The organism is Variovorax sucrosi, assembly GCF_051216635.1.
Classification (GTDB): Bacteria; Pseudomonadota; Gammaproteobacteria; order Burkholderiales; family Burkholderiaceae_C; genus Variovorax.
Window position 1 is genome coordinate 275,404 of the sequence record NZ_JBPJZU010000007.1, and the last position, 87,178, is coordinate 362,581.

The window sequence follows — 87,178 nt, forward strand, 5'->3', positions numbered from 1 at the left end:
TTTCGAGGCGATGCGCGCCGACATCGCGCCCGATTGCGACTTCTCCGCCACCGGCAAGCTGGTGGTCTACCAGAGTGCGGAGGGCGTCGAGGTGGCGCGCAAGCAGGTGGCGCTTCAACGCGCACTGGGCAGCGTGCAGGAAGTGCTGAGCGCCGACGCGTGCATCGCCATCGAGCCAGCCCTGGCCGGCTACCGCGAGCACATCGCGGGCGCCGTCCATACGCCCAGCGAATGCGCGGCCGACTGCCTCAAGGTCTGCCGGGAACTCGAACGGGCCCTGCGCGCACGGGGCGTGCGCTTCGTCCTGGGCACCGAGGTGCGCGGCTTCGACGAGCGCCAGGGCCGGGTGGTCGCGGTGCACACCGAGGGCGAGCCGATCGAGGCCGACGCCTTCGTCGTCGCGCTGGGCACCGCATCGCACCGGCTCGGACGCCAACTGGGCACCTCGGTGCCGGTGTATCCGCTGAAGGGCTACAGCATCACCGTCGACGTGGACGAGGCGCCCGGCGCCGCACCACGCGTCAGCGTGACCGACAGCGCGCGCAAGGTGGTGTTCGCACGCATCGGCACGCGGCTGCGGGTGGCCGGCATGGCCGAACTGGTGGGGGACGACGGGAGCATTCCGCCGGATCGCATCGACACGCTGATCGCGGCCACCCGCGCCGTCTTCCCGCAGATCGACCGCTTCGACGACCCGCAGCCCTGGACCGGCATGCGCCCGGCCACGCCGACCGGCCTGCCGATCATCGGCCGGCGGCCCGGCACCGCGGCGAACGTGGTGTTCAACACCGGCCACGGCGCGCTGGGCTTCACACTGGCTTTCGGCTCGGCGCTGAAGGTGGGGCAAGCGCTGCGGGCGCTCTCCCCGGCCGCCGCCTGAGCGCTGACGCTCAGCGCGCTGCCCGGGCCGGCAGGAAGTCCGGCGAGCGCGCGATCACGGCACGGACCTCCTGCATCAGCGCCCGCGCGCCGGGCGACGGCAACGCACCGAGGCGCTGCGTCAGCCCGATGCGGCGACGGGTGCGGTCGAGCGGAAAGTCCAGCACCACCAGCCTGCCGTCGCGGATCTCGTAGCGCAGCTGGTGGGGCGAGATGGCCGTCACCATGTCGCTTTCGAGCAGCAGGCCGCGCAGCACGGCGAGGTCGCCGGTCTCGACGGCGGGAATCGGTGGCGACTCGTGGGCTTCGGCGCAGAAGCGCTCGATTCCCTCTCGCAAGGGCGAGCCCTGCCGCGGCAGCGCCCAGGTCGCCTCACGCAGCCGGTTGAAGTCGATGTGCTGCACACCCGCCAGCGGATGGCCGGCGCGGGCGATGATGGAGATGCGGTCATCGAACAGCGGCTGCTGCTCGAGGTTCACCGCCTCGTCCTCGCTGCGCAGCGCGCCGAGGATGAAGTCGATGTCGCCGCTGCGCAGCGACGCCGCCAGCGCGTCGTACGGGTTCTCGACGGTCACGACGTGCACGCGCGGATGCCGCGCGATCAGCGCGGCGATCGCCATCGGCAGGATTCGCGTGCGTCCGATGGGCAATGCACCGACGTGCACGCTGCCCTGCAGCGTGCCTTCGCTGGCCGCGATGTCCGGGCCGATGTGCCGCAACTCGGCCAGCACCCGCTTGAAGTAGAAGGCCACGATGCCGCCGGCCGGGGTCGCGACGAGCCCGCCGGACCTGCGTTCGAACAGTGCGACGCCCAGGCCATGCTCCAGGTCCTTCAGCGCAGTTCCGATGGCCGGCTGCGTGATGCCGAACTCGCGCGCGACCGCCGGCACGCTGCGCCTCTCCGAGAGGCTTGCGATCACCGCCAGCCGCCGGCCGTTCAGGATGGCGGTGAACAGCGAGGCCAGGTCCACCGCGCTGTCGATGCCGCCGCGGGCGACCAGTTGCGTCCGCGCCTCGTCGAACTCGCGTTCGATGCGGCGCGCGCGCATCAGCACCAGCTTGCCGTAGGCGTTGAGCGCGACCCCGCGCGGACCGCGCTCGAACAACGAATGGCCCAGCGCCGCCTCGAGCTGAAGCACCGATCGCGTGACCGCCGAGGCGACGCGGCACAGCCCCTCGGCAGCGCCGGCGATGCTGCCGGCCGATGCCACGGCCGAGAACGCGCGCAGATGCCGCAAATTGATGCCCAGCGCCGCACCGTCCCAACGGTCGATCACTTTGTGCGTCGCAACGGGTTCATCCACGACGTCCACTCTCGTCCCGGGAGCATCTCGGTGGAGCCCCGGGAAACCCTAGTGCCACCAAAGAGACGGAGGACCGGGCAACGCGGCCGAACGCCGCGGCGTTCGGCCGCTCAGTGCTTGTGGCCGCTCTCGGCCGCAGCGCCCTCGGGCGCACCGACCGGCAGCGTGAGGTCGAGCGTCGTCTTCATTCCCTTGGCATCTTCGAAGTGCAGGGTGATCGGCACGCTGCTGCCCTTGGGCAAGGGCTGCTTCAGGTCGGTCAGCATCAGGTGGTAGCCGCTCGGCTTGAGCTCCACGGTCTGGCGCGGTGGCAATGCGAGGCCGCCCTGCACCGCGCGCATGCGCATGGTGTCGCCGTCGAGCTTCATCTCGTGCACGTCGGCCACGCCGGCCACCGGTGTCGAGGCGCCGACCAGCCGTGCGCCGGCGGGCGCGGTGAGCTTCATGAAGGCACCGGTGCCGCTCTGGCCCGGCACCGTCTGCCGCACCCAGGCATCGCGCACCTCGACCGCCGCCACGCCCGGCGCGAGCACGTCGAGCCGCGCCGCCGGGTACGCCAGCTTCTCGGCCCCGGTCGCCGGCAACTGGGCCCAGTCGGCGCTGCCTTTGTCGCAGGTCTGCAGCACCTTGAAGTACAGCGGGCCGGGCTTGTTCGTGAGCTTGCCGCGCACGATGAACTCGGCGCGTTCGGCGGCCGGCAGCGCATCGGTCGGCGACTGTGCCTTCCAGGCCACTTCCCGGCCGCTGGCGCTCAGCGCCCAGCCCTTGCGCGCCTGGGCTTCGCTGAAGTTGAAGCCGTCCGGCAGCTGCACCGTGATGCCGGTGGTCGATTGGGCGCCCTGGCAGGCGTGGCCGACGCGGAAGGCGGCCTCGTAGTCGCTGCCAGCGGTAGCACCACCGGGCGGCAAGGTGACATGCGCCATGGCGGCGGTGCCGGCCAGGAGCGCCGTGGCAAAAGCCAGGCGCGCCAGGCGCGCCAGGCGCGCCAGGCGCGAGAGGACGTGGGGGCGGTGGGGGTGGTAGAGGTGGGTCATGTTCTTTCCTTGGAAGTGGATCGGGTCACAGGTCGAAGCGCAGTTCGGCGGTGTAGGTGCGCTGCGGGTAGGGATGGAAGTTCCAGTACTGCGCGTTGTTGGCGTTGTCGATGCCGAAGGCGGCCGACCACTGCTTGTCGATCTGATAGCGCACGCGCAGGTCAACGGTGAAGTACCGGCTGGCGCCGAAGTAGGCGTCGGCGTTCACGTCGCTGTTGTCGAGGTTCGAGTACTGCCGGCCACTGTAGCGCGCCGCCACGGTGAAGGCCCATTGCGCATCGGGCTTGTACGTGGCGTAGACGGTGGAGCGCCAGCGCGGCACACGCGGTTGCCACTTGCCGACGCTGGCCGGGAAGGCCGCGTTGGCCACGGTCTTCGCGTCGGCGTAGGTCAGGCTGCCGCCCACGTCGAGGCCCCTCAACCCGATGCTCTGGCCGACGTTCTGTCCGGTGTAGGCCAGTTCGACACCGTGGGTGCGCACCTTGTCGACGTTCTGCACCCGCGAGACCGTCGAGTTGGGGATGAGCTGGCTGAACAGCGCATCCCGTGTCGTCTCGTGGAACAGCGTGGCGCGGGCCAGGCCAGTGCCCATGTCCTGTTCGAGGGAGATCTCGCCGGTCCACGACTTCTCCGGCTTCAGCGTCGGGTCGTTGATGAAGGACAGCGCGCCGCCCGAGGTGGCGCCGTACAGCTCGCCGACGGTCGGGTAGCGCACCGATCGGCCGACCGAGCCCTTCAGCACCGTGGCGCTGGCCAGCTGATACGCCAGCGCGGCCTTCGGCGAGACATCGGATTCGCTGCGGTCGGCGTAGCGCAGCGTGCTGGTCGCCGTCGACGTGTGGCCGTCGCTGGCGCGCCAGTCTTCGTAGCGCAGGCCGAGCACCGCCTTCCATTTCGGCGCGAACGACCAGGCGTCCTGCAGCCACAGGTTGGCGGTCTCGCTGCGGCCGCCGACACTGCTGACCCATGTCGATGGCGTGCCGTCGAGCCAGGTGCCGGCGACGTTGGTCTTGCGGATGGCGAGCTTGTACGAATCGCGGCCGATGCCGAAGTCGACGATGTGCGCGCCACCCACGCCCTGTGGCCGCCAGGTGCCCTTGGCCGCGAGCGTGTTCCAGCCGGTGCCGTCCTGGTCCTGCAGCGTGCCGGCGCCGCCAACGGCGGCCAGCGGCAGCGCGACGGTGGCGGCGCGCTGCTGGTCCTTGGCGTAGTCGTAGAGGCTCGCGGCCAGCGCCCAGTCCCACTCGCCCTGCGTGTGGCTCCTGACCGACAGGCCGTGCATGACGTGCGTCTGCGCATCGTTGGTCAGCGGAAAGGCGGTGGCGCCGAGCGTGTAGCTGCGGCCGTTGATGTTGACAGGGCCGCTGTAGACCGGCGCACCGGCTGCATTCGTCAGATAACTTTCCGACCGACCCTCCGAGGTGTTCTGCCACACGCCCAGTGTGTACGTGGCACGCACGGTCGGCGTCAGGTCGTAGGCCAGCTTGAGCTTCGCGTGGTCCTGCACCGTGTGGTACCGCGTGCCGGCGCCGAGGATGTACCACGGCGTGTTGGTGGTGTTCAGCGCGCGCACCGCGCCCGTCACCGGCACGCCGGCCGAGCCCGGCGTGCCCGGCGTGCCCGATGCCACCGTGGCCGTCGCGAAGGTCAGCGGCTGGCCGCGGCTGTCGGTGCGGTTCAGGTCGATCCACCATGACCAGTCGCCGCTTCGGCTGCCGAGCGACGCGCTGGTCTGCCAGCTGTTGAACGTGCGGTGGGTGTTGTAGAGGTCATTGGGCTGCGACGAATAGCCGGCCTTCACATGCGCTTCCAGCTGCGTCGGCATGCGCGTGACGAAGTCGACCACGGCGCCGGCCGAGTTGCCCGGGTAGGCCGCGGAGAACGGCCCGTACATCACGTCGACGCGCTCGATCTCTTCGGGCGTGACCATGCCCCAGCGCGGCGCGAAGTTGCTGCCATTGGCAATGCCGTTGCCCAGGTAGTTCGACAGCAGGATGCCGTCGGCATACACCGCCGAGCGCGCGCTGTTGCCGGTGCCCGAGGCGCGTGTCGACAGGATCGCGTGGTTGTAGTCGCCGATGTAGCGCTTGCGCACCAGCAGGCTCGGCAGGTACTTCAGCGCGTCCTCGCTGTCGGTGGCGTTGATGCGCGTCTCGATCTCCTCGCGCGTCACGCCTTCGATGGTGGTGGGGATCTGCGTCGGCAGCGAGGTCGGCTGGCCGCCGGTGACGGTGACGACGCCGAGCGATCGGCTGCGCTCGGGCGCACCGGCGGCGTCCGCACTGCGCGACGGCCGCTCCTCGGACACGGACGGCTGGGCCAGTGCCAGCCAGGGGAATGCGGCGCCCAGCGCCAGCGAAAGAACACGCTTCTTCAAGAGGAGTCTCCTCGGCACGCGCGGTGCCGCCTCGATGCGAAAGATGCGCAGCAACGCCCGCCGTGCGGGGTTGCGCTACACCGTCGAATGCAGGGTCAGAGGAAAGAAGGAGGCCCGCGCGCCGGTAACGGCGCGGCGGTGGCGGCGGCGATGTGCGCCGCGGGAATCGACTGCACCGCACGCGCCAGCGGCAGCGGTGCGGGCAGCGCCACCTGTGCGGTGGGTGGCGGTGCGCCGGCGAGCATGCAGAGCGGGCAGTCCATGTGGCTGGGGGCCAGTTCCTGCGCGCCGTCGTCGGTCTGCACGATCACCTTGATCGCGCCGGCCGCGGAGCACACGAGTTCCATCGCCTGTGGATGCACCACCGGCGCGGCCACGGCCACACCCAGCGACAACAGGAACCACGCCAGCACGCAGCGGTGCAGGACGGCGAGGTGGCGCAGGGTGGACATGGGCTCGATTATGACGGCCCGACCATAAGCGTCGCTTATGCCAATGGAACGCGCAGGTGCTGACGTGCGGCGATGCCGTTCCGGATACTCCATGGCCAACGCCCAGACGCCATGACGATTCCTCCCCAACCCGCCATCGACCCGCCGGTGACCGCCGTCGACAGCCATGCGCATGTGTTTCGCCGCGATCTGCCCTTGGCCCCAGCGCGCCGCCATTCGCCCGACCTCGACGCTTCGCTGGCCGATTACCTGGCCCTGCTCGACGCGCATGGCGTCTCGCATGCGGTACTGGTGCAGCCGAGCTTTCTCGGCACTGATAACAGCTTCCTGCTGGCCGCGCTCGATGCCTTCCCGCAGCGCCTGCGCGGCGTGGCGGTGGTCGCGCCCTCGATCGACGACGCCGCGCTCCAGCGGCTGGACGCGCACGGGGTCTGCGGCATCCGTCTCAACCTGCTCGGTGCCGCCGTGCCCGACCTGCGCAGCGGCACCTGGGCCGACCTGCTGGCACGGGTGCGCGCGCTGGGGTGGCATGTCGAGGTGCATGTTGAACTCGCCGCGCTCGCGTCCGTCGGCGCGGCAGTGCTGGACAGTGGGGGGCGGCTGGTGGTCGACCATTTCGGGCGGCCGGACGCGGCCGGCGCACCCGATGCCGGCCTGCCCTGGCTGCTGGAAGCCGCCGCCAGCGGCCGCGCCTGGGTCAAGCTCTCGGCCGCCTACCGCAACTGGCCGGCCGCGGCACACGCCCCGGCCCGGGCGGCCGCCGCGCGGCTCGTCGACGCCTTCGGGCCCGAACGGCTGGTGTGGGGCAGCGACTGGCCCCACACCCAGCACCGCGAGCTCGCCACTTTTTCGAGCAGCCTCTCGGCGCTGGCCGACTGGGTGCCCGATGCCGCCGCGCGGCGAACCATCCTCGTCGACACCCCGTGTCGCTTGTTCCGCTTTTCCTCAGGAGACAACGATGACTAGATCCGATACCTTGCGCCGGCTTCGCGGCTTCGGCGCCGCCGCCGCCTGGCTGTGCGCCACGGGTTGGGCAGCCGCCCAGGGCTGGCCAGCCAAGCCGATCAAGCTGGTGGTGAGCTATCCGCCGGGCGGCACCGTCGACGCGGTGGCCCGCGTGATCGCACCGCGCCTGTCCGAGCGGCTGCGCCAGCCGGTCGTGGTCGACAACCGCGCCGGCGCCGGCGGCGCCATCGGCGGCGATGCGGTCGCGAAGAGTCCGGCCGACGGCTACACGCTGCTACTCGACGCATCCAACCATGCGCAGAACCCGGCGCTGCGCAGCAAGATGCCCTTCGACACGCTGCGCGACCTGGCGCCGGTGTCGCTGCTGGTGAAGGTGCCCAACGTGCTGGTGGTGACGCCCTCGACGCCCTACCGCAGCGTCAAGGACCTGTTGGCCCAGGCCAAGGCCAAACCCGGCGAAATCAACTTCGCCTCGTCCGGCAACGGCTCGGCGCAGCATCTGGCCGGCGAACTGTTTCAGACCATGGGCGGGGTGCGCATGACCCATGTCGCCTACAAGGGCGGCGGCCCGGCACTGACCGACGTGATGGCCGGCCAGGTGCCGGTGTTCTTCGCCAGCCTGGCGTCGAGTCTGCCGTACATCCAGGCCGAGAAGCTGCGTGCGATCGCGGTGACGGGCAAGAGCCGCTCGCCGGTGCTGCCGCAGCTGCCCACCGTCGCCGAGTCAGGCCTGCAGGGCTACGAGGTCTACGAATGGAACGCGATCTTGGTGCCGCGCGGGACGCCGACACCGGTGGTCGAACGATTGGCAACCGAGTTGGCCGCCGTGCTCCAGGAGCCCGAAGTGAAGAACCGGCTGCAGGCCATGGGCGCCGAGGTGATCGGCTCCGGCCCGGCAGAGCTGGAGCGCTTCCGGCGCGCCGAGATCGAGAAGTGGACGAAGCTCGCGAAGGAGAACCGGATCAGCCTGGACTGATCCCTGCCCGGAGCACCGTGGCGAAAGCATCGGCGAACGCGGGCCGCGAACGCGCACGCCACATCGCCGCCAGTTCGTACGACGGCAGGCAGGCACCATCGCGCACGTCGGCATAGCGCACGCCCTCGTGCCGCAGCGCCCGCACCGAGCGCGGCAGCAGCGACCAACCCAGGCCCGCCGCTACCGCGGCGAGCACCGTGAGGGTGCGATTGGCCTCCTGCACCACCGCCACCTGATGGCCGGCGCTGCGGATGGCACTGAGCATCACGTTGCGCAGGCCGGCCACCTGCTGCTCGGGAAACCAGACGAGGCCATGCCGAGCCACGTCGGCGAGGGATACGCAGCCGTCTTCGGCCAGCGCATGGCCGGCAGGCAGCGCGGCGATCATTGCCTCGGCGCCGAGCTTGAGTTCGTGCACCGGCACGCCGACCGACACCGGCGGATGCAGCAACGCCACGTCGATGCGGCCCCGTTCCAGCGCCTCGACCAGTTCGGCATTGCTCATCTCGCGCAAGCGGAAGCGCACCGCCGAGTGAGCCGCGCGAAAGCGCCGCAGCGCCTGCGGCAGCACTTCGTACAGGGCATGCGAGACGAAGCCGATGGTCAGCTCGCCGCCTTCGCCCGCACCCATGGCGCGGGCCCGTGCCAATGCCATGTCGCCATAGGCCAGGCTGGCGCGCAGATCGTCGAGGATGGCGTGGCCGGCCTCCGTCAGCACGGCGCCGCGGCGCGAACGTGTGAAGAGCCGGGTACCGATTTCCGCTTCGAGCCGGTTAAGGGTCTGCGTGAGTGCCGGCTGCGCCAGACCGAGGCTTTCGGCCGCACGCGTGAGGCTCCCGCTGTCGGCGATCGCCACGATGCAACGCATTTGCCGGGTGTCCATCGATGGATTATCGAGTGGGACGCGCGCGGCCCGGCCGACGCTCAGGCCATCGCTTCGATGGCTTCGCGCATGGCCTGCGTGATCGCCCGCACCGCGACGGAATCGGGCCGCCCGGCCAGGCGCAAGGCCCGCACCGGCACCGGGATGTGCGGCTCCAGCGCCAGCACGTCGACCTTGGCCCGGTCGGCCGACCCGGCGGTGCAGCCGTCGACCAGCGCCACGCCCAGCCCGTGATGCGCCATCGCGAGCGCCGCGTGGTAGGTCTGCACCGTGACCACCGCCCGGTGGAAGCCGACGCCGGCCTGGCGGCAGGCCTGGCTCAGGCTGGTGCCCACCGGATCGCGGTTGTCCAGGCCGACCACCGGCACGTCGACCAGATCGTGCAAGGCGACCGAGCCGTTGCGCACCAGCGCGCGTGGCAGCAGGCCCTTGGGCGCGATGCACACCATGCGGCTGTCTGCCAGCGTCTCCTGCAGCAGCGACGGGTGCACCGCCGGGCTGAAGGCGAAGCCGACATCGGCCTGCTGCGACAGCAACGCCGACATGATCTGCGGCGAATGCAGCGACTCCACGATCACCGCCACGCCGGGGTGCTTCTCGCGGAAGGCCTTGAGCGCGCGCGGCAGCACCTCGTAACTGAGCGCCAGCACGCTGAGGATGCGCAGCTCACCGGCCGCACCGGCGGACCGCAGGTTGGTGGCGAGTCGCTGCACCTCGTCGAGCTGCGCGAACAGCCGCTCGATGTGCGGGTACAGCGTGAGCGCTTCGGTGGTCGGCGTGAGCCGGCCCTTGGTGCGTGCGAACAGCGAGAAGCCGAGTTGCAGCTCCGCATGCTGCAGCGTGCGGCTGACAGCCGGCTGGGTGATGTTGATGAGCCGCGCCGCCGCGCTCACGCTGCCGGTGAGCATGATCGCGTTGAAGACTTCGATGTGGCGCAGGCGCATGGCGGAAGGATCAGTGCGCCTTGTCCCAGTTCGGCCCGACACCCAATTCCGCAAGCAGCGGCACCTTGAGGTCAGCCACGCCGGCCATCAGCTTCGGGATCTCGCTGCGCACCCAGTCGACCTCGGCCTCGGGCACCTCGAACACCAGTTCGTCGTGCACCTGCATGATCATCTTGGTGGCGCGCTGCTCGGCATCGAGCACGTCCTGCACCTTGACCATGCTGAGCTTGATGATGTCCGCTGCGGTGCCCTGCATGGGCGCGTTGATGGCCTGTCTCTCGAGCGCAGCAAGTCGAGGGCCCTTCTCTCCTTGAATTCCAGGCAGTTGCAGGCGTCGACCAAAAACTGTTTCGACATAGCCGTTTTGCTTGGCCATTTCCTTCGTCTCGTCCATGTACACCTTCACGCCCGGGTAGCGCGTGAAGTAGCGGTCGATGTACGACGCGGCGGCCTTGGTCTCGATGCCCAGGTTCTTTGCCAGGCCGAAGCTGCTCATGCCGTAGATGAGTCCGAAGTTGATGACCTTGGCGTAGCGCCGCTGCTCGCTCGACACCTGGTCGACCTCGACGCCGAAGACTTCCGCCGCCGTCGCGCGGTGCACGTCGATGCCTTCGGTGAAGGCACGCAGCAGCGATTCGTCGCCGCTGATGTGCGCCATGATGCGCAGCTCGATCTGCGAGTAGTCGGCGCTGGCGATCACGCTGCCCGCCGGCGCCACGAAGGCCTCGCGCACGCGGCGGCCCTCGGCGGTGCGGATCGGGATGTTCTGCAGGTTCGGGTCGTTGCTGCTGAGCCGACCGGTCACCGCCACGGCCTGCGCGTAGTGCGTGTGCACGCGCCCGGTCCGCGGGTTGGCCAGCTGGCCCAGCTTGTCGGTGTAGGTGCCCTTGAGCTTCGACAGGCTGCGGTGTTCCAGCAGCTTGGCCGGCAGCGGAAAGTCGTCGGCCAGTTTCTCCAGCACCTCTTCGTCGGTGCTGGGCGCACCGCTCGGCGTTTTCTTGACGACCGGCAGGCCCAGCTTGGTGAAGAAGATCTCCCCGATCTGTTTCGGGCTGCCCAGGTTGAAGGGCTGGCCCGCGAGTTCGTAGGCCTCCTGCTCCAGCTGCATGATGCGGGTGCCGAGCTGGTGGCTCTGCGCGGCCAGCGTGGGCGCGTCGATCAGCACGCCATTGCGCTCGATGCGGTAGAGCGCCTCGCTGCTGTCCATTTCGAGCTGGTAGACGAAGCGCAGCTTCTCGTCGGCTTCCAGCTGGGGCCAGAGCACGCGGTGCACGTCGAGCGTCTGGTCGCTGTCCTCGCACGAATACTCCGCCGCCTTGTCGATCGCCACCTGGCTGAACGAGATCTGCTTGGCGCCCTTGCCGCACAGGTCTTCGTAGTCGATACCGCTGCGGCCCAGGTGGCGCTCGGCCAGGCTGGCCAGGCCGTGCGGCCGGTGCACTTCGAGCACGTAGCTCTGCAGCATGGTGTCGTGCGCGTAGCCCTGCACTTCGATGCCGTGGTTGGCGAGCACATGCCGGTCGTACTTGACGTGCTGGCCCAGCTTCTTCTTGGCGCCGTTCTCCAGCCAGGGCTTGAGGCGCGCGAGCACCTCGTCGCGCGGCAGCTGCTCGGGCGCATCGGGGTAGTTGTGGGCCAGCGGGATGTACGCCGCCTCTCCGGGCTTCACGCTGAAGCTCAGGCCGACGATCTCGGCGCGCATCTCGTCGAGCGAGGTGGTTTCGGTGTCGAGAGCGACCAGCTCGGCGGCCTCTATCCTCGCCAGCCAGGCGTCGAACATCTCCCAGGTCATGACCGTGTCGTAGGCCAGGTTGCTGGCCTTCTCGGCCGCCTCGTCGCCGAGGTTGTCGACCGCGGGTTCGTCGAAAAGGCCGGGGCCGGCGTCGCTCGCCGCGCCCTTCTTCTTGCGGTTGTTCTCCTCGATGAGTTCCGGCGGCACCGCGTGGGATTCGAGCGTCCTGACCAGGCTTTTGAAACCGTAGGCTTCATAGAAAGTCTTGAGCGCGTCGACCTGCTGCGGGCCGATCGCGATGCCGTCGAGCGCGGGCAGGCCGACGATGTGTTCGGCCAGGTCGCAGTCGGTGCGGATGGTGACCAGCCGGCGCCCCTGCGGCAGCCAGTCGAGCGCCTTGCGCAGGTTCTCGCCGGCCTGGCCCTTGATCTCGTGCGCATTCGCCACCAGCGCGTCGAGCGACCCGTACTGCAGCAGCCATTTGGCAGCGGTCTTGGGCCCCACCTTGTCGACGCCGGGCACGTTGTCGACGGTGTCGCCCACCAGCGTCTGGTAGTCGACCATCAGCGAAGGCGGCACGCCGAACTCCGCCGTGACGCCGGCCACATCGCGCTTCTTGCCGTTCATCGTGTCGATGATGGTGATGTGCTCGTCGACCAGCTGACTCATGTCCTTGTCGCCGCTGGAGACGATCACCTCGATGCCCTGCAGCGCGGCGGTCTTGGCCAGCGTGCCGATCACATCGTCGGCCTCGACCAACGGCACGTTCAGCACTTTCCAGCCCAGCAGTTGCACCACCTCGTGGATCGGCGGGATCTGGCTGCGCAGGTCGTCGGGCATGGGCGAGCGGTTGGCCTTGTACTCGGGATACCAGTCGTCGCGGAAGGTCTTGCCAGGCGCGTCGAACACGCAGGCGGCGTAGTCGGCGCGCACCTCGCGGCGCAGCGACTGCATCATGTTGATCATCCCGCGGATGGCGCCGGTCGCGGGGCTGCTCGGATCGCCGGGCACGGCCCGCAGGTCGGGCATGGCATGGAAGGCACGGTACAGATAGCTCGAACCATCCACGAGCAGCAGCGTTTTCTTGTCGGTCATCGGGCCATTTTGCCCGGCCGGACACGGGGCCACGGGCGGCGCGGCGTACGTGCCCGCAGTACGGCCTGTCACGCCCCGCGCCGACAGCGGGAAAGCAGGCCCGCACCTACAATTGCCCCATGGCCTCCACCCTCCACTCCTTCTTCCCCCGCGCACTGCTGGCGCTCGTCTGCGCCCTGCCGGTCGCCGCCGTCCAGGCACAGACCGCATCGCAGCCCGCCCCGACGCCGCCGGCCGCTGCGAAAGCCGAGGCCCGGGCCGAAGGACGACGCAACCAGAAGGTCGAGAACATCCACGTGGAGGACGGCGGCGCGGCGGTCGACGAGGTGCGCTACGGCGGTCAGACCCAGAGCATCACGGTGCAGCCGAAGGCCAACGTGCCGTCCTACCAGGTGCTGCCCAACGACGGCGGCCGCGAGCGGCAGGGCCCGAGCGAGACAGGCAGCGGCGGCAACGGCCCCCGGGTCTGGAACGTGATGAAGTTCTGAGCCCGGCGTGGCGGTCTACACCGACGTCGGTTTCGACGAAGCGGACGCGCTCGCACAGCGCCTGGGCCTGGGGGCCCTGCAGGCGCTGGACGGCATCCAGGGCGGCATCGAGAACACCAACTATTTCGCCACCACGGCGCAGGGCCGCTATGTGCTCACGCTGTTCGAGCGGCTGAGCCGCGAGCAGTTGCCCTACTACCTCTGCTTGATGAAGCATCTGGCGGCGCACGGCATCCCGGTGCCCGCGCCGATGGCCGACCCCAGCGTCCCGCCCTCGGCGGCGTCCGGCCTGTCGGCGCCCGACGCACCCTGCGAGCTGGTGCACCTCGTGGCCGGCAAGCCGGCAGCCCTGGTGCAGCGGCTGTCGGGGCACAGCGTGCTGGCACCGGGCGTCGCGCACTGCGCCGAGCTCGGCCGCTGGCTCGCGCGCATGCACCTGGCCGGCCGCGACTTCGACCGTGTGCAGCCCAATCTGCGCGGGCTCGACTGGTGGAACGACACCGCGCCGGTGGTGCTGCCGCATCTCGACGAAGCGCAGGCGGCGCTGTTGCGCGGCGAGCTGGCCTACCAGAACCATGTGGCGGCCTCGGCCCCCTACGCCGCGCTGCCGCGCGGGCCGGTGCACGCCGACCTGTTCCGCGACAACGCGATGTTCGACGAGGACAGCGACGCCGACCAGCCGCGACTGAGCGGCGTCTTCGACTTCTATTTCGCCGGCACCGACGCGTGGCTGTTCGACCTGGCGGTCTGCCTGAACGACTGGGCCGTCGACCTGCCGACGGGCGCGCCCGATGCGGCGCGCGCCGATGCCCTCCTGGCCGCCTACATGGCCGTGCGGCCACTCACCGCGGCCGAGCGGGCGTTGCTGCCCGCCATGCTCCGCGCGGCCGCCCTGCGCTTCTGGATCTCGCGACTGTGGGACTTCCACCTGCCGCGCGAGGCGAGCATGTTGCAGGCCCACGACCCAACGCATTTCGAGCGAGTGCTGCGCGAACGCGCGCGGCGCCCTCTGGCTGCGCCCGCCGCGTGCGTGCCAGCCACCCTGGCCGCCTGAACGGATTCCGATGAAACTGAATATTGTCCCGGCGCGCACCGGCGTGGTCTGGGTCCGCACCGGTCTTCAGACCTTTGCCAAGCGGCCGCTGGCCTTCGTCTCGCTGTTCTTCTTCTTCATGGCGCTCATCTCGATTGCCTCGCAGGTGCCGCTGGTGGGCACGGCGATCGCGCTGGTGTTGCTGCCGACGATGACGCTCGGCCTCATGGCCGCCAGCGCCGAAGCCGCCCGCGCAGGGGCCGGCGCGAAGCCGCCCGCAGCCACCGTGTTCCTGGCGGCCCTGCAGGCCGCGCGCAGCGGCTTGCGGCCGATGCTGGTGCTCGGCGTGCTCTACGCGGTGCTCTTCCTGGTGGTGATGGGCATCTCGGCACTGGCCGACGGCGGCCAGTTCGCCAAGGTTTACCTGATGGGCGGCACGGTGAGCCGCGAAATGGCCCAGGCGGGTGATTTCCAGGCCGCGCTGTGGATCGCCATGCTGCTGTACCTGCCGCTCTCACTCGCCTTCTGGCATGCGCCGGCGCTGGTGCACTGGCACGGCGTGCCGCCGGCCAAGAGCCTCTTCTTCAGCTTCGTCGCCTGCTTCCGCAACTTCGGTGCGCTGTTCGTGTTCGGCCTGACCTGGGTCGGCGTCTTCATCGGTTCGGGCATCGTGCTGAGCCTGATCGCTACCCTGTTCGCCGCCATCGTCGGCGAAGGCGCCACCGCCGCTGCCGGGGCACTGATGGTCGGCGGCGCCATGGTGATGGCGGCCATGTTCTTCACCAGCACCTGGTTCACCTTCCGGGACTCGTTCATCGACTGACGCCTGGCGCCGGTGTCAAACCGGCGTGAGTTTGGCGACCGACAGTGCCAGCCACTTCACGCCGTGGCGCGGGAAGTTGATCTGCGCACGGGCGTCGTCGCCGCTGCCTTCGAGTGCCACCACGGTTCCTTCGCCGAACTTGTTGTGGAAGACCTGCATGCCCGAGCGCAAGCCGTGCGAGGGCGCGGCCTTTTGTGGCGGCACGGGCGGGCTCGCGAACGACTCCTTGCCGAAGCCGCCACCGCCGTAGCTGCCGGCGCCACCTGCGCCGCGCGAGGTCGCATAGCCGCCGCCGTAGCCGAAGGCCGAGGGCGCGAAGCCCTGGTTCTTCGGCGTCAGCCACTTGAGCGCGCCCTCGGGCAGCTCGTCGTAGAAGCGGCTCTTGAGGTTGTAGCGGGTCTGGCCGTGCAGCATGCGCGTCTGTGAATGGCTCATGTACAGGCGCTGGCGGGCCCGCGTGATGGCGACATACATCAGGCGGCGCTCTTCTTCGAGCCCGTCGAAGTCGCTCATCGAGTTCTCGTGCGGGAACAGGCCCTCTTCCATGCCGGTGATGAACACGCAGTCGAATTCCAGGCCCTTGGCGGCGTGCACCGTCATGAGTTGCACGGCGTCTTGTCCGGCCTGCGCCTGGTTGTCGCCGGATTCGAGCGCGGCGTGCGTGAGGAAGGCGGCCAGCGGGCTCAGCGTCTCGCCGGTCTCGGCGTCGGGAGCGAGTGGCTCATCGACCACCGGTAGGTTCGGGTCCAGGCCCTGGCTCGCCGGCGACTGCCGCAGCTCGTCCACCGGCAGCGCCACCGCGTCGCGGCCGAAGCCTTCCTGCGTGACGAAGCTCTCGGCCGCGTTCACCAGTTCTTCCAGATTCTCGATGCGATCGGCGCCTTCGCGGTCGGCCTTGTAGTGCTCGACGAGGCCGCTGTGGTCGAGCACCAGCTCGATGATCTCGCGCAGCGAGATGCCGACCGTCTGCTCGCGCAGCACATCGATCTTCGCGACGAAGGCCGACAGGTTGGCGCCGGCCTTGCCGCCGACGGCGCTCACCGCGTCGTGCAGCGAATGCCCGGCCGCACGCGCCGCGTCCTGCAGCAGCTCGATGCTGCGCGCGCCGATGCCGCGCGGCGGGAAGTTGACGATGCGCAGGAAGCTGGTGTCGTCGTCCTTGTTTTCCAGCAAGCGCAGGTAGGCCAGCGCGTGCTTGATTTCGGCGCGCTCGAAGAAGCGCAGGCCGCCGTACACGCGGTACGGCACGGCGGCGTTGAACAGCGCGGTTTCGATCACCCGGCTCTGCGCATTGCTGCGGTAGAGAACCGCCATCTCCTTGCGGTCGATGCCGTCGCGCGCGAGCTGGCGCATCTCCTCGACCATCCATTGCGCCTCGGCGAAGTCGCTGGTGGCTTCGTACACGCGCACCGGCTCGCCGGGGCCCTGTTCGGTGCGCAGGCTCTTGCCCAGGCGCTTGGTGTTGTGGCCGATGAGCGCGTTGGCCGAGTCGAGGATGTTGCTGAAGCTGCGGTAGTTCTGCTCGAGCTTGATCTGCCGCTGCACGTCGAACTCGCGCACGAAGTCGGCCATGTTGCCCACCCTCGCACCGCGGAAGGCGTAGATGCTCTGGTCGTCGTCGCCGACCGCGATCACGCTGCTGTCGCCCGGCACAAAGCGGCCGTCGACCGTCTGGCCTGACAGCATCTTGATCCATGCGTATTGCAGGCGGTTGGTGTCCTGGAACTCGTCGATGAGGATGTGGCGAAAGCGCCGCTGGTAGTGTTCGCGCACCGGGTCGTTGTCGCGCAGCAGCTCGTAGCTGCGCAGCATCAGCTCGCCGAAGTCGACCACGCCTTCGCGCTGGCACTGCTCCTCGTACAGCTGATAGATCTCCACCTTCTTGCGGTCGTCCTCGCTGTGCACCTCGACGTCGCGCGGGCGCCGGCCGTCTTCCTTGGCGCCGGCGATGAACCATTGCGTCTGCTTGGCGGGGAAGCGCTCATCGTCGACGTTGAACTGCTTCATCAGCCGCTTGATGGCCGAGAGCTGGTCCTGCGTGTCGAGGATCTGGAAGGTCGACGGCAGGTTGGCCAGCTTCCAGTGCGCGCGCAGGAAGCGGTTGCACAGGCCGTGGAAGGTCCCGATCCACATGCCGCGCACATTGACCGGCAGCATCGAGGTCAGCCGGGTCATCATCTCCTTCGCCGCCTTGTTGGTGAAGGTCACGGCGAGGATGCCGCCGGGCGACACCTGGCCGGTCTGCATCAACCACGCGATGCGGGTGGTGAGCACCCGCGTCTTGCCGGAACCGGCGCCGGCGAGGATCAGCGCGTTGCCTGCGGGCAGCGTGACCGCCGCAAGCTGCTCGGGGTTGAGGTTGACGAGCAGGGGCGAGGCGGCCGCTGGGAAAGAGGGGGCGCCGGCGGAGGCGTCGTGCGAGCCGAAAAGGGACATCCCGGCATTGTAGGAAGCCGGGCTCCCGCGCGCGCCCGCCCCGCCTATTTCACCAGCTTCAGCGTGCCCTTCATGATCGCCGAGTGGCCGGGGAAGGAACAGAAGTAGGTGTAGCTCTCGGCCGCGCCGAGCTTGGCCACCGCAAAGGTCACGCTGTCGGTCTCACCACCGCCGACGATCTTGGTGTGGGCCACGACGCGCGCGTCGCCAGCCTTCACGTAGTTCTGCGGCAGGCCGGCGGCGATGCCGTCGGTCGCCGCGGCTTGCACGTCGGCCGTCTTCGCCAGCACCCAGTTGTGGCCCATGGCCTGCTTCGGCAGCTTGCCCGCGTGCTTGAGCTTGACGGTGAAGTCCTTGCAGGTCTTGCTCACCTCGATGACGGGCTTGTTGAACTGCATGGCGTCGTTGCCTTCGATCTCCACCGTGCAATCGGCGGCGAAGACGGAGGACGAGGCGAGCGCCAGAACGGCGACGGCGGCAAGGTGGTGACGAAGCATGGGAACGAATCTCCTGAGGGCAAGCGGCACCGGATGCGCCGCGCTGCCGGCATTGTGCGACCGGGCTGCGCACCGGCGACTGATCCGCATCAAGGCAACGCGTTGAACGCGGCCATTCGACGGCGTGTCGCAACTCTTGCCCTGGATCAAGGACGCGGATGGCGCGGCGGCCGAGACTGCCTGCCAGCCGCCGAACACTGTGCCTCGGCCACAACCTGGAGTCCCTCGACCATGAAGAAGAACCTTCCCCACACCCTCGTCGCGGCCCTGCTGGGCACCTTGTGTGCCCTGCCCGCCTTCGCCCAGGAAGCCGAGGGCAACTGGCTGGTGCGCGCCCGTGCGGTGCGTCTCGACACCGCCAACCATTCGGACGCCATCGGCGCACTGGCCGTGCCGGAGGACGCGATCACGGTCAACAGCAAGACGATCCCCGAGTTCGACATCACTTACTTCTTCACGCCGAACATCGCCGCTGAACTGGTGCTGACCGTGCCGCAGAAGCAACGCGTGACGATCGAGCAAAGCGCGCTCGGCGGCCCGGTGGACATCGGCACCTTCAAGCACCTGCCGCCGACGCTGACGCTGCAGTACCACTTCCTGCCTGAGGGCTCGTTCCGCCCGTACGTCGGTGCCGGCTTCAACTACACGCGCATCGGGTCGACGAAGCTCAACGTGCCGACCGTCGGCCGGCTGGACCTCGACCACAACAGCTTCGGGCTGGCCATCGGCGCGGGCTTCGACATCAAGGTCGCCAAGAATGTGTTCCTGAACTTCGACGTGAAGAAGGTGCAGATCCGCACCGACGTGAGCATGAACGGCACCAAGCTGTCGACGGTCAAGCTCGACCCGCTGCTGATCGGGGTGGGCATCGGCTACCGCTTCTGATCGAGCGGACCGGTCGCGAATAAGGTCTATACGAAAGCGCCCTCGCACCCGAGCCGGCACCTCCCTAGAATCAATCACCGGGCCCAAGTTTCTTGTCGCCCGGTTTTTTTGCGCCTGCAGGGGCGCCGAGACCGGGCCGGGACCAAGCGCCCACGCCGCCGGAAATCGTTCCGCGGTGCACCGCCACAGGAGCTTGGTTTCTCATGCAGATCTTCGACTACGACAACATCCTGCTGCTGCCGCGCAAATGCCGCGTGGAAAGCCGCTCGGAATGCGACGCCAGCGTGGCGCTCGGCGGACGCCGATTCCGCCTCCCGGTCGTGCCGGCCAACATGAAGACGGTGGTCGACGAGACCATCAGCCTCTGGCTGGCGCAGAACGGCTACTTCTACGTGATGCACCGCTTCGACCTCGACAACGTCGCGTTCGTGAAGCACATGCACGCCAAAGGCACGTTCGCCTCGATCTCGCTGGGCGTGAAGAAGGCCGACTACGACACGGTCGACCAACTGGCTGCAACCGGCCTCTCGCCGGAATACATCACGATCGACATCGCGCACGGCCATGCCGACACGGTGAAGAACATGATCGCCTACCTCAAGGACAAGCTGCCAAAGAGCTTCGTGATCGCGGGCAACGTCGGCACGCCCGAGGCCATCATCGACCTGGAGAACTGGGGCGCAGACGCGACCAAGGTCGGTATCGGGCCGGGCAAAGTCTGCATCACCAAGCTCAAGACCGGTTTCGGCACCGGCGGCTGGCAACTGAGCGCGCTCAAGTGGTGTGCGCGGGTGGCGACCAAGCCGATCATTGCAGATGGCGGCATCCGCGACCACGGCGACATCGCCAAGAGCATCCGCTTCGGCGCGTCGATGGTGATGATCGGCTCGCTGTTCGCAGGCCATGAAGAGTCGCCGGGTAAGACGGTCGAGGTCGACGGCGTGCTCTTCAAGGAGTACTACGGCTCGGCCAGCGACTTCAACAAGGGCGAGTACAAGCACGTCGAAGGCAAACGCATCCTCGAGCCGATCAAAGGCAAGCTGGCCGACACCTTGGTCGAGATGGAGCAGGACGTGCAGAGCTCCATCAGCTATGCCGGCGGCAAGGTGCTGATGGACATTCGCAAGGTCAACTACGTGACGCTCGGTGGCGCCAACGAGGGTGAACACCTGCTGATGTAACCCGGTGCGCCGCTGTGCGCGCGTCAGCTGGACAGCAGCGTCATGGCGCGGGCGTGCAGCGCATGCGTTTCGTCGGCCAGCGCGTCGAGCACGCTGAAGTGATGCAGCCCCGGGTACAGCTCGCACACCGGCACGGTGCGCGAGGTCCAGGCCTGGCGGATCAGCGCGTTCTGCCGATGGAATTCGTCGCTCTCGGCACCACCGGCCACGGCATAGAGCACGCCGCGCGCAGGGGTCGGCCACAGCGCCGGACTGGCCCGCACCGCGTCGTCGGGCGTCAGCCGCAGCGCGGCCTCGAGCGATGGCACATGCTGCAGCGGGCCGAGCTCGTACAGCCCCGAAATCGACAAGGCCGTGCGCACGAGATTCGCCGGCAGCGCGGCGTCGACCGCCTGCCAGTGGCAGGCCAGCAGCATCGCCGCCAGGTGGCCGCCGGCCGAATGCCCGGCGACGGTGATGCGCCGCGGATCGCCACCATGCCCGGCGATGTGGCGCCAGGTCCAGGCCAGCGCCTGCACCATCTGCAGCGCGATCGACGGGACCGTGACCGGCTTGCTTTCGGTGCCGGGGCACAGCGCATAGTTGGGAATCACCACGCACACGCCCTTGTTCGTGAAGCTGGGCGCGAGGAATGAGTGGTCACGCTTGTCGAGCGAACGCCAGTAGCCGCCGTGAATGAACACCAGCACCGGCGCATCGGCCTGCTCGGCCGGGAAGATGTCGAGCGCCTCGCTCGGCGCGCTGCCATAGGGCATGTCGAGCACGCAGCGAGAGGCCGCGCGCGCGGCCTCGGAGTCGCGTGCCCAGCGTTCGAAATAGCGCGCGTGGTCGGGCACCAGCGCCCGGTTGTTGTACATGCGCTCCAACCAGTCGCGGTCGATGGAAGAGGTCATCCGGAACTCCTTAAAAATAGTTCGATTCGGTAGCGCCATGTTGTCGCAGCGCAAGACCGCGGTCGGGCATTCTGGTTAGAATTCCGCCTGCGTTGGGGGGGTAGCTCAGCTGGGAGAGCGCCGCGTTCGCAATGCGGAGGTCGTGAGTTCGATCCTCATCCTCTCCACCAACTCGATCCAGAAGCCTCGGCGTCCGCGCCGAGGCTTTTTTCGTGGTGTGCCCGTCCTCAGGCGTCGAGGGCGAGATGCTGGCCGTGCAACGCTTGGGCGGCGGGAGATGCCAGGAAGGCCACCGTCTGCGCCGCGACGTCGGTTGACACCCAGTCCGCCGGATTGGCGTCGGGCATGGCTTGCCGATTGGCAGGTGTGTCGAGCACGCTGGGCGCAATGCTGTTGACCCGGACGCCATGCGGCGACAGCTCGGCCGCCATCGCCTCGACCAACCGCTGCAGCGCACTCTTCGACGCGATGTATGCGGACATCGAGGCCAACCCGCGGCCCGCGATCTTGGCCGTGACGGCGATCACGCTGCCCACCTTGCGCTCGACCATCGACGGCACGAAAGCCTGCGTTACAGCGACGAAGGACCAGGCGTTGAGGTTCATCATGCGATCCCAACTGGCGCGATCGAGCGTGTGCACGGATGCGCCCATCTCGAAACCACCGGCCACGTGCACGATGGTGTCGACGTGCTGGAAGGCTTGAAGGATCTGCCCGGCGGCGGCCTGCATGCCGGTGGCGGACGTCACATCCGCTGCGATCAGCAGATGGCGCGAGTTGTCGAGTCCCGGAAAGGCATCGGCCAGTTGGCTCTCGCTATGACCGATGAGCGCCAACCGAGCGCCGTCGCTCATGAAGCGCTGAACCACGGCACGCCCGAGCGCGCCGGCGGCGCCGGTGATCACAACGTGCGACGGTTCGGAGGCAGAAGGAAGAGAGGTGGCCATTGTTGGATTTTTGACGGGGGGAGCCACGCATCCTACGACAGCCCGATTTCTATGGCTATAATCGCAGACTTGCCTGATGACAGCGATGTCGATGTCAGTCAGGGGCTCTTAGCTCAGTTGGTAGAGCAGCGGACTCTTAATCCGTAGGTCGAGTGTTCGAGTCACTCAGGGCCCACCACCAACACCCGCGCAAGCGTTGAAAAGCCTGCTACCTCACCGTAGCAGGCTTTTTTCATTGCGGGCTCACACCTCGCACGCCCTCCCCCGGAAAGACAAAAGGCCCGCCTTCATGACGAAGGCAGGCCTTTTGTTTTTACCGATCGATCAAATCGGCAATCAAACCGGCACAAGGCCGGCGATCACTCAGCGGCTGGGCTTGAATGCACGCTTCGCCGCGTCGCGCGGCACGAACACCTTGCCGCCGCCGCCGGCCGCGCCACGCGGGCCGCCGAAGCCTTCGTTGCGCGGGGCGAAGCTCTCGCCACGCGGCGCAAAGCCTTCACCGCGGCCCGGGCCACCGGCACCGCGCGGTGCGCTGTCGCCCCAGCCCGGCTTGCGACCGAAACCGCCGCCGCCTTCGTCACGACCGCCGCCGAAACCGGCGTTGTGGCCATGGTGCGGGCGGGCACCGGGTGCCGCGCCGCGCGGGCCGCGGTCGTTGAAGCCGCTGGCGCCGGCATAGCCGCCGCCGTTGCCACCGAAGCCACCGCCACGCGGGCCGGCACCAGCGCCGCCGCCGAACTTGCGTTCGCCACCGCGCGAGTGGGCATCACGGCCACCGCCGCCGAAGTTGCCTTGCGGACGCGATTGCGGCATGCGCTGCTGGGGTTCCAGGCCAGGAATGGTCTCGGCCTTGAACTGCTGATGGCTGTAGTGCTCGATGTCCATGATCTTGCGGCGATCGCGGAACTCGGCAAAGGTCACGGCGATGCCGTCGCGACCGGCACGGCCGGTGCGGCCGATGCGGTGGGTGTAATCCTCCGCCTTCATCGGCAGGCCGAAGTTGAAGACGTGGGTGATGGTCGGCACGTCGATGCCGCGGGCGGCAACGTCGGTGGCCACGAGGATCTGCACCTGGCCCTGGCGCAGCGCCATCAGGCGGCGGTTGCGCAGGCCCTGGCTCAGGGCACCGTGCAGCGCGACAGCGCTGAAGCCGTCCTGCTGCAGGTCGTTCGCGAGGCCGTCGCACTCGACTTGCGTGCTGGCGAACACGATGGCCTGATTGATCGTGGTGTCGCGCAGCCAGTGATCGAGCATCTTGCGCTTGTGCTGGGTGTTGTCGGCCCAGAACAGCACTTGCTTGATGTTCGCGTGCTTTTCTTGCGGCGAGTCGATCTGGATCTTCTGCGGCTGGCGCATCACGCGGGTCGCGAGCTGCTGGATGCGCGGCGCGAAGGTCGCGCTGAACATCATCGTCTGCTTGCGTTCGATGGTGAGCTGGTTGACTTCGGCCAGGTCGTCGGCAAAGCCGAGGTCCAGCATGCGGTCGGCTTCGTCGACCACGAGGAAGCGCACCTGGTCGAGCTTGATCTGCATCGAGCGCTGCAGGTCGAGCAGGCGGCCCGGCGTGGCGACCACGAGGTTTGCGTTCTGCAGCTTGGCGATCTGCAGCTGGTAAGGCATGCCGCCCACCACGCTGGCGACGCGCAGGCCACGGCAATGCTTCACCAGATCGATGGCGTCGTGCGCCACTTGCTGGGCGAGCTCGCGCGTCGGGCACAGGATCAGGGCGCCGGGCGTGGCGGCCTTGAAGTTGCGGTTGCTGGTCGGGTCCTTGCGCTTGGCCTTCTTGGGCGGCGCTTCGCCGCGGGCGATGGCTTCGGCAGCCAGGCGGTCGGCCTCGGCCTTGAGCGCAGCAGCGGCTTCGGCTTCTTGGGCGAGCAGCGTGTGCAGCACGGGCAAAAGGAAGGCGGCGGTCTTGCCGCTGCCGGTCTGGCTCGACACCAGCAGGTCGATGAAGCGGGCGTTGCCTTCGTCGGAGCTGGTCATCGCGAGGGGGATGACTTTTTCCTGGACGGAGGTCGGTTGTTCGAAACCGAGGTCGGCCACAGCAGCGACCAGTTCGGGCGCCAGGCCCAGCGCGACAAAGCCGTTGGGCTTCTTCGGGGCTTCGGCTTCGGGCGCGGCGTCGTCGGCCAGGTCGAGCACGACGATGTCATCGGCGGTCGAATCGGCAGCGAATTCACCGGCCACGGCGAATTCGTCGGATTGCACAGGCGCGAAATCGCCCTGCGCTTGAAGGTAAGCGTCGGTCATGTAGATAGCTCATACGCGAGCGCTGCCGTAGGCGGCGCCCCGTCGGGTGGTTAAAAACATCAACCATCCAACGACATTCAGCAAGAGCTACGACCTGAGGTCTGCCTTGGCTGCGGCCCGTTCATCGGGCGCGGTGTGCAAGATAGGGAGATGCGAGAAACGCTGCACTGTGCAGCGAAGCCCGAGATTATGACACGGGCCCGGGTTTTTACCTAATCCTCAAGACGAAGGAAGGTTTGGCGGTAGTGCGCCAGCTCGTCGATGGATTCGTGCACGTCGGCCAGCGCCGTGTGGGCCTGCTGCTTCTTGAAGGCGTTGTAGGCGGCGGGCTTCCAGCGCTTGGCCAGTTCCTTCAGCGTGCTCACGTCGAGGTTGCGATAGTGGAAGTAGGCCTCGAGCTTGGGCATGTACTTCACCAGGAAGCGGCGGTCCTGGCCGATGGTGTTGCCGCACATGGGCGAGCCCTGCTTGGGGATGTAGCGCCCGATGAACTCGATCATCTGTTTCTCGGCCTCGGCCTCGTCCACGGTCGAGGCCTTGACCTTGTCGATCAGGCCGCTGCGGCCGTGCGTGCCCTTGTTCCAGCTGTCCATGGCGTCGAGCACCGCGTCGCTCTGGTGAATCACGAAGACCGGGCCTTCGATGCGCACCGACAGGTCGGAACTGGTCACCACGACGGCGATCTCCAGCAGGTGTTCTTTTTCCGGGTCCAGGCCGCTCATCTCGCAGTCGAGCCAGACCAGGTTCTGGTCGCTTTTCTTCAACACGGGGGCGGATGCGGCGGGGTTCGATGCGGGGGTTTCAGGCATCGGGCGATTGTCGTCGAAGGTGCCCCTGCACCGAGCGGGCCCGCCGGTGCGGGGGCTAAACTCGGCCCGCCATGTCCGATGCACTCATCTTCACCTATGCGTTCGCCGCCGCCCTGCTCGCCGGCCTGGCGGTGAAGTTCTGGCTCGCATCGCGCCAGGTCCGTCATGTGGCGCAGCACCGAGACGCGGTGCCCGCCCCCTTTGCGTCGACGCTGACACTGGCGGCGCACCAGAAGGCCGCCGACTACACCATCGCCAAGAGCCGCTTCGGCCTCCTTGAAATGGCCTGGGGCGCCGCGGTGCTGCTGGGCTGGACACTGCTCGGCGGACTCGACCTGCTCAACAAGGTGCTGCTGGCCTGGCTCGGCGGTGGCATGGTGCAGCAGCTCGCGCTGCTGGCGGGCTTCGCGCTGATCGGTGGCCTGCTCGACCTGCCCTTCACGCTCTGGCAGACCTTCCGACTCGAAGAGCGCTTCGGCTTCAACAAGATGACCCTTCGGCTGTGGCTGGCCGACGCGGTCAAGGGCACCGTGATCGGTACGCTGATCGGCCTGCCCATCGCCGCCCTCATTCTCTGGCTGATGGGTGCGATGGGCCCCTGGTGGTGGCTCTGGGCCTGGGCCGCATGGATGGGCTTCAATCTGCTGCTGATGCTGGTCTATCCGACCTTCATCGCGCCGCTCTTCAACAAGTTCCAGCCGCTCGAAGACGCCAGCCTGCGGGCGCGCGTGACGGCGCTGATGCAGCGCTGCGGCTTCGCCGCCAAAGGCCTGTTTGTGATGGACGGCAGCCGCCGCAGCGCCCATGCCAATGCCTACTTCACCGGCTTCGGCGCCAGCAAGCGCGTGGTGTTCTACGACACCCTGCTGCGCCAACTGAACGCCGGCGAGGTCGAGGCGGTGCTGGCCCACGAGCTGGGACACTTCAAACGGCGTCACATCGTCAAGCGCATGGGTGCGATGTTCGCGCTGAGCCTGGCCGGCTTCGCGCTGCTGGGGTGGGTGTCGAGCCAATCCTGGTTCTACGCCGGCCTCGGCGTGCAGCCCAACATGGGCGCGCCGAACAATGCGCTCGCGCTGCTGCTGTTCATGCTGGCGGTGCCGGTCTTCCTGTTCTTCGTCGCCCCGCTGCCGGCCTGGCTTTCGCGCAAGCACGAGTTCGAAGCCGACGCCTACGCGATCGCCCAGACCAGCGGCAGCGACCTGGCCGCGGCCCTGCTCAAGCTCTACCAGGACAACGCGTCGACGCTCACGCCCGACCCGCTGTTCGTTCGCTTCTACTACTCGCATCCGCCAGCTTCCGAGCGCCTCGCGCGGATGGCAGCAGCCTGACCTCCGGAGATTCGCACCCATGCCCAGCATGCTCAGCTTCAAGGACTGGAAGTCCACGCCGCGGCGCGCCCTGAGCGCCACCGAGATCGTGAGCGCCCTCGCCCGCCTCGACGGATGGAAGCTCACCGGTGACGATGCCGATGTCGCCATCGAGAAGACCTACACCTTCGCGAACTATTTCGAGACCATCGCGTTCGTGAATGCACTGGCACTGGTGGCGCACCGCTTCGACCACCACCCGGACCTGTCGGTGCACTACAACCGCTGCGTGGTGCGCTTCAACACGCACGACGTGTCTGGCATCTCGCAGACCGACCTCGACTGCGCGGCGCAGGCCGACGCGTTGTTGGCCGCCGCATGACCGGAGAACGCGCGCTTGGCTAAGCAACGCGGCGCCGCAGCGGACGCGGCCCTTCGCGATGGCCTGGTCGTCGCGAGCCATGGCCGCCATTGCCTGGTCGAGACGCCCGAGGGTGAACGACGCATCTGCCACCCGCGCGGCAAGAAGAGCCAGGCCGTCGTCGGCGATCACGTGCGCTGGCAGGCCAGCGAAGACGAAGGCACGATCGAGCAGGTGGTGGAACGCAAGAACCTGTTCTACCGGCAAGACGAGATCCGCACCAAGTCCTTCGCGGCCAACCTCGACCAGGTGCTGATCCTCATCGCGGCCGAGCCCGAATTCTCCGAGCATCAACTGGCGCGCGCGCTGATCGCGGCCGAAGCCGAGCGCATCACACCGATCATCGCGCTCAACAAGAGCGATCTGGTTCAACCCTTCGAACGCGCGTGGGCGCGGTTGGCGCCCTACCGTCGCATGCATGAGGGCGTGCTGCCGCTGTCGCTCACCGCGTCGGGCGAGGTCGACCGCGAGGTGCTGATAAGACTGCTGGCGGGCAAGACGACGCTGGTGCTCGGCCCCTCGGGTGCCGGCAAGAGCACGCTCACCAACCTGCTCGTGCCCGGCGCATCGGCCCTGACCAACGAGATTTCCTACGCGCTCAATTCCGGCAAGCACACGACCACCAGCACCACGTTGTACTGGGTCGACCGCGACCGGCACACGGCGCTCATCGATTCACCCGGCTTCCAGGAATTCGGCCTCAACCACATCGAGGCGATGCAACTCGCCCGGCTGATGCCGGATATCGCTGCCCATGCGAACGACTGCAAGTTCTATAACTGCACCCACCTGCACGAGCCCGGCTGCGGCGTCATCGCCGAAGTCGACTCCGCCACCCACGCCGGGGCGATCAACGCCACGCGCTACCGCATCTACGGCGAACTCTTCGCCGAACTGAGCCAACGCCGCTTCCCATGAAAGTCCTGCTGTATTCGCATGCCTTCCATCCCTCGCTGGGCGGCGTGGAGACCGTGTCGATGACCCTGGCACAGGGCTTCGTGGCCAACGGCATCGACTGCAAGGTCGTGACGCAATCCGAAGGCAGCACCCCCGACGACTTCGGCTTCGAGGTCGTTCGCAGGCCAGGGCGGGCGCAGGCCCGCGCCTTGGTGCGATGGGCGGATGTGGTGCTCTTCAACGGCGCCAGCCTGGCCTTGCAGCCCTGGGTGATGCTGGCGCGCAAGCCCTTCGTCTGGGTGCATGTCGGCTACCAGGCCGCTTGCATCGATGGCCTGGGCTGGGTCGACAACGCACCGGCGCCGATGACGCCCTGGGCCTCGGTGCGCTTTCATGCGCGGCGCACCGGCTGGCCACGCGCGCTGCGCGAGGGGCTGAAGCTGGCGCTGCGGCGCTCTGTGGCGCTGTGCGGTGTCGACCGCAACGTCGCCATCACGCGCTGGATGGACGCCGCCCTGCCGCTGCCGCGCCAGCAGCACATCTACAACCCCTTCCCGATCGCGCAGTTCGCGGGTGCGGACCGCACGGCGCCGGAATTCGACTTCTTCTACATGGGCCGCATCGTCCAGGAAAAGGGCGTCGACGTACTGGTGCATGCCTTTGCCGACGTGCTGCGGCGGCACGGCGCCGGCCCGCGCCTGCTGCTGATCGGCGATGGCGGTGCACGCCCGGACATCGAGCGCCTGGTGGCGGAGCTCGGCCTGTCGCAGGCGGTCGTCTTCGCGGGCAAGCAGTCGGGCGCGGCGCTGGTCGACTGGGTCGGGCGCGGCGCTGTCGGCGTGCTGCCCTCGGTCTGGTACGAGCCCATGGGGGGCGTGGCGATCGAGCTCATGGCGGCGGGCAAATGCCTGATCGTCTCGGCGCAGGGCGGTCTGGCCGAGTGCGTTGGCGATGCCGGGCTCGACTTTCCCAACGGCGATGCCCAGGCCTTGGCCAACCGCATGCTGCAGGTGCTGCAGGACCCAGCACAGCGCGATGCACTGGCGGCCGCGGCGCGCCAGCGTTCGAAGGCATTCCTGCCCGAGCGCTTCATCGCGCAGTACATCGCCCTGCTGCAGGACGTGATCGCGCGGCACTGAGACCGCTTGGCCTCAGCCGAGCACCTCAGCCGAGGATCGCCGCCAGCGCATCGGTCAACGCGCTGCACTGCGCGCGGGTCCCGATGCTGATGCGCAGGTAGGCATCGATGCGCGGCTGTCGGAAATGCCGTACCAGCACCGCGCGTGCACGCAGCGCCGCCGCCAGCGCAGCAGCGTCGTGCGACGCATGCCGTGCGAAGACGAAATTCGCCCACGAGGGCAGCAGCTCGAAGCCCAGGTCCTCCAGCTGCAGCACCAGGCCTTCGCGCGCGTCCATGATGGCCCGGCGCGTCTTCGCGAGCCAGGCCTCGTCTTCCAGCGCCGCCACCGCGCCGGCCTGGGCCAGCCGGTCGAGCGGATAGGAATTAAAGCTGTTCTTCACCCGCGTCAGCGCCTCGATCAGCGGCGCCTGCCCGCAGGCGAAACCGACCCGAAGCCCCGCCAGCGAATGCGACTTGGACAGGGTCTGCACCACCAGCAGATTGGGATGGCGCGCAATCAGCGGGACGGCACTTTCGGCGCCGAAGTCGATGTAGGCCTCGTCGACCAGCACCACGCGCGACGGGCAGGCGACCAGGAGCCGCTCGATGCCCGACAGCGGCAAGGCGCGGCCGGTGGGTGCATTCGGATTCGCCAGCACGATGCCGCCGCAGCCCTGGGCGGCACGCGCCGCCAGCGCATCCACATCGATGCGCAGCGCCTCGTCGACCGGCTGCAGCGCGCAGTCGATGCCATAGAGCTGCGCATAGACCCGGTAGAAGCTGTAGGTGACGTCCGGGAAAAGCAGCGGCTCGTCGCGTTGGAAGAAGGCTAGGAAGGCATGGGCCAGCACTTCGTCGGAACCGTTGCCGGCAAAGACCTGGTCGCTTTGCAAGCCGTTGCGCGCGGCGACCGCCTCGCGCAGGGCGAGCGACTCCGGATCGGGATAGCGCTCCAGGCCCTCGGACGCCGCCGCCTGGATCGCGTCGAGCACGCGGGGCGACGGCGGGTAGGGGTTCTCGTTGGTGTTGAGCTTGACGAGGCCGGCGATGCGCGGCTGCTCGCCCGGCACGTAGGGCTCGAGCGCGGCGACGCGCGGGCTCCAGAACGGCGAGGCGGCGCTCATCGCGGGCGGGCCGGGGCCGTCATCCGAGCAGGCGCGCCAGCGTGAGCAAGGCGAGCAGCACCATCCACATCACGACCGAACGCCAGACCAGGCCGACCACGCTGCGCAGATGGCCGAGATCGGGTTCGCGGCCGCCGGTGCTGCCGGTGTCGACGACCGGATCGGCCCAGCCGGTGTCGGCAACCTGCGCGCCGGCCAGCGGATCGCTCGGCGCCAAGGGCCGCAGGCCGCCACCGCCGAGCCGCACGTTCACCGCGCCGGAGGTGGCGGCGAGGATCACGCCGTCGTTCGGCTCGGCAAAGCGGCGCGCGTCGTTGCGCCAGCTGTCGATCGCATCCTCGAAGCTGCCGACGACGGCAAAACCGAGCGCCGTGATGCGCGCCGGCAGCCAGTCGGCCGCGACCCAGGCGCGCCGTGCCGCCTGCTGCACCGACGGGCTGGACGGCTGCACCACGGCAGCATCCTTGTGGGCCCAGTAACGGGCGACGAATTCGCTCATTCGGTAGAACACCGCGCCGGCCGGTCCGAGCCCGAAGGCGGCCAGGACCGAGAACCACGCCAGCACGCCGAACACATGCCGGTGCGCGGCAATGACCGAATGCTCGATCACATGACGCACCACCTCGCTGCGCGGCAGGTTCGCCGCATCCACATGCTGCCAATGCGCGAGCAGCGAGCGCGCCAGGGGCTGGTCGCCCTCCTCCAGCGCGTCGCGGATGCCGGTGAAGTGGTGGCTGAACTGGCGAAAGCCCAAGGTGACGTAGAGCATCGCGATGCTCCAGAGCACGGCAAAGGGCAGGCCGAGCGTGAGCACCAGCAGCCAGTGCACGCCCAGCGTCAGCAGCGTGGGCACGAAGACGGCGAGGCCCCAGGCGACCCAGCCATGGTGCGATTGGCCAGCGTCGAAGTTGCGGCTGGTCCAGCGTGTCCATGCCAGCACGCCCGCATAGACCGGGTTGCGGGGCGCGAGCGGGCGCACCTGCTCGATCAGCAACGCGCACAGGATGGCAAAGAAGCTCATCGGTCGATGATAGCGACTGGTCCGAGACGCACCCCGCCGCGGCCCGGGGGCGCCGCTGCCCGGCTCAGGCCGCCAGGAAGCGATAGAGGTTGCGCAGCATGCCGGCGGTTGCGCCCCAGACGAAGCGCTCCTGCGGGCCGTCCTGGTAGGGCATCGAGAACCACTGCCGGGCGTTCAGGCCCTCGCCCACCATGGCATGGCGCCGGTGGTTGGCCGGGTTCATGAGGTGCGCCAGCGGCACCTCGAAGGCGTCGGCCACTTCCGACGGGCTGAGCGTGAGATGAAAGCCTGGCTGCACCAGCGCGATGACCGGCGTGACGATGAACGAGGTCACGGTGGTGTAGGTCGGCAGGCTGCCCAGCACCTCGATGTAGTCGGCCGACAGGCCCACTTCTTCCCAGGCTTCGCGCAGCGCAGCGGCGGCGATGTTCGCGTCCTCCGGGTCGACGCGCCCGCCGGGGAAGGCGACCTGGCCCGAGTGCGTCGACATCTGCGTCGCACGCTCGGTCAGCAGCACGGTCGGCACCTCGCGCTGCACGATCGGCACCAGCACGGCGGCCTGCGCCGGTGCGCGGTCACCGATGCGAGGCTCGCGGCGCAACTCCGGCGTCCAGACGGGCGGCGTCGCAAAACGGGCGCGCAGGGCACGCGCCGTCAGCTGTGACGCCGGCACCGCGGGAAGGTCGCTGTCGATGCGCACCACCGGCACCTCGCGCGGATCGAAGGCCGCCAGAGAGATGGCGTTGATGGGTTCGATCGGGGCGAGGGCTTCCATGGTGGCGGGAATGGGATTCAAGGGAACGAGCGATGGCTTCGACAGTACAACGCGGGAGGTGACAGAAAGATACACGGCACGCCTCGCATGCGCATCACCGTCGCATGCAAGCGACGCGCCGAAAATGCAAAAAGCCGCCCGAATCGGCGGCTTTTTGCGAGGCACGAAGGAGCAGCTTACTTTGCGGCTGCAGCCGTCGGGCGCTTGCCCGGCAGCTTTTCCTTGATGCGTGCCGAACGACCGCTGCGCTCGCGCAGGTAGTACAGCTTGGCGCGGCGGACATCGCCACGGCGCTTGACTTCGATGGCGGCGATCAGCGGGCTGTAGGTCTGGAACGTGCGTTCCACGCCTTCGCCGCTGGAGATCTTGCGCACCGTGAAGCCGCTGTTGAGGCCGCGATTGCGCTTGGCGATCACGACGCCTTCGTAGGCCTGCACGCGCTTGCGGCTGCCTTCGACAACGTTCACGCTGACGATGACCGTGTCACCGGGCATGAAATCAGGGATGGTCTTGCCGAGCCGGGCGATTTCTTCCTGCTCGAGGGTCTGGATGAGGTTCATGATTTCCTGGATTCGATCGTGACCGCGCTGCACTAAAGGCGTCTTTCCATATTGTTCACGGATGACGCGGCCGGCCAGAGGATCGGGGAGCCCGCGATTATAGCTTTTTTTTCAGCGCCAACTCGTCGGCTTGGCTCAGCCGACCGGCAGCCCGTGCCGCCTCGACCAGTTCCGGACGGCGCGCCGCAGAAATGGCCAGCCGCTGGTCGCGCCGCCAGCGTTCGATCTGCGCGTGGTGGCCGGACATCAGGGGCGCCGGCACCCCCTGCCCGTTCCAGACCTCGGGACGCGTGTAGTGCGGGCAGTCGAGCAGCCCGTCGAGCGCCGGATTGAAGCTGTCCTGAATGTGGCTGGCCTCGTCGCCCAGCACCCCGGGTTGCAGGCGCGCCACCGCATCGAGCAGGGCCATGGCCGCGATCTCGCCGCCCGACAGCACGAAGTCGCCCAGGCTGATCTGGTGGGTGACGCGCGCGTCGATGAAGCGCTGGTCGATGCCTTCGTAGCGCCCGCAGACCAGCACCGCGCCCTCGCCGGCCGCCCATGTTTCGACCGCCGCATGGCGCAGGACCTCCCCCACCGGCGAAAAAAGGACAACCGGCGCGGGCGCGCCGCGGGCGGCCAGCGCCGCATCGAGGCAGGCCGACAGAGGCTCGGCCATCATCACCATGCCAGGCCCGCCACCGAACGGGCGGTCGTCGACTCGGCGGTAGTTGCCTTCGGCAAAGTCGCGCGGGTTCCAGAAGACGACCTCGACCTGCTTCGACTCGAAGGCGCGACGGGTCACGCCGCTGGTCAGCAGCGGTGCGAACAGTTCGGGGAAAAGCGTGAGAACGTCGAAGCGCATGGCGACGCCGGCGCTCAGTAGTCGGGCTGCCAGTCGACGGTGATGAGGCGGCCCGCCAGGTCGACCTTGTCGACAAAGGCCGAGACGAAGGGCAGCATGCGCTCGATCGGCTTGCCGTCTTCTTCCGCGCTGAGCACCAGGGTGGTCTGCGGGCCGGTGGCCAGCAGTTCGCGCACGGTGCCCAAAACGATGCCTTCGCGATTGACCACCGACAGGCCGATCAGGTCGACCCAGTAAAACTCGTCGTCGCCCGCTGTGGGAAAGCTCGAACGCGGCACGAACACGCGCGCGCCGCGCAAGGCCTCGGCGGCCGTGCGGTCAGGCACGTCGTCCGACGTCGCGACGACGCAATTGGAATGTTCCTTGGCTTCGCGGATTGCGAGCCGGAAGGCGCCGGTCCGCACCGTCGCGGTGGCCGGGCCGGAAGGCTGGATAAACCAGCGCTTCGAGGAGAAGAGCGCCTCGGGTTGGGCGCTGTGGGGCAGGACCTTGAACCAGCCCTTGATGCCCCAGGCGTCGGCGATGCGGCCTACCTCGATGGCGTCCGCCGGCAATTCGGCGGCTTCGAGCGTGGACAGCATCCCCGGGCCGTGCGAGCCGAGCTTAGGCGGCAGCCTTGGGGGCGGCAGCGGCGGCTTGCTTGATCAGGCGCATGACCGTCGGCGACGCTTGCGCACCGACGCTCTTCCAGTAGGTCAGGCGGTCCTGCGCGATGCGAATGCTTTCTTCGTTTTCCTTCGCGGTCGGGTTGTAGAAACCCAGGCGCTCGATGAAACGGCCATCGCGACGAACGCGCTTGTCCGACACGACGATATTGAAGAACGGACGGCCTTTGGAGCCGCCGCGGGAGAGTCGAATGACGACCATGATTTATCCTTCGGGTGGTGCAGCAAACCCGCAAGGTTCGCCCACAAGAGTTCTTCCAGCGTCGAGACACGCGACATGGCCACCCGGCCAGCGACACGCTGAAAAGCCCACGATTATAGCCCGGGCCGGTTTTTTGCCTGCCAGAATTGCGCCAGGCTGCCAATTCGCCGCCTGCACTGTCTTTTTCCTGCAGCCGCACGGACCCTTCTTTCTCCCCTCTCGATGACGCCCATCACCATCCGCCCCAGCCATGACGACGACGTCGCGGCCATCGCCGCCATCTACGCCCACCATGTGCAGAACGGCACCGGCACCTTCGAAACCGACCCGCCCACCGAAGCCGACATGGCCGCACGCCGGGCCGATGTGCTGTCCAAGCAATTGCCCTATCTGGTGGCCGAACGCGACGGCCAAGTGCTCGGCTTCGCGTACTGCAACTGGTTCAAGCCGCGCCCGGCCTACCGCTTCTCGGCCGAAGATTCGATCTACCTCGCCGATGCGGCGCGCGGCCACGGCGTCGGCCGGCAACTGCTCGCCGCACTTTCGCAGGCGGCGGAGGCCGCGGGCGTGCGCAAGTTGATCGCTGTGATCGGCGATTCCGGCAATGCGGGCTCCATCGGCGTGCACCGCGGTCAGGGCTTCACGCACGTCGGTGTTCTTAAGGACTGCGGCTGGAAATTCGGCAAGTGGCTCGACGTGGTTTTGATGGAAAAGTCACTGGGCGCCGGCAGCACGACGTCGCCCGGATGACCCCGCGGATGAAGAACAAGACGCTGGCCGCCTGGCTCGCCTTCATCGGCGGCCCGCTGGGCCTGCACCGCTTCTACCTGCACGGCCTGGGCGACATGGTCGGCTGGCTGCTGCCGATGCCGACGGCACTGGGCCTCTACGGCATCGAGCGCGCGCGCATGTACGGGCTGGACGACGGCCTGAGCTGGGCCCTCATTCCGTTGCTGGGCTTCACCGTCGCCGGTTGCGCATTGACGGCCATCGTGTACGGCCTGACGACACCGGAAAAATGGAATGCCCGCTTCAATGCCACCGCCCTCCCCGACGCCGCGCCGGGCCGCACCGGCTGGCTGACCATCGGGGCGGTGGTGGTCGCGCTGCTGATCGGCAGCACGGTGCTGATGGCGAGCATCGCCTTCAGCTTCCAGCGCTACTTCGAACACCAGGTGGAAGAAGGCCGCAAGATCTCGCAGTAGCAGCGCGACGGCTGCGGCGCGTGCCTCAGGGCACTGGCGGCTCCTCGTACCAGCGGTCCTTGGCCAGCATCACCCGGTGATGGCCGTGGCCCGAGGGCATCATCGGAAAGCAGTTCTCCTCTGCGGCGACCTGCACGTCGAGGAAGAACGGCCCGTCGGACGCCAGGCATTCGGCCAGCGCCGCGTCGAGCTCGGCCGGGTCGCACACGCGCCGCGCACCCCAGCCGAAGGCCTTGGCCAGCGCCACGAAGTCGGGCAGCGCCTCGTTCCAGCTGTGGCTCAGGCGGTTGCCGTGGTTCAGCTCCTGCCACTGGCGCACCATGCCCATGTAGCCGTTGTTCGACAGCACCAGCTTGACCGGCGTGCGGTGCTGCATGGCGGTCGACAGCTCCTGAATGTTCATCAGCACCGACGCATCGCCACTGACGCAAACGACCAGCGCGTCGGGGTGCGCGATTTGCGCGCCGATGGCGGCGGGCAGCCCGTAGCCCATGGTGCCGGCGCCGCCCGAGGTGAGCCAGCGTCCCGGCCGCTCGAAGCGCAGGTACTGGGCGGCCCACATCTGGTGCTGCCCCACGTCGGTCGAGACGATGGCGTCGCGCCCATCGAGGGCCTGCTGCAGGGTCGCCATCAATCGCTGCGGCAGGATCACGTCGGCGCGCGGCGCGACGTCGAAGCATCGTTCGGCCTGCCAGCGGGCGATGCGGGCCCACCACGGCGCGAGGCGCTGCGGCGCCAGGGCCTGCAGCTGCGGCATGGCAAGCAGCGCGTCGAGCACCACGCCGCAGTCACCCACCATCGGCACATCGACCTTCACCACCTTGTTGATGCTGGCGGGGTCGATGTCGATGTGGATCTTGCGGGCATGCGGGCAGAACTCGTCGAGCTTGCCGGTGACCCGGTCGTCGAAGCGTGCGCCGATGCACAGCACCAGGTCGGCCTCGTGCATGGCGAGGTTCGCCTCGAGCGCCCCATGCATGCCGAGCATGCCGACGAAATGCGGGTCCGAGGCCGGGAAGGCGCCCAAGCCCATCAGCGTCAGGGTGCAGGGCGCGTCGAGCCGTCGCACCAGCCGGCCGAAGGCCTCGCAGGCTGCGGGGCCGGCGTTCACCAGGCCGCCACCGCCATAGACGATCGGGCGGCGCGCCGTCGACAGGAGGTCTGCCGCCCGCTGGAGCATGCCGTGGGGCGGCACGCCCGGCACCCGCGTCCGGCGGAAGGCGAGCGCCGGCGGTGCGGCCGCACCCCCCACCGGCATCAGCTGCACGTCCTTCGGCACGTCGATCAACACCGGCCCCGGCCGCCCGGACGCGGCGATCTCGAGTGCACGGCGCACCACCGCCGGAATGGTGTCGGCGATGCGCGGCTGGTGGTTCCACTTGGTCACCGGACGCGACATGCCGAGCGCGTCGCTCTCCTGGAAGGCATTGGTGCCGATCACCGTGCTGGCGACCTGCCCGCTGATGCACAGCAGCGGGATCGAGTCGCTCATCGCGTCCAGCAGGCCGGTGATGGTGTTGCCCACCCCGGGCCCGGAGGTCACCAACACCACGCCGACGCGCCCGGTGCTGCGCGCATAGCCCTCGGCGGCGTGCACCGCCGCCTGCTCGTGCCGCACCAGGACATGGCGCAGCCGCGGCTCGCCGTGCAGCGCGTCGTACAGCGGCAGCGCGGCGCCGCCGGGGTAACCGAAGATCGTGTCGACGCCGCAGGCAACCAGCGTGTCGAGCAGCGCGACGGCCCCGTTTCGGATGCGAAGCGGCTCGGCCGGTGAAAGACGTTCGGAAGAAAGCAGTTCCATGGCTTTATTTTTCCGCGGATCGCTCAGAATAGGCATCTTCTTTCCGCCTGAATCCGGTCATCTGATGAAAACCAGTCGCCCAAACCCGCCTTCCACCGAAGAATCGTCGGACCCGATCAACCTCGCCATCCTGCGGGTGCTGCGCGAGGATTCACGCAAGACGCTGCAGGAGGTCGGGGCGATCGTCGGACTGTCGGCCACCAGCTGCTGGACCCGCATCAAGAAGCTCGAGACGCAGGGCGTGATCAAGCGCTACACCGTCGATCTCGATCCGGCGAAGCTGGGCTACAACGACTTCGTCATCGTGCAGCTCACGCTCGAGAGCCACACCGACGAGACGCTCTACGAATTCGGCCGCGTGCTCGCGACCATTCCGGAGGTGCAGGAGGCCTACCTGGTGTCCGGCGACTACGACTACTACATCCGCATTGCCGTGCGCGACACCCGCGACTACGAGCGCCTGCTGCGCGAAAAGCTCTACAAGATCCCGGGCATCCGGCACAGCAAGTCGAGCTTCGTGCTGCGGGTGCTGAAGGAAGCCAGCGTGCCGCTGATGCGCTGACGGGGCCGCGCCGCCGCCCCGGGCGGACTGAGTCCTGCCCCTTGATCGCCGTCAAGGCTGCACGACCTGCCGGCGCCTAGCATCGAGCCATCCTCAAGGAAAGCTCATGAAACTCCTGTACGCCAGCGACTTCCAGATCAAGCTGGAGAACTTCGACCTCACCCGCAGCGAGAACATCCTGCGCATCATTTGCGGCGCCTTCATGTTCCCGCATGCGCTGAGCAAGTTCGCCGCGCTCGGCACGCTCTCGGCCGGCACGGTAGGCTTCTTCGCCAAGGCCGGGTTCCAGCCGCCCGAATTCTGGGTCTGGCTGGCCGCGTTCATGGAAGTGGCCACCGGTGTCGGGCTGGTGCTGGGCATCTGCACCCGCTATGCTGCCCTCGGCGCCGCCGGCGCGCTCGCGGTGGCCGTCTACGCGCTGCAGATGGTCAAGGGCTTCGGTTGGACCTGGAACACCGGCGGCTACGAATACCCGGTATTCTGGGGCATCACCTGCCTCGCCGTGGCGATCTGGGAATTTCGCCGCGTCCACGGCGACAGCATCACGAAGTCGGCGCGCACCGCGATCGGCCGCACGCCGCTCAGAACACCTGCAGCCTGATCCAGGGCGCAAAGGCCCCCACGCACGCGGTCATGAAGAGCCCGGCCCACCTCTCTCGAAGCTGCCGCTACGTCACGCCCCTGACGAGAGCGACCAGCCCCAGCCCGACGAGCGTGGCCACAGAGAGGACGACATGGGGACGCAAGGATCGCCCCCCTGACCAACCCATGCGGCTCTCGGGCACGGCATGCAAGCGCAGGGCCCGCGCATTGAGGGCCCGAACCTGGGCCTGGATGACCGCCGTCTCTGCAACAAGCTGCTGCATCTCTGACTGGATGAAGTCGCGAGGGGTCGGGTCGCTCATGCGAGGCATCCTAATTGCCGACCTTTTCGGCCGCAACGCTGCCAACGGGATATGGCAAAGGGGCTGGTTGCCCTGCGGCGCGTCCAAAAATGGCGCCTCCGACTCGATCAGAACACCTGCAGGCTGATCCAGTAGGCGAAGGCCGCGACGAAGGCGGACGCCGGAATCGTGAAGATCCAGGCCCACACGATGTTCCCCGCCACGCCCCAGCGCACCGCGCTGGCGCGCTGCGCCGAGCCCACCCCGACGATGGCGCCGGTGATTGTGTGGGTGGTCGACACCGGAATGCCCAGCGCGGTCGCCAGGAACAGCGTCAGCGCGCCGCCGGTCTCGGCGCAGAAGCCGCCCACCGGCTTGAGCTTGGTGATCTTCTGACCCATGGTCTTCACGATGCGCCAGCCGCCGAACATGGTGCCGAGCGCGATCGCGGCGTAGCAGACGACGATGGTCCAGGTCGGCGGCGCGTCGGTGGCCGAATGGCCGGTGGCGATCAGCAGCATCCAGATGATGCCGATGGTTTTCTGCGCATCGTTGCCACCGTGGCCGAGGCTGTATGCCCCTGCGGACACCAGTTGCAGTCGGCGGAACCAGCGGTCGACACGCGACGGCGTGGCGCGGCGGCAGACCCAGGCGACCAGCACCATCATGGCCGAGCCGAGCGCAAAGCCCAGCAGCGGCGACACGAAGATGAAAGCGACCGTCTTCCAGATGCCGGCAGCCACCAGCGCGCTCGAACCGGCCTTGGCGATCACCGCGCCGACGATGCCACCGATGAGCGCATGCGAGGAACTGCTGGGGATGCCGTAATACCAGGTGACGAGATTCCACGTGATCGCGCCGATCAGCGCGCCGAAGACCACGTGCACATCGACGATGCCCGGATGCACGATGCCCTTGCCCACCGTCGCCGCCACGCTCAGGTGGAAGACGAAGATCGCAATGAGGTTGAAGAAGGCGGCGAAAGCCACCGCCTGGGCCGGCTTGAGCACGCCGGTGGACACGACGGTGGCGATCGAATTCGCCGCGTCGTGAAAGCCGTTCATGAAGTCGAAGGCGATGGCCAGCACGACCAGCAGCACGACGACCCACAGGCCTACCTGAACCGTTGCCATGGCACCCCGCGCGTCAGGAGTTCTCGAGGACGATGCCCTCGATCACGTTGGCGACGTCCTCGCACTTGTCGGTGATGGTCTCGAGCAACTCGTAGATGGCCTTGAGCTTGATGACCTCGCGCACGTCCGGCTCCTCGCGGAACAGCTTGCTCATGGCGCTACGCATCACGCGGTCGGCGTCAGATTCGAGGCGGTCGATCTCCTCGCAGGTCTTGAGCGTGGCCTCGGCCACGGCCGGATCGGCGATCTTGGCGAGGTACTTGACGGCATCCTTCAGTCGGTCGCAGCACTTCACGCTCAGCGCGGTGAGGCGGACGATTTCTTCGGTCATGTGGCGCACGTCGTACAGCGCCATGGTCTCGGCCGAGTCCTGGATCAGGTCGGCCACGTCGTCCATCGTGTTGATGAGCTTGTGGATCTGCTCGCGGTCGATCGGCGTGATGAAGGTCTTGTGGATCAGCCGGTTGACGTCGTGCGTCACCCGGTCGGCCGCGCGCTCGGCATTGTCGACGTCGCGGTTGTACTGTTCGCGCAGGTGCAGGTCGTTGTAGTTGGCGACCAGGTTCTCGAAAGCACGCGCCGCCTCGACGATGCGTTCGGCGTGCTGGTTGAACATCTCAAAAAAATTGCCCTCTCGGGGCAGCAGCTTGCCGAACATGACGTTGGCTCCTTATTCGATGCGTGTGTCGTCGTGATGACGATTTCGTGACAGCCGGGAGTGTAAGGGCCCGGGCCGCACCGCCGGCTCAGCCGGGGAGCTGCAGGGTCGGCAGGTTCCAGCGGCCGTAGATTCCGCCCAGGCGCAGGCCGGCGATGACCGCGAAGCCGATGTAGAAGGCCGGGCGGCGCGCCATGCCGAAGCGCTGCAGCAGCAGGTAGAGCGCGATGCCGCCGATGGCGGCCGAGCCGTAGATGTCACCCGACAGCAGCAGCGGCACGCGGTTGGTCAGCACATCGCGCAGCACGCCGCCGGCCGCGCCGGTCATGGTGCCGGTCAGCACCACGATGAGCGGTGACAGGCGGGCCGCTTCGGCGATCTGTGCGCCGGTGATGGCGAACAAGGCGAGCCCCAGCGCATCGGCCAGCAGCAGCGCAATGCCCGGCGGCGGAAAGTAGTGGACGTAGACCACTGTGGCCACCGCACTCGCGAGGATGACCTGCAGGTAGCGCGTGTCGCGGATCCAGAAGATCGGATGTCGCCCCAGCAGCAGGTCGCGCAACGTGCCGCCACCGATGGCGGTGACGGCCGCAATGACGACCACGCCCAGCAGATCGAGGCCCGCACGGCCGGCGGCGAGCACGCCGCTGACCGCGAACACGGCGACGCCGATCAGGTCGAGGAGATAGAGCAGCGGCGGCACCGGTGGCGCCTCACAGCCGCTCGATGGGCTGGTGGGCCACGGCCGCGAGTTGCTGCGCCGACACCAGCTCGGGCGCGATCTCGGCCAGCGGCACCAGCACGAAGGCACGCTCGTACATGCGCGGATGCGGCAGGGTGAGCCGGGGCGTTGCGAGCACCGCATCGCCGTGTCGCAGCAAGTCCAGGTCGAGCGTGCGCGGCGCATGGTGGTAGGGACGCTCACGCCCGGCGTGCTGCTCGAGGCGCTGCAGCGCGTCGAGCAGGGCCTCGGGCGCCAATCCCGTGTCGATGGCCACCACCGCGTTGATGAAGTCGGGCCCGCTCGCCTCGAAAGGCGCGGTGCGGTAGAGCGAAGAACGCGCCGTGACCCGCGTGCGCGGAATCATCTCGATCTGCTTCATCGCGATGCGCACGGTCGCCGGCGCATCGCCCAGGTTGGCGCCGAGCGCCACGAACGCCAACGTCATGGCCGCAAGGTCAGACGGCGCCGCCTTCACCCGCACCACCCGCGCCGCCGCCGGTGCGCGGCTTGCGGCGCCGCCGGCGCTTGCGCGGCGCGGCGGCTTCGCCGTCGGGCGGCACCGCATCGGACACTTCGTCCTCCTCATCGCCACTCGACTCGGCGCTGTCATCGTCGACCGTCCGCGGTGCGGCCTCGGTGCGCGGCGCCGACTTGGCGCGCACGCGGGTGCGGGTCGGCGCCTTCTGCTCTTCGCGCACCTGGTCGAGCAGGTCCTGCCGGCGCAGGTCATCGGCGGTGCTGAATTCCTGCCACCACTCGGCGATGGCTTCGCTCACCTCGCCCACATCGGCACGCAGCCGCATGAAGTCGAAGGCAGCGCGGAAGCGCGCCTGTTCGACCAGGCTGTAGGGCGTGGCGCCGACGCGCTTGTCGAAGCGCGGCTGCATCATCCAGATCTCGCGCATGTCGCCGCCGAGCTTGCCGCGGCCCGATACGTCGCCGATGCGGGTGTTGAAGACGTCGTCGATCGCGTCCTGCAGCGCCGGGAATGCGGGCTGGCCGCGCTGGCCGTGGCGGCCTTCCAGACGCTGCGCCCAGCCGTCGCGCACGTCGGCCCACAGCACGCAGGCCAGCAGGAAGCTCGGCGCCACCGGCTTGCCTTCGCCGACGCGGCGGTCGGTGTCCATCAGGGCGGCCTTCACGAAGGGCTGCTCAGCGCGCTCCACCACCACGTCGAGCAGCGGGTAGATGCCGGTGGCCAGGCCCAGCTTGCGCAGCTGGGCGATGGTGGCCACGGCGTGCCCGGTCTGCAGCAGCTTGAGCATTTCATCGAACAGGCGGCTCTGCGGAACGTCGGCCAGCAGCTTGCTCGAGGCGATGAGCGGCGCGGCGGTCTTGGGCTCGATCTCGAAGCCCAGCGCGGCCAGTTTGGCCGAGAAGCGAATGGCGCGAATGATGCGCACCGGGTCTTCGCGGTAGCGGGTGATCGGGTCGCCGATCATGCGCAGCACCAGCTTCTTGGCGTCCTTGATGCCGTTGTGATAGTCCACCACGATGCCGCTGGCCGGGTCGTAGTACATGGCGTTCACGGTGAAGTCGCGGCGCGCCGCGTCTTCCTCCTGCGGGCCCCAGACGTTGTCGCGCAGCACCCGGCCGCTCGAATCGACGGCATGCGTCATGCCGGCGAGCTCGCCCTTGCTGGTGCGCTCGTTGCCCTTGACCTGCTCGGCCGCGGCGTTGTCCATGTAGGCGCGGAAGGTCGACACCTCGATGACTTCATGCTCGCGGCCGCGGCCGTACACCACGTGCACGATGCGGAAGCGCCGCCCGATGATGAAGGCGCGGCGGAACAGGCTCTTGACCTGCTCCGGCGTCGCATTGGTCGCCACGTCGAAATCCTTCGGGCGCAGGCCCAGCAGCAGGTCGCGCACCGCGCCGCCCACCACGTAGGCCTCGTAGCCGGCGCCCTGCAGCGTGGTCACCACGTTCCTGGCGCGCTCGTCGACCAGCGCCGGGTCGATGCCGTGCACGCTGGCCGGTACTTCCTGGCGCTTGCCGAAACGCGACTTCGCGCTGGCGCTGGCGCCGCCGGACTTGCCGAGCAGTTTGTCGATGAATGTCTTGATCATTGGAGAAAAGGTCGGACGCGGTGCGCCCCGGTTGGCGTTATTGGTTTTCGAGCATCGATCGGATCAGCGGGATCGTCACCGCGCGCTGGGTCTGCAGCGCATAGCCGTCGAGCTGGTCGAGTAGCTCCATCAGGCTGCCGAGGTCGCGGCTGAAGCGGTGCAGCATGTAGTCGAGCACGTCGTCGCCCAACAGCACGCCGCGCGCGTCGGCGGCCTTGCGCAGCACCGCGCGGCGCTCGGCCTCGCTCAGCAGCTGCAAGTGGAACACATGGCCCCAGCCCAGGCGGGTGCGCAGATCTTCCCGCAGCGCCAGGTCGGCCGGCGGCAGCGCACCGGCGGCCACCACGCCGCGCTGCAGCGTCTGGGCGTTGACGAACCAGTTGAAGGCGGTGTGCTGCTGCACGGCGGTGTACAGGTGCACATCGTCGAGCACCACGGCGCCCCAGCGCTCGTCGAACTCGGGCGGCTCCAGCAGGCCGGCGTGCAGCCAGCCGACCAGAGCACCCTGCTCGCGCAAGGCGCTGCGCACCCCTTCGAGCAGGTGCGTCTTGCCGCTGCCGCTTTCGCCCCACAGGTAGGTGGGCACCGGCGAATGCAGCGTCGGCGCGTGCGCATCGCCCACCCACACGCGCAGGTGGCGCAGGGCCGCCTCGTTCGGCCCGGCGAAGAAACCGGCCAGCGTGGGGCCGGTCGAAAGGCCGATGTCGAGCGCAAGCTGCTTCATGCCGGGAGCGAAGCGGGCGGCTGCCGTGGCACGGTGGACGCGAAAGTGGGGTTCATGGGACCGGGCGCGAGGGGCCCTTAAAATCGTCCCGAATTCTATCGGCCCGGCCATGCCGGCAGCCGACGCCTTCCGTACCCGGTCCCTGTCCTCCCCGTCTGTCAAGCCCGTCCGCCCATGAACTCCAACACGCCCACCCCGCTCAGCTACAAGGATGCCGGCGTCGACATCGACGCGGGTGACGCGCTGGTCGACCGCATCAAGCCCCTCGCCAAGAAGACCCTGCGCGAGGGCGTGCTGGCCGGCATCGGCGGCTTCGGCGCCCTCTTCGAGGTGCCCAAGCGCTACAAGGAGCCGGTGCTGGTGAGCGGCACCGACGGCGTCGGCACCAAGCTCAAGCTGGCCTTCGAATGGAACATGCACGACACGGTCGGCATCGACCTGGTCGCCATGAGCGTCAACGACGTGCTGGTGCAGGGCGCCGAGCCCCTGTTCTTCCTCGACTACTTCGCCTGCGGCAAGCTCGACGTGGACACCGCTGCCGCCGTCATCGGCGGCATCGCCCGCGGCTGCGAAATCTCCGGCTGCGCGCTCATCGGCGGCGAAACCGCCGAGATGCCCGGCATGTACCCGGCCGGCGAATACGACCTGGCGGGCTTCGCGGTCGGCGCGGTCGAAAAATCGAAGATCCTCACCGGCCAGAACGTGAAGCCCGGCGACGTGGTGCTGGGCCTGGCTTCGGCCGGCGTCCATTCCAACGGTTTCAGCCTGGTGCGCAAGGTGATCGAGCGTGCCGGTGCAGACCTGCCCGCCACCCTCGACGGCAAGCCCTTCCGCGAAGCGGTGATGGAACCCACGCACCTCTACGTCAAGCCGGTGCTCGAGGCGCTCGCGAAGCACCCGATCAAGGCGCTGGCCCACATCACCGGTGGCGGCCTGCTGGAAAACATTCCGCGCGTGCTGCCCGAAGGCACCGCCGCCCACCTGAAGAAGGGCAGCTGGCCGCAGACCGAACTGTTCGCCTGGCTGCAGAAGGTGGCCGGCATCGACGACATCGAGATGAACCGCACCTTCAACAACGGCATCGGCATGGTGGTGGTCATCGACGCGGCCGATGCCGCTGCCTGCGCTGCCACCCTGCGCGCCGCTGGCGAGTCGGTGCACGAGATCGGTGTCATCGCCGCGCGCGGCACCGGCGCCGCGGTGGTCGTGGCCTGAGCACGCCTGCCAGCGTGAGTGCGCCCGTCGCCGCCCCGTCGCGCCCCCTGGTGATCGGCAGCTACCTGCTGATCGCCGGCGCGCTGCTGCTGGTGATGTGGCACGGGCTGCTGCCCGGCCTGCTGTGCGTGTGCATCGGCTTCCTGGCCACACGACGGCTGGCACGCGGGCTCGACGCCGTGATCCGGCGCCGCCGTGCTGCGCTCCAGCCGCCCTTCACCTCGGCGCTGGCACGGGCCGCCGCGGCCACGCTGGTGATGCTGGCGCCGCTGGTGGTGATGGCGCTGGCCTTCTCCCAGGCGCGCGAGTTCGTGCTCAACGCGCCCGACCAGTACAAGGAACTGCTCGACTACATCGCCCGCACGGTGCTCGAGCTGCGCCTGAAGCTGCCGCCCGACATGGCGGTTTATCTGCCCGAAGGCGCGGCCGACGTGCAGCGCCTTGTGGCCGGCTATCTGCGCGCACAGGCCGGCATGCTGGCGCTCACCGGCCGGGCCTGGCTGGGCGGACTGCTCTTCGCCTATGTCGGTCTGCTGGTCGGTGCACTGGCCGGCGCCGGCATGGCATCGCTCGGCAGTGGCCCGCTGACGGTGCTGCTGCGGCAGCGCATCACCCTGTTCGGCGAAGCCTTCGGGCAGATCGTCGCGGCGCAGTTCTGGATTGCTGCTTTCAACGCGCTGCTGACGACCGTCTTCCTGCTGTTCGTCCTGCCGCTGTGGGACCTGCGCCTGCCCTACACACCGGCGCTGATCACGCTGACCTTCGTGGCCGGCCTGGTGCCGATCGTCGGCAACCTGCTGTGCAATGCGGTCATCACGATGGTCGGGCTGTCGGTGTCGCCCATCGCCGCGCTCGCCTGCCTGCTCTTCCTGATCCTGATCCACAAGGCGGAGTACGTGATCAACGCCAAGGTGGTGGGCAGCCGCACGCAGATGGCCGTGTGGGAGCTGCTGGCCGTGATGTTCATGGCCGAGGCCGTGTTCGGCCCCGCCGGCCTGGTGGCGGCGCCGCTGTTCTACGCCTACCTGAAGAAAGAGCTGCAGGCTGCCCAGCTGGTCTGAGCGGCCCCGCGGTGCCGCGCCGCCGCGCGCGCAACCTTCGCTTTTCCTCTCTTCCTTGGGCATCCGCCGATCCTGCATCGGCCCCATGGACATCCCTGTGGACACGGTGCGGTCACTTTGCTATCGTATTGTGGACGGCGTACACAAGGTACACGAATCGGCCGTCACGGCGCGTGCCTTCTGTCCCACCCCCTGCTCCAAGGAGACCCCATGTCCTCTTTCAACGCGTACCTTTTCTTCGACGGCACGGCGGCGCAGGCCATGCTCTTCTACCAACGCGTGCTCGGCGGCAAGCTCGACGTGATGACCTTCGCGCAGATGCCGGGCGCCGAGCAGCAGACGATGTCGGCCGCCACGGCCGCGCGCGTGATGCATGCGATGCTGAGCTTCGACGGCGGCCAGCTGATGGCCTCGGACACCATGGAAGGCCAGCCCTACGAGGGCATGAAGGGCTTTTCGCTCACGATCAACAAGGACACGGCGGCCGAAGCCGAACAGGTGTTCGCGGCCTTGGCCGAAGGCGGCCAGGTCACGATGCCGATCGCCCCGACCTTCTGGGCCGAACGCTTCGGCATGTGCAACGACCGCTTCGGCACGCCGTGGATGGTCAACGGCGGCATGCAGCAGCATGGCTGAAGCCGCAGCACCGATGGCGGGGCAGGCGCGGGCGCCGGCCGACGAGCGCCACCGCTGGCTGGCGCTGATGGTGCTGTGCCTGGGCGTGCTGATGATCGTGCTGGACACGACCATCGTGAACGTCGCCCTGCCCTCGATCCGCGAAGACCTCGGCTTCAGCGAAACCACGCTGGTGTGGGTGGTGAACGCCTACATGCTGAGCTTCGGCGGCTTCCTGCTGCTGGGCGGGCGGCTGGGCGACCTGTTCGGCCATCGGCGGATGTTCCTGGCCGGCATCGTGCTGTTCACCATCGCCTCGCTGGCCTGTGGCCTCGCGAACACGCAGGCGCTGCTGATCGCGGCGCGCGCGGTGCAGGGCCTGGGCGGCGCGGTGGTGTCGGCCGTGTCGCTCTCGCTGATCATGAATCTCTTCACCGAGCCGGCTGACCGTGCCAAGGCCATGGGCGTCTACGGCTTCGTCTGCGCGGGCGGCGGCAGCATCGGCGTGCTGCTGGGCGGGCTGCTGACCGGCGCGCTCAGCTGGCACTGGATCTTCCTGGTGAACCTGCCGATCGGCGTCGCCGTGTATGCGCTGTGTGTCGCGTTGTTGCCGGTGCATCGCGGCCGCCGCGCCGCGGTGCGGCTCGACGTGGCCGGCGCGGTGAGCGTGACCGCGGCGCTGATGCTCGCGGTCTATGGCGTCATCGACGGCAACGAGGCCGGCTGGGGTTCGACGCAGACGCTCGTGCTGATGGGCGCGGCGGTGGTGCTGTTCGTCGTCTTCCTGGTGGTCGAGTCGCGGGTGCACGACCCACTGGTGCCGCTGGGGCTGTTCCGGCTGCGCAACGTGGCGACCGCCAACGTGGCCGGCGTGCTGTGGGCCGCGGCGATGTTCGCCTGGTTCTTCATCTCGGCGCTCTACCTGCAGCTGGTGCTCGGCTACAGCCCGATGCAGGTCGGCCTGGCCTTCCTGCCGGCCAACCTGATCATGGCCGTCTTCTCGGTCGGGCTGTCGGCCAAGCTGGTGATGCGCTTCGGCATCCGCTGGCCGCTCGCGCTCGGGCTGCTCATCGCGGCGGTGGGCCTGGCGTGCTTCGCGCGCGCGCCGGTGGGCGGCGACTTCGTCGTGCATGTGCTGCCCGGCATGCTGCTGCTCGGCCTGGGTGCCGGCATCGCCTTCAACCCGATGCTTCTGGCCGCCATGAGCGACGTGCGCCCCGAGGACGCCGGCCTGGCGTCCGGCGTGGTCAACACCGCCTTCATGATGGGCGGCTCGCTCGGCCTGGCGGTGCTGGCCAGCCTGGCGGCGGCGCGCACCGGCACACAGCTGGCATCCGGCGCGCCGCAGGCCGTGGCACTGAACGCGGGCTACCAGCTGGCTTTTGTCGTCGGCGCCGTGTTCGCCGCCGCGGCGGCCCTGCTCGGCGCAGTGTTCCTGCGCCCCGCTGCGGGAGCACCGGCCAGCGGCGCAGGAAGCGCCCACGCATGAGCCCGCCCATCCACCTGCTGCTGATGCTTCGTTCGGCCCTGCTTTTCCACACCCACAGGAGATCGCCCATGCCCCGCTACGTCGATGGATTCGTGCTGCCGGTTCCCAAGGACAACATCGAGGCCTACCGCAAGGTCGCGCGCAAGGCCGGCAAGATCTGGCGCGAGCACGGCGCGCTGGAATACGTCGAGTGCATCGCCGACGACGTGAAGCCCGGCAAGCGCACCTCCTTCCCGCAGAGCGTGAAGCTCAAGCCCGACGAGGTGGTGGTGTTCTCGTGGATCGTCTACCCCTCGCGCAAGCAGCGCGACGCCATCAACGCCAAGGTGATGGCCGACCCGCGGCTGAAGTCGATGATGGACCCGAAGTCGATGCCTTTCGACATGCAGCGCATGTTCTTCGGCGGCTTCAAGACGCTGGTCGAGCTCTGAAAGGACTGCACGCCGATGTCCTGAATTGATCGATAGAGGTCCGGCACGGCACGGACGGCGAGCAGACTGCACCGGAGAATTGGGCGCATCATCCATCCCAACGACGCACCTGCTGCTATGAAAACCTGTCTGATAGTGATCGATGTCCAGGAATCGTTCCGCCACCGCCCCTACGCCACCGAACGCGACATGGGCGCCTACCTGACAGCGCAGAACGCGCTGATCGAGGGTTGCCGCGAGGCCGGCGTGCCCATCGTGCGGGTGTTCCACGTCGACGGGCCCACCACGGCCGACAACCCCTTCGCCGTCGAATCGGGCCACGTGCGTCCCCTCGAAGGCCTGGCGCCGTTCGACGCGGCCGAGACCTTCACCAAGCACCGCCACAGCGCGCTGGTCAACACCGGGCTCGATGTGTGGCTGACGCAGAACGGCATCGGCCGACTGATCGTGAGCGGCATCCGCACCGAGCAATGCTGCGAGACGACGACGCGCCACGCGTCCGACCTCGGCTGGCAGGTCGACTATGTGACCGACGCCACACTCACCTTCGACATGACGCAGCCCGACGGCCGGCCGCTCTCGGCCGCCGAGATCAAGGACCGCACGGCCACCGTGCTGCAGGGCCGCTTCGCCACGCTGTGCAGCGTGCCGCAGGCCCTGGAACGGGCCGGCGCATTGCAGGCGGCTTGAAGGCGCATCGCGTTGAACGCCGAGCCGCCGATCCGCGTCGTCTTCGCCCTGCTGCCGAACAGCCTGGTACTCGACTGGGCCGGGCCGGCGGAAGCGCTGCGCATCGCCAACCAGCTGCTGCGTGCCAGCGGGCAGCCCGAGCGCTTCGCCATCGACTTCGTGTCGCCCACGCCGAGCAGCATCGGCTCGGTCGGCATCACGCTCAGCGGCCTGGCGCCACTGCCGACGGCCTGGGACGGACCCGCCTGGATCGTGCTGGTCGGCCTGCCCGGCCGCATCATCGAGGTCGACGGCGACGAGGCGCGGGCGCTGCTGCACTGGCTCGGCGGGCAGCGGCTCCAGGCCGGTCGGCTGGAACTAGTCACCGTGTGCGCCGGCACCTTGCTCGCGGCGCATGCCGGCCTGCTGGCCGGCCGCCGGGCGACCACGCACCACCACCACCTCGACGAGCTGCGCGCGGTGGCGCCCGACTGCGAGGTGGTCGCCAACCGCGTCTTCGTGCTCGACCCGCCGGTCAGCAGCAGCGCCGGCGTGACCACCGGCATCGACCTGCTGCTGCACCGCATCGGCGAGGTCTGCGGCGAGGCACTGGCCGCCCAGGTGGCGCAGACGATGGTGGTGGCGCTGCGGCGCGGCCCGCACGACCCGGAGCTGTCGCCCTTCCTGGCACACCGCCATCACCTGCACGCGGCGCTGCACCGCGTCCAGGACGCGGTGAGCGCGCAGCCGCAAGCCGACTGGACGGTGCCGCGCATGGCCGAGGTGGCGCACACCTCGCCCCGGCACCTCACCCGCCTGTTCATGGACCATGCCGGCGTGGCGCCGCTGGCTTACCTGCGCCGGCTTCGCCTGGCGACCGCGCAACTGGCGCTGCAGGCCGGCGCCAATGTCACGCGGGCGGCAGAGCAGTCCGGCTTCGGTTCCGACACCCAGCTGCGCCGCGCCTGGCGCCAGTTCGGCCTGCCGGGCTCGCCCTCGTCGGCAACGGCCGGCCGCTGACGCGCGGCCCAGCTGCCCTTCAGGTCTTCAGGGCGTGCCGCTTCCGCGCTGCGGTGCCAGCGCCGCGGCAACCGGCGTCTCGGAAGCACCGCCGCGCAGCCATTCCTCGGCATGGGTGCCCAGCGCATCGATCTGCAACGCGATCAGGCCCAGCTGGGTGCGCACCAGGCTCACTGCCTCCTGCGCATCGGTGTCGGCCGGCCCCACCCGCGCCAGCGCCTCGCGCAGCGGGCTCGCCGCCGCGGGGCCCGCCGCGTCGGGCGTCCCACGGACGAAGGCCTGCGCCTGCGCTTCCAACGCCGCGGCGGCCCCTTCGATGCTGTCGAACAAGGCCGATGCGGAACGCGCCTCGGCCAGCGAGGTGCGATGCGCGCCGAGCGCCGAGACGTAGCTCAGCAGCGTGTGCGAGCGGATCAGAAAGCGCAGCGCCACACCGGCATGCGGCCGTACCACGCCGGGCTCGCGAAACATGTCGCTCACCGCGCTCGACAGCGCCGCATCGGCGTTGTGCGCATTGCGCCGGGCCAGCCGGTAGGCCAGATCATCGCGGGCGCCCGAGCGGTACTGCGCCGCGATCTGTCGCAGGTAGGCCGCATGCGTCTGCAAGGCGGCCGCCGCCAGCTCGTTGATGCGGCGCGCCGCCCAGTGCGGCAGCACCAGCACCATCGCCAGGCCCGCCAGCGCGCTGCCGATGGCGGTGTCGATCAGGCGGGGCCACAGCAGCAGGCCGCCGTCGCCGACCTGGTTGAAGAACATCAGCACCAGCAGCGTCACGGCCGCGGTCGCCAGCAGGTAGCGGCGGGCCCGCGCGCCGAAGAAGAACACGCCCGCTGCCACCGCCACTAGCGCCTGCAGCCACGGCTGCGGAAAGAGCGTGAGCACCGCCCAGCCCACCACCACGCCGAGCGCGGTGCCGGCCACGCGCTCGGCCATCCGCGCCATCGTGTCGCCGTAGGTCGGCTGGATGACGAAGAGCGTGGTCAGCAGGATCCAGTAGCCCTGCACCGGGTGGATCAGCAACATCACGCCGTAGCCGGCGACCAGCGCGGCGGCCAGCCGCACCGCGTGGCGGAACAGCGGCGAGCGCGGCGTGAGCTGGCGCCGTACGCGCTCGACGGCGTCGCGCCCGCTGCGCGGCGAGCGGTCGTACAGATCCATGTCGGTCCGCCCGGCCTGTGCCGCCGGCTGGCTGGCGCCGGCGAGCTGGCCGTCGAGCTGCGCCAGGTTGCGCGCCAGCGCCTCGACCGAGGCCAGCAGCGCCAGGCGCTGCGGCGTGTCGGCGCGGGTGCGCTCGTGCGCGATGGCGCTTCGCAGGTCCGCCAGCGCCTGCACCGTGGCCCCGCCGCTCACGAAAGGCTCGCGCCGCGCGATCGAGCCGGCCAGGCGCCGGCAGGCATCGGCCTGCAGCGCCAGCACGCGCTGGCAGCGGTAGAGCACGTCGCTGTGGAAGAAGGCGTCGGCCAGCGCGTTGTAGTCGTCGTGCGAGGAGCTGGCACGCTCGTGCACGTCCTGCGCGATGAGGTAAAGGCCGCGGTAGCGCGTGAGGCGGCCGGTCGGCGTGCGCGGGCCGATGCGTCGGAAGATGCTTTCCTTCGCGGCATTGAGTGCGGCCACGAGGTCGGTGTTGAGTTGGGCCAGCGACAAGCGCTTGCGCTCGATGTCGACACCGCGCACCGGCTCGAACAACGAGGCCTTGAAGCCGACATAGTCCGCCAGCGAATGGAAGAGCTTGACCAGCAGCGCCTGCACCGGCTCGGCCGGAAAGAGCGCCGCCCAGCCCACCGACCAGGCGCCGTACCAGGCGGCACCCGAGAGCAGCAGCGCGACCTCGTGCCAGCGCGGCTCGGTGCCTGCGGCGTGGTCGAGGCTCAGCGTCGCATACATCGCGAGGATCAGCGTGGCATGGCCGATGGCCTTGAAGCGCGCCTCGATCGCGCCCAGCATGGTGAGCACGAAGGCCGCGACCGCCAGGCCGGCGATGAACAGCACCGGTCGGCCGAACAGCGCCTCGACGGCGAAGGCCATCAGCGAGAAGCACAGCAATGTGACGGCCTGGGCGCGCCAGCGGCCCTGCCAGCTGTCGTCGGTTTCGGCCAGGGCGCTGGCGATGATGCCGAGCGCCAGCGGAATGAGGGCATGCGGATGGTCTGAGCCGACGCACAGGATCATCACGCTGCCCAGCGCCAGCAGCACCCGCAGCGGCTGGCCGCCGGCGGCGAACAGCCAGCGGCGTGGCGACAGGGCAAGCGCAGGATCGGTCATGACCGGATGCTGCAGGATGCGTGCCACCGCGCAGGGCGGCGCGCGCCGGCATCAGGTGTCGAGGTAGCCGGAAAAGCGCAGCACGTGCCCGTCGGGCTCGCGCACCGCGAATTCGCGCAGGCCCCAGGGCTGCGAGGTCGGCGGCTCGATGATCTCGACGCCGCGCTTCACATACGTGGCATGCAGGCCGTCGAGGTCGTAGCCGACGTGGATCACGATCTCGCCGCGCCAGGGCCTGGCCTCGCGAACATTGACCTGCCAGAGGCGCAGGTAGACCGGGTCGCCATAGCTGCGGTCGCCCGGTGCGGCGCCGGTGGGCACATGCTTCACGCGGGCGTAGCTCGGCGGCTCGCCGGCGATGAAGTCGAGTTCGAAGCCGAGCACATCGCAGAAATAGCGGGCGGCACGCGCCGCGTCGGCCACCGGGAGCACCGGCTGCACGCCATGGAACTGATGGCGCGTGCCGAGATCGACACCCATCAGTTCAGCGCCCGGCGAAGGGCAGCCACGCGTTCGGCGATCGCATCGATGTCGAGCGCGTCTTCGGCATGGCGCAGGTAGGTTTCGAGGTCGCGCACTGCGGACGCCGTGTTGCCCTGCGCCGCGTGCGCCAGGCCGCGGTCGCGGTGCTCGCCCCAGGCTTCGGGCAGCAGCGCGACCAGTCGGTCCTGCACGGCGATGGCGCGCTGCCAGTCTTCCTGGGCGCGGTGCACTTCCTTCAGGTTGCGCAGCATGCGGCCGATGATCTCGCGCGGCGTGGCGGGCTGCAGGTAAAGGCCGAGCGGCACGTCGAAGTCGCCGACCAGTCCGTTGCTGCGTTTGTAGGGCTCGAGCCGCTCGCTCAGGTCCTCGCGCGAGAGCGACTTGCCGGTGAACGGGTCGATCACCACCTGGCCCCGCGGCAGCGCGACCTTCATCATGAAGTGGCCGGGGAACGCGATGCCGCGCGCCTGCAGGTCCAGGCCCTGGGCCAGTTCCATCCAGAGCACCGCGAGCGAGATCGGAATACCCCGACGGGTGCGCAACACGGCGTTCAGGTAGCTGTTGTCGGGGTCGTAGTAGTCGTTGACATTGCCGCCGAAGCTCAGGTCGTGGAAGAAGAACTGGTTGAGCGCGCGCAGCCGCGCCAGTGGCGCCGCGTCGGCCGGCAGGCGGCGCTTGAGCCGCGCCAGCAGCTGGTCGACGTCGCCGAGCACCTGCTGCACATCGAGGTCGGGGTACTCGTCCTGCGCCAGCGACGCGGCGGTTTCGAGCAGGGGAAAGTGCTCGTCGCTCTTGACCAGCGAGTCGAAATATTCAAGGGCGGTCGGCGCCGAGAAGCTGAACGTCATGGGGCCTTTGTAGAGGAGCGCGCCGGGAGCGTCAAGGCGGCGATGCCACGTTGCGCCTATCGTTTGATGAAACTTCGAAGCCGAAGACCGAGCCCGGCCAACGCCCCGAAGTACAGCAGGCCGGCGCCGCCGATGAAGAGCGCCAGCAGACCGATGCGCTGCAACCGCGCCGCGCGCAACGCCACCCAGTCGAAATGCTGCGCACCCCAGTACAACAGAAGGCCTAGCAGCGCCGCGGCCGCCAGCACCTGCAACACGAACTTGCCCCAGCCGGGCTCGGGCGTGTAGCTGCCACGGCGCACCAGCCCGGCCAGCAGCCACAGCGCGTTGACCACGGCGCCGATCGCGATCGTCAGCGTCAGCGCCGCATGCTGCAGCAGCGGCACGAAAATCAGGTTGAGCAACTGGGTGAAGACCAGCACGCCGACGGCGATCTGCATGGGCGAGCGCATGTCGTGCCGCGCGTAGTAGCCCGGCGCCAGCACCTTGATCGCCACGATGCCCACCAGGCCGGCCCCGTAGCCCATCAGCGCAACGGTGGTGCGCTGGACGTCCGTCTCGCTGAAGGCGCCGTTGTGGAACAGCACCGCGACCAGAGGGCGCGAGAACACCAGCAGCGCCACCGCGCAAGGCACCGACAGCAGTACCACGAGGCGCAGGCCCCAGTCGAGCAGGGAGGAATAGCGCCGGTCGTCCTTTGCGGCCCGGGCGCCGGCCAGTTGCGGCATCAGCACCACGCCCAGGGCCACGCCGAGCATCGCGGTCGGAAATTCCATCAGGCGGTCGGCATAGCTCACCCAGGTCACGCTGCCGGGCGCCAGGTGCGAGGCGATCTGGGTGTTGATGAGCAGGGAGATCTGCGCCACGCTGACGCCGATCAGCGCCGGCAGCATCAGCTTGAGGATCTTGCGTGTCGGCGGATCGCTCCAGGCGGTGCGCAGCGCGCGCCAACCCAGCCCGATGCGCGGCAGCATGCCGATGCGGCGCAGCGCGGGCAGCTGGATGCCCAGCTGCAGGGCCCCACCCACCATCACGCCGACGCATTGGGCGTAGATCGGCTCGATGCCCCAGCGCCGGAACAGCGGCGCGCCGACCAAGATCGAGGCAATCAGCGCCAGATTGAGCAGCACCGGCGAGGCCGCGGGCACCGCGAACTTGCGCCAGGTGTTGAGCACGCCGCCGGCCAGCGCCACCAGCGACATGAAGAAGATGTAGGGGAACATCCAGCGCGTCATGAACACCGCCGCGTCGTAGCCGTGCGGCGTCTGCTTCAGGCCACTGGCCATCGCCCACAGCAGGAGCGGCGCGCCCACCACGCCGGCAAGGCACAGCAGCACCAGCGCCCAGGTCAGCAGCGTCGCAACATGATCGACCAGCGCCCGCGCGCCGGCGTCGCCTTGCTCGGTGCGGGTGGCCGACAGCACCGGCACGAAGGCCTGGGTGAAGGCGCCCTCCCCCAGCACCCGGCGAAACAGGTTGGGAATGCGAAAAGCCACATTGAAGGCGTCGGTCAGCGCGCTGACGCCGAACACCGACGCCATCAACAGGTCGCGAACGAGCCCGGTGACCCGGGAAGCGAGCGTCAGGAGCGAAACGGTGGAGGCGGATTTGAGCAGGGACACGGCGCCGGAGTGTAGGCCCCGGCACGTCGGAGACCCCGCGAAATCGGGCACCTTGGAGGCGCGTCAGGGCTCGGGCTATAATGTTCGGCTTTGCTGCATCATCCCCAGACACCAGGAACCTAAAACATGGCATCCGCAAAACCCAAGAAAAAGAACCCGCGCCTCGCGTCGGGCCGCAAGCGCGTCCGCCAGGACGTCAAGCTCAACGCCGCGAACACCTCGCTGCGTTCCAAGTACCGGACCGCGGTCAAGAACGTCGAGAAGGCCGTGCTGGCCGGCGACAAGACCAAGGCCACCGAACTCTTCGCGAAGGCCCAGAGCATCGTCGACACCGTCGCCGACAAGGGCATCTTCCACAAGAACAAGGCTGCGCGCGACAAGAGTCGCCTCTCGGCCAAGGTCAAGGCACTCGCCCTGGCCGCACCGGCGCAAGCCGCCGCCTGACCTTCCGTCAGGCCAAGCCCGGACCGGTTCGCCGGTCCGCCGTTTGACAGGGGTGCGCTGCAGCAAAAGTGAAAAACCGCCTTCGGGCGGTTTTTTCATGGGCGTCGATTTGTCCATCGGATGAAAAACCAACAAGCGCGCGGACGCATCGTGCAGATCTGCGCAGTTTTTCTTGCGAACCACCCTATCGGAAATGTCGCCAATTGCCGATAGCAATACCGGGGGCCTGCACCCAGCGATACCGCCTCTACCAATACCACCCGGGGACACCGTGAACACCACAGTTCTGAACGAAATCGACGAGCGCACCAATCTCACCAGCAGCAACAGGTTGGAACTGCTGTTGTTTCGCCTCGGTGAAGCGCCGCAATCGGACCGACGGGAACTGTTCGGCATCAATGTGTTCAAGGTGCGCGAGATCATGGTGACGCCGCCGATCACGGCGGTCGCGGGCTCATCGCCCCATGTGCTCGGCGTGACCAATATCCGGGGTCAATTGATGCCGGTGATCGACCTGCCAAGTGCTGTGGGATGCGTGCCGAAAAACGGACGAAACATCCTGCTCGTGACCGAATATGCACGGACAACCCAGGCGTTCGCCGTCGAAGAGGTGGACGAAATCGTGCGACTCGAATGGAGCCAGGTGCTGTCTGCCGAGGGAAGCACATCGGCCAGCGGCTTGATCACCAGCATCGCCCTGCTGGATGGCGACATCCACGGCACACGGTTGGCGCAGGTTCTGGACGTCGAGCAGATCCTGCGCACCGTGTTGCCGCCGGCCGCCGAGGACACGAAGGCCGACGCGGTCGATGTGAAGGTCCAGTTGCGCCCCGGCTCCGTGATCCTGGCGGCGGACGATTCGATGCTGGCCCGTTCCCTGATCCAGCATGGACTGGACGCGATGGGCGCGGCACACGTGATGACGAAGTCCGGAAAAGAGGCCTGGGATCGGCTCGAGGCGATGGCCGATGCCGCACAAGCCGAGGGCAAGACTGCCGCCGACAAAATCGCGCTGGTCTTGACCGACCTGGAGATGCCCGAGATGGACGGCTTCACCCTGACGCGGAAGATCAAGGCCGACCCACGCTTTGCCTCGATCCCTGTGGTGATCCATTCATCGCTCACGGGCACGACGAACGAGGTCCACGCCAAGGGCGTCGGAGCGGATGCCTTCGTCGGCAAGTTCGTCGCGCAGGAACTGGCCGAGACCATCGAGCGAATGCTGGTGGCCGCGCGACGCTAGAAGCGAATCGCCCCGGAAGGCGCCGGGCCGCGCTTCAGGGCTTGGCCGGGGGTGGCGTGTCGGGGACGACGCAGGCTTCGGCGATCTGCAGGCCGTTGTCGCGCGCGAAATTCATGACGAAGTCCCAGGCCATGACGTCGTGCTCGCGCAGGTCGGTGTGGACGATCACGCACTTCACGCCGCCGATGCTGGTCGGCACGCACCAGGGGGAGTAGCTCAGGTGGCTGCCCGGCGTGGCGCCACCGGGGCGGAACGGACTCATGACGCCAGCGAGCCGTTCGGCCCAGTCGCTCGGGCGAAAGGTGCGCCCGTCGGACGTGATGCCCTGGATGAAAACTTCTTTGGCGCGGGGAGAAATCATCGGTGGGAAAGGAGCGCCGCGCGCGGTGTGCTGCGACGCACAAGATTCTATCCGCCGCCCCGCGCAACGGCAGGCCGGCCGACATTGCTGCAATGCGGAATCGGCAACAAAGCCGCGAGGACCGCCGCCTAGAATCGCCTTCCCTTCCCCGGAGAACCGCATGAGCGCCCTTGCTGTCGAACCCACCTCGCCCCACGTCATGAACACCTACGGTCGCCTGCCGATCGCGCTGTCGCACGGCCAGGGCTGCCGAGTCTGGGACACGAACGGGCGCGCCTACCTCGATGGGCTGGGCGGCATCGCGGTCAACACGCTGGGCCACAACCATCCCGAGCTGGTGCCCGCGCTGCAGGATCAGCTTGCGAAGATCATCCACAGCTGCAACTACTACCATGTGCCGGGCCAGGAAAAACTGGCCACCAAGCTGACCGAACTGGCCGGCATGACCAACGCCTTCTTCTGCTGCACCGGCCTGGAAGCCAATGAAGCCGCGCTGAAGCTGGCGCGCAAGTTCGGCCACGACAAGGGCATCGAGCGCCCCGAGATCGTGGTGTACGAGGCGGCCTTCCACGGCCGCTCGATCGCCACGCTGTCGGCCACCGGCAATCCGAAGATCCAGAAGGGCTTCGGCCCGCTGGTCGAGGGCTTCATCCGCGTGCCGCTGAACGACATCGAGGCACTGAAGAAGGCGACCGAAGGCAACCCGAACGTGGTGGCCGTGTTCTTCGAGGCCATCCAGGGCGAAGGCGGCATCCACCCGATGGCGCTGGAATACATGCGGCAGGTGCGTGCCCTGTGCGACGAGCGCGACTGGCTCATGATGATCGACGAGGTGCAATGCGGCATGGGCCGCACCGGCAAGTGGTTCGCGCACCAGTGGGCCGGCATCGTGCCCGACGTGATGCCGCTGGCCAAGGGCCTGGGCTCGGGCGTGCCGATCGGCGCCGTGGTGGCCGGCCCGCGCGCCGCGAACATCTTCGGCCCCGGCAACCATGGCACGACCTTCGGCGGCAACCCGTTGGCCATGCGTGCCGGCATCGAGACCATCCGCATCATGGAAGAGCAGAAGCTGCTCGACAACGCCGCCACCGTCGGCGCTCACCTGAAAAGCGCGCTGGAGCGCGAATTCGAAGGCCTGTCCGGCGTGAAGGACGTGCGCGGCCAGGGCCTGATGCTGGGCATCGAGCTCGACCGGCCCTGCGGCGTGATCCTCAACCGCGCCTGCGACGCGGGCCTGCTGCTGTCGGTGACGGCGGACAGCGTGATCCGCCTGGTGCCGCCGCTCATCCTGAGCGTGGCCGAGGCCGACGAGATCGTCGCCATCCTCGCGCCGCTGGTCAAAGCCTTCCTCGCGGAGCCCAAGCCATGACGACCGAGCAGACGATCAGGCACTACCTGCAGTTCTCCGACCTGACGGCGGACGACTACGCCTACCTGTTCGAGCGCGCGGCGATCATCAAGAAGAAGTTCAAGGCCTACGAGCGCCACCAGCCGCTGGTCGACCGCACCCTGGCGATGATTTTCGAGAAGGCCAGCACCCGCACCCGCGTGAGCTTCGAGGCCGGCATGTACCAGCTGGGCGGCTCGGTCGTGAACCTCACGACCGGCGACAGCCAGCTGGGGCGCGCCGAGCCGATCGAGGACAGCGCCAAGGTCATCAGCCGGATGGTGGACATCGTGATGATCCGCACCTTCGGCCAGGACAAGATCGACGCCTTCGCGGCCAACTCGCGCGTGCCCGTCGTCAACGGCCTCACCAACGAGTTCCACCCCTGCCAGATCCTGGCGGACATCTTCACCTACATCGAGCACCGCGGCTCGATCCAGGGCAAGACGGTGGCCTGGGTCGGCGACGGCAACAACATGGCCAACACCTGGCTGCAGGCCGCCGACATCCTGGGCTTCACGGTGCACGTGAGCACGCCCAGCGGTTACGAGGTCGACCAGTCGATCGCCGGCATCCGCTCGGCCGAGAGCTACCAGGTCTTCAAGGACCCGATGGAAGCCTGCCGCGGCGCCGATCTGGTGACGACCGACGTCTGGACCAGCATGGGCTACGAGGCGGAGAACGAAGCCCGCAAGGCCGCCTTCGCGGACTGGTGCGTCGACACCGACATGATGCGCATCGCGCAACCCGATGCGCTCTTCATGCACTGCCTGCCGGCGCACCGCGGCGAGGAGGTCGAGGCCGACGTCATCGACGGACCGCAGTCGGTCGTCTGGGACGAGGCCGAGAACCGCATGCACGTGCAGAAGGCGCTGATGGAGTTCCTGCTGCTGGGGCGCCTGACGGCCTGAAGGTCTGAGCGCCGAGTCGGCTCTGCCCGCTGCGCGCGGCGCCTCAATGCGTCGCGCTCTTCGAGAACAGGTTGATCACCAGCACGCCCGCGACGATCAACGCCATGCCGCCGATCGCCGCGGCGTCGAGGCGCTGCTTGAAGATGAACCAGCCGACGACCGCGGTGAGCACGATGCCCACGCCGGACCAGATCGCGTAGACGACGCCGATGGGCAGCACCTTCAGCGTCAGCGACAGGCAATAGAAGGAACCGGCATACCCCACTGCCGTGACCAGGCTGGGCCACAGCCGCGTGAAGCCTTCGGAGGCCTTGAGGAAGGATGTGGCGATGATTTCCAGGACGATCGCGGCGCCGAGGATGAGGTACGTGCTCATGCAGTTTGCGGCTCGGTGGATGACATGGCGAGCAGGGATTTTCCGAGCGATGCGCGCTGCGACGCCGTGAGCTTGTAGACGCCCAGCAGATCGGACAGCCAGAGCCCGTCCGCCGCCAGACGCATGATGAGTTCGGCGTTGTTCGTGGCCGCATCGTCGGCCCGGTTCTCGGCCACCCAGCCGCTCCAGCGTTCGGCAACGGCCCGGTCGATCACCGCCGCGACGAGGATCGCGCGCCAATGCGCCTGTTCACTCGCCTCGCCGGCGCCGTGCAAGGTGGCGCGCACATAGGCCCGTGCCGCGCTGCCGGGGCCGGTGTCGCCTTCCTGCGCGACCGCCAGCTCCTTCTGGAACTGCTGCATGTAGCTGTCGCACATGTCCGACAGCAACTGCTCGCGCGTGCCGAAGTGATGCTGCACTGCGCCCTTGGTCACACCGGCGAGTTCGGCCACGGTGGCCATGGAAAGCGGCTCGCCGTGCGCGAGCAACTCGGCGGCGGCGGCGATGAGGTTGGCACGGACCGCATCGGGGTCCTTGCGTCGGCGATGAGCTTCAGACATCGCGTCAGTCTAACATTACGAAAGGAATGTTTTTAGGGACCCCTTTTTTCCGGCTTGCTATTTACCTGTCGACTTGATATGTGTACTCTGTCCACAAATCGAAGGAGCAGCCCATGAACTACCCGGAGATCGTTGCGCGCCAGCACTGGCAAGCCGCCCGCGACGTGTTGCTGAAGGAAGAGAAGGAACTCAGCCGTGCCCACGACGCGCTGAACGCACGGCGGCGCCAGCTGCCGATGACGGAGATCACGCGCGACTACGTCTTCCGTTCGACGACCCGCCGCGACTTGCGGCTGATCGATCTGTTCGAAGGGCGGGACCAACTCGTCGTCTATCACAACATGCTCACGGCGGACCACATCTGCCCGGGCTGCTCGCTCTTCAGCGACAACCTGATGAACGACTTCTCGCACCTGCATGCACGGCGCACCACCTTCGTGATGGTGGCGCGCGCCAGCGTGCCGCGCATCGAGGCGGTCAAGCAGCGCATGGGGTGGACCTTTCCGTGGGTGTCCTGCGAGGGCACCGACTTTCATGAGGATCTGGTGACGGCGCAGAACGACGCGTACTTCGGCCTGTCGGTCTTCATTCAGAAAAACGGACGCGTGTTCCAGACCTGGTTCACCTCCGGCCGCGGCGTCGAGGAGGCCAGCAACACCTTCAAGCTGCTCGACCTCACGCCCTGGGGCCGGCAGGAAAGCTGGGAGCGCTCGCCGCCCGGCTGGCCGCAGGAGCCGACCTTCAGCTGGACGCGGCTGCACGACGAATACACCGCCCACCCCTGAACGCTGCCCAGGCGGCGGCTGACTGAGCCCGTGCCGGCACGGGCGCCTCGGTTCCCCGCTTTTCACATGGCCGTTGGAAATAACCGACACCACGACCCACCGTGCGGCGCTAACTTTGCGCCATGTCAGTCCATCTTCCTCGGCTCTGGGACATTTCCCCCCCCGTGTACGAGGGCGCGCCGGTCTTCCCCGGCGACACGCCCTACCAGCAGCGCTGGGCCGCAAGCATCGGCCCCGGTTGCCCGGTGAACGTCAGCGAGATCACGTTGTCGCCCCACGTCGGCGCGCATGCCGACGCGCCGCTGCACTACGACCCGGCGGGCGCCACCATCGGCGACGTCGACCTCACGCCCTTCCTCGGCCGCTGCCGCGTGATCCACGCCATCGCGCGTGGCCCGCTCATCGAATGGGCGCACATCGAACACGCCGTGGCCGACCTGCCGCCGCGCGTGCTGGTGCGCACCTACCAGCGCGCGCCGGTCGAACGCTGGGACGGCGCCCTCGCCGCCTACGCGCCCGCCACCATCGAGCGGCTTGCCGCGCTCGGCGTGACGCTGGTGGGCATCGACACGGCCAGCATCGACCCGGCCGACAGCAAGACGCTCGACAGCCACCAGGTGATTCGCCGCCTGAACCTGCGCGTGCTCGAGAACCTGGTGCTCGACGACGTGCCGGAAGGCGACTACGAACTGATCGCGCTGCCGCTCAAGCTGGTGAGCGCCGACGCTTCTCCCGTGCGCGCCGTGCTGCGCGAACTCCCCCGATGACCTCCATGACCACGACCCTCGACGACTGCCGCGCCCTCGACCGCGCCGACCCTTTGCGCGACCTGCGCGCCCTGTTCACGCTGCCCGAGGGCGTGATCTACCTCGACGGCAACTCGCTGGGCGTGATGCCGGCCGCCGCGCCGGCGCGCATCGCCGAGGTGGTGGCGCAGGAATGGGGCAACGGCTTGATCCGCTCGTGGAACACGGCGCGCTGGATCGACCTGCCGCAGCGCCTGGGCAACAAGCTCGCGCGTCTGATCGGCGCCGCGCCCGACGAGGTGATGTGCACCGACAGCACCTCGATCAACCTCTACAAGGTGCTGTTCGCCGCCATGAGCCAGGCGATCGATGGCGGCGACGCCAAGCGCCGCACCGTGGTGAGCGAGCGCAGCAACTTCCCGACCGACCTGTACATCGCCGAGTCGCTCTGCCGCGAACGCGGCTTCACGCTGAAGCTGATCGACAGCGTCGATGCCCTGCCCGCCGCGCTCACGCCCGAGGTCGCGGTGGTGATGCTCACGCACGTGAACTACCGCACCGGCGCCATGCACGACATGACGGCCGTCACCGCGGCGGCGCATGCGGTGGGCGCCCTCACCGTGTGGGACCTGGCGCACAGTGCCGGCGCGGTGCCGGTGACTCTCAACGAGAGCAACGCCGACTTCGCGATCGGCTGCGGCTACAAGTACCTCAACGGCGGGCCGGGTGCGCCGGCCTTCGTGTGGGTGAACACGCGCCATGCGAGCCGCTTCGAGCAGCCGCTGTCGGGCTGGTTCGGCCATGCGGCGCCCTTCGAGTTCACGCCGCACTACCGCCCCGCCCCGGGCGTGGCGCGCTACTTGTGCGGCACGCAGCCGATCATCAGCCTGTCGGCGCTCGAATGCGGGCTCGACACGCTGCTGGCCGCCGAGCCCTTCAACGCCGACTTCGGCCCGATGGCGGCCCTGCGCACCAAGTCGCTCGCGCTGACCGACGCCTTCATCGCGCTGGTCGAAGCGCGCTGCCCCGGCCGCTTCACGCTCGTCACGCCGCGCGACCACGCCCGGCGCGGCTCGCAGGTGTGCCTGGCGATGGCCGATGCGGCCGAAGCGCAGGGCCATGCGGCGTATGCCATCGTGCAGGCGCTCATCGCGCGCGGTGTGATCGGCGACTTCCGCGCCGGCGACGCGCAGACGCCGCACATCCTGCGCTTCGGCTTCACGCCGCTGTACCTGAGCTTCGAGGACGTGTGGGATTCGGTCGAGCATCTGGTGCAGGTGCTCGAGAAGGAAGAATGGAAGCGCCCCGAGTTCAATCAGAAGAATGCGGTGACCTGACATGAGCGAGACCGAGAAAATCGTCCAGGAAGAGAAGGCACAGCTCGACTTCAGCCAGTCGATGAGCTATGGCGACTACCTGCATCTCGACGAGATCCTGAATGCGCAGCATCCGCTCTCGCCGGCGCATGACGAGATGCTCTTCATCGTCCAGCACCAGACCAGCGAGCTGTGGATGAAGCTGATGCTGCACGAGCTGACGGCCGCCACCCGCTGCATCGCGACCGAGCAATTGCCCGACGCCTTCAAGATGCTGGCGCGCGTGAGCCGCATCATGGAACAGCTGGTCAGCGCGTGGACGGTGCTGTCGACCATGACGCCGCCCGAGTACACCGCGATGCGCCCGTACCTTGCGAGCTCCAGCGGCTTCCAGAGCGCGCAGTACCGCTGCATCGAGTTCGCACTGGGCAACAAGAACGCCGCGATGCTCAAGCCGCACGCGCACCGGGCGGACCTGCTGGCACAAGTGGATGTGGCCTACCGCGCGCCCTCGCTCTACGACGAAGCGTTGCGCCTGCTGGCGCGGCGCGGCCTGCCGGTGCCGGCCTCGCACACCGAGCGCGACTGGACCCAGCCCTACGCACCGAGCGACGAGGTCGAAGCGGCCTGGCTCGCGGTCTACCGCGACCCGCGCCAGCACTGGGACCTGTACCAGTTGGGCGAGAAGCTCACCGACATCGAGGACGCCTTCCGGCTCTGGCGCTTCCGCCACGTGACGACCGTGGAGCGCGTGATCGGCTTCAAGCGCGGCACCGGCGGCACCGGCGGCGTGAGCTACCTGCGCAAGATGCTCGACGTGGTGCTGTTCCCCGAAATCTGGGCGCTGCGCACCGACCTGTAAGCCGACCGCACAGCGCAGCACTCAGCCGCCGTAGAGCCAGGGCTGGTCGAGCAGTCGCGGGCCCAGCGCCCGCATGGCGGCATCGCGGGCCACGCGCAACGGCCCCGCCGCATGGAAGATGCGGCCGTTGCGCCGCGCTCGCGCCTGCACCTGCGCATTGCGCTGCCAGCGTGCTCGTGCGTAGTGCCGCAACGCAGCGGGCACCTCGTCGCTCGACGCGCCCTGCAGGCTGGCGGCCAGCGCCACCGCATCCTCGATCGCCATGCCGGCGCCCTGCGCGAGGTAAGGCAGCATCGGATGCGCCGCATCACCGAGCAACGCGATCCGCTCGTGTGCCATCTGGGCCGGGCCGGTGAGTGGCGCGCGGTCGTGCAGCGTCCAGGCGCGCCAGGTCGGCACGGCGAGCAGGTAGCTCTGCAGCGTCATGCAGCAGCGGCCGGTGGCGCGCTGCAGGGCATCGAGACTCGTGGCCTGGTCCCAGTCGCGCGCATCGCCGGACGGCGCCGCTTCGGCCAGCACCACCACGTTGAGCAGTTCACCCCCCCGCACCGGATAGACCAGCGCGTGCAGGCGGTCGCCCAGCCACACGCGCACTTGCGTGCTGCGCTGCGCCAGCGGCAGGGCGGCCTGCGAGAGCAGGCCGCGCCAGGCGGTGTGGCCGGTAGGCCGCGGCGCGGGGCCGGGCGTTTCGAGCTCTGCGCGCACGACGCTCCACAGGCCATCCGCGCCGACCAGCGCGTCGCCTTCCCAAGCGCGTGCATCGTCGGTGGCGACGGTCACCACGTCGTCGGAACGCTCGATCTTCGTCAGGCGCGCCGGGTGGTTGAGCGCGACGTCGGCGTGCTCGCGCACGGCAGCCAGCAGCACGCCATGCAGGTCGGCACGGTGCACGCAACAGTACGGCGCGCCGTAGCGCTGCAAGGCCGTGTCGCCCAGCGGCAGGCGAGCCAGTTCATGGTCGTCGTGGGCCGCGCACACCACCAGCGTGTCGGGGCGCGCTGCGATAGCGTCGAGCGCGTCGGCCAGGCCCAGGGCATGCAGGCGGCGCACCGCGTTCGGCCCGAGCTGGATGCCGGCGCCGACTTCGGCGAAGACGGCCGACTGCTCGAGCACGTCGACCCTGTGGCCACCGCGTGCCAAGGCCAGCGCGCTCGCCAGACCGCCAATGCCGCCACCGGCGACCAGCAGTTGCAGCGCCATCCCTCAGCGGGCGGCGCTGGGCGGCGCGTCGGTGGCGGCCTGGCCGGTCTTCGCCGAGCCGCAGCTTCCACAGCTGTCGCACGCGCCGCATCCCGAGGTCTTGGCGAGCGAGGCGGCCAGCGCAGCGGCGCGGTGTGCGTCGACCAGCCCGGCGCGGTGCGAACCGGCGGCAAGCTTGGTCGCTGCGGAGCGCCGCCAGCCCGCGGGCATCCAGCGCCATATCGCATAGAACGCGGCGCAGGCGACGATCAATCCGACGATGATTTGCTGGGTCATGTCATCCGGCTCCCAAAGCGACCGCGATGCGGTAGGTGATGAAACAGGCGATGTAGGCCAGCGCGAACAGGTAGCCCGCCATGATCCACACGTACTTCCATGAATTCGTCTCGCGCTTGACTGCGGCCAGCGTCGAGATGCACTGCGGCGCGAACACGAACCAGACCAACAGCGACAGCGCGGTGGCCAGCGACCAGCTGCCCGCGAGCAGCGGCTCCAGCGCGGTGGCGACATCGTCCCCAGTGGCCGACAGCGCGTAAACCGTGCCGAGTGCGCCCACTGCCACCTCGCGCGCCGCCATGCCCGGCACCAGCGCGATCGAGATCTGCCAGTTGAAGCCGATGGGCGCGAAGATGTGCTGCAACGCGCCACCGATCCTGCCGGCCAGGCTGTACTGGATGGCCGGCCCGGTCGCGCCTTCGGGCGGCGACGGGAAGGTCGACAGGAACCACAGCAGGATCGTCAGTGTGAGGATGATCGTGCCCACGCGCTGCAGAAAGATCCAGGCGCGCTCGTACAGGCCAAGCAGCAGGTTGCGGGCATTGGGCCAGCGGTACGCGGGAAGCTCCATCATCAGCGGCGAGTGCTGCTGGTTGTCGCGGAAGCGCTTCATGACCCAGGCCACCGCCATGGCCGAGACGATGCCGAAGACGTAGAGCGCGAAGAGCACGACGCCCTGCAGGTTGAAGATGCCGCCCACGGTGCGCGCCGGGATGAAGGCCGCGATCAGCAGCGCATACACCGGCAGCCGCGCCGAACAGGTCATGAGCGGCGCGATCATGATGGTGGTCAAGCGGTCGCGCCAGTTGCTGATGGTGCGCGTCGCCATCACGCCCGGAATGGCGCAGGCAAAGCTCGACAGCAGCGGGATGAACGAGCGGCCCGACAGGCCGACGGTGCCCATGATGCGGTCCAGCAGGAAGGCCGCGCGCGGCAGGTAGCCGGAATCTTCCAGCGCGAGGATGAACAGGAAGAGGATCAGGATCTGCGGCAGGAAGACGATCACGCCGCCGACGCCGGCCACCACACCATCGACCAGCAGGCTCTGCAGCATGCCTTCGGGCACGACCGCCTTCACCGCCTCGCCCAGCCATTCGGTGCCGGCCTTGATGGCGTCCATCGGCACGTTGGCCCAGCTGAACACCGCCTGGAACATCAGGAACAGCGTGACCGCCAGCACCAGCATGCCTAACACCGGGTGCAGCACCACGCGGTCGATGCGGTCGCTGGTGGCGAGGCTGCCGACCGGCTCGGTCACGGCCAGGCCGAGGATGCGACGCACCTCGCGCTGGGTGGCGAGCACGTCATCGAGCCCGGGGGCGAGCCAGGGCACGGGGGCCGCCGCCACCACCGGTGTGTCGAGCGCGGCGAGCAGATCGCGCGCGCCCCCGGCGTGCACGCCCACCGTCTCGATCACGGGGATGCCGAGTTCGCGCGACAGCACCGCGGCGTCGACCACAATGCCCTGCTTCTTCGCCATGTCGGTCATGTTCAGCGCCATGACCATCGGCAGGCCGAGCTTCTTCGCTTCGAGCACCAGCCGCAGGTTGAGACGCAGGTTGGTGGCGTCGGTGACGCAGACCAGCAGCTCGGGGAGCGGCTCCTTGCTCTGGCCGGTGACGACATCGCGCGTGACGGCCTCGTCGGCCGACAGCGCGTTGAGGCTGTAGGCACCGGGCAGGTCGAGCACGAACACGCGCCGGCCGGCAGCGGTCTGCAACACGCCCTCCTTGCGCTCGACCGTCACGCCGGCGTAGTTGGCCACCTTCTGGCGGCTGCCGGTCAGCAGGTTGAACAGCGCGGTCTTGCCGCAGTTGGGGTTGCCGAGCAGCGCGATGCGTGCGGGTGGCACGTGCGGCGCCGCGGCGCCCGGGCGGAACGAAAGAGCGGCTTCAACCATGCTGCGCGGCTCCGGGCGTCACGCGGATGAACGACGCCTCGTGACGGCGCAGCGCGAAGGTGGTGTGCCCGAGGCGCACGGCCAGCGGCTCGCGGCCAGGGACTCCGCTCGCGACGATACGCACCGCCTCGCCCGGCACGAAACCGATCTCGGTCAGACGCAGTGCCAACTCTTGTTCCTCAACAACGGCCGACCGCACGACGTCCAACACCGTCGCCCATTGATGGCTGGGCAATTCGTCCAGGCGGATAGAGGCTGCGACACCAGCCGCGGAAAGAGGAATGGTCATGCAGAGTGTGGTTCGTTCTTCTCAGAATGAGAATTATTACTGAAACGGATTCACCCTGGTTTCGACGGGCCGCCATCGCCCGCTCGGCATCGACGAACGCGCCGTTGACAAGGCCAACACGGACGATCCGCGAGGATGAGGAACCAGTGCTGCCGCTGACACGTCGGCGATGCCAGCCCTGCGCGTAGGGATTGGCTTCCGCAAAAGCTGCCACTTTGTGCACTTTTGCGCGGCTCCGTACTGGCACATCGGCCGTACTTCGAATTTAATCGTCGGAAATATAAGAGTTCAGGGAGTTGGTTGTGAATACACAGAATGTTGTGTGGGGCGCCTGTGCGCGCGCCACAAGCCGGCCTTCGGCGGCTGCGGCCTGGTTGATTGTGGCCGTCACTCTCACCGCGTGTGGTGCACCTGCACCAAAAGACTATGGTGGCTCCTGGGCGCCGGTGAACCGGTTCCAGAGCACCTTCACTGAGATCCCACTCTCGCCAGCCTATACGTTCTACGCGTCTCCCATGGATGGGACGCTCAGAACCATGCTCAACCGCTGGGCCTCAGACAATGGGCTGCAGTTGTCCTATCAGATAGGGTCCGACTTCACGCTCCATCAACCCGTGGCGAAGGTTCGCACCAACGACATCCAATCCGCCGTGGGTGAACTGAGCGCCATCTACGCGCCACATGGCATAGCCATCGCGGCTGACAGCAAGCAGATCGTTGTTCGGGCTGCAGGCGCTGCTGCACCGGCCGCAGCAGGGCCGCACTGATGTTCAAGAAGAACCCGTCGACCTCGAAGATCGACGAAGCCGTCGCCCAATCGGTCAACTTTGAACTCACCGTGGCCGACATGGCGCGCCGCAGCGAGAAGCGCGCTTGGTGGGTTGCAGGCAGTGCCGTGGTCATGTCGCTGGTGCTTCTGGGTGGCTACTTCTATGTGCTGCCACTCAAGGAAAAGGTGCCGTATCTGGTCATTGCCGATGCGTACACGGGTACCAGCACCGCCGCGCGCCTGACAGACGATGCCGCCTTGCAACGCATCACCACGAGCGAAGCGATCAACCGCAGCAACGTGGCCCACTTCATCCTGGCACGCGAGTCATACGACCTCGCGATCACCAATTTGCGCGACTGGACCAGGGTGCTGACCATGTCGTCAGGGAACGTCTCCGGCGGCTACACCAACCTGTATTCGTCGGGCAATCCCGCCAACCCGTACACCCTTTACGGCAAGGACAAAGCCATCAGGGTCCGCATCCTGAGCATCACCCTGATCGGTGGCGGGGGCGGCGATGTTCCCAAGGGCGCCACCGTGCGCTTCCAGCGCAGCGTCTACAACAAGCAGAACGGCTCCTCAGCGCCGCTGGACAGCAAGATCGTGACGATGGCGTTCACCTACAAGTCGAACCTCACGATGGACGAGCAGCAGCGGATCGAAAATCCGCTCGGCTTCCAGGTTACCGACTATCGCGTGGATACCGACTACGCCTCGTCACCGCCCGAAGAAGTCCTCAGCAATCCCAAGCCCGCCGAAAGCATGCCCGCGATGCCCGGCGCGGCGCTCCCGGCGGGTACCGCGGTCCTTCCTGGTGCGGTAGGTAGTGCCCAAGCGGTGGCTCCACCTGCGCAAGCCGTCATGCCAACCACCCCTCCTCCACCCAGTTTCGGGGTACCAGGCGCGCCCGCGCCCACCGCCCCAGCCGCCCTGCCGACAGGTGCCAATCAGGGAACGCGCCGCCGATGAAATCACCACAGTCCAACAACCGCCGACGGGCGCTGATGGCCGCAGCGTGCGCAGTCATCGTCTGCGCCATGCCCTGCGCCTTTGCGCAAACCGTCCAGATGTACGAGTACCAGCCCGACCGCATCTACCCGATACGTTCCGGCCTGGGCATCAGCACGCAGATCGAACTGAGTCCCGACGAAAAAATCCTCGACTACAGCACCGGCTTCAGCAGCGGCTGGGACCTGAGTCGTCGCGACAACGTCTTCTACCTGAAGCCGAAGAACGTCGATGTGGACACCAACATGATGATCCGCACCGCGACCAATTCGTACATCTTCGAACTCAAGGTCGTGGCCACCGACTGGCGAACCCTGGAGCAGGCGCGCAATGCGGGCGTCCAATACCGGATCAAGTTCACCTATCCCGCCGACATGAGCTTCGGCAAGGAAGCCAAACACGTCGCCGAGGCACCCGCGCTCAACACGGGTTTGCTCAAGGACCGGAGCTACAACTTCGAGTACGACTTTGCCAGCAGCAGCGCCGGCGCAGCCTGGCTGGTTCCGGTCAATGTCTACGACGACAGCCGCTTCACTTACATCAAGCTGAGCGACCTCAAGCAGTTCCCGACGGGCAACTTCCCGACCGTCTACATGCGCCAGAAGGAGCGCGACGAAGACTCCGTGGTGAACACCACCGTCGAAGGCAGCACCCTCATCGTCCACGGGACCTATCCCTACCTGGTCATCCGCCACGGCGACAACGTCGTGGGTCTTCGCAGGAACACCGTCCAGTGAACCAACATCCTCCTTCCAGCCCAGGAGACGCCCCGCCTGACCATGGCCGGCAAGATCCCAATCCTTATTCGAGGCAGTTCGAGGGCATCGGAGCGCCCGCTGCACCCAACCTCGACGCGCATGCGCCGGAGCTCAAATCCAGCGAAATGCAACGCATGAATCGCCGCGCCCTCGGGTTCCTGGCGGTCTTGGTGCTTCTGCTCGGACTGGCCGCCACCTGGATGGTCAGCAACGCGATGCGCCCCGACAAGCCGCAAGTGGCCAAGGAAGAAGTGGTGACGGTCCCCGCGGCGCCCCACCTGCCGCCCCCGCCCCGGGCCGCCACGCCGCCAACCCCGGCCATTCCCTTGGCCCAGCCGTTGCTGCCACCTCTTCCGCCGATTCCGCCCGCACCGCAAGGCCCACAAGGTCCGACGCTCATGGAGCGGCGCATGGCATCGAGCGCGGGCACGATTGCAGTGGGTCCCGCAGATGCTGGCCAACCCGAACAAGCGCAATATCCTGGTATGGCGCCAGGTATGGGCGGTATGCCCGGCATGGGCGGTATGCCCGGCGCGGGCGGCGACCAGGGCATCGCGCCGAACAGCGCCTATCGCATGAAGCCGCTGTCGGCCGTGTCGAGCGCACAAGCCCTTGTCCATCCGAACGTGCTCATGCTGCGCGGCACCTACATCCGCTGCGTGCTGGAGACGCACATCGTCAGCGACATTCCAGGCTTCACGTCCTGCGTCGTGACCGAGCCGGTCTACTCCGTCACCGGCAAGCGCATGTTGCTGCCAAAGGGCTCCAAGGTACTTGGAAAGTACGACACCGAACCCAATGGCAACCGCATCGCCGTCATCTGGGACCGCATCGTCACCCCGAACGGGATCGATGTGAACATGGCCAGTCCCGGCGTCGACAACCTGGGTGGCTCAGGTCATCCGGGCCACCTCGATCAGCACTGGGCCCAGCGCATCACCTCGGCGCTGCTGATCAGCATGTTCGCCGACGCCTTCAAGTACGCGGCGGCACAGTACGGCCCCGGTTCGACGACTGTCTCGAACGGTGGGCTCGCCGTCCAGTCGCCTTACGAGAGCACCACCGCGCAGACGTTGCAGAACCTGGCCAATCAGGCCGTGCGCCGCAACGCCAACCGGCCCGACACGGTCACCATCAACCAGGGCACCGTCGTCAACGTCTACGTCGCCAAGGACGTCGACTTCAGCGCCGTGGTGGCGAGCTTCTGACACGGCATTGCTTCATATGACCGAAGAACGCGTTGCCACCGTCTCAAACGAATTTCTGGATTACCAGTACCAGGTGCTGGGTATCCGGGACTTCATGCAGTCGCCCGACGTCACCGAAATCTGCATCAACCGGCCTGGCGAGATCTACCTCGAAAACCGTTCCGGCTGGCAACGCGTCGAGGTGCCAGGCCTCACCGCCGCGCGGGCGCTGCAGTTCTGCACCACCGTGGTCAACGAGAGCAACACGGGCCAGCGCATCACCGACGTCAACCCGGTCGTCTCGCTGACCTTTCCCACCGGCCAGCGCGCCCAGTTCGTCATTCCCCCGGCCGTCGAAGCGAGCCAGGTGTCCATCACCATCCGGCTCCCGTCCAGGCAGACCCGCACCCTGGGCCAGTACCACGAGGACGGGTTTTTCGACCAGCTGCTCGAAGAAAAACCAGGGCTCAGCGCCCACGACAGTGAACTGCTCGAACTGCGCGCCGCAGGGCGCTACGCGGACTTTTTCAAGCAAGCCGTCCTTCACAAGAAAAACATCGTGGTCTCGGGGGCCACCGGCAGCGGCAAGACCACTTTCATGAAGTCGCTCGTCCACCACATCCCGTCCGATGAGCGCCTCGTCACCATCGAAGACGCGCGCGAACTCTTCATCGAGCAGCCCAACGTGGTGCACCTGCTCTACTCCAAGGGAGGCCAGAGCACCGCCAACATCAGCGCCAAGAATTGCATGGAAGCCTGCCTGCGCATGAAGCCCGACCGGATCATCCTGGCCGAATTGCGCGGCGACGAAGCGTTCTACTTCATCCGCAACTGCGCCTCAGGCCACCCGGGCTCCATCACGAGCTGCCACTCGGGCAGCACCGAGCAAACCTGGGACCAGCTGGCGCTCATGGTCAAGGCATCGAGCGAAGGCGCCGGGCTCGAATTCGCCACCATCAAGCGCCTGCTCATGATGACCATCGACATCATCGTGCACATCAAGGCCCATGCGGGGCGGCGCTACATCACGGGCATCGACTTCGACCCCGGTCGCCTCGCGCCGTCGGGCGCCTCCTGAGGCTGAGGGAGCAAACACCGTGTTGCCGGGAATGGAAGCCATCGCCTGCCCCAACCTCGCCATTCCGGCGCAGGTGATGCGGCACGTCGTGCACGTCGAGTCCGGCGCCAATCCGTTCGCGATCGGCGTCGTGGGGGGCCGGCTCGTGCGCCAACCCAAAACGCTTGAAGAAGCGGTGGCCACGGCGCAAATGCTCAAGTCCAAGGGCTACAACTATTCGCTGGGTGCAGCGCAAGTCAATCAGGTCAACTTTCGCAAGTACGGGTTCGACACCCATGAGAAAGCCTTCGATTTTTGCGCCAATCTGGCCGCCGGTGCCCGCATTCTGGCCGACTGCCATGCTCGCGCCCGCGGCGACTGGGGCAAGGCCTTCAGCTGCTACTACTCCGGCAACTTTGTGACCGGCTTTCGCAGCGGCTACGTGCAGAAGGTCTTCGATTCGATCAACCGCGGCGTCACCCTGGCACAAGCACCGGCCGCACCACCCGCCGCGATCCCCCTGCATCCGGCCAGCGCGCCGCCAACCGCCGCCGCCGTGCCAGCATCCATGCCTGCCCCGGCAGACGGCCGGTCCGTCGCAGCGGTGCCATCCACTACCGCGGCATCGCGCATCTCGATGCGCGTGGTTCCGCTGGGTGCTTCCACGCCACCCGTTGCTGCGCCTGCAGTTGCGGCCACCCGGGCGCCCGCCTCGCCACTTGGCGCACCTGCACCTGCGGGCGCCCCCGATGTCTTCGTGCCCCAGGTTCGCCATCCAGGCGCGGCCAACGTGCCGGCCGCAGCAGCACAAGCCGCGCCGCCCGACCGCCCTGCCGGCGACGGCGCCTTCGTTTTCTGACCCCCGGCCATCACTTTTATCAACCAGAGAGGAACTCACCATGCACCGCCCACACAACAACACCGCTTCGTCGTTCGCCAGCAGCGCGGGCGCGCGCACGCTTCGCGATCTCGCCATTGCCGCGCTGATCGTCCTGCCTTGCCTTGCTGCGCAGGCTGCAGGGCAGGCAGACGGCGGGCTCGGGGACACCGCCTGCGGTTTTGTCAAAACCATCGTCGGCGTGCTCAACGCCGTGTCGATCGTGGTGGTCACCGTCGCCATCATTTTCTCGGGCTACCAGATTGCCTTCGCCCACAAGCGCATCAGCGACGTTGCGCCGGTCTTCATCGGTGCCCTGCTGATCGGCGCGGCCACCCAGATCGCCAAACTCTTCCTTGGCAGCAGCTCCACCGTCGGCGGCGGCACCAGCTGCTCGGCCAGCATCACGGTCGATCCCCTGACCCAACTCGCCGGCATCGTGCAGTCGCTGGCCCACTATGCATAAAAACGCGATGTTCCGCGGCTGCACCCGCCCGCCCATGTTCATGGGCGTGCCCTACGTGCCCTTTTTCGTGGGCGCGGGCGGATGCATGTTGTTGGCCATGTACTTCAACCTGTTCTATCTGCTGCTGATCCCTCCGGTCATCTTCGTCATGCGAATGATGGCCAAGCGCGACGAAATGATCTTCCGGCTGCTCGGGCTGCGCCTGCAGTTCCGTGTCCGCACGCGCAACATCGCACAGCATGAGGGTATGTGGGTGTTCACGCCCAACGTGTACCGCGGGCAATCCAAAGACAACGTCTAGAAGAAGCCGGGGGCCGAACCATGTCCACGCCGCCCTTCAGCCCTGACACCACCCGGAAAGCCGCCATCAAGCAGTTCACTACCAACCCACTTTCAACGGTCGTTGCTCGCATCGCGCTCTCCATGGCGGCCGTTGGCTTCACGGTTGGCGCTGCTGCGCAGGGCGTGCTGGTGAACGACAAGGTGTCCATCGCCAAGCAGGTAGCGGAATATGGCGAGCAAGCCACGCGCTGGACGAAGACGCTTGCGCAGTACAAGCAGATGATTGCCACGGTCATGAATCTCGATTTCAAGAGCCTGTTGCCCACCGCTCAACTCCAGAAGATCACCGACACCGCCAAGCTCATACAGCAGGCCTGTCCAGGCTCGGGCAGTCTGGTTACCGACCTCATCAGCAGCATCGGACCCATGGATTTCAACAGCGCCTCTATCAAGCAGAACCAGGACCGGATCTGTCAGAACATCGTCCAGCTGCGAATCACGAGCTACAACGAAACCGTTGACATGCTCGGTCGCTTGCAACAGTACAACGGCCTGTTCCAGCAGATCGACCAGTTGCGCAACATGGCTTCAGGTTCCGAGAGCTCCGTGGGCGACATGCAAGCCAACACCAATGAGGCCGTACGCAATACCAACAAGCTGCAAAACGAAATGAGCAATTGGCAAGCGCGCATGACCATCTACGAAACGGCCATCAAGACTCTGGAGAGTCAGCAATCCGTTCTTGCCAGCGTGGCTTTGAAGGGCAAAGCTTCGTTGACAGGCAAAGCGATCCAGGCAGCAACCTTTGCCGGCGCGTTCTCCTCGCATTGAGCCCGGACCACCAGAAACGCGACGCCATGAAACCCGAACTGCAAGCCAAAGTCCGATGGGTATCGGCCAATTTTCAGAGTGAACTCGTGGCCCTCGTCTGGGTCGCGCTGATCTATATCTGGTTCAACACCGACCGGGCCATCTACATTCTCAAATCTCCTTGGGGATCGGCCTTCCTGCTTTTCAGCGTCATTGTGTCGATGCTCGTCATGATCTGGTCGCTGAAACAGGCGTGGCGCAAACTCGCTGGCGAAGTGACGTGGTGGGGCCAAGCGATCAAACACGTCAAACAGACGGCGGCGCATGCCCTCCAGGAGGCACACGAGCATGCCGCAAGCAACGACTCGAAATAACGTCCGGACGCAATTCATCCGGACTGGCCCTCTACTTCAAAAAATCGCGCCCCCCGTCGCCCAAAGATCATCATGGAAGTCAACACAGATTTTCTTTTCTTCACTCTGATCTACAACTGGATCAGCGAGGAAATCACCTTATTCGGCCGTGGTCTGATGGCCCGCTCCATGATTTGGGTCAGCACTGTCGCCTTGATCCTCATGACCTTGTGGATCCTCATCCAGGGTTACCGCATGATCAGCGGCCAGTCGCGCGAGTCCCTGATGGGCGTGTTCGTCAACATGAGCCGCAACGCCGTCATCGTGGTTGCAGCCACCACCATGGCGGTGGGCTCGGTGGATCTGCACCGGTTCTTCACGCAGGATCTGGCTCGCGGCATCAATCACCTGGTCACGGGCAAGGACGAGTCGCCGGTCAAGGCGATCGACGAGAACCTGGCCTGGACTCAGGTGGCGATGGGGGCCATCGAGAGCGTGAAGACTCCTGCCAACGACATCGCCAACACCGCCGCACAAGGCAAAGCATCGCTCATGGCCATGCTGGGCGTGGCCGGCCCGCCGATGACAGCCGGCGCGATGCTGTTGATGTACCAGATGGCCATGATGTTGTTCATTGGCCTGGGGCCCATTTTCATCCTGTGCCTGTTGTTCGACACGACCAAGCCGCTGTTTCACAACTGGGTGAAGTACGGCATTGCGACCTTGTTCGCGATGGCAGTGCTGGACTTCACGACCTCCATCGTGATGAAGCTCATGCTGCGCGTGGCTGCGGCCATGTGGTCGAGCAACATCATTGGCGTGCTGACGGGGGAGACGGCCGAGGGCTTGTCGAATACGGCGATGCAGCAGGGGGGTATTGGACTGATCTTGACGCTGTTGATCGTCTCCGCGCCTCCCATGGCTGCGCAGTTCTTTGGGGGGACGTTGGGGCAGTTCTATAACCAGTCGGCAGTGAATGGGGGAGCTTCGGGTCAACAGCAAAGCCAAGGGCCAGGAGGGCAGCCGCCGGGGGGTTATGCAGCGCCGGCTCCCCAAACGACGCAAACGGCTCCCGCAAATCAACCGCCTGGCGGTCTCAACAACCGCGCTGGCGTCCCACCATCTCCTCCTCAAACCGACACCGTCAAGGTGCAGTAATCGACTTCAGCAGAATTGATCATGTTCACAAGTTTCTTGCGCGGTTTACTGGTAACGGGCCTGTGTTTTTTGTGGGCTGGCATCGTGCATGCGCAGGCCGCATGTCCACCCGGCCAGATTCCCTACGGGTCAGGCAATGGACTCAATGTGTGTGGGCCGAGCAACCGCCAGCAGTCAGCCCCGCAGCCGCCCGCCCCGCAGTGGGAGAGTCGATGGGGGGCGATTGCTACGGATGCACCCAAAGGTGTTATCGGTGCAACCGTTGACAAGCCAAGCAAGCGAGAAGCCTCGCAAGCGGCGGTAAGCGATTGCCAGCAGCAAGGCGGCGTGAATTGCAGGATTGACGTCGCGTATGACAACCAGTGTGCCGTGCTTGTGGTGGGCGTTAACGGCTACAACACTCCCAATGCCGCCACTGTAGAAAAAGCCACCGAACTTGGCATGAAGACATGTCGTGAGGCAGGAAGCACAGACTGCCGCGTTCTCTACTCCGCCTGCAGCCTGCCGGTGCGAATTCGGTGAATGGCGATGAACCGCCTTGTTGCCACCGCCCTCTTCATTCTCTTGACCCTCACTCTCCCCGCTTGCGGACAGCCCATGAAAAAACCCGAGATCAAACTTAACCCGCAACCCAAGATGCGTTATGAACTGACGTTGACTGTTCAGGATGCACCCGGGCCATTTGAATCGGTCACGGGGTTCATGCAGTACGAGGTACAGAACGAACAGGAGTGCGTGCCAGCGGATGCCATCAGCGGGCATCATCAGCGCCTATCCATCGACCCGGACGTCGAGTTCAAGCGCGTGAGCGACAGTCAGACCTACAAGGGCACGGTCTATCTGGATTTGGTGCAGGACAGCGATTACTACGGCCTCGGAGTGTGTCGCTGGAAGATGGTTGGCTTCTCGGGCGTAATGAAGGCCGGTGAAGTGACGTTCAATCCATTTATTTCTGGCGAGCAGATTGCGAAGCTGCAGTCGAAGACTGAATACTTTGCCAAGAAGGCCTATGGCAAAACAAATATTTCAGATCGACATATCGGCGGCTCTCTGCTGGATGACTCTGTCGCCCGCTATCGCGATGAATTTTTCTCCACCACCCTGACCGCCAAGGAGGACTTCCAATGAGCATCGATGCCAACGAATACGCGCGCCTGTCCGACGATTCGTACAACGACCGCTCCCGGGAGAAGGATTCCAACAAGACGGTCACCATCGGCGGCATCGATTACAAGATTCTCGACGTCCACAACAACCCCAAGACGGACTACCAGGGCACGGCCTATCAGCGCGTGGACACGGGCGAAGTGATCATTGCCCACCGCGGCACCGAGTCGGTCAAGGACGGCATAGCCGATGCAGGCCTGGTCTTCAACGGACGTAACAGCCAGCTCGATGATGCAATGAAGTTCACCGAGCAAGCCATAGCGAAAGCCAAAGAGTCCGCCGAAGAAAAACACAAGCCCTTCAGCGTGTCCATCACCGGCCACTCCTTGGGCGGCACGCTGGCCGAGATTACCGCCGCCAAGACCGGTTTGCATGCCGAGACCTTCAACGCCTATGGTCCCAAGGACTTGACCGGCTTGGCACGCTATGGCGTCGATGTGCACGCCCCGCATCCGAACATCGTCAACCACGTGCGGGCCACCGACGTAGTGGGCGCCGGGGGGCCGCACTTGGGACAGGTGAAGATCTATGCCGCGGCGCAGGACATCGAGAGCCTGCGCCATGGCCGCTATATCGGGGGCTCGCCGCTGCCGGGCAATCCGCTGCTGGCGGCGAACATTTCTGCCCATACGATCAAGAATTTTCTGCCCGGCAACCCAGCATTGGGCGGTGAGTCGGTCATGAACGCGGCCAACGAGGCACGCGCGCGTGCCTATGCCGGCCCCATCGCTCAGTACCGTCATGACGTAATGAAGGGGCGGATCGACTTGCACACGGTGGCCGCCCATCATCTGCCGCCGTCGATCGCGATCCCGACCATGAGCGGTTTGCGACTGGGCGTGCAGGCGGCGGATGCGGCCAGCACGGTGGTGGCCGAGAAGGCCACGCAAGCCGTGGTGTCGGGTGCGCACACGGTCGTGCATGGCGCAAAGGCTGCCAGCCATGCCGCAGAGCAGGCCTACGATGCAGCGCGCAACAAGGTGGAGACAGGCGCTCGGCAGGCCGGCGAGGCGCTGGAGCGAACCGGCGAAGCGGTGCGCGAGGGTGCTTCCCGTGCGATGGACAAGCTCACCGACAAGTTTGGGTCGTGGCTCAGCAGCCAGGCAGGGCCGGTTCCGTTGCTGAACGATCCCATGCATCCTGGCAACGGGTTTTACAAGCAGGCCTTGGCCGGGCTGGAGAAGATCAACGTCGAGCGCGGTATTCCTTCCGATCAATACACCTGCAATGCCGCTGGCACCTTGGCTTCAGCGGCTTGTGAATCCAGGTTCAAGCAGATCGATCTTGTCGCCGTGAACGACAACGGAAGCAAGCTCATTGCGGTGCAGGGTACGCCGGGAACCGTGCATTCGAAGGTGATCGGTGTGGACACGGTGGTCGCGCTGAACACGCCGCTTGCGCAGAGTTCGCAAGCTTTCTCGGTGGCCTTCGCCGATGCGCACACCCAGCAGCAGAGCCAGCAGCAGGTGAATCGGCCTGTGCAGACGCAAACCGGACCGGTTCTGGCTTGAGTTGAGCCCACGCGCCAGCCCTTTCGTTCATCGCCCCATCGTCTTTCATCGACCATGAATACCTCGCCACAAACCATCCATCTAATGGCGGCCGAACTGTTTGGCGGATGGATTGCTTGGACGAAGACGCGCATGCGCGGTCTCGTCGCCGTCATCGTGGTGGCAGCCACCACCATGGCCGTGGGCTCGGTGAATCTGCAAAATTTCTTCACGCGCGACTTGGCCCAAGGCATCAACTACCTGGTCACGGGCAAGGACGAGTCCCCGGTCAAGGCGATCGACGAGAACCTGGCCTGGACTCAGGTGGCGATGGGGGCCATCGAGAGCGTGAAGACGCCTGCCAACGACATCGCCAACACCGCCGCACAAGGCAAAGCGTCGCTGATGGCCATGCTGGGCGTGGCCGGCCCGCCGATGACAGCCGGCGCGATGCTGTTGATGTACCAGATGGCCATGATGTTGTTCATTGGCCTGGGACCCATTTTCATCCTGCGCCTGTTGTTCGACACGACCAAGCCGCTGTTTCACAACTGGGTGAAGTACGGCATTGCGACCTTGTTCGCGATGGCAGTGCTGGACTTCACGACCTCCATCGTGATGAAGCTGATGCTGCGCGTGGCTGCGGCCCTGTGGTCGAGCAACATCATTGGCGTGCTGACGGGGGAGACGGCCGAGGGCTTGTCGAATACGGCGATGCAGCAGGGAGGCATTGGCTTGATCTTGACGCTGCTGATCATCTCTGCGCCGCCCATGGCTGCGCAGTTCTTTGGGGGGACGTTGGGGCAGTTCCAGCCGTTCTCGCAGTTGGGCGGGGCGGCGCAGCCGGCGGCGCAGGGGCCTGCGGGGCAGGCGCCGGGGGGTTATGCAGCGCCAGCTCCCCAAACGACGCAAACGGCTCCCTCAAATCAACCGCCTGGCGGTCTCAACAACCGCGCCGGCGTCCCACCATCTTCTCCTCAAACCGACACCGTCAAGGTGCAGTAATCGACTTCAGCAGACTTGATCATGTTCACAAGTTTCTTGCGTAGTTTTCTATTGATCGCCTTGTGGCTTCTTGGAACTGCGGGCGCGCATGCCGAGGGGAGTTGTCCTCCGGGCATGTATCCCAACAACCCCGGTAGCACGAGCGGAGTAAATGGCTGCAACCCCATCCCTGGCTACGGGGGTCAGCGGGCGCCGCAGCAACCGGCACCGCGATGGGAGAGTCGATGGGGGGCGATTGCGACGGACGCGCCCAAAGGTGTTATCGGCGCAACGGTCGACAAGCCAAGCAAGCGAGAAGCCTCGCAAGCGGCAGTAAGCGATTGCCAGCAGCAAGGCGGCATGATTTGCAAGATTGACGTCGCGTATGACAACCAGTGTGCCGTGCTTGTGGTGGGCGCTAACGGCTACAACACTCCCAATGCCGCCACTGTAGAAAAAGCCACCGAACTTGGCATGAAGACATGTCGTGAGGCAGGAAGCACAGACTGCCGCGTTCTCTACTCCGCCTGCAGCCTGCCGGTGCGAATTCGGTGAATGGCGATGAACCGCCTTGTTGCCACCGCCCTCTTCATTCTCTTGACCCTCACTCTCCCCGCTTGCGGACAGCCCATGAAAAAACCCGACATCAAGCTCAATCCGCATCCGAAGATGCGCTATGAAATCACTCTGACCATCGAGGGTGCGCCGGGGCCGTTCGATGCCGTGAAGGGATCCGTTGGCTATGAAGTGGCGAACCGCAATTGCGTACCGCTCACCCCTTTCAGCGGCGCCACGCTAGTTCCAAGAAAGCGTGTACCGATGGCACTGGCCCGCGTGAGCGACAAGGTCTACAAGGGTGAACTTTATGTCGATCTGTTGACGGACGAGGACTACTTCGGGCAGGGCCTTTGCCGCTGGTCCATGCCCTTTGCGGACTTCGACTTGCAGATCGGCAACCAGATGTTCGCCCACTCCATTGCGCTTGACGACATTTTGGCGAGGAAGGCTGCCACGCGCTACTTCAACAAGAAGTCCTATTTCAGCCAGGAGGCCAAATCAAAGCGGGGTGACCATCCGTTCATCGACGATGGCAATGCACTCCGCGCCGACTTCAAGGAACCGAACAACACATTCTCGATGACGCTCACCGCCGAGGAGAAATTCCAATGACGATCAAGTCCACGGACTACGCACTGCTTGCGCAGGATTCGTACAACAAACCTGATCCGGCCAAGAACATCGTGTTAGATGGGGTGACCTATCGAGTCTTCGACCATGCCGACAATCCGAAATCTGGTCTCCAGGCCACGGCCTACCGGCGCGTCGACACGGGCGAGGTGGTCATTGCCTTTCGCGGCACCGAATTCGGCCGCGAACCGGTGCAAGACGGCCTCGTCGATGCAGGCATGGCCTTGGCCGGCATCAATGCCCAGGCGCCTGATGCACATGCCTTCACGCAGAGGGTCATGGCTCAATCAAAAGCTTATGCGGAGAGCAATGACCGCCCTCTCAACGTCACCGTCACCGGCCACTCGCTGGGCGGCACGCTGGCCCAGCTGGAGGCGCACAAATTAGGCCTCAAGGGCGAAACCTTCAACGCCTTTGGCGCGGCCGGACTGATACATGGCGTCCCCAAAGGCGGCCACCAAGTCATCAACCATGTTCGTGCAGGCGATGCGGTCAGTGCGGCCAGTGCGCACTTTGGCGAGGTGCGGGTCTATGCAGTCCAGCAGGATATCGACACGCTGAGCAAGGAGGGGTACCGCGACAACGGCGGCACTCTGAGTGTGCGCAATCCCGCCAGGGCAACCGATTTCAGCGCGCATGCGATCGACAACTTCGTGCCCAACGGCAAGACGCTGGGTTACTCGATCATCTCGCGGGAAAACCAGGCGCAGTACCACGCCCATCACGGCATGATTGATCGCTACCGCAACGACATATACAACGCCCGTGCCATCACATCTGTTCCGCTGAAAACTGGGGTGCAGGCCGGGCAGGCGGTCGGTCACGGCATTGAGGCAGCCGGCCATGCCGCCAAACAAACCTACGACACCGCAAGCACCGCGGTCGTCCACGCGGCCGAAACGACTGGCAAGGCTGTGGTTTCGGGCGCAAAGGCCGCCGGCCATGCCGCAGAGCAGGCCTACGATGCAGCGCGCAACAAGGTGGAGACAAGATCCCGGCAGGCAGGCGAGGCGCTGGAGCGAACCGGGGAAGCGGTGCGCGAGGGTGCTTCCCGCATTCTCGACAAGGTCGGCCATCCAGGGTCGTGGTTCAGCAGCCAGACAGGACCGGTGCCGCTGTTGAACGATGGCCAACACTCTGGCAACGGGTTCTACAAGCAGGCCTTGGCCGGGCTGGAGAAGATCAATGCCGAGCGCGGTATTCCTTCCGATCAATACACCTGCAATGCCGCCGGCACCTTGGCTTCAGCGGCTTGTGAATCCAGGTTCAAGCAGATCGATCTTGTCGCCGTGAACGACAACGGCAGCAAGCTCATTGCCGTGCAGGGAGAGCCGGGAACCGCGCATTCCAAGGTGATCGGTGTGGACACGGTGGTGGCGCTGAACACGCCCCTTGCGCAAAGTTCGCAAGCTTTCGCGGTTGCTTTCGCCGATGCGCACCAGCAGCAGCAGGACCAGCGCTCGCAGCAGGTGAACCAGCCTGTGCAGGCGCAGGCTGCGTCGATCCTGTCGGTCTGAGCAACCGTATCCGCTGCAAGCCACACAACATCATCATTTCAATCAGTACCAGGGAGGTATTCATCATGAAACTACGCACCTTTTCCGCCACTCTCGCGCTGACCACGGCCTTGGGTCTCGGCCTGAGCACTCCCACTCGCGCGCAGGCCCCGGAGCCCTGCGCGGTCTTTCTGTGCATGGCCAGCATGTCCGGATACGGCAGCCCGAGCCCCGGCTGCACAGCGCCGATCACGGTCTTCCACAGCATCCAAATATGGAGCCCGAAGTTCAACTCGTCGGCTACTGCATCGGCACGCAGGTCGTATCTGATGAGCTGTCAGGGTGCCACCGGCCCGAATCAAGCCGTTCTGGAATCCATCATCGCGCAGTGGGGCTACGCACCCTGAGACCCCGCCACCCCATCGCTCGAGTCGACAAGCACCGCTGGAGGATTGCGGTGCGTCGGCGACAACGATTCGAGTGCACGGCCTGTGCGTGGCGAATGCGGAGGTTCTCTTTGCGTGCGCCCTTCAGCGCAACAAGAAGCTGATGAACCCTGTGATCCGACCGGGTCACGGTCCGCCGTCCCGGACAAACACTTGCTTCTGAGGCTTCCTCGAACACCGCCCCTCTCTACAAAGACCTACGCCATGTCCACGCCGCCCTTCAGTCCTGACACCCCCATCAGCGAATTCATCCCGCTGTCTACGCACGTGTCTCCTACCGTGCTCAAGACCACGGGTGGCGACTACTTCCTGACCTGGCGACTGGAAGGGCTGCCCTTCGTCGGCCGCGAAGAATGGGAACTCGAGCACCGGCACAACACCTTCAACCGCATGCTGCAAACGCTGCGCGCGCCGGACTTCACCAATGTGGCCTTCTGGGTGCACGACCTGCGCCGCCGCCGGCACGTCAAGGACAGCAGCCAGTTCAAGGAGGCCTTCAACCAATCGCTGTCCGACGCGTACTTCAAAGGGCTCTCGGCGCAAAAGCTCATGCAGAACGAGCTCTACGTGACGATGCTCTACCGCCCCGTGGTCTCGGGCAAACGCTTCGTCGAGAAATCCACCGACACGTCGCGCCTGGCGTGCGAACAGCAACAAGCCATCGACAAAGTACTGGAACTGGCCGGCAACATGGAGGCCGTGCTCAAGGACTACGCGCCCACGCGCCTGCGCATGTACGAGGCCACCAACGGCATCGTCTTTTCGGAAACCCTCGAATTCTTCGGCTACCTGCTCAATCGCGTCGGCGAGCCCGTGCCGGTGCTGAAGGCGCCTGTCTATCGCTACCTGGCCGTCAGCCGCCAGCGCTTCTCGGCCAAGACCGGTGACTTCGTGCTGACCACACCCAACGGCGTCAATCACTTCGGCGCCATCCTCAATGTGAAGGAATACCCCGACGGTACCCACCCCGGCATCCTCAACGGGCTCAAGTACCTCGACTTCGAATACGTCATCACCCATTCATTCAGCCCCATGGGGCGGCACGACGCGCTCAAGGCGCTCGAGCGCACCAAGGGCATGATGATTTCGTCCGGCGACAAGGCCGTCAGCCAGATCGTCGAGCTCGATCAGGCCATGGACCAGATTTCGTCCGGCAACTTCGTGCTGGGCCAGTATCACTTCACCATCGCCGTCTACGCGCCCGACCAGGCGACGCTTTCCCAGCACATCGCCACCACCCGCGCCGAGCTCTCCAACGCGGGCTTTGTCTCGATCAAGGAAGACCTGGCCGTCACCGCTGCGTTCTACGCGCAATTTCCCGGCAACTGGAAATACCGCACCCGGCTGGCCAGCGTCAGTTCGCTCAACTTTCTGGGCATGTCGCCACTGCACAACTTCGCCAGCGGCAAGCGCGACAACAACCCCTGGGGCCCGTGCGTCACCACACTGCAGACGGTCAACGGCCAGCCCTACTACTTCAACTTCCACGCCACGCTGCCCGGCGAAAACTCGCTGGGCGAAAAGGCCATTGCCAACACCATGGTGATCGGCAAGTCTGGCACTGGCAAAACGGCGCTCATCAACTTCCTGCTCAGCCAGATTCAGAAGCTCGACCCGTCGCCTACCATATTCTTCTTCGACAAGGATCGCGGCGCCGAGATCTTCGTGCGCGCCTGCGGCGGCAACTACCTCTCGCTGGAAAACGGGCAGCCCACCGGCTTCAACCCGTTCCACTGCGAACGCACCGAGGCCAACGTCCAGTTCCTGAGTGACCTCGTCAAGGTGCTGGCCGCCAAGCCGGTCTACACCTCCCGCGAGGAAGACGACATCTTCCGCGCCGTCGAGGCCATGCTCGACACCCCCGAGCATCTGCGCAACATGACCAACTTCCAGAAGAGCCTGCCCAACATGGGCGACGATGGCCTCTTCATCCGCATGCGCAAGTGGACCGCGGGCAACTCGTTGGGCTGGGTGTTCGACAACCCCAAAGACACCATCGACCTGACAAAGGCCAACATCATTGGCTTTGACTACACCGATGTCATCGACAACCCCGAGGTACGCGTCCCGGTCATCAACTACCTGCTGCACCGGCTCGATGCGCTGATCGACGGCCGCCGCCTCATCTACGTAATGGACGAGTTCTGGAAAATTCTCGACGGCGGCGGCGCCCTCAAGGACTTTGCCAAGAACAAACAGAAGACCATCCGTAAACAGAACGGCATGGGCATCTTCGCCACCCAGAGCCCCGAAGACGCGCTGGGCAGCGACATCTCGGCCGCGCTCATCGAGCAGACGGCCACCATGATCCTGCTGCCCAACCCCAACGCCAGCCGCAAGGACTACATCGAGGGCCTGAAGCTCACCGAGTCCGAATACCAGGTGGTGATCAGCCTGGACGAACGCTCACGACGCTTCCTCGTCAAGCAAGGCCACATGTCCTCGGTGTGCCAGCTCGACCTGCGCGGCATGGACGACGCGCTGGCCGTCATTTCAGCCTCCACCGACAACATCGAAATCCTGCACGGCGTGCTGGACGGGAGTGCCAGGGCCGAGGGCACCTCCATCAACGAACTGCGGCCCGAGCAATGGTTGCAGGACTTCTATGACAACCGCAAGGGCAGCGGCAAGCGCGTGACTGCGCCCGCCGACCAGCCCGTTGAGCGCGCGGCGCGTCCACGACTGATCGCCTGATCGCCCGAGAACCACCATGAATCGCATCAAACACCACCGTCGACTTCTAAGCTCCATCGCAGCCCGTGCGGCCCTCTCGCTTGCCGTGGTGTTCGCGGGATCAGCCCATGCCGATTGGGCCGTCAACGACAAGGACGCCAACGAAAAGCTCGAGGAAATTCAAGACCGCATCGGCAAAGGCGATCTGAACAAGACTGCCTCCGACCTCCTCAACCAAATCAAGACCAAAGTCCCCAAGCTGGACTTCACGCCTACGCTGACACCCAACAACCAACTCCAGAAAATCTCGGACACCTCTGGCTACGTGCAACAAGCCTGTCCCAGCCAAAGCGGCGGCGCGTTAGGCGCGGTGGGCAGCGCATTGGGCGCTGCCGCAGGGGCTGGCGGCGCCAGTCCGAACATCACCAGCATCGCCACCATCAGCGCAACCAACTCTTCTTCGATCAAGCAGCAGATCTGCCAGCAGCTCATTCAGTTGCGCGTTCAGGCCTTCAACGACAGCATCGAGATGGCGAACCGCTTCCAGCAATACAGCGATCTACTCACGAAGATCGACGACAACCGCAGGTCTATCTCGAACCAGGGCGACCTGTGGGCCAACACCAACGAGTCTTTGCGCACCATCGGCAAGCTGCAAGCCGAAATGGGCTTCTGGCGTACCCGTCTGGGGGCCTACGAGTCCGCCATCAAATTCCACGAAGGCCAGCAAAGCGCCCTCTCCCAGACCGCCATCAAAGGCAGCGGCGGCGGTCTTCCCAGTGTGGGCCAACTCATCCAGACAGGCGCCCTGGCAACCGCACTGGCCATCAAGTAAAGGCGCCTGATCATGGAAATGGCCTATTTCGCGCTGATCTACGCCTGGGTCGACGACCGGATCAACACCTTCCGCGACAACTTCATGCAGAACACCATGACGGCAGTCGCGGCCATCGCCCTTGTGCTCTTCACAGCCTGGATCATGGTGCAGGGCTTTCGCATCCTCACCGGCCAGTCGCGCGAGCCGATGATGGGCTTGGTGGTCAATG

Annotated in this window: 92 protein-coding genes and 2 tRNA genes (1 of these 94 cut by a window edge); 55 read left to right on the forward strand and 39 right to left on the reverse strand. The window is 66.9% G+C overall.

The annotated features are described in order from the left end of the window. Positions 1 to 880: the 3' portion of a D-amino acid dehydrogenase gene (locus ACSFBE_RS15785; RefSeq protein ID WP_435491341.1), read on the forward strand. It extends 350 nt beyond the left edge of the window; 880 of the gene's 1,230 nt are visible here — the last part of the coding sequence; its start codon lies off the left edge, out of view; it ends in the stop codon at positions 878 to 880. Between the two features lie 10 nt (positions 881 to 890). Here ACSFBE_RS15785 and ACSFBE_RS15790 read toward each other — a convergent pair whose 3' ends face one another. From ACSFBE_RS15790 to ACSFBE_RS15805, 4 genes are all read right to left on the reverse strand, one after another. Then, positions 891 to 2,183, reverse strand: a complete 1,293-nt coding sequence (locus tag ACSFBE_RS15790) for a LysR family transcriptional regulator (protein WP_435491342.1) — start codon at positions 2,181 to 2,183, stop codon at positions 891 to 893. A 110-nt stretch (positions 2,184 to 2,293) separates the two neighbouring features. Then, positions 2,294 to 3,217, reverse strand: a complete 924-nt coding sequence (locus ACSFBE_RS15795; protein ID WP_435491343.1) for a copper chaperone PCu(A)C domain-containing protein — start codon at positions 3,215 to 3,217, stop codon at positions 2,294 to 2,296. A gap of 25 nt (positions 3,218 to 3,242) precedes the next feature. Continuing rightward, positions 3,243 to 5,594, reverse strand: a complete 2,352-nt coding sequence (locus tag ACSFBE_RS15800; RefSeq protein ID WP_435491344.1) for a TonB-dependent receptor — start codon at positions 5,592 to 5,594, stop codon at positions 3,243 to 3,245. 95 nt (positions 5,595 to 5,689) lie between these two features. Then, a complete protein-coding gene (locus ACSFBE_RS15805; RefSeq protein WP_435491345.1) occupies positions 5,690 to 6,046 on the reverse strand; it encodes a DUF2946 family protein in 357 nt (118 codons plus the stop codon). A 111-nt stretch (positions 6,047 to 6,157) separates the two neighbouring features. On the opposite strand from ACSFBE_RS15805, the gene ACSFBE_RS15810 reads away from it, so the two are divergent. Next, on the forward strand, positions 6,158 to 7,012 hold the full coding sequence (locus ACSFBE_RS15810; RefSeq protein ID WP_435491346.1) for an amidohydrolase family protein: 855 nt from the start codon (positions 6,158 to 6,160) through the stop codon (positions 7,010 to 7,012). Next, positions 7,005 to 7,988, forward strand: coding sequence for a tripartite tricarboxylate transporter substrate binding protein (locus ACSFBE_RS15815; protein WP_435491347.1), 984 nt, complete (start codon positions 7,005 to 7,007; stop codon positions 7,986 to 7,988). The genes ACSFBE_RS15810 and ACSFBE_RS15815 overlap by 8 nt, the downstream gene beginning before the upstream one ends. Here the strand turns inward: ACSFBE_RS15815 and ACSFBE_RS15820 are convergent. Genes ACSFBE_RS15820 through polA form a run of 3 tightly spaced genes read right to left on the reverse strand, consistent with a single transcriptional unit; the run spans position 7,975 to position 12,642 of the window. Then, positions 7,975 to 8,871, reverse strand: coding sequence for a LysR family transcriptional regulator (locus ACSFBE_RS15820; protein WP_435491348.1), 897 nt, complete (start codon positions 8,869 to 8,871; stop codon positions 7,975 to 7,977). The genes ACSFBE_RS15815 and ACSFBE_RS15820 overlap by 14 nt on opposite strands. Positions 8,872 to 8,912: 41 nt before the next feature. Next, a complete protein-coding gene (locus ACSFBE_RS15825) occupies positions 8,913 to 9,815 on the reverse strand; it encodes a LysR family transcriptional regulator (protein WP_435491349.1) in 903 nt (300 codons plus the stop codon). Positions 9,816 to 9,825: 10 nt separating this feature from the next. Beyond that, a complete protein-coding gene (gene polA, locus ACSFBE_RS15830) occupies positions 9,826 to 12,642 on the reverse strand; it encodes a DNA polymerase I (RefSeq protein ID WP_435491350.1) in 2,817 nt (938 codons plus the stop codon). Between the two features lie 119 nt (positions 12,643 to 12,761). Here polA and ACSFBE_RS15835 point away from each other — a divergent pair, with 119 nt between their 5' ends. The 3 genes from ACSFBE_RS15835 to ACSFBE_RS15845 are packed head-to-tail and all read left to right on the forward strand — an operon-like array spanning position 12,762 to position 14,986. After that, a complete protein-coding gene (locus ACSFBE_RS15835; protein WP_435491351.1) occupies positions 12,762 to 13,130 on the forward strand; it encodes a hypothetical protein in 369 nt (122 codons plus the stop codon). 7 nt (positions 13,131 to 13,137) lie between these two features. Further along, a complete protein-coding gene (locus tag ACSFBE_RS15840) occupies positions 13,138 to 14,184 on the forward strand; it encodes a homoserine kinase (RefSeq protein ID WP_435491352.1) in 1,047 nt (348 codons plus the stop codon). A 10-nt stretch (positions 14,185 to 14,194) separates the two neighbouring features. Next, complete coding sequence (locus tag ACSFBE_RS15845) at positions 14,195 to 14,986, forward strand: BPSS1780 family membrane protein (protein WP_435491353.1); 792 nt, start codon at positions 14,195 to 14,197, stop codon at positions 14,984 to 14,986. A 15-nt stretch (positions 14,987 to 15,001) separates the two neighbouring features. Here ACSFBE_RS15845 and ACSFBE_RS15850 read toward each other — a convergent pair whose 3' ends face one another. Then, positions 15,002 to 17,422, reverse strand: a complete 2,421-nt coding sequence (locus ACSFBE_RS15850; protein ID WP_435491354.1) for a UvrD-helicase domain-containing protein — start codon at positions 17,420 to 17,422, stop codon at positions 15,002 to 15,004. 44 nt (positions 17,423 to 17,466) lie between these two features. After that, entirely contained in the window at positions 17,467 to 17,919 is a 453-nt protein-coding gene (gene azu / locus ACSFBE_RS15855) for an azurin (RefSeq protein WP_435491355.1), read from the reverse strand. 231 nt (positions 17,920 to 18,150) lie between these two features. On the opposite strand from azu, the gene ACSFBE_RS15860 reads away from it, so the two are divergent. Together ACSFBE_RS15860 and ACSFBE_RS15865 are read left to right on the forward strand one after the other, a co-directional pair. After that, on the forward strand, positions 18,151 to 18,804 hold the full coding sequence (locus ACSFBE_RS15860) for an OmpW/AlkL family protein (RefSeq protein WP_435491356.1): 654 nt from the start codon (positions 18,151 to 18,153) through the stop codon (positions 18,802 to 18,804). Positions 18,805 to 19,007: 203 nt separating this feature from the next. Then, positions 19,008 to 19,985 carry a GMP reductase gene (locus tag ACSFBE_RS15865; RefSeq protein ID WP_435491357.1) on the forward strand — a complete coding sequence of 326 codons (978 nt, stop codon included), beginning with the start codon at positions 19,008 to 19,010 and terminating at the stop codon, positions 19,983 to 19,985. 23 nt (positions 19,986 to 20,008) lie between these two features. Here ACSFBE_RS15865 and ACSFBE_RS15870 read toward each other — a convergent pair whose 3' ends face one another. Further along, the gene (locus ACSFBE_RS15870; RefSeq protein WP_435491358.1) at positions 20,009 to 20,878 is read right to left on the reverse strand and encodes an alpha/beta hydrolase; all 870 of its coding nucleotides are present in this window, start codon (positions 20,876 to 20,878) and stop codon (positions 20,009 to 20,011) included. 94 nt (positions 20,879 to 20,972) lie between these two features. On the opposite strand from ACSFBE_RS15870, the gene ACSFBE_RS15875 reads away from it, so the two are divergent. Beyond that, positions 20,973 to 21,048: transfer RNA gene (locus ACSFBE_RS15875), tRNA-Ala, on the forward strand. Between the two features lie 57 nt (positions 21,049 to 21,105). On the opposite strand, the gene ACSFBE_RS15880 is transcribed toward ACSFBE_RS15875, so the two are convergent. Further along, a complete protein-coding gene (locus tag ACSFBE_RS15880; protein WP_435491359.1) occupies positions 21,106 to 21,825 on the reverse strand; it encodes an SDR family NAD(P)-dependent oxidoreductase in 720 nt (239 codons plus the stop codon). A gap of 102 nt (positions 21,826 to 21,927) precedes the next feature. Between ACSFBE_RS15880 and ACSFBE_RS15885 the strand changes: the two genes are divergently transcribed. Then, positions 21,928 to 22,003: transfer RNA gene (locus tag ACSFBE_RS15885), tRNA-Lys, on the forward strand. A 185-nt stretch (positions 22,004 to 22,188) separates the two neighbouring features. Here ACSFBE_RS15885 and ACSFBE_RS15890 read toward each other — a convergent pair. Then, a complete protein-coding gene (locus ACSFBE_RS15890; protein ID WP_435491360.1) occupies positions 22,189 to 24,081 on the reverse strand; it encodes a DEAD/DEAH box helicase in 1,893 nt (630 codons plus the stop codon). Positions 24,082 to 24,293: 212 nt separating this feature from the next. Next, positions 24,294 to 24,890 (reverse strand): oligoribonuclease, encoded by a 597-nt coding sequence (orn, locus tag ACSFBE_RS15895; RefSeq protein WP_435491361.1) that lies wholly within the window; start codon positions 24,888 to 24,890, stop codon positions 24,294 to 24,296. Positions 24,891 to 24,961: 71 nt separating this feature from the next. Here orn and ACSFBE_RS15900 point away from each other — a divergent pair, with 71 nt between their 5' ends. The 4 genes from ACSFBE_RS15900 to ACSFBE_RS15915 are packed head-to-tail and all read left to right on the forward strand — an operon-like array spanning position 24,962 to position 28,657. Next, a complete protein-coding gene (locus ACSFBE_RS15900; RefSeq protein WP_435491362.1) occupies positions 24,962 to 26,221 on the forward strand; it encodes a M48 family metallopeptidase in 1,260 nt (419 codons plus the stop codon). 19 nt (positions 26,222 to 26,240) lie between these two features. Continuing rightward, on the forward strand, positions 26,241 to 26,582 hold the full coding sequence (locus tag ACSFBE_RS15905) for a 4a-hydroxytetrahydrobiopterin dehydratase (RefSeq protein WP_435491363.1): 342 nt from the start codon (positions 26,241 to 26,243) through the stop codon (positions 26,580 to 26,582). Between the two features lie 15 nt (positions 26,583 to 26,597). Next, entirely contained in the window at positions 26,598 to 27,539 is a 942-nt protein-coding gene (gene rsgA, locus ACSFBE_RS15910; RefSeq protein ID WP_435491364.1) for a ribosome small subunit-dependent GTPase A, read from the forward strand. Continuing rightward, on the forward strand, positions 27,536 to 28,657 hold the full coding sequence (locus ACSFBE_RS15915) for a glycosyltransferase family 4 protein (RefSeq protein ID WP_435491365.1): 1,122 nt from the start codon (positions 27,536 to 27,538) through the stop codon (positions 28,655 to 28,657). Before rsgA ends, ACSFBE_RS15915 begins: the two co-directional genes overlap by 4 nt. 25 nt (positions 28,658 to 28,682) lie before the next feature. On the opposite strand, the gene hisC is transcribed toward ACSFBE_RS15915, so the two are convergent. The 7 genes from hisC to rpsP form a co-directional block, all read right to left on the reverse strand. Further along, positions 28,683 to 29,762, reverse strand: a complete 1,080-nt coding sequence (gene hisC / locus ACSFBE_RS15920) for a histidinol-phosphate transaminase (RefSeq protein ID WP_435491366.1) — start codon at positions 29,760 to 29,762, stop codon at positions 28,683 to 28,685. Between the two features lie 19 nt (positions 29,763 to 29,781). Beyond that, a complete protein-coding gene (locus tag ACSFBE_RS15925) occupies positions 29,782 to 30,783 on the reverse strand; it encodes a CobD/CbiB family protein (RefSeq protein WP_435491367.1) in 1,002 nt (333 codons plus the stop codon). Positions 30,784 to 30,847: 64 nt separating this feature from the next. Then, positions 30,848 to 31,558, reverse strand: a complete 711-nt coding sequence (locus tag ACSFBE_RS15930; protein WP_435491368.1) for a CoA pyrophosphatase — start codon at positions 31,556 to 31,558, stop codon at positions 30,848 to 30,850. Positions 31,559 to 31,734: 176 nt separating this feature from the next. Then, positions 31,735 to 32,118, reverse strand: a complete 384-nt coding sequence (gene rplS / locus ACSFBE_RS15935) for a 50S ribosomal protein L19 (RefSeq protein WP_435491369.1) — start codon at positions 32,116 to 32,118, stop codon at positions 31,735 to 31,737. Positions 32,119 to 32,215: 97 nt separating this feature from the next. Beyond that, positions 32,216 to 32,962, reverse strand: coding sequence for a tRNA (guanosine(37)-N1)-methyltransferase TrmD (gene trmD / locus ACSFBE_RS15940; RefSeq protein WP_435491370.1), 747 nt, complete (start codon positions 32,960 to 32,962; stop codon positions 32,216 to 32,218). A 14-nt stretch (positions 32,963 to 32,976) separates the two neighbouring features. After that, entirely contained in the window at positions 32,977 to 33,543 is a 567-nt protein-coding gene (gene rimM, locus ACSFBE_RS15945) for a ribosome maturation factor RimM (RefSeq protein ID WP_435491371.1), read from the reverse strand. 22 nt (positions 33,544 to 33,565) lie between these two features. Further along, positions 33,566 to 33,829, reverse strand: coding sequence for a 30S ribosomal protein S16 (gene rpsP, locus ACSFBE_RS15950; RefSeq protein ID WP_187108420.1), 264 nt, complete (start codon positions 33,827 to 33,829; stop codon positions 33,566 to 33,568). Positions 33,830 to 34,051: 222 nt separating this feature from the next. Here rpsP and ACSFBE_RS15955 point away from each other — a divergent pair, with 222 nt between their 5' ends. Then, the gene (locus tag ACSFBE_RS15955; protein WP_435491372.1) at positions 34,052 to 34,579 is read left to right on the forward strand and encodes a GNAT family N-acetyltransferase; all 528 of its coding nucleotides are present in this window, start codon (positions 34,052 to 34,054) and stop codon (positions 34,577 to 34,579) included. An 8-nt stretch (positions 34,580 to 34,587) separates the two neighbouring features. Next, the gene (locus tag ACSFBE_RS15960) at positions 34,588 to 35,034 is read left to right on the forward strand and encodes a TM2 domain-containing protein (protein WP_435491373.1); all 447 of its coding nucleotides are present in this window, start codon (positions 34,588 to 34,590) and stop codon (positions 35,032 to 35,034) included. Positions 35,035 to 35,059: 25 nt separating this feature from the next. Here the strand turns inward: ACSFBE_RS15960 and ilvB are convergent, their stop codons facing one another. Beyond that, positions 35,060 to 36,835, reverse strand: a complete 1,776-nt coding sequence (ilvB, locus tag ACSFBE_RS15965; protein WP_435491374.1) for a biosynthetic-type acetolactate synthase large subunit — start codon at positions 36,833 to 36,835, stop codon at positions 35,060 to 35,062. 64 nt (positions 36,836 to 36,899) lie between these two features. Between ilvB and ACSFBE_RS15970 the strand changes: the two genes are divergently transcribed. Both ACSFBE_RS15970 and ACSFBE_RS15975 read left to right on the forward strand, forming a co-directional pair. Continuing rightward, positions 36,900 to 37,397 (forward strand): Lrp/AsnC family transcriptional regulator, encoded by a 498-nt coding sequence (locus ACSFBE_RS15970; protein ID WP_435491375.1) that lies wholly within the window; start codon positions 36,900 to 36,902, stop codon positions 37,395 to 37,397. 106 nt (positions 37,398 to 37,503) lie between these two features. Continuing rightward, entirely contained in the window at positions 37,504 to 37,998 is a 495-nt protein-coding gene (locus tag ACSFBE_RS15975) for a DoxX family protein (protein WP_435491376.1), read from the forward strand. Between the two features lie 67 nt (positions 37,999 to 38,065). On the opposite strand, the gene ACSFBE_RS15980 is transcribed toward ACSFBE_RS15975, so the two are convergent. The 7 genes from ACSFBE_RS15980 to hda form a co-directional block, all read right to left on the reverse strand. After that, positions 38,066 to 38,302, reverse strand: a complete 237-nt coding sequence (locus ACSFBE_RS15980) for a hypothetical protein (protein WP_435491377.1) — start codon at positions 38,300 to 38,302, stop codon at positions 38,066 to 38,068. Between the two features lie 107 nt (positions 38,303 to 38,409). Continuing rightward, positions 38,410 to 39,414 carry an inorganic phosphate transporter gene (locus tag ACSFBE_RS15985; RefSeq protein ID WP_435491378.1) on the reverse strand — a complete coding sequence of 335 codons (1,005 nt, stop codon included), beginning with the start codon at positions 39,412 to 39,414 and terminating at the stop codon, positions 38,410 to 38,412. 13 nt (positions 39,415 to 39,427) lie between these two features. Continuing rightward, positions 39,428 to 40,072 carry a DUF47 domain-containing protein gene (locus tag ACSFBE_RS15990; protein ID WP_435491379.1) on the reverse strand — a complete coding sequence of 215 codons (645 nt, stop codon included), beginning with the start codon at positions 40,070 to 40,072 and terminating at the stop codon, positions 39,428 to 39,430. Positions 40,073 to 40,160: 88 nt separating this feature from the next. Beyond that, positions 40,161 to 40,775, reverse strand: a complete 615-nt coding sequence (locus ACSFBE_RS15995) for a trimeric intracellular cation channel family protein (protein ID WP_435491380.1) — start codon at positions 40,773 to 40,775, stop codon at positions 40,161 to 40,163. 10 nt (positions 40,776 to 40,785) lie between these two features. Beyond that, positions 40,786 to 41,241, reverse strand: coding sequence for a 2-amino-4-hydroxy-6-hydroxymethyldihydropteridine diphosphokinase (gene folK / locus ACSFBE_RS16000; RefSeq protein WP_435491381.1), 456 nt, complete (start codon positions 41,239 to 41,241; stop codon positions 40,786 to 40,788). A 10-nt stretch (positions 41,242 to 41,251) separates the two neighbouring features. Then, the gene (gene pcnB / locus ACSFBE_RS16005; RefSeq protein ID WP_435491382.1) at positions 41,252 to 42,865 is read right to left on the reverse strand and encodes a polynucleotide adenylyltransferase PcnB; all 1,614 of its coding nucleotides are present in this window, start codon (positions 42,863 to 42,865) and stop codon (positions 41,252 to 41,254) included. Positions 42,866 to 42,902: 37 nt separating this feature from the next. Further along, positions 42,903 to 43,589, reverse strand: a complete 687-nt coding sequence (gene hda / locus ACSFBE_RS16010; RefSeq protein ID WP_435454669.1) for a DnaA regulatory inactivator Hda — start codon at positions 43,587 to 43,589, stop codon at positions 42,903 to 42,905. Positions 43,590 to 43,763: 174 nt separating this feature from the next. Between hda and purM the strand changes: the two genes are divergently transcribed. From purM to ACSFBE_RS16045, 7 genes are all read left to right on the forward strand, one after another. Next, positions 43,764 to 44,804, forward strand: coding sequence for a phosphoribosylformylglycinamidine cyclo-ligase (purM, locus tag ACSFBE_RS16015; protein WP_435491383.1), 1,041 nt, complete (start codon positions 43,764 to 43,766; stop codon positions 44,802 to 44,804). A 14-nt stretch (positions 44,805 to 44,818) separates the two neighbouring features. Further along, positions 44,819 to 45,865, forward strand: coding sequence for an AI-2E family transporter (locus tag ACSFBE_RS16020; protein ID WP_435491384.1), 1,047 nt, complete (start codon positions 44,819 to 44,821; stop codon positions 45,863 to 45,865). A gap of 210 nt (positions 45,866 to 46,075) precedes the next feature. After that, positions 46,076 to 46,501, forward strand: a complete 426-nt coding sequence (locus ACSFBE_RS16025) for a VOC family protein (protein WP_435491385.1) — start codon at positions 46,076 to 46,078, stop codon at positions 46,499 to 46,501. Next, positions 46,494 to 47,969 (forward strand): DHA2 family efflux MFS transporter permease subunit, encoded by a 1,476-nt coding sequence (locus ACSFBE_RS16030; protein ID WP_435491386.1) that lies wholly within the window; start codon positions 46,494 to 46,496, stop codon positions 47,967 to 47,969. Before ACSFBE_RS16025 ends, ACSFBE_RS16030 begins: the two co-directional genes overlap by 8 nt. A gap of 68 nt (positions 47,970 to 48,037) precedes the next feature. Beyond that, positions 48,038 to 48,400 carry a DUF1428 domain-containing protein gene (locus ACSFBE_RS16035; RefSeq protein ID WP_435491387.1) on the forward strand — a complete coding sequence of 121 codons (363 nt, stop codon included), beginning with the start codon at positions 48,038 to 48,040 and terminating at the stop codon, positions 48,398 to 48,400. Between the two features lie 117 nt (positions 48,401 to 48,517). Then, positions 48,518 to 49,090, forward strand: a complete 573-nt coding sequence (locus tag ACSFBE_RS16040) for an isochorismatase family protein (RefSeq protein ID WP_435491388.1) — start codon at positions 48,518 to 48,520, stop codon at positions 49,088 to 49,090. Positions 49,091 to 49,102: 12 nt separating this feature from the next. Continuing rightward, a complete protein-coding gene (locus ACSFBE_RS16045) occupies positions 49,103 to 50,089 on the forward strand; it encodes a GlxA family transcriptional regulator (protein WP_435491389.1) in 987 nt (328 codons plus the stop codon). Between the two features lie 27 nt (positions 50,090 to 50,116). Here ACSFBE_RS16045 and yccS read toward each other — a convergent pair whose 3' ends face one another. Genes yccS through murJ form a run of 4 tightly spaced genes read right to left on the reverse strand, consistent with a single transcriptional unit; the run spans position 50,117 to position 55,304 of the window. Then, on the reverse strand, positions 50,117 to 52,351 hold the full coding sequence (gene yccS, locus ACSFBE_RS16050) for a YccS family putative transporter (protein ID WP_435491390.1): 2,235 nt from the start codon (positions 52,349 to 52,351) through the stop codon (positions 50,117 to 50,119). 51 nt (positions 52,352 to 52,402) lie between these two features. After that, positions 52,403 to 52,831: a VOC family protein gene (locus ACSFBE_RS16055; RefSeq protein ID WP_435491391.1), complete on the reverse strand. Its 429-nt coding sequence runs from the start codon at positions 52,829 to 52,831 to the stop codon at positions 52,403 to 52,405. Next, entirely contained in the window at positions 52,831 to 53,682 is an 852-nt protein-coding gene (locus ACSFBE_RS16060; RefSeq protein WP_435491392.1) for a SirB1 family protein, read from the reverse strand. Before ACSFBE_RS16060 ends, ACSFBE_RS16055 begins: the two co-directional genes overlap by 1 nt. Positions 53,683 to 53,738: 56 nt before the next feature. Then, complete coding sequence (gene murJ, locus ACSFBE_RS16065; protein ID WP_435491393.1) at positions 53,739 to 55,304, reverse strand: murein biosynthesis integral membrane protein MurJ; 1,566 nt, start codon at positions 55,302 to 55,304, stop codon at positions 53,739 to 53,741. Between the two features lie 126 nt (positions 55,305 to 55,430). Here murJ and rpsT point away from each other — a divergent pair, with 126 nt between their 5' ends. Both rpsT and ACSFBE_RS16075 read left to right on the forward strand, forming a co-directional pair. After that, the gene (gene rpsT, locus ACSFBE_RS16070; RefSeq protein WP_435491394.1) at positions 55,431 to 55,748 is read left to right on the forward strand and encodes a 30S ribosomal protein S20; all 318 of its coding nucleotides are present in this window, start codon (positions 55,431 to 55,433) and stop codon (positions 55,746 to 55,748) included. A gap of 271 nt (positions 55,749 to 56,019) precedes the next feature. After that, positions 56,020 to 56,991 carry a chemotaxis protein gene (locus ACSFBE_RS16075; RefSeq protein WP_435491395.1) on the forward strand — a complete coding sequence of 324 codons (972 nt, stop codon included), beginning with the start codon at positions 56,020 to 56,022 and terminating at the stop codon, positions 56,989 to 56,991. A gap of 34 nt (positions 56,992 to 57,025) precedes the next feature. Here ACSFBE_RS16075 and ACSFBE_RS16080 read toward each other — a convergent pair whose 3' ends face one another. Further along, the gene (locus ACSFBE_RS16080; RefSeq protein WP_435491396.1) at positions 57,026 to 57,352 is read right to left on the reverse strand and encodes a DUF3579 domain-containing protein; all 327 of its coding nucleotides are present in this window, start codon (positions 57,350 to 57,352) and stop codon (positions 57,026 to 57,028) included. 160 nt (positions 57,353 to 57,512) lie between these two features. On the opposite strand from ACSFBE_RS16080, the gene ACSFBE_RS16085 reads away from it, so the two are divergent. Together ACSFBE_RS16085 and argF are read left to right on the forward strand one after the other, a co-directional pair. Then, positions 57,513 to 58,721 carry an aspartate aminotransferase family protein gene (locus ACSFBE_RS16085; protein WP_435491397.1) on the forward strand — a complete coding sequence of 403 codons (1,209 nt, stop codon included), beginning with the start codon at positions 57,513 to 57,515 and terminating at the stop codon, positions 58,719 to 58,721. Next, positions 58,718 to 59,650, forward strand: coding sequence for an ornithine carbamoyltransferase (gene argF / locus ACSFBE_RS16090; RefSeq protein ID WP_435491398.1), 933 nt, complete (start codon positions 58,718 to 58,720; stop codon positions 59,648 to 59,650). The genes ACSFBE_RS16085 and argF overlap by 4 nt, the downstream gene beginning before the upstream one ends. Before the next feature lie 43 nt (positions 59,651 to 59,693). On the opposite strand, the gene ACSFBE_RS16095 is transcribed toward argF, so the two are convergent. Together ACSFBE_RS16095 and ACSFBE_RS16100 are read right to left on the reverse strand one after the other, a co-directional pair. After that, positions 59,694 to 60,026, reverse strand: coding sequence for an SMR family transporter (locus ACSFBE_RS16095; protein ID WP_435491399.1), 333 nt, complete (start codon positions 60,024 to 60,026; stop codon positions 59,694 to 59,696). Continuing rightward, the gene (locus tag ACSFBE_RS16100; protein WP_435491400.1) at positions 60,023 to 60,586 is read right to left on the reverse strand and encodes a TetR/AcrR family transcriptional regulator; all 564 of its coding nucleotides are present in this window, start codon (positions 60,584 to 60,586) and stop codon (positions 60,023 to 60,025) included. The genes ACSFBE_RS16095 and ACSFBE_RS16100 overlap by 4 nt, the downstream gene beginning before the upstream one ends. 113 nt (positions 60,587 to 60,699) lie before the next feature. On the opposite strand from ACSFBE_RS16100, the gene ACSFBE_RS16105 reads away from it, so the two are divergent. The 4 genes from ACSFBE_RS16105 (at position 60,700) to kynA (ending at position 64,295) form a co-directional block, all read left to right on the forward strand. Further along, the gene (locus ACSFBE_RS16105; RefSeq protein WP_435491401.1) at positions 60,700 to 61,371 is read left to right on the forward strand and encodes a DUF899 domain-containing protein; all 672 of its coding nucleotides are present in this window, start codon (positions 60,700 to 60,702) and stop codon (positions 61,369 to 61,371) included. 122 nt (positions 61,372 to 61,493) lie between these two features. Next, positions 61,494 to 62,138 carry an arylformamidase gene (kynB, locus tag ACSFBE_RS16110; protein ID WP_435491402.1) on the forward strand — a complete coding sequence of 215 codons (645 nt, stop codon included), beginning with the start codon at positions 61,494 to 61,496 and terminating at the stop codon, positions 62,136 to 62,138. A gap of 5 nt (positions 62,139 to 62,143) precedes the next feature. Beyond that, positions 62,144 to 63,454, forward strand: a complete 1,311-nt coding sequence (gene kynU, locus ACSFBE_RS16115; protein ID WP_435491403.1) for a kynureninase — start codon at positions 62,144 to 62,146, stop codon at positions 63,452 to 63,454. 1 nt (position 63,455) lies between these two features. Continuing rightward, positions 63,456 to 64,295 (forward strand): tryptophan 2,3-dioxygenase, encoded by an 840-nt coding sequence (kynA, locus tag ACSFBE_RS16120; RefSeq protein ID WP_435491404.1) that lies wholly within the window; start codon positions 63,456 to 63,458, stop codon positions 64,293 to 64,295. A 21-nt stretch (positions 64,296 to 64,316) separates the two neighbouring features. On the opposite strand, the gene ACSFBE_RS16125 is transcribed toward kynA, so the two are convergent. From ACSFBE_RS16125 to ACSFBE_RS16140, 4 genes are read right to left on the reverse strand one after another with little or no spacing between them, the layout of a single operon-like run. Then, entirely contained in the window at positions 64,317 to 65,495 is a 1,179-nt protein-coding gene (locus ACSFBE_RS16125) for an FAD-dependent monooxygenase (RefSeq protein ID WP_435491405.1), read from the reverse strand. Positions 65,496 to 65,498: 3 nt separating this feature from the next. After that, complete coding sequence (locus tag ACSFBE_RS16130) at positions 65,499 to 65,771, reverse strand: DUF6587 family protein (protein WP_435491406.1); 273 nt, start codon at positions 65,769 to 65,771, stop codon at positions 65,499 to 65,501. A gap of 1 nt (position 65,772) precedes the next feature. Further along, a complete protein-coding gene (feoB, locus tag ACSFBE_RS16135; RefSeq protein ID WP_435491407.1) occupies positions 65,773 to 67,671 on the reverse strand; it encodes a ferrous iron transport protein B in 1,899 nt (632 codons plus the stop codon). Continuing rightward, the gene (locus tag ACSFBE_RS16140) at positions 67,664 to 67,960 is read right to left on the reverse strand and encodes a FeoA family protein (protein ID WP_435491408.1); all 297 of its coding nucleotides are present in this window, start codon (positions 67,958 to 67,960) and stop codon (positions 67,664 to 67,666) included. The genes feoB and ACSFBE_RS16140 overlap by 8 nt, the downstream gene beginning before the upstream one ends. Before the next feature lie 536 nt (positions 67,961 to 68,496). Here ACSFBE_RS16140 and ACSFBE_RS16145 point away from each other — a divergent pair. The 22 genes from ACSFBE_RS16145 to ACSFBE_RS16250 form a co-directional block, all read left to right on the forward strand. After that, positions 68,497 to 68,727 carry a hypothetical protein gene (locus ACSFBE_RS16145; RefSeq protein WP_435491409.1) on the forward strand — a complete coding sequence of 77 codons (231 nt, stop codon included), beginning with the start codon at positions 68,497 to 68,499 and terminating at the stop codon, positions 68,725 to 68,727. Then, on the forward strand, positions 68,727 to 69,701 hold the full coding sequence (locus tag ACSFBE_RS16150; protein WP_435491410.1) for a VirB8 family type IV secretion system protein: 975 nt from the start codon (positions 68,727 to 68,729) through the stop codon (positions 69,699 to 69,701). Before ACSFBE_RS16145 ends, ACSFBE_RS16150 begins: the two co-directional genes overlap by 1 nt. Continuing rightward, positions 69,698 to 70,477 carry a TrbG/VirB9 family P-type conjugative transfer protein gene (locus ACSFBE_RS16155; RefSeq protein WP_435491411.1) on the forward strand — a complete coding sequence of 260 codons (780 nt, stop codon included), beginning with the start codon at positions 69,698 to 69,700 and terminating at the stop codon, positions 70,475 to 70,477. The genes ACSFBE_RS16150 and ACSFBE_RS16155 overlap by 4 nt, the downstream gene beginning before the upstream one ends. Further along, positions 70,474 to 71,706, forward strand: a complete 1,233-nt coding sequence (locus ACSFBE_RS16160; RefSeq protein WP_435491412.1) for a TraB/TrbI/VirB10 family type IV secretion system protein — start codon at positions 70,474 to 70,476, stop codon at positions 71,704 to 71,706. The genes ACSFBE_RS16155 and ACSFBE_RS16160 overlap by 4 nt, the downstream gene beginning before the upstream one ends. A 16-nt stretch (positions 71,707 to 71,722) precedes the next feature. Next, positions 71,723 to 72,763 carry a P-type DNA transfer ATPase VirB11 gene (virB11, locus tag ACSFBE_RS16165; protein ID WP_435491413.1) on the forward strand — a complete coding sequence of 347 codons (1,041 nt, stop codon included), beginning with the start codon at positions 71,723 to 71,725 and terminating at the stop codon, positions 72,761 to 72,763. 31 nt (positions 72,764 to 72,794) lie between these two features. Beyond that, entirely contained in the window at positions 72,795 to 73,601 is an 807-nt protein-coding gene (locus ACSFBE_RS16170; protein ID WP_435491414.1) for a lytic transglycosylase domain-containing protein, read from the forward strand. 40 nt (positions 73,602 to 73,641) lie between these two features. Beyond that, complete coding sequence (locus ACSFBE_RS16175; RefSeq protein WP_435491415.1) at positions 73,642 to 74,085, forward strand: TrbC/VirB2 family protein; 444 nt, start codon at positions 73,642 to 73,644, stop codon at positions 74,083 to 74,085. A 7-nt stretch (positions 74,086 to 74,092) separates the two neighbouring features. Then, the gene (locus ACSFBE_RS16180) at positions 74,093 to 74,386 is read left to right on the forward strand and encodes a VirB3 family type IV secretion system protein (RefSeq protein WP_435491416.1); all 294 of its coding nucleotides are present in this window, start codon (positions 74,093 to 74,095) and stop codon (positions 74,384 to 74,386) included. A gap of 20 nt (positions 74,387 to 74,406) precedes the next feature. Beyond that, entirely contained in the window at positions 74,407 to 75,198 is a 792-nt protein-coding gene (locus tag ACSFBE_RS16185; protein WP_435491417.1) for a hypothetical protein, read from the forward strand. A 26-nt stretch (positions 75,199 to 75,224) separates the two neighbouring features. Beyond that, positions 75,225 to 75,551 carry a hypothetical protein gene (locus ACSFBE_RS16190; RefSeq protein ID WP_435491418.1) on the forward strand — a complete coding sequence of 109 codons (327 nt, stop codon included), beginning with the start codon at positions 75,225 to 75,227 and terminating at the stop codon, positions 75,549 to 75,551. 72 nt (positions 75,552 to 75,623) lie between these two features. After that, positions 75,624 to 76,688 carry a TrbL/VirB6 family protein gene (locus ACSFBE_RS16195; RefSeq protein WP_435491419.1) on the forward strand — a complete coding sequence of 355 codons (1,065 nt, stop codon included), beginning with the start codon at positions 75,624 to 75,626 and terminating at the stop codon, positions 76,686 to 76,688. 21 nt (positions 76,689 to 76,709) lie between these two features. After that, on the forward strand, positions 76,710 to 77,210 hold the full coding sequence (locus ACSFBE_RS16200) for a DUF4189 domain-containing protein (RefSeq protein WP_435491420.1): 501 nt from the start codon (positions 76,710 to 76,712) through the stop codon (positions 77,208 to 77,210). A 75-nt stretch (positions 77,211 to 77,285) separates the two neighbouring features. After that, positions 77,286 to 77,816: a hypothetical protein gene (locus ACSFBE_RS16205; protein WP_435491421.1), complete on the forward strand. Its 531-nt coding sequence runs from the start codon at positions 77,286 to 77,288 to the stop codon at positions 77,814 to 77,816. Further along, a complete protein-coding gene (locus ACSFBE_RS16210) occupies positions 77,813 to 79,366 on the forward strand; it encodes an XVIPCD domain-containing protein (RefSeq protein WP_435491422.1) in 1,554 nt (517 codons plus the stop codon). The genes ACSFBE_RS16205 and ACSFBE_RS16210 overlap by 4 nt, the downstream gene beginning before the upstream one ends. Positions 79,367 to 79,420: 54 nt before the next feature. Further along, positions 79,421 to 80,350 (forward strand): type IV secretion system protein, encoded by a 930-nt coding sequence (locus ACSFBE_RS16215; RefSeq protein WP_435491423.1) that lies wholly within the window; start codon positions 79,421 to 79,423, stop codon positions 80,348 to 80,350. Positions 80,351 to 80,371: 21 nt separating this feature from the next. After that, positions 80,372 to 80,884, forward strand: a complete 513-nt coding sequence (locus ACSFBE_RS16220; RefSeq protein WP_435491424.1) for a DUF4189 domain-containing protein — start codon at positions 80,372 to 80,374, stop codon at positions 80,882 to 80,884. A gap of 75 nt (positions 80,885 to 80,959) precedes the next feature. Then, complete coding sequence (locus ACSFBE_RS16225; RefSeq protein WP_435491425.1) at positions 80,960 to 81,499, forward strand: hypothetical protein; 540 nt, start codon at positions 80,960 to 80,962, stop codon at positions 81,497 to 81,499. Next, positions 81,496 to 83,034, forward strand: coding sequence for an XVIPCD domain-containing protein (locus ACSFBE_RS16230; RefSeq protein WP_435491426.1), 1,539 nt, complete (start codon positions 81,496 to 81,498; stop codon positions 83,032 to 83,034). Before ACSFBE_RS16225 ends, ACSFBE_RS16230 begins: the two co-directional genes overlap by 4 nt. Positions 83,035 to 83,099: 65 nt before the next feature. After that, complete coding sequence (locus tag ACSFBE_RS16235) at positions 83,100 to 83,420, forward strand: hypothetical protein (RefSeq protein WP_435491427.1); 321 nt, start codon at positions 83,100 to 83,102, stop codon at positions 83,418 to 83,420. Between the two features lie 243 nt (positions 83,421 to 83,663). Further along, the gene (locus ACSFBE_RS16240) at positions 83,664 to 86,153 is read left to right on the forward strand and encodes a VirB4 family type IV secretion/conjugal transfer ATPase (protein WP_435491428.1); all 2,490 of its coding nucleotides are present in this window, start codon (positions 83,664 to 83,666) and stop codon (positions 86,151 to 86,153) included. 16 nt (positions 86,154 to 86,169) lie between these two features. Continuing rightward, the gene (locus ACSFBE_RS16245) at positions 86,170 to 86,967 is read left to right on the forward strand and encodes a hypothetical protein (RefSeq protein ID WP_435491429.1); all 798 of its coding nucleotides are present in this window, start codon (positions 86,170 to 86,172) and stop codon (positions 86,965 to 86,967) included. 12 nt (positions 86,968 to 86,979) lie between these two features. Continuing rightward, on the forward strand, positions 86,980 to 87,178 hold a 199-nt coding region (locus ACSFBE_RS16250; RefSeq protein WP_435491430.1), incomplete at its 3' end, for a hypothetical protein.

What these genes read in the sequence shown, in the direction of transcription:
- ACSFBE_RS15795 (WP_435491343.1), bottom strand. Translation starts at nt 3,217, where the DNA reads ATGACCCACCTCTACCACCCCCACCGCCCCCACGTCCTCTCGCGCCTG.
- ACSFBE_RS15805 (WP_435491345.1), bottom strand. Translation starts at nt 6,046, where the DNA reads ATGTCCACCCTGCGCCACCTCGCCGTCCTGCACCGCTGCGTGCTGGCG.
- ACSFBE_RS15810 (WP_435491346.1), top strand. Translation starts at nt 6,158, where the DNA reads ATGACGATTCCTCCCCAACCCGCCATCGACCCGCCGGTGACCGCCGTC.
- ACSFBE_RS15815 (WP_435491347.1), top strand. Translation starts at nt 7,005, where the DNA reads ATGACTAGATCCGATACCTTGCGCCGGCTTCGCGGCTTCGGCGCCGCC.
- ACSFBE_RS15820 (WP_435491348.1), bottom strand. Translation starts at nt 8,871, where the DNA reads ATGGACACCCGGCAAATGCGTTGCATCGTGGCGATCGCCGACAGCGGG.
- ACSFBE_RS15825 (WP_435491349.1), bottom strand. Translation starts at nt 9,815, where the DNA reads ATGCGCCTGCGCCACATCGAAGTCTTCAACGCGATCATGCTCACCGGC.
- polA (WP_435491350.1), bottom strand. Translation starts at nt 12,642, where the DNA reads ATGACCGACAAGAAAACGCTGCTGCTCGTGGATGGTTCGAGCTATCTG.
- ACSFBE_RS15835 (WP_435491351.1), top strand. Translation starts at nt 12,762, where the DNA reads ATGGCCTCCACCCTCCACTCCTTCTTCCCCCGCGCACTGCTGGCGCTC.
- ACSFBE_RS15845 (WP_435491353.1), top strand. Translation starts at nt 14,195, where the DNA reads ATGAAACTGAATATTGTCCCGGCGCGCACCGGCGTGGTCTGGGTCCGC.
- ACSFBE_RS15850 (WP_435491354.1), bottom strand. Translation starts at nt 17,422, where the DNA reads ATGTCCCTTTTCGGCTCGCACGACGCCTCCGCCGGCGCCCCCTCTTTC.
- azu (WP_435491355.1), bottom strand. Translation starts at nt 17,919, where the DNA reads ATGCTTCGTCACCACCTTGCCGCCGTCGCCGTTCTGGCGCTCGCCTCG.
- ACSFBE_RS15860 (WP_435491356.1), top strand. Translation starts at nt 18,151, where the DNA reads ATGAAGAAGAACCTTCCCCACACCCTCGTCGCGGCCCTGCTGGGCACC.
- ACSFBE_RS15865 (WP_435491357.1), top strand. Translation starts at nt 19,008, where the DNA reads ATGCAGATCTTCGACTACGACAACATCCTGCTGCTGCCGCGCAAATGC.
- ACSFBE_RS15870 (WP_435491358.1), bottom strand. Translation starts at nt 20,878, where the DNA reads ATGACCTCTTCCATCGACCGCGACTGGTTGGAGCGCATGTACAACAAC.
- ACSFBE_RS15880 (WP_435491359.1), bottom strand. Translation starts at nt 21,825, where the DNA reads ATGGCCACCTCTCTTCCTTCTGCCTCCGAACCGTCGCACGTTGTGATC.
- ACSFBE_RS15890 (WP_435491360.1), bottom strand. Translation starts at nt 24,081, where the DNA reads ATGACCGACGCTTACCTTCAAGCGCAGGGCGATTTCGCGCCTGTGCAA.
- orn (WP_435491361.1), bottom strand. Translation starts at nt 24,890, where the DNA reads ATGCCTGAAACCCCCGCATCGAACCCCGCCGCATCCGCCCCCGTGTTG.
- ACSFBE_RS15900 (WP_435491362.1), top strand. Translation starts at nt 24,962, where the DNA reads ATGTCCGATGCACTCATCTTCACCTATGCGTTCGCCGCCGCCCTGCTC.
- ACSFBE_RS15905 (WP_435491363.1), top strand. Translation starts at nt 26,241, where the DNA reads ATGCCCAGCATGCTCAGCTTCAAGGACTGGAAGTCCACGCCGCGGCGC.
- ACSFBE_RS15915 (WP_435491365.1), top strand. Translation starts at nt 27,536, where the DNA reads ATGAAAGTCCTGCTGTATTCGCATGCCTTCCATCCCTCGCTGGGCGGC.
- hisC (WP_435491366.1), bottom strand. Translation starts at nt 29,762, where the DNA reads ATGAGCGCCGCCTCGCCGTTCTGGAGCCCGCGCGTCGCCGCGCTCGAG.
- ACSFBE_RS15925 (WP_435491367.1), bottom strand. Translation starts at nt 30,783, where the DNA reads ATGAGCTTCTTTGCCATCCTGTGCGCGTTGCTGATCGAGCAGGTGCGC.
- ACSFBE_RS15930 (WP_435491368.1), bottom strand. Translation starts at nt 31,558, where the DNA reads ATGGAAGCCCTCGCCCCGATCGAACCCATCAACGCCATCTCTCTGGCG.
- rplS (WP_435491369.1), bottom strand. Translation starts at nt 32,118, where the DNA reads ATGAACCTCATCCAGACCCTCGAGCAGGAAGAAATCGCCCGGCTCGGC.
- trmD (WP_435491370.1), bottom strand. Translation starts at nt 32,962, where the DNA reads ATGCGCTTCGACGTTCTCACGCTTTTCCCCGAACTGTTCGCACCGCTG.
- rimM (WP_435491371.1), bottom strand. Translation starts at nt 33,543, where the DNA reads ATGCTGTCCACGCTCGAAGCCGCCGAATTGCCGGCGGACGCCATCGAG.
- rpsP (WP_187108420.1), bottom strand. Translation starts at nt 33,829, where the DNA reads ATGGTCGTCATTCGACTCTCCCGCGGCGGCTCCAAAGGCCGTCCGTTC.
- ACSFBE_RS15955 (WP_435491372.1), top strand. Translation starts at nt 34,052, where the DNA reads ATGACGCCCATCACCATCCGCCCCAGCCATGACGACGACGTCGCGGCC.
- ACSFBE_RS15960 (WP_435491373.1), top strand. Translation starts at nt 34,588, where the DNA reads ATGAAGAACAAGACGCTGGCCGCCTGGCTCGCCTTCATCGGCGGCCCG.
- ilvB (WP_435491374.1), bottom strand. Translation starts at nt 36,835, where the DNA reads ATGGAACTGCTTTCTTCCGAACGTCTTTCACCGGCCGAGCCGCTTCGC.
- ACSFBE_RS15970 (WP_435491375.1), top strand. Translation starts at nt 36,900, where the DNA reads ATGAAAACCAGTCGCCCAAACCCGCCTTCCACCGAAGAATCGTCGGAC.
- ACSFBE_RS15975 (WP_435491376.1), top strand. Translation starts at nt 37,504, where the DNA reads ATGAAACTCCTGTACGCCAGCGACTTCCAGATCAAGCTGGAGAACTTC.
- ACSFBE_RS15980 (WP_435491377.1), bottom strand. Translation starts at nt 38,302, where the DNA reads ATGAGCGACCCGACCCCTCGCGACTTCATCCAGTCAGAGATGCAGCAG.
- ACSFBE_RS15985 (WP_435491378.1), bottom strand. Translation starts at nt 39,414, where the DNA reads ATGGCAACGGTTCAGGTAGGCCTGTGGGTCGTCGTGCTGCTGGTCGTG.
- ACSFBE_RS15990 (WP_435491379.1), bottom strand. Translation starts at nt 40,072, where the DNA reads ATGTTCGGCAAGCTGCTGCCCCGAGAGGGCAATTTTTTTGAGATGTTC.
- folK (WP_435491381.1), bottom strand. Translation starts at nt 41,241, where the DNA reads ATGACGTTGGCGTTCGTGGCGCTCGGCGCCAACCTGGGCGATGCGCCG.
- pcnB (WP_435491382.1), bottom strand. Translation starts at nt 42,865, where the DNA reads ATGATCAAGACATTCATCGACAAACTGCTCGGCAAGTCCGGCGGCGCC.
- hda (WP_435454669.1), bottom strand. Translation starts at nt 43,589, where the DNA reads ATGAAGCAGCTTGCGCTCGACATCGGCCTTTCGACCGGCCCCACGCTG.
- purM (WP_435491383.1), top strand. Translation starts at nt 43,764, where the DNA reads ATGAACTCCAACACGCCCACCCCGCTCAGCTACAAGGATGCCGGCGTC.
- ACSFBE_RS16025 (WP_435491385.1), top strand. Translation starts at nt 46,076, where the DNA reads ATGTCCTCTTTCAACGCGTACCTTTTCTTCGACGGCACGGCGGCGCAG.
- ACSFBE_RS16030 (WP_435491386.1), top strand. Translation starts at nt 46,494, where the DNA reads ATGGCTGAAGCCGCAGCACCGATGGCGGGGCAGGCGCGGGCGCCGGCC.
- ACSFBE_RS16035 (WP_435491387.1), top strand. Translation starts at nt 48,038, where the DNA reads ATGCCCCGCTACGTCGATGGATTCGTGCTGCCGGTTCCCAAGGACAAC.
- ACSFBE_RS16040 (WP_435491388.1), top strand. Translation starts at nt 48,518, where the DNA reads ATGAAAACCTGTCTGATAGTGATCGATGTCCAGGAATCGTTCCGCCAC.
- yccS (WP_435491390.1), bottom strand. Translation starts at nt 52,351, where the DNA reads ATGACCGATCCTGCGCTTGCCCTGTCGCCACGCCGCTGGCTGTTCGCC.
- ACSFBE_RS16055 (WP_435491391.1), bottom strand. Translation starts at nt 52,831, where the DNA reads ATGGGTGTCGATCTCGGCACGCGCCATCAGTTCCATGGCGTGCAGCCG.
- ACSFBE_RS16060 (WP_435491392.1), bottom strand. Translation starts at nt 53,682, where the DNA reads ATGACGTTCAGCTTCTCGGCGCCGACCGCCCTTGAATATTTCGACTCG.
- rpsT (WP_435491394.1), top strand. Translation starts at nt 55,431, where the DNA reads ATGGCATCCGCAAAACCCAAGAAAAAGAACCCGCGCCTCGCGTCGGGC.
- ACSFBE_RS16080 (WP_435491396.1), bottom strand. Translation starts at nt 57,352, where the DNA reads ATGATTTCTCCCCGCGCCAAAGAAGTTTTCATCCAGGGCATCACGTCC.
- ACSFBE_RS16085 (WP_435491397.1), top strand. Translation starts at nt 57,513, where the DNA reads ATGAGCGCCCTTGCTGTCGAACCCACCTCGCCCCACGTCATGAACACC.
- argF (WP_435491398.1), top strand. Translation starts at nt 58,718, where the DNA reads ATGACGACCGAGCAGACGATCAGGCACTACCTGCAGTTCTCCGACCTG.
- ACSFBE_RS16095 (WP_435491399.1), bottom strand. Translation starts at nt 60,026, where the DNA reads ATGAGCACGTACCTCATCCTCGGCGCCGCGATCGTCCTGGAAATCATC.
- ACSFBE_RS16100 (WP_435491400.1), bottom strand. Translation starts at nt 60,586, where the DNA reads ATGTCTGAAGCTCATCGCCGACGCAAGGACCCCGATGCGGTCCGTGCC.
- ACSFBE_RS16105 (WP_435491401.1), top strand. Translation starts at nt 60,700, where the DNA reads ATGAACTACCCGGAGATCGTTGCGCGCCAGCACTGGCAAGCCGCCCGC.
- kynB (WP_435491402.1), top strand. Translation starts at nt 61,494, where the DNA reads ATGTCAGTCCATCTTCCTCGGCTCTGGGACATTTCCCCCCCCGTGTAC.
- kynU (WP_435491403.1), top strand. Translation starts at nt 62,144, where the DNA reads ATGACCACGACCCTCGACGACTGCCGCGCCCTCGACCGCGCCGACCCT.
- kynA (WP_435491404.1), top strand. Translation starts at nt 63,456, where the DNA reads ATGAGCGAGACCGAGAAAATCGTCCAGGAAGAGAAGGCACAGCTCGAC.
- ACSFBE_RS16125 (WP_435491405.1), bottom strand. Translation starts at nt 65,495, where the DNA reads ATGGCGCTGCAACTGCTGGTCGCCGGTGGCGGCATTGGCGGTCTGGCG.
- ACSFBE_RS16130 (WP_435491406.1), bottom strand. Translation starts at nt 65,771, where the DNA reads ATGACCCAGCAAATCATCGTCGGATTGATCGTCGCCTGCGCCGCGTTC.
- feoB (WP_435491407.1), bottom strand. Translation starts at nt 67,671, where the DNA reads ATGGTTGAAGCCGCTCTTTCGTTCCGCCCGGGCGCCGCGGCGCCGCAC.
- ACSFBE_RS16140 (WP_435491408.1), bottom strand. Translation starts at nt 67,960, where the DNA reads ATGACCATTCCTCTTTCCGCGGCTGGTGTCGCAGCCTCTATCCGCCTG.
- ACSFBE_RS16145 (WP_435491409.1), top strand. Translation starts at nt 68,497, where the DNA reads ATGCTCAACCGCTGGGCCTCAGACAATGGGCTGCAGTTGTCCTATCAG.
- ACSFBE_RS16150 (WP_435491410.1), top strand. Translation starts at nt 68,727, where the DNA reads ATGTTCAAGAAGAACCCGTCGACCTCGAAGATCGACGAAGCCGTCGCC.
- ACSFBE_RS16155 (WP_435491411.1), top strand. Translation starts at nt 69,698, where the DNA reads ATGAAATCACCACAGTCCAACAACCGCCGACGGGCGCTGATGGCCGCA.
- virB11 (WP_435491413.1), top strand. Translation starts at nt 71,723, where the DNA reads ATGACCGAAGAACGCGTTGCCACCGTCTCAAACGAATTTCTGGATTAC.
- ACSFBE_RS16170 (WP_435491414.1), top strand. Translation starts at nt 72,795, where the DNA reads ATGGAAGCCATCGCCTGCCCCAACCTCGCCATTCCGGCGCAGGTGATG.
- ACSFBE_RS16175 (WP_435491415.1), top strand. Translation starts at nt 73,642, where the DNA reads ATGCACCGCCCACACAACAACACCGCTTCGTCGTTCGCCAGCAGCGCG.
- ACSFBE_RS16180 (WP_435491416.1), top strand. Translation starts at nt 74,093, where the DNA reads ATGTTCCGCGGCTGCACCCGCCCGCCCATGTTCATGGGCGTGCCCTAC.
- ACSFBE_RS16185 (WP_435491417.1), top strand. Translation starts at nt 74,407, where the DNA reads ATGTCCACGCCGCCCTTCAGCCCTGACACCACCCGGAAAGCCGCCATC.
- ACSFBE_RS16190 (WP_435491418.1), top strand. Translation starts at nt 75,225, where the DNA reads ATGAAACCCGAACTGCAAGCCAAAGTCCGATGGGTATCGGCCAATTTT.
- ACSFBE_RS16195 (WP_435491419.1), top strand. Translation starts at nt 75,624, where the DNA reads ATGGAAGTCAACACAGATTTTCTTTTCTTCACTCTGATCTACAACTGG.
- ACSFBE_RS16200 (WP_435491420.1), top strand. Translation starts at nt 76,710, where the DNA reads ATGTTCACAAGTTTCTTGCGCGGTTTACTGGTAACGGGCCTGTGTTTT.
- ACSFBE_RS16205 (WP_435491421.1), top strand. Translation starts at nt 77,286, where the DNA reads ATGAAAAAACCCGAGATCAAACTTAACCCGCAACCCAAGATGCGTTAT.
- ACSFBE_RS16210 (WP_435491422.1), top strand. Translation starts at nt 77,813, where the DNA reads ATGAGCATCGATGCCAACGAATACGCGCGCCTGTCCGACGATTCGTAC.
- ACSFBE_RS16215 (WP_435491423.1), top strand. Translation starts at nt 79,421, where the DNA reads ATGAATACCTCGCCACAAACCATCCATCTAATGGCGGCCGAACTGTTT.
- ACSFBE_RS16220 (WP_435491424.1), top strand. Translation starts at nt 80,372, where the DNA reads ATGTTCACAAGTTTCTTGCGTAGTTTTCTATTGATCGCCTTGTGGCTT.
- ACSFBE_RS16225 (WP_435491425.1), top strand. Translation starts at nt 80,960, where the DNA reads ATGAAAAAACCCGACATCAAGCTCAATCCGCATCCGAAGATGCGCTAT.
- ACSFBE_RS16230 (WP_435491426.1), top strand. Translation starts at nt 81,496, where the DNA reads ATGACGATCAAGTCCACGGACTACGCACTGCTTGCGCAGGATTCGTAC.
- ACSFBE_RS16235 (WP_435491427.1), top strand. Translation starts at nt 83,100, where the DNA reads ATGAAACTACGCACCTTTTCCGCCACTCTCGCGCTGACCACGGCCTTG.
- ACSFBE_RS16240 (WP_435491428.1), top strand. Translation starts at nt 83,664, where the DNA reads ATGTCCACGCCGCCCTTCAGTCCTGACACCCCCATCAGCGAATTCATC.
- ACSFBE_RS16245 (WP_435491429.1), top strand. Translation starts at nt 86,170, where the DNA reads ATGAATCGCATCAAACACCACCGTCGACTTCTAAGCTCCATCGCAGCC.